Annotated in this window: 107 protein-coding genes (2 of these 107 cut by a window edge); 43 read left to right on the forward strand and 64 right to left on the reverse strand. The window is 72.2% G+C overall.

Annotated features, from left to right (window positions below; all coding sequences use genetic code 11):
* From F4559_RS22955 to F4559_RS22990, 8 genes are all read left to right on the forward strand, one after another.
* A protein-coding gene (locus tag F4559_RS22955; RefSeq protein ID WP_184671887.1) for an SDR family oxidoreductase crosses the window boundary here: on the forward strand, positions 1 to 1427 show its 3' portion. Its footprint begins 1591 nt before the window's first position; only the last 1427 of its 3018 coding nucleotides appear in the window; its start codon lies beyond the left edge, outside the window; its stop codon occupies positions 1425 to 1427.
* The gene (locus tag F4559_RS22960) at positions 1424 to 3955 is read left to right on the forward strand and encodes a KR domain-containing protein (protein ID WP_184671889.1); all 2532 of its coding nucleotides are present in this window, start codon (positions 1424 to 1426) and stop codon (positions 3953 to 3955) included. Before F4559_RS22955 ends, F4559_RS22960 begins: the two co-directional genes overlap by 4 nt.
* Complete coding sequence (locus F4559_RS22965; RefSeq protein ID WP_184671891.1) at positions 3952 to 5280, forward strand: cytochrome P450; 1329 nt, start codon at positions 3952 to 3954, stop codon at positions 5278 to 5280. Before F4559_RS22960 ends, F4559_RS22965 begins: the two co-directional genes overlap by 4 nt.
* Before the next feature lie 136 nt (positions 5281 to 5416).
* Positions 5417 to 7675 (forward strand): SDR family NAD(P)-dependent oxidoreductase, encoded by a 2259-nt coding sequence (locus F4559_RS22970; protein ID WP_184671893.1) that lies wholly within the window; start codon positions 5417 to 5419, stop codon positions 7673 to 7675.
* A gap of 179 nt (positions 7676 to 7854) precedes the next feature.
* The gene (locus tag F4559_RS22975; RefSeq protein ID WP_184671896.1) at positions 7855 to 9369 is read left to right on the forward strand and encodes a spherulation-specific family 4 protein; all 1515 of its coding nucleotides are present in this window, start codon (positions 7855 to 7857) and stop codon (positions 9367 to 9369) included.
* A 308-nt stretch (positions 9370 to 9677) separates the two neighbouring features.
* A complete protein-coding gene (locus tag F4559_RS22980; protein ID WP_184671898.1) occupies positions 9678 to 12860 on the forward strand; it encodes an AfsR/SARP family transcriptional regulator in 3183 nt (1060 codons plus the stop codon).
* Between the two features lie 67 nt (positions 12861 to 12927).
* A complete protein-coding gene (locus F4559_RS22985; protein WP_184671900.1) occupies positions 12928 to 14163 on the forward strand; it encodes a cytochrome P450 family protein in 1236 nt (411 codons plus the stop codon).
* Positions 14160 to 14777, forward strand: a complete 618-nt coding sequence (locus F4559_RS22990) for an LUD domain-containing protein (RefSeq protein ID WP_184671902.1) — start codon at positions 14160 to 14162, stop codon at positions 14775 to 14777. Before F4559_RS22985 ends, F4559_RS22990 begins: the two co-directional genes overlap by 4 nt.
* Positions 14778 to 14813: 36 nt before the next feature.
* Here the strand turns inward: F4559_RS22990 and F4559_RS22995 are convergent, their stop codons facing one another.
* The 8 genes from F4559_RS22995 to F4559_RS23030 form a co-directional block, all read right to left on the reverse strand.
* Complete coding sequence (locus F4559_RS22995) at positions 14814 to 15749, reverse strand: glutathione S-transferase family protein (RefSeq protein WP_184671904.1); 936 nt, start codon at positions 15747 to 15749, stop codon at positions 14814 to 14816.
* Positions 15746 to 17296 (reverse strand): dipeptide ABC transporter ATP-binding protein, encoded by a 1551-nt coding sequence (locus F4559_RS23000; RefSeq protein WP_184671906.1) that lies wholly within the window; start codon positions 17294 to 17296, stop codon positions 15746 to 15748. The genes F4559_RS22995 and F4559_RS23000 overlap by 4 nt, the downstream gene beginning before the upstream one ends.
* Positions 17293 to 18078 (reverse strand): ABC transporter permease, encoded by a 786-nt coding sequence (locus tag F4559_RS23005; protein WP_184671908.1) that lies wholly within the window; start codon positions 18076 to 18078, stop codon positions 17293 to 17295. The genes F4559_RS23000 and F4559_RS23005 overlap by 4 nt, the downstream gene beginning before the upstream one ends.
* Before the next feature lie 4 nt (positions 18079 to 18082).
* On the reverse strand, positions 18083 to 19009 hold the full coding sequence (locus F4559_RS23010; RefSeq protein WP_312865782.1) for an ABC transporter permease: 927 nt from the start codon (positions 19007 to 19009) through the stop codon (positions 18083 to 18085).
* Between the two features lie 32 nt (positions 19010 to 19041).
* Positions 19042 to 20643, reverse strand: coding sequence for an ABC transporter substrate-binding protein (locus F4559_RS23015; protein WP_184671910.1), 1602 nt, complete (start codon positions 20641 to 20643; stop codon positions 19042 to 19044).
* Between the two features lie 229 nt (positions 20644 to 20872).
* Positions 20873 to 21532: a YdcF family protein gene (locus F4559_RS23020; RefSeq protein WP_184671912.1), complete on the reverse strand. Its 660-nt coding sequence runs from the start codon at positions 21530 to 21532 to the stop codon at positions 20873 to 20875.
* A 10-nt stretch (positions 21533 to 21542) separates the two neighbouring features.
* Complete coding sequence (locus F4559_RS23025) at positions 21543 to 21752, reverse strand: UTRA domain-containing protein (protein ID WP_281386349.1); 210 nt, start codon at positions 21750 to 21752, stop codon at positions 21543 to 21545.
* Positions 21753 to 21990: 238 nt separating this feature from the next.
* Positions 21991 to 22449 carry a hypothetical protein gene (locus F4559_RS23030; RefSeq protein WP_184671916.1) on the reverse strand — a complete coding sequence of 153 codons (459 nt, stop codon included), beginning with the start codon at positions 22447 to 22449 and terminating at the stop codon, positions 21991 to 21993.
* Between F4559_RS23030 and F4559_RS23035 the strand changes: the two genes are divergently transcribed.
* From F4559_RS23035 to F4559_RS23045, 3 genes are read left to right on the forward strand one after another with little or no spacing between them, the layout of a single operon-like run.
* Entirely contained in the window at positions 22432 to 23118 is a 687-nt protein-coding gene (locus F4559_RS23035) for a Fic family protein (RefSeq protein ID WP_184671918.1), read from the forward strand. The genes F4559_RS23030 and F4559_RS23035 overlap by 18 nt on opposite strands.
* A complete protein-coding gene (locus F4559_RS23040) occupies positions 23115 to 23417 on the forward strand; it encodes a transcriptional regulator (protein WP_246445317.1) in 303 nt (100 codons plus the stop codon). Before F4559_RS23035 ends, F4559_RS23040 begins: the two co-directional genes overlap by 4 nt.
* A complete protein-coding gene (locus F4559_RS23045) occupies positions 23414 to 24031 on the forward strand; it encodes a hypothetical protein (RefSeq protein ID WP_221447352.1) in 618 nt (205 codons plus the stop codon). Before F4559_RS23040 ends, F4559_RS23045 begins: the two co-directional genes overlap by 4 nt.
* A gap of 262 nt (positions 24032 to 24293) precedes the next feature.
* Here F4559_RS23045 and F4559_RS23050 read toward each other — a convergent pair whose 3' ends face one another.
* From F4559_RS23050 to F4559_RS23125, 16 genes are all read right to left on the reverse strand, one after another.
* Entirely contained in the window at positions 24294 to 25658 is a 1365-nt protein-coding gene (locus F4559_RS23050) for an NAD(P)/FAD-dependent oxidoreductase (RefSeq protein ID WP_184671920.1), read from the reverse strand.
* Between the two features lie 2 nt (positions 25659 to 25660).
* Positions 25661 to 26332: a transmembrane-type terpene cyclase gene (locus tag F4559_RS23055; RefSeq protein ID WP_184671922.1), complete on the reverse strand. Its 672-nt coding sequence runs from the start codon at positions 26330 to 26332 to the stop codon at positions 25661 to 25663.
* 79 nt (positions 26333 to 26411) lie between these two features.
* The gene (locus F4559_RS23060; RefSeq protein WP_184671924.1) at positions 26412 to 27434 is read right to left on the reverse strand and encodes a prenyltransferase; all 1023 of its coding nucleotides are present in this window, start codon (positions 27432 to 27434) and stop codon (positions 26412 to 26414) included.
* Position 27435: 1 nt separating this feature from the next.
* Positions 27436 to 27984 (reverse strand): VOC family protein, encoded by a 549-nt coding sequence (locus F4559_RS23065; protein ID WP_312865783.1) that lies wholly within the window; start codon positions 27982 to 27984, stop codon positions 27436 to 27438.
* 326 nt (positions 27985 to 28310) lie between these two features.
* Complete coding sequence (locus F4559_RS23070; protein WP_184671926.1) at positions 28311 to 29093, reverse strand: SDR family oxidoreductase; 783 nt, start codon at positions 29091 to 29093, stop codon at positions 28311 to 28313.
* On the reverse strand, positions 29090 to 29749 hold the full coding sequence (locus tag F4559_RS36530) for a cupin domain-containing protein (protein ID WP_184671928.1): 660 nt from the start codon (positions 29747 to 29749) through the stop codon (positions 29090 to 29092). Before F4559_RS36530 ends, F4559_RS23070 begins: the two co-directional genes overlap by 4 nt.
* Positions 29746 to 30771, reverse strand: coding sequence for a zinc-dependent alcohol dehydrogenase (locus F4559_RS23080; RefSeq protein ID WP_221447353.1), 1026 nt, complete (start codon positions 30769 to 30771; stop codon positions 29746 to 29748). The genes F4559_RS36530 and F4559_RS23080 overlap by 4 nt, the downstream gene beginning before the upstream one ends.
* Positions 30768 to 31115, reverse strand: coding sequence for a cupin domain-containing protein (locus tag F4559_RS23085; protein WP_184671931.1), 348 nt, complete (start codon positions 31113 to 31115; stop codon positions 30768 to 30770). The genes F4559_RS23080 and F4559_RS23085 overlap by 4 nt, the downstream gene beginning before the upstream one ends.
* Positions 31112 to 31861: a hypothetical protein gene (locus F4559_RS23090; RefSeq protein ID WP_184671933.1), complete on the reverse strand. Its 750-nt coding sequence runs from the start codon at positions 31859 to 31861 to the stop codon at positions 31112 to 31114. Before F4559_RS23090 ends, F4559_RS23085 begins: the two co-directional genes overlap by 4 nt.
* The gene (locus F4559_RS23095) at positions 31858 to 32247 is read right to left on the reverse strand and encodes a cupin domain-containing protein (RefSeq protein WP_184671935.1); all 390 of its coding nucleotides are present in this window, start codon (positions 32245 to 32247) and stop codon (positions 31858 to 31860) included. The genes F4559_RS23090 and F4559_RS23095 overlap by 4 nt, the downstream gene beginning before the upstream one ends.
* Positions 32244 to 33374: a sedoheptulose 7-phosphate cyclase gene (locus tag F4559_RS23100; RefSeq protein WP_184671937.1), complete on the reverse strand. Its 1131-nt coding sequence runs from the start codon at positions 33372 to 33374 to the stop codon at positions 32244 to 32246. The genes F4559_RS23095 and F4559_RS23100 overlap by 4 nt, the downstream gene beginning before the upstream one ends.
* Before the next feature lie 1099 nt (positions 33375 to 34473).
* Positions 34474 to 35133: a response regulator gene (locus tag F4559_RS23105; RefSeq protein WP_184671939.1), complete on the reverse strand. Its 660-nt coding sequence runs from the start codon at positions 35131 to 35133 to the stop codon at positions 34474 to 34476.
* Between the two features lie 142 nt (positions 35134 to 35275).
* On the reverse strand, positions 35276 to 36244 hold the full coding sequence (locus tag F4559_RS23110) for a sensor histidine kinase (protein ID WP_184671941.1): 969 nt from the start codon (positions 36242 to 36244) through the stop codon (positions 35276 to 35278).
* A 223-nt stretch (positions 36245 to 36467) separates the two neighbouring features.
* Positions 36468 to 38366 (reverse strand): peroxidase family protein, encoded by a 1899-nt coding sequence (locus F4559_RS23115; protein ID WP_184671943.1) that lies wholly within the window; start codon positions 38364 to 38366, stop codon positions 36468 to 36470.
* An 89-nt stretch (positions 38367 to 38455) separates the two neighbouring features.
* Positions 38456 to 38884: a hypothetical protein gene (locus tag F4559_RS23120; protein ID WP_184671944.1), complete on the reverse strand. Its 429-nt coding sequence runs from the start codon at positions 38882 to 38884 to the stop codon at positions 38456 to 38458.
* Positions 38885 to 39003: 119 nt separating this feature from the next.
* Positions 39004 to 39405, reverse strand: a complete 402-nt coding sequence (locus F4559_RS23125; RefSeq protein WP_184671946.1) for a MarR family winged helix-turn-helix transcriptional regulator — start codon at positions 39403 to 39405, stop codon at positions 39004 to 39006.
* 81 nt (positions 39406 to 39486) lie between these two features.
* On the opposite strand from F4559_RS23125, the gene F4559_RS23130 reads away from it, so the two are divergent.
* The 7 genes from F4559_RS23130 to F4559_RS23160 all read left to right on the forward strand — a co-directional run bounded on the left by F4559_RS23130 (position 39487) and on the right by F4559_RS23160 (position 47104).
* Positions 39487 to 40551, forward strand: coding sequence for a substrate-binding domain-containing protein (locus F4559_RS23130; RefSeq protein ID WP_246445318.1), 1065 nt, complete (start codon positions 39487 to 39489; stop codon positions 40549 to 40551).
* A gap of 89 nt (positions 40552 to 40640) precedes the next feature.
* Complete coding sequence (locus tag F4559_RS23135) at positions 40641 to 41663, forward strand: aliphatic amidase (protein WP_184671947.1); 1023 nt, start codon at positions 40641 to 40643, stop codon at positions 41661 to 41663.
* A 205-nt stretch (positions 41664 to 41868) separates the two neighbouring features.
* Positions 41869 to 42852 (forward strand): 3-oxoacyl-ACP synthase III family protein, encoded by a 984-nt coding sequence (locus F4559_RS23140; protein ID WP_312865784.1) that lies wholly within the window; start codon positions 41869 to 41871, stop codon positions 42850 to 42852.
* Entirely contained in the window at positions 42849 to 43601 is a 753-nt protein-coding gene (locus F4559_RS23145) for a glycosyltransferase (protein ID WP_184671949.1), read from the forward strand. The genes F4559_RS23140 and F4559_RS23145 overlap by 4 nt, the downstream gene beginning before the upstream one ends.
* A complete protein-coding gene (locus tag F4559_RS23150) occupies positions 43598 to 44731 on the forward strand; it encodes a cytochrome P450 (protein ID WP_184671950.1) in 1134 nt (377 codons plus the stop codon). Before F4559_RS23145 ends, F4559_RS23150 begins: the two co-directional genes overlap by 4 nt.
* Positions 44724 to 46223, forward strand: coding sequence for a class I adenylate-forming enzyme family protein (locus F4559_RS23155; RefSeq protein WP_184671952.1), 1500 nt, complete (start codon positions 44724 to 44726; stop codon positions 46221 to 46223). The genes F4559_RS23150 and F4559_RS23155 overlap by 8 nt, the downstream gene beginning before the upstream one ends.
* Positions 46220 to 47104, forward strand: a complete 885-nt coding sequence (locus F4559_RS23160; protein WP_184671954.1) for an NAD-dependent epimerase/dehydratase family protein — start codon at positions 46220 to 46222, stop codon at positions 47102 to 47104. The genes F4559_RS23155 and F4559_RS23160 overlap by 4 nt, the downstream gene beginning before the upstream one ends.
* Positions 47105 to 47147: 43 nt before the next feature.
* On the opposite strand, the gene F4559_RS23165 is transcribed toward F4559_RS23160, so the two are convergent.
* Positions 47148 to 47948 (reverse strand): alpha/beta fold hydrolase, encoded by an 801-nt coding sequence (locus tag F4559_RS23165; RefSeq protein ID WP_184671955.1) that lies wholly within the window; start codon positions 47946 to 47948, stop codon positions 47148 to 47150.
* A gap of 44 nt (positions 47949 to 47992) precedes the next feature.
* Positions 47993 to 48394: a VOC family protein gene (locus tag F4559_RS23170; RefSeq protein WP_184671957.1), complete on the reverse strand. Its 402-nt coding sequence runs from the start codon at positions 48392 to 48394 to the stop codon at positions 47993 to 47995.
* Between the two features lie 91 nt (positions 48395 to 48485).
* Between F4559_RS23170 and F4559_RS23175 the strand changes: the two genes are divergently transcribed.
* From F4559_RS23175 to F4559_RS23200, 6 genes are all read left to right on the forward strand, one after another.
* The gene (locus tag F4559_RS23175; protein WP_184671959.1) at positions 48486 to 49451 is read left to right on the forward strand and encodes a helix-turn-helix transcriptional regulator; all 966 of its coding nucleotides are present in this window, start codon (positions 48486 to 48488) and stop codon (positions 49449 to 49451) included.
* Between the two features lie 122 nt (positions 49452 to 49573).
* Positions 49574 to 51154, forward strand: a complete 1581-nt coding sequence (locus F4559_RS23180) for an aldehyde dehydrogenase family protein (protein WP_221447356.1) — start codon at positions 49574 to 49576, stop codon at positions 51152 to 51154.
* On the forward strand, positions 51151 to 51618 hold the full coding sequence (locus tag F4559_RS23185; RefSeq protein WP_184671960.1) for a type II toxin-antitoxin system RatA family toxin: 468 nt from the start codon (positions 51151 to 51153) through the stop codon (positions 51616 to 51618). Before F4559_RS23180 ends, F4559_RS23185 begins: the two co-directional genes overlap by 4 nt.
* 19 nt (positions 51619 to 51637) lie before the next feature.
* Positions 51638 to 53476 (forward strand): NAD(P)-binding domain-containing protein, encoded by a 1839-nt coding sequence (locus F4559_RS23190; RefSeq protein WP_184671962.1) that lies wholly within the window; start codon positions 51638 to 51640, stop codon positions 53474 to 53476.
* Positions 53477 to 53572: 96 nt separating this feature from the next.
* The gene (locus F4559_RS23195; RefSeq protein ID WP_184671964.1) at positions 53573 to 54148 is read left to right on the forward strand and encodes a YdeI/OmpD-associated family protein; all 576 of its coding nucleotides are present in this window, start codon (positions 53573 to 53575) and stop codon (positions 54146 to 54148) included.
* A gap of 172 nt (positions 54149 to 54320) precedes the next feature.
* The gene (locus F4559_RS23200) at positions 54321 to 55490 is read left to right on the forward strand and encodes a Cmx/CmrA family chloramphenicol efflux MFS transporter (protein ID WP_281386978.1); all 1170 of its coding nucleotides are present in this window, start codon (positions 54321 to 54323) and stop codon (positions 55488 to 55490) included.
* Here F4559_RS23200 and F4559_RS23205 read toward each other — a convergent pair.
* Genes F4559_RS23205 through F4559_RS23215 form a run of 3 tightly spaced genes read right to left on the reverse strand, consistent with a single transcriptional unit; the run spans position 55429 to position 56725 of the window.
* On the reverse strand, positions 55429 to 55620 hold the full coding sequence (locus tag F4559_RS23205; protein ID WP_184671968.1) for a DUF397 domain-containing protein: 192 nt from the start codon (positions 55618 to 55620) through the stop codon (positions 55429 to 55431). The genes F4559_RS23200 and F4559_RS23205 overlap by 62 nt on opposite strands.
* Positions 55621 to 55632: 12 nt before the next feature.
* Positions 55633 to 56496: a helix-turn-helix domain-containing protein gene (locus F4559_RS23210; protein WP_184671970.1), complete on the reverse strand. Its 864-nt coding sequence runs from the start codon at positions 56494 to 56496 to the stop codon at positions 55633 to 55635.
* Between the two features lie 16 nt (positions 56497 to 56512).
* Positions 56513 to 56725, reverse strand: a complete 213-nt coding sequence (locus tag F4559_RS23215) for a DUF6879 family protein (protein ID WP_184671973.1) — start codon at positions 56723 to 56725, stop codon at positions 56513 to 56515.
* A 360-nt stretch (positions 56726 to 57085) separates the two neighbouring features.
* Between F4559_RS23215 and F4559_RS23220 the strand changes: the two genes are divergently transcribed.
* Positions 57086 to 57394 (forward strand): HC3 family zinc finger protein, encoded by a 309-nt coding sequence (locus F4559_RS23220; RefSeq protein ID WP_184671975.1) that lies wholly within the window; start codon positions 57086 to 57088, stop codon positions 57392 to 57394.
* Here the strand turns inward: F4559_RS23220 and F4559_RS23225 are convergent.
* Positions 57391 to 58119, reverse strand: coding sequence for an AfsR/SARP family transcriptional regulator (locus F4559_RS23225; RefSeq protein ID WP_184671977.1), 729 nt, complete (start codon positions 58117 to 58119; stop codon positions 57391 to 57393). The genes F4559_RS23220 and F4559_RS23225 overlap by 4 nt on opposite strands.
* Before the next feature lie 191 nt (positions 58120 to 58310).
* Between F4559_RS23225 and F4559_RS23230 the strand changes: the two genes are divergently transcribed.
* The 4 genes from F4559_RS23230 (at position 58311) to F4559_RS23245 (ending at position 63751) form a co-directional block, all read left to right on the forward strand.
* The gene (locus F4559_RS23230; protein WP_184671979.1) at positions 58311 to 58460 is read left to right on the forward strand and encodes a hypothetical protein; all 150 of its coding nucleotides are present in this window, start codon (positions 58311 to 58313) and stop codon (positions 58458 to 58460) included.
* A gap of 13 nt (positions 58461 to 58473) precedes the next feature.
* A complete protein-coding gene (locus F4559_RS23235; RefSeq protein WP_184671981.1) occupies positions 58474 to 60681 on the forward strand; it encodes a TOMM precursor leader peptide-binding protein in 2208 nt (735 codons plus the stop codon).
* Between the two features lie 42 nt (positions 60682 to 60723).
* Positions 60724 to 61392 carry a MarR family transcriptional regulator gene (locus F4559_RS23240; RefSeq protein ID WP_184671983.1) on the forward strand — a complete coding sequence of 223 codons (669 nt, stop codon included), beginning with the start codon at positions 60724 to 60726 and terminating at the stop codon, positions 61390 to 61392.
* A gap of 133 nt (positions 61393 to 61525) precedes the next feature.
* The gene (locus F4559_RS23245) at positions 61526 to 63751 is read left to right on the forward strand and encodes a sensor histidine kinase (protein ID WP_184671986.1); all 2226 of its coding nucleotides are present in this window, start codon (positions 61526 to 61528) and stop codon (positions 63749 to 63751) included.
* 100 nt (positions 63752 to 63851) lie between these two features.
* On the opposite strand, the gene F4559_RS23250 is transcribed toward F4559_RS23245, so the two are convergent.
* Positions 63852 to 64457 (reverse strand): response regulator transcription factor, encoded by a 606-nt coding sequence (locus F4559_RS23250; protein WP_184671988.1) that lies wholly within the window; start codon positions 64455 to 64457, stop codon positions 63852 to 63854.
* An 80-nt stretch (positions 64458 to 64537) separates the two neighbouring features.
* Positions 64538 to 65338, reverse strand: coding sequence for an AfsR/SARP family transcriptional regulator (locus F4559_RS23255; protein ID WP_184671990.1), 801 nt, complete (start codon positions 65336 to 65338; stop codon positions 64538 to 64540).
* A gap of 243 nt (positions 65339 to 65581) precedes the next feature.
* On the opposite strand from F4559_RS23255, the gene F4559_RS23260 reads away from it, so the two are divergent.
* On the forward strand, positions 65582 to 66673 hold the full coding sequence (locus tag F4559_RS23260) for a sensor histidine kinase (RefSeq protein ID WP_184671992.1): 1092 nt from the start codon (positions 65582 to 65584) through the stop codon (positions 66671 to 66673).
* On the opposite strand, the gene F4559_RS23265 is transcribed toward F4559_RS23260, so the two are convergent.
* The 16 genes from F4559_RS23265 to F4559_RS23340 form a co-directional block, all read right to left on the reverse strand.
* On the reverse strand, positions 66670 to 67149 hold the full coding sequence (locus tag F4559_RS23265) for a hypothetical protein (protein ID WP_184671994.1): 480 nt from the start codon (positions 67147 to 67149) through the stop codon (positions 66670 to 66672). The two genes, F4559_RS23260 and F4559_RS23265, sit on opposite strands and share 4 nt — an antisense overlap.
* Positions 67150 to 67322: 173 nt before the next feature.
* Entirely contained in the window at positions 67323 to 67928 is a 606-nt protein-coding gene (locus F4559_RS23270) for a response regulator transcription factor (RefSeq protein ID WP_184671996.1), read from the reverse strand.
* A 183-nt stretch (positions 67929 to 68111) separates the two neighbouring features.
* Entirely contained in the window at positions 68112 to 69998 is a 1887-nt protein-coding gene (locus F4559_RS23275; protein WP_184671998.1) for an anthranilate synthase family protein, read from the reverse strand.
* On the reverse strand, positions 69995 to 70642 hold the full coding sequence (locus tag F4559_RS23280; RefSeq protein WP_184672000.1) for an isochorismatase family protein: 648 nt from the start codon (positions 70640 to 70642) through the stop codon (positions 69995 to 69997). The genes F4559_RS23275 and F4559_RS23280 overlap by 4 nt, the downstream gene beginning before the upstream one ends.
* A gap of 22 nt (positions 70643 to 70664) precedes the next feature.
* Positions 70665 to 71441 (reverse strand): 2,3-dihydro-2,3-dihydroxybenzoate dehydrogenase, encoded by a 777-nt coding sequence (locus tag F4559_RS23285; protein ID WP_184672002.1) that lies wholly within the window; start codon positions 71439 to 71441, stop codon positions 70665 to 70667.
* Positions 71442 to 71444: 3 nt separating this feature from the next.
* Positions 71445 to 72911, reverse strand: a complete 1467-nt coding sequence (locus F4559_RS23290) for an amidohydrolase family protein (protein WP_184672004.1) — start codon at positions 72909 to 72911, stop codon at positions 71445 to 71447.
* A complete protein-coding gene (locus F4559_RS23295; RefSeq protein WP_184672006.1) occupies positions 72911 to 73165 on the reverse strand; it encodes a phosphopantetheine-binding protein in 255 nt (84 codons plus the stop codon). The genes F4559_RS23290 and F4559_RS23295 overlap by 1 nt, the downstream gene beginning before the upstream one ends.
* A gap of 4 nt (positions 73166 to 73169) precedes the next feature.
* Positions 73170 to 74807, reverse strand: a complete 1638-nt coding sequence (locus F4559_RS23300) for a (2,3-dihydroxybenzoyl)adenylate synthase (protein WP_184672008.1) — start codon at positions 74805 to 74807, stop codon at positions 73170 to 73172.
* A gap of 5 nt (positions 74808 to 74812) precedes the next feature.
* Positions 74813 to 75850: a ketoacyl-ACP synthase III family protein gene (locus F4559_RS23305; RefSeq protein ID WP_184672010.1), complete on the reverse strand. Its 1038-nt coding sequence runs from the start codon at positions 75848 to 75850 to the stop codon at positions 74813 to 74815.
* The gene (locus tag F4559_RS23310; RefSeq protein ID WP_184672012.1) at positions 75847 to 77181 is read right to left on the reverse strand and encodes a salicylate synthase; all 1335 of its coding nucleotides are present in this window, start codon (positions 77179 to 77181) and stop codon (positions 75847 to 75849) included. Before F4559_RS23310 ends, F4559_RS23305 begins: the two co-directional genes overlap by 4 nt.
* Positions 77182 to 77622: 441 nt before the next feature.
* Positions 77623 to 79944: an amino acid adenylation domain-containing protein gene (locus F4559_RS23315; protein ID WP_184672014.1), complete on the reverse strand. Its 2322-nt coding sequence runs from the start codon at positions 79942 to 79944 to the stop codon at positions 77623 to 77625.
* A 19-nt stretch (positions 79945 to 79963) separates the two neighbouring features.
* Positions 79964 to 81058 carry a 3-deoxy-7-phosphoheptulonate synthase gene (locus tag F4559_RS23320; RefSeq protein ID WP_184672017.1) on the reverse strand — a complete coding sequence of 365 codons (1095 nt, stop codon included), beginning with the start codon at positions 81056 to 81058 and terminating at the stop codon, positions 79964 to 79966.
* Between the two features lie 19 nt (positions 81059 to 81077).
* Positions 81078 to 82091 (reverse strand): ketoacyl-ACP synthase III family protein, encoded by a 1014-nt coding sequence (locus F4559_RS23325; protein ID WP_184672019.1) that lies wholly within the window; start codon positions 82089 to 82091, stop codon positions 81078 to 81080.
* Positions 82092 to 82276: 185 nt separating this feature from the next.
* A complete protein-coding gene (locus F4559_RS23330) occupies positions 82277 to 83440 on the reverse strand; it encodes a 3-hydroxybenzoate 6-monooxygenase (protein WP_184672021.1) in 1164 nt (387 codons plus the stop codon).
* 17 nt (positions 83441 to 83457) lie between these two features.
* Entirely contained in the window at positions 83458 to 83673 is a 216-nt protein-coding gene (locus tag F4559_RS23335) for a hypothetical protein (RefSeq protein ID WP_184672023.1), read from the reverse strand.
* Positions 83674 to 84024: 351 nt separating this feature from the next.
* Positions 84025 to 85473 (reverse strand): MFS transporter, encoded by a 1449-nt coding sequence (locus tag F4559_RS23340; RefSeq protein WP_184672026.1) that lies wholly within the window; start codon positions 85471 to 85473, stop codon positions 84025 to 84027.
* A 254-nt stretch (positions 85474 to 85727) separates the two neighbouring features.
* Between F4559_RS23340 and F4559_RS23345 the strand changes: the two genes are divergently transcribed.
* Positions 85728 to 86288 (forward strand): CGNR zinc finger domain-containing protein, encoded by a 561-nt coding sequence (locus F4559_RS23345; RefSeq protein ID WP_184672028.1) that lies wholly within the window; start codon positions 85728 to 85730, stop codon positions 86286 to 86288.
* Positions 86289 to 86558: 270 nt separating this feature from the next.
* Here F4559_RS23345 and F4559_RS23350 read toward each other — a convergent pair whose 3' ends face one another.
* The 6 genes from F4559_RS23350 to lysW are packed head-to-tail and all read right to left on the reverse strand — an operon-like array spanning position 86559 to position 92101.
* Positions 86559 to 88166, reverse strand: coding sequence for an AMP-binding protein (locus F4559_RS23350; RefSeq protein WP_184672031.1), 1608 nt, complete (start codon positions 88164 to 88166; stop codon positions 86559 to 86561).
* Complete coding sequence (locus tag F4559_RS36535; RefSeq protein WP_184672033.1) at positions 88163 to 89113, reverse strand: transketolase family protein; 951 nt, start codon at positions 89111 to 89113, stop codon at positions 88163 to 88165. The genes F4559_RS23350 and F4559_RS36535 overlap by 4 nt, the downstream gene beginning before the upstream one ends.
* Entirely contained in the window at positions 89110 to 89985 is an 876-nt protein-coding gene (locus F4559_RS23360; RefSeq protein ID WP_184672035.1) for a transketolase, read from the reverse strand. The genes F4559_RS36535 and F4559_RS23360 overlap by 4 nt, the downstream gene beginning before the upstream one ends.
* Positions 89986 to 90006: 21 nt before the next feature.
* Positions 90007 to 91032: an N-acetyl-gamma-glutamyl-phosphate reductase gene (argC, locus tag F4559_RS23365; protein WP_184672037.1), complete on the reverse strand. Its 1026-nt coding sequence runs from the start codon at positions 91030 to 91032 to the stop codon at positions 90007 to 90009.
* Entirely contained in the window at positions 91029 to 91889 is an 861-nt protein-coding gene (gene lysX, locus F4559_RS23370; protein WP_184672039.1) for a lysine biosynthesis protein LysX, read from the reverse strand. The genes argC and lysX overlap by 4 nt, the downstream gene beginning before the upstream one ends.
* A gap of 29 nt (positions 91890 to 91918) precedes the next feature.
* A complete protein-coding gene (gene lysW, locus F4559_RS35455) occupies positions 91919 to 92101 on the reverse strand; it encodes a lysine biosynthesis protein LysW (RefSeq protein WP_184672041.1) in 183 nt (60 codons plus the stop codon).
* A gap of 241 nt (positions 92102 to 92342) precedes the next feature.
* Between lysW and F4559_RS23380 the strand changes: the two genes are divergently transcribed.
* The 4 genes from F4559_RS23380 to F4559_RS23395 all read left to right on the forward strand — a co-directional run bounded on the left by F4559_RS23380 (position 92343) and on the right by F4559_RS23395 (position 96795).
* Positions 92343 to 93200 carry a family 3 encapsulin nanocompartment shell protein gene (locus F4559_RS23380; protein ID WP_184672043.1) on the forward strand — a complete coding sequence of 286 codons (858 nt, stop codon included), beginning with the start codon at positions 92343 to 92345 and terminating at the stop codon, positions 93198 to 93200.
* Complete coding sequence (locus F4559_RS23385) at positions 93190 to 94113, forward strand: sulfotransferase (RefSeq protein WP_184672045.1); 924 nt, start codon at positions 93190 to 93192, stop codon at positions 94111 to 94113. Before F4559_RS23380 ends, F4559_RS23385 begins: the two co-directional genes overlap by 11 nt.
* 12 nt (positions 94114 to 94125) lie before the next feature.
* Positions 94126 to 94896, forward strand: a complete 771-nt coding sequence (locus F4559_RS23390; protein ID WP_184672047.1) for an SDR family NAD(P)-dependent oxidoreductase — start codon at positions 94126 to 94128, stop codon at positions 94894 to 94896.
* A gap of 66 nt (positions 94897 to 94962) precedes the next feature.
* Positions 94963 to 96795, forward strand: a complete 1833-nt coding sequence (locus F4559_RS23395; RefSeq protein ID WP_221447357.1) for a M20/M25/M40 family metallo-hydrolase — start codon at positions 94963 to 94965, stop codon at positions 96793 to 96795.
* 197 nt (positions 96796 to 96992) lie between these two features.
* Here the strand turns inward: F4559_RS23395 and F4559_RS23400 are convergent, their stop codons facing one another.
* The 6 genes from F4559_RS23400 to F4559_RS23425 form a co-directional block, all read right to left on the reverse strand.
* Positions 96993 to 98294, reverse strand: a complete 1302-nt coding sequence (locus tag F4559_RS23400) for an FAD/NAD(P)-binding protein (RefSeq protein ID WP_184672052.1) — start codon at positions 98292 to 98294, stop codon at positions 96993 to 96995.
* A 15-nt stretch (positions 98295 to 98309) separates the two neighbouring features.
* Positions 98310 to 99182, reverse strand: a complete 873-nt coding sequence (locus F4559_RS23405; protein WP_184672054.1) for a LysR substrate-binding domain-containing protein — start codon at positions 99180 to 99182, stop codon at positions 98310 to 98312.
* 70 nt (positions 99183 to 99252) lie between these two features.
* Positions 99253 to 99987 (reverse strand): 3'(2'),5'-bisphosphate nucleotidase CysQ, encoded by a 735-nt coding sequence (locus F4559_RS23410; protein WP_184672056.1) that lies wholly within the window; start codon positions 99985 to 99987, stop codon positions 99253 to 99255.
* Positions 99984 to 101807, reverse strand: coding sequence for an adenylyl-sulfate kinase (gene cysC, locus F4559_RS23415; RefSeq protein WP_184672058.1), 1824 nt, complete (start codon positions 101805 to 101807; stop codon positions 99984 to 99986). Before cysC ends, F4559_RS23410 begins: the two co-directional genes overlap by 4 nt.
* Complete coding sequence (gene cysD / locus F4559_RS23420; RefSeq protein WP_184672060.1) at positions 101807 to 102718, reverse strand: sulfate adenylyltransferase subunit CysD; 912 nt, start codon at positions 102716 to 102718, stop codon at positions 101807 to 101809. The genes cysC and cysD overlap by 1 nt, the downstream gene beginning before the upstream one ends.
* A gap of 32 nt (positions 102719 to 102750) precedes the next feature.
* Positions 102751 to 103260, reverse strand: coding sequence for a hypothetical protein (locus F4559_RS23425; RefSeq protein ID WP_184672062.1), 510 nt, complete (start codon positions 103258 to 103260; stop codon positions 102751 to 102753).
* Positions 103261 to 103893: 633 nt separating this feature from the next.
* Between F4559_RS23425 and F4559_RS23430 the strand changes: the two genes are divergently transcribed.
* Genes F4559_RS23430 through F4559_RS23445 form a run of 4 tightly spaced genes read left to right on the forward strand, consistent with a single transcriptional unit; the run spans position 103894 to position 107949 of the window.
* A complete protein-coding gene (locus tag F4559_RS23430) occupies positions 103894 to 104925 on the forward strand; it encodes a TetR/AcrR family transcriptional regulator (RefSeq protein WP_184672064.1) in 1032 nt (343 codons plus the stop codon).
* Entirely contained in the window at positions 104922 to 105470 is a 549-nt protein-coding gene (locus tag F4559_RS23435) for a transcriptional regulator (RefSeq protein ID WP_184672066.1), read from the forward strand. Before F4559_RS23430 ends, F4559_RS23435 begins: the two co-directional genes overlap by 4 nt.
* Positions 105467 to 106759, forward strand: a complete 1293-nt coding sequence (locus F4559_RS23440; RefSeq protein WP_312865787.1) for a PEP/pyruvate-binding domain-containing protein — start codon at positions 105467 to 105469, stop codon at positions 106757 to 106759. The genes F4559_RS23435 and F4559_RS23440 overlap by 4 nt, the downstream gene beginning before the upstream one ends.
* 44 nt (positions 106760 to 106803) lie before the next feature.
* Positions 106804 to 107949 carry a Vgb family protein gene (locus F4559_RS23445; RefSeq protein WP_184672068.1) on the forward strand — a complete coding sequence of 382 codons (1146 nt, stop codon included), beginning with the start codon at positions 106804 to 106806 and terminating at the stop codon, positions 107947 to 107949.
* A gap of 44 nt (positions 107950 to 107993) precedes the next feature.
* Here the strand turns inward: F4559_RS23445 and F4559_RS23450 are convergent, their stop codons facing one another.
* The 3 genes from F4559_RS23450 to F4559_RS23460 are packed head-to-tail and all read right to left on the reverse strand — an operon-like array spanning position 107994 to position 112857.
* Positions 107994 to 109268 carry a maltokinase N-terminal cap-like domain-containing protein gene (locus F4559_RS23450; RefSeq protein ID WP_184672070.1) on the reverse strand — a complete coding sequence of 425 codons (1275 nt, stop codon included), beginning with the start codon at positions 109266 to 109268 and terminating at the stop codon, positions 107994 to 107996.
* Positions 109265 to 110914 (reverse strand): maltose alpha-D-glucosyltransferase, encoded by a 1650-nt coding sequence (gene treS / locus F4559_RS23455; protein WP_184672072.1) that lies wholly within the window; start codon positions 110912 to 110914, stop codon positions 109265 to 109267. Before treS ends, F4559_RS23450 begins: the two co-directional genes overlap by 4 nt.
* Positions 110911 to 112857, reverse strand: coding sequence for a maltotransferase domain-containing protein (locus F4559_RS23460; protein ID WP_184672074.1), 1947 nt, complete (start codon positions 112855 to 112857; stop codon positions 110911 to 110913). The genes treS and F4559_RS23460 overlap by 4 nt, the downstream gene beginning before the upstream one ends.
* Positions 112858 to 113118: 261 nt before the next feature.
* Between F4559_RS23460 and F4559_RS23465 the strand changes: the two genes are divergently transcribed.
* Positions 113119 to 113427, forward strand: a complete 309-nt coding sequence (locus F4559_RS23465) for a transcriptional regulator (protein ID WP_184672076.1) — start codon at positions 113119 to 113121, stop codon at positions 113425 to 113427.
* Here F4559_RS23465 and F4559_RS23470 read toward each other — a convergent pair.
* Positions 113392 to 113976, reverse strand: a complete 585-nt coding sequence (locus F4559_RS23470; RefSeq protein WP_184672078.1) for a hypothetical protein — start codon at positions 113974 to 113976, stop codon at positions 113392 to 113394. The two genes, F4559_RS23465 and F4559_RS23470, sit on opposite strands and share 36 nt — an antisense overlap.
* Before the next feature lie 73 nt (positions 113977 to 114049).
* Here F4559_RS23470 and F4559_RS23475 point away from each other — a divergent pair, with 73 nt between their 5' ends.
* The 3 genes in view from F4559_RS23475 to F4559_RS23485 are tightly spaced (each overlapping or abutting the next) and all read left to right on the forward strand, a layout consistent with a single transcriptional unit that may run on beyond the window.
* Positions 114050 to 114508, forward strand: coding sequence for a YbaB/EbfC family nucleoid-associated protein (locus F4559_RS23475; RefSeq protein ID WP_184672080.1), 459 nt, complete (start codon positions 114050 to 114052; stop codon positions 114506 to 114508).
* A complete protein-coding gene (locus F4559_RS23480; protein ID WP_184672082.1) occupies positions 114505 to 114813 on the forward strand; it encodes a type VII secretion target in 309 nt (102 codons plus the stop codon). The genes F4559_RS23475 and F4559_RS23480 overlap by 4 nt, the downstream gene beginning before the upstream one ends.
* Positions 114810 to 115343, forward strand: the 5' end (the start) of a protein-coding gene (locus F4559_RS23485) for a WXG100-like domain-containing protein (RefSeq protein ID WP_184672084.1). The gene runs 843 nt beyond the window's last position; the window shows 534 of its 1377 coding nt (coding positions 1-534); it begins with the start codon at positions 114810 to 114812; its stop codon lies off the right edge, out of view. Before F4559_RS23480 ends, F4559_RS23485 begins: the two co-directional genes overlap by 4 nt.

The following is a 115343-nucleotide window of genomic DNA, read 5'->3' on the forward strand; positions in this document are numbered from 1 at the left end:
TGGCCGTCTGCGGCGGCGCTTTCGCTTTGGCCCCACCGGGTTCGGTCCTGTTCGCCAAGGTGCGCGGGCTGAGTCGGACCGGTGCGGTGCGGGCGCTCGACCGGGACGCCGACGGCGTGCTGTTCTCCGACGGCGCGGGTGTCGTGGTGGCCAAGCGGTTGTCGCGGGCGTTGGCCGACGGCGACGCGATCCTGGGCGTGCTCGCCGGGTCCGGGCTGTCCGCCGACGGTCGGGGCAAGGCGATCTACGCCCCGTCGAGCGGCGGGCAGTCGCTGGCGATCTCGCGGGCGTTGGCGCGCACCGGGATCGGGCCCGCCGACGTCGACTGGGTGATCGCGCACGCCACAGGCACGCCCGCCGGCGACGAAGCCGAGTTCACCGCGCTGCGGGACGCGTATTCGTCCGGCACCGTCCAGGTGACGTCGAACAAGTCGCTGATCGGCCACACCGGCTGGGCGGCGGGCGTGGTGTCGGTGATCCAGGCGCTGCTGGCGTTGCGGCACGGCCGGATTCCGGCGCAGCACCGGTTCACCGCCGTGCCCGAGCGGTTCGGCATCGAGGGCACGGGGTTGACCGTGCCGACCGAGTCGGTGCCGTGGCCCGCCCGTGCCGACCGACCGCGGACGGTCGCCGTGTCGGGCTTCGGGTTCGGCGGCACGAACGCGCACCTGCTCGTCCAGGAATACCGACCCGGTAGGGCGAATCGTTCCGGCTACGGCACGCGCGCCGCGCGACCGGCGGTCGTCGTCGGCTGGTCCACGCACCTGGCCGACGGCGGCACGTTCGGCGACGCCTACCCGCACCCGCCGTTCCACCTGTTGCGGATGCCCGCGGCGGCGGTCCGCGCGACCGACCGGACCCAGCTGGCGATCCTGGAGTGCGTCGACCGCCTGCCCGCCGAGGTCAGGGCGGTGTGCGAGGCGCACCACGCGCGGGTGGGCGTCGTGGTCGGGCACACCGGGCCGACGCGTTCGGCGTCGCTGTACGGATTGCGCGCCTACCTGGACGCGCTGGACGAGGCCGCCGACACGGAGTCGGTGAAGGTGCTGCTGAAGCGGGCACGCCACCACGCCACCGGGCTGATCGGCGCGCCGACCGAGGACTCGTTCCCCGGCGGCATGCCGAACGTCATCGCCGCCCGCCCGTGCAACCGCTTCGACCTGCGGGGCCTGAACGTGGCCGTGGACGGTGGCGACGAGTCCCTGTCCCAGGCGTTCGCGACGGCCCGGCGCTACCTGGAGTTCGGCGACGTGGACCTGGTGCTGGTCGCCGGGGTGCACGGCAACACGCTCCCGTCCTGGCGGGCACTGACCGACTCGGCCACGCCACCCACCGAGGGCGCCGCGTTGTTCGCCGTGGCGACCGGGGACCTGGCCGAGGCCACCGGCCTGCCGGTCCTGGCCGAACTGACGGAGGAGTCCCCGTGACCGCCCGCGACCTCGTGGCCTGGCTCGCCGATCCCCGGGCACCACGACACTTCGACCGACCGGGCCTGCACCTGCGCCGCCCGCACGACGACCACGCGGCCACGCCCGGAAACCCACCGCACACCAGCCGACCCGCGCCCGACGCACACCCGGCCGACCACCTGTCGGAGTCCCCGCCCGCCGAGCCGTTCCTGCTCGACCGGCACGTCCTGACCTGGGTCGAGCACCCCAGGGTCGTGGTGCGGCCGACCCCACCCGCGTTGCCGCCGGGTGTCCTGGTGTTGACCAACTCCCGCGCGGCCGTCGCCGGGCTCGACCTGCCGCACGACGCGACCGTGCTCGTCGCGGACGGCGTCTCGCCGGTGGTCGCGCCACCTCCTTCGAGGCACGTGCGCGTGCTGGTCGACCACGGTCGGGTCGGGGTCGGTTGGTCGCCTGCCGTCCGCGCGTTGCTCGACCTGCACGAGCTGCTGTTCCTGGCCGCCCGCGCCAAGCCGGACACGCTCCTGGTCACCCTGCTCGACGCCGTCCACGACGGTGTGCCGGGCGCGTTCACCGGGCTGTTCACCGGGTTCGTGAAGAGCCTGGCGCTGGAGTTCCCGGACGTGCCCACCGTCGCCACGCTGCACGAACCCGGCCCGGTCGACCAGGCGCTCGCCCGATCCGTGCGAGAACTCGGCGCCCGACAACACCTCCCCGTCGTGTCCTATGTGGACAACCGCAGGCGCACGCCCAAGGCCGTCGGCAAACCCGCCGGCCCCGGCGACTTCACGCTCGACACCACCTCGCTGGTCGTCGCCGCCGGCGGCGCCCGGGGCATCGGCGCACCGATCCTGCTCGCACTCGCCCGCCGCTTCCGCCCACGCCTGCTCGTCCTGGGCAGCACCGAGCCGGACCGGTCGACCACCGCCGACAAGGCCCGCTACATCCGGGAGCAGGCCGCCCTGGGCGTGCCGGTCGGGGCGGCGTCGGCGAGGTTCGAGAAGCTGCGCGAGGCCCGCGAGGTCGACGCCACGCTCACCGCCCTGTCGGAACTCTGCGGACCGGGACGCGTCGAGTACGTGCGCTGCGACCTGCGCGACCCGGCGGCGGTCCGGGCCGCCGTCGCCGGTCGGGGACGGGCGGACCTGCTGCTCAACATCGCGGGCACCAACCGCGCGGCCGACGTGCGGTCCAAGTCGCCCGACGACTTCCGGGCCGTGCGCGACCTCAAGCTGCACACGTACCTCAACCTCAAGGACGCGCTGCGCGACCGGCCGCCGCGCCGGTGGCTCAACTTCGGCTCGTTCGTCGGGTTCACCGGCCAGCTCGGCGAGACGGACTACGCCTCGGCCAACGACTTCCTCAACACGGCGGCCGGCGCGGCGGGCGGCGGCGAGTCGACCACGGGCTGGACGCTGTGGCGCGACACCGGCCTGGGCGCGACGCCGATCATGCGGGCGTTCCTGGCCAAGAGCGACCAGTTCACCGCCACCCCGACCGCCGAGGGCGTCGCGCACTTCCTGGCCGAACTCGGCACGCCCGAGACCACCGTGTTCTACGGGGACAAGGAACGCGCGGCGATCGCGGCGGCACTGCCGGGCTACGCGCACCTGCGCCCGTTGCCGTTCCTGGACACCGTCGAGCACCCGTCCCCGACGACCCTGGTCGCCACCCGCACGTTCGACCTGGCCCGCGACGGCTGGCTGGCCGACCACCGGGTGCACGGCTACCCGACGTTGCCCGGCACGTTCGTGCCCGAACTCGCGGCCGAGGCCGCGCTCGCCCTCGTGCCGCACCGGATCCCGGTCGTGTTCGAGGACGTCAGGCTGCACTCGTTCCTGCGCGTGTACGACGAACGCCCGCGCACCAAGAAGATCACCGCCGAGCTGGTGTCGGCCGACGAGGTCGAGTCGGTCGTACAGGTGCACGTGTCGGGCGACGTGCACGCGCCCGACGGCCGGGTTCTCGCCGCCGACCGGCCGCACTTCTCGGCCGTGGTGCGGCTGCGCGACGAACCCGTGCCCTCGCCGACCTGGCCGCACTGGGACGACCACGGCACGACCCCGGTGCGCGACCCGTACCACGTGCCGGGCGCGGCCGTGGAGCTGACCGGCGTCTTCGTGTCCACATCGGACACGCGACTGCACCCGCACGGCAAGAAGGCGCTGTCCGCTTTGGACCCCCAAGCGATCCGACGCGATCTCCCCGACCTGGTCGTCCCGTCGGTGCTGCTCGACGGCCTGGTCCGGGTGGCCGTGCTGGACCTGGTGGACCGGCACCACACGCCGGTCGCCGTACCCAGGGCGATCCGCCGGGTCGACCTCTACGGCACCCGTTCCGATTCCGACCTGGCCGGCACGCCGGTCCGGCTGTACGTCACCCCCGCCGATCTCGACCTCGAAGCCGAACCGGCGGACAACCGGTGTGTCGCGGTCGCGCCGGACGGTTCCGTGCTGATGCAGGTGAAGGACGTCATCGGCACGGTCGTCGGGCACGTCGACCAGCGCGACGGCCGGTTCGACGACACCCCGAGGAGACGACCATGACCACCACCCCCGCCTGCCCGGTGGCGCGCGGCCCGCGCGGACTGCCCGTGCTGGGCGTGGCCGCCGAGTACTTCCGCGACCCGGCCGGCTACACGTTGCGCCTCCAGGAGGACCACGGCGGCATGGTCGACGTGACGCTGCCCAAGCCGTTCGTGCAGGTTACCGAGCCCGAGGCGGTCGACCGCGTGCTGCGTGGCAACCCGGACAACTGCACGCGCGGCGAGCTGTACAAGGGTTTCATCGGCTACATGGGCCGCGGGCTGCTCACGCTGGACGACCCGCAGTGGCGTCCGCACCGCAAGGTCGTGCAGCCGGCGTTCAGCCGGACGCGGATCACCGCCGACGCCGAGGAGGCCGTGGCCGCGACCAGGGTCGTGCTCGAACGGTGGGCCACCCGCGCCGGCCAGGTGTTCGACATGGCGGCGGACGTCATGGCGATCTCGACCCGCACCATGGGCCAGGCCCTGATCGGCCGCGACCTGTCCGTGCCGGGCCTGGGGTACGACCGGGCGGCGGCGATCGCGTCCAAGGTCATGTACACGCGGACGGTGTTCGGCGTCAACGAACTGCTGCCGGGCTTCCTGAACACCCGCTACCAGCGGGAACGGCGCTGGTCCCACCGCGTGATCGACGGTGTCGTGCACGCCGCGATCACGTCCCGCCGCCGCTCGGGGGTCGAGCGCGGGGACGCGCTGGACCACCTGCTGGCCTCCGACCTCGACGAGCAGGCCATCCGGGACGACCTGCGCACGCTCCTGCTCGCCGGCACCGACACGACCGGCCAGGCGCTGGCGTGGACGCTGTACGAACTGGCCCGCCACCCGGCCGTGCGCCGCGAGGTGGAGGACGAGGTCGACCGCGTGCTGGGCGATGCCGCGCCGACCCCGGCCACCAGGGACGAGCTGGTGGTGACCCGGTCCGCGGTCGACGAGGCGTTGCGCCTGCACCCGCCCGTCTGGCAGTTCCCGCGCGATCTGATCGAGGACGACGTCCTGGCCGGCCGCTCCGTGCCGGGCGGGTCGACGGTCCTGCTGAGCACCTACGGCACCCACCGGTCGGCCGAGCACTGGACCGACCCGGAGGCCTTCGACCCGTCCCGCTTCCGCGACGGGTCGACCCGCCACCGCCAGGCGTACTTCCCGTTCGGCGGCGGGCGGCGGATGTGCATCGGCCGCGACCTGGCCCTGGCCACCCTGGTCACGGCGGTCGCGATGACGACCCGCAGGTTCCGCCTGACGCTGTCGTCGCGCCCGGTGCGGGTGGGCACGTACATCACCATGTTCCCGTCCGACGGCATCCACGTCACCGCCCGGGAACGCCGATGACCGGGCGGCCGACCGGACCGGTGGCGGCCGACCGCTCCGGACCGACCGCCACCTGCCTCCTCGCGACGGTGGCGACCAACCCCTCGGGACCAGTGGTGGAAGCGGTGGCTTGGCACGGCTTCCGGGGGTGGCGGCGATGACCGCGTCCGGAGTGCCGGTCCGGCCGCACCTGGTCTCGTTCGACCCGGACTCCTCCGCCCGCCCGGTGCACCGGATGACCTGGCACCCCGTGCCCGTCGAGGCCGCGCCACCGGTCGACCTGACCGGACGGCGGGTGCTGGTGCTGGGCGTCGACCACGACCTCGTGGCCCACGTGGGCGCGGCGTTGGCGGCGGCCGGGGCGATCGTGGCCGCCCCCGACCGGGACACCACCGATGCCATCGACGGCATCGTGGACCTCAACGTCACCGGCGTCGGCATCGACGCGGACGGGACCGGGGACTGGCGCCGGGCGTTGACCGCGACCACCGAGGCGCTGCGCGCGCGGTACCCGGCCTGGGGCCGTGAACACCGCGTCGACCACCACTGGTACCTGGCCGTCACCGCGATGGGCGGGCTCATGGGGTACCGGCACGCCGCCGACGGGCAGCCCCTGGGCGGGGTGTGGGCCGGGTTCGCCAAGTGCCTGCCCCGCGAGCTGCCCGCCCTCGGGGTCAAGGTGGTCGACGTCCAGCACGCCGCGCCGGACGTCGTGGCCGCCGCCGTGCTCGCCGAGATCGGGTCGTGGGACCTGTTCGAGATCGGCTACCGGGACGGTGTGCGGTACGCGTTGACCGCACGCGCCGAGGCGGTCGAACCCCCCGCCGTGACGCTCGGACCGGACGACGTCGTCGTGGTCTCCGGCGGCGCGCGGGGCGTCGGGTTCGCGTTGGCGCGGGGACTCGCGGAGCGGTTCGGGTGCCACGTCGTGGTCACCGGGCGGGGTCCGCTGCCGGTGGACGCCCCGTGGTTCGGCCTCGACCACGCGGCACACGACGAGGCGCAGCGGGCGGAGATCGCCGCGGCACGCGGAACCGCCGACCTGAAGCGGGCACGGGCGGCGCACCGCCGCGAACGCGAGCTGCGCGACGTCCGCGACCACCTGGCACAGGCCGCCCACGACGGCCTGCGGATCACCTATGAACCGTGCGACTGCACCGACGAGGACCAGGTGCGGGCGTTGTTCGACCGGGTACCGACGCCGACCGTGGTCGTGCACAACGCGGGCATCGACGAACCCAAGCGCCTGGACCTCAAGACCGCCGACGAGGTGGTGCGCACGGTCGACGTGAAGGTGACCGGGTTCGGGAACCTGCTGCGGGCCGTGCTCCCGTTGCGGCTCAAGGCGTTCTGCAACGTCGGCTCGGTCGCGGGCCGGATGGGCGGCATGATCGGCCAGGTCGACTACGCGGCGGGCAACGAGGCGCTGGCACGCCTGGGTTTCCACGCCCGCGACGCGTACGGGGTGCCGGTGCGCACGCTGTGCTGGCCCACGTGGGACCGGCTCGGCGTGATCGCCAACCACGACGCGGCCGTGCGGTACGTGTCCACGTTGGCTCCCGCCGAGGGCGTCGAGCGGTGGATCGCCGAACTGCTCACCGGAGGTACCGGCGAGGTGATGTTCCTCGGCCGGGTCGGCAGCGCGCTGGTGCCCGGCCAGCTCCGCGGTTTCCGGTTGTTCACCGGGCACCCGGACCTCGCGCGGCTGCACGGACTGGCCGACCACCTGGGCGTCGTCGAGGAGTTCGAACCGTTCCGCCGGTTGCGGTGCCGACGCGCGTACGTGCCCGGTTCCCACCCGTGCCTGGCCGAGGTGACGGTGGCCGGTGCCCCGGCGGTGCCCGTGTCGGTGATGGTGGAACAGGCCTGCGCCCTGGGCGACTGGATCGTGCCGCCGGGCTGGCCGCGTCAGCACCTGGTCTCCCTCGACTGGTCCCTGGACCACCGCGGTCTCGTGGTGGACGGTCCCTTCGGGTTGACGGCCGAGGGCTCCGGCGACGAGGACCTGTGGCAGGTCACGGTCACCGTGGACGGTGCCGGCACCGTCGTGCTGACCTACCGCCCGACACCGCCACCACGGCCTCTCGCCCCCACGACCCCGACCGCACCGCCGCGCTTCGCCGACGCGTGGGCCGGTCTGGCGCTGGGCCGGCCGCGGTGGACGGCGGACGCCGTGCACCTGCCCGTGACCACTCCGGCCGACCTGTGGACGACGACTTTCGCGCCACCGCACGGCATCGCGCCGACCGCCGTCGAAACCCTGGACCGGCTCGGCGCCCGCCGACCGGAGGTGTGGCCCGACGCCCGCGACACCGACCGGTTGGTCGTGGACGGTGGCGTGGTGTTCGGCCTGCACGGCGACACCGTCACTTTGCGAGCCCCTCTCACCCGCGAGTCCTCCACTCGGACACCCTGAAATACGCACTCGGACCCACTCGATCGGGTGGACCGACCGGTCGACGGCCCGCCGCCCAACGGCGGCGATTGGAAACGCCACGGCCGGTCAGGACGCCGAGCGGTGGACCGAAGGGCGGACCTCTCGCCCGGCGTCCGTCGGATTGTCCGATCTTCGGCCCTACCTGGACACTGGACGCCATGACGCGTCTGAGCACGGTGTCGGCGCGGATAGGCGTCGCCGTCGCCACCGTGGCGTTGGTCGCCCCCGCACCGCTAGCGCACGCGGAACCGGTCCAGCACGCCGCGATCCCCGCGTACTGGAGCCCCGACACCCCCGACGGACGGGCCCTGTTCCACCGGCTCGCGGGCAACCACCCGACCACCGGCATCGTCGTGGTCAACGGCAGCCTGAGCAGACCCGAGGCGCCGCACGACGCCGCGTGGGCGGACGCCATCTCCACCGTCCACGCCTCGGGCGCGCGGGCACTGGTCTACGTGGACACCGGCTACCTCGGCGTCGACCTCGGGCAGGGCTCCCACCACACCCGCGAGGGCGAGATCTCACCGGAGGCGTGGCTGGCGCAGGCCAAGGTCGACGTCGACGGCTGGTACTCGCTCTACGGGGACATCGACGGTGTCTTCCTCGACCAGACGCTGTCCGCGTGCGGCCCGGACAACCTGCACGTCCGCCATTACGCCGACCTGGTCGCGTACGTCAAGGCCCATCACCCGGGCGCGTACGTGGTCCTCAACCCCGGCCGCGCGGTCGAGGAGTGCTACGCCGACGTGGCCGACACGATCCTCACGTTCGAGGGTTCGCGGGCCGCCTACCTCGCCCACACCCCGCCCGCCTGGGAGCTGGCCAGACCCGACCGCAAGAAGTTCTGGCACCTGGTCTACGACGTGCCGGCCGACGCCATGCCGGCCGTGGTCGCGCGCAGCAAGGCCAACGGCGCGGGCTACGTGTACGTGACCGACCGCGCGCACGACCCCTACCCCTGGGACACGATCGCGACCTACTGGGACGAGGAACTCGGCCACGTCGCCGGGGTCGAGGACGTCACGTCGCCGGAGACCCCGAAGGAGATCAGGGCCGCCGTCTCCCCCACCGAGGTGGTGCTCAGGTGGACGCCGTCCCGCGACGACGTCGCCGTGGTCGACTACGAGATCCTGCTCGGCCGCACGGTCGTCGGCACGACCTTCGACACCGCCTACACCGCGACCGGCCTGGTGCCCGGCGGCACCTACACGTTCCGCGTCCGGGCCCGCGACTCGGCGGGCAACACCTCGGCCACCGGCAACCCGGTCACGGTCACCACCCCGGTCCCGCAGGTCCACCACCCGACGGCGTGCGTCACGGCCACCAGCGCCCGCTACGCGGCGAGCTTCGTCCGCGAGTTCCCGCACCAACGCGTGTTCGTGGACAGCGACGACGACGCCACCACCGGCTACCCGCTCCCGCCCGGCCTGCCGCAGGGCGTCGACCACATGATCGAGGGCGGGGTCCTGTACCGGCACTCCGGCGCGGGCTGGACGTGGACGGCGGTCACGGACGTCGCGGTCACCAGTGCGGACGGCACCACGACCTGGGAGTTGCCGACGTCGGCGTACGGGCAGGTCGCGACCAGGCAGGTCGTGGTCTTCAACGGCTACGACGGCGTCGACGAGTACAGCGAACCGATCACCGTCACGATCGGCGACACCTGCACCTGAAAGTCCACAGTGGACTCGAAGGTGCCGGCGGTCGGGGTGGCACCCGGCTCCCCCCGGTGCCGGCCCTGCCGTGCCGCCCCGACCGCCGACGCCGATCCGGGGACTCCCCCTCGGCGTCCCGCCTGCCACACCCCCCGGGTGGCACGCGGCCTACCCCCGATTGTCGGCAGCCTTCCTTACAAACCGCTGACGGTTATTCCGGGGAACGCCGACAGTGATCTCCCGACTCCGTGTAGTTTCGGACCCGACCGTCCGCCGGTATGCGTTCGGGTGGCGCGGCCGGTGGACCCGAAATGCCAGGAGCCAGGGTGGAGTTCCGGATTCTCGGTCCGTTCGAGGTGCACGGCGCGACGGGGAGGGCGCGGCTGGGTGGGGCGAAGCAGACCGCACTGCTCGCGACTCTCGCGGTGCGGGCCAACCGCCTGACCACGGTCGACCACGTCGTCGAGTCCACCTGGGCCGACTCGCCACCGGTCGGGGTGACCGCGGCCGTGCACACCTACGTGTCCCGGCTGCGCCGGGCGTTCGACGCGGTGGAGGACGACGGCGGCGCACGGATCGTCACGCGTCCCACCGGCTACCTGCTGCGCCTCGCGCCCGACGAGCTGGACCTCGACGTGTTCCGCCGGCACGTCGCCCGGGGCCGCGAGGCCGCCGCGGCGGGCCGGTCCGGCGAGGCGTCGGCCGAACTGACCGCCGGCCTGCGGCTGTGGCGCGGTCCGGCGCTGGTCGACGTGTTGTCGGAGCTGATCCAGCGCACCGAGGTGCCGCGCCTGACCGAGGAGATGCTCGGCGCGCTCGGCCGCCGGATCGACGCCGACCTGGCGCTGGGCCGCCACGTCGACCTGATCGGCGAGCTGCGCGCGCTGACCGTCGAGCACCCGTTGCGCGAGCAGTTCTCGGGCCAGCTGATGCTCGCCCTGTACCGGGACGGCCGCCAGGCCGAGGCGTTGGACGTGTACCGCGAGGTGCGCGACCGGCGGGTGGACCAGCTCGGCATCGACCCCGGCCCCGAACTGCGCCGCCTGCACCAGGCGATCCTGTCCGAGGACCCGGAGCTGGCCGGACCGCGGCGACCGGCGGCGGTCGCCCGGCCGAGCATGCCGCCGCCCATGCAGCTCCCCGCCGACCTGGTCGGCCTGGTCGGGCGGGCCGGGATCGCCGACGCCGTGGCCGGCGAGCTGTCGTCCGGCGCGGACCGCAACGCCATCCCCATCGCGGTCCTGTCCGGCCTGCCGGGCGTGGGCAAGACCGCGCTGGCCACACACGTCGCGCACCGGCTGCGCAAGGACTTCCCGGACGGTCAGCTGCACGTGAACCTGCGCGGCTACGCGCAGGCCGAGCCCGTGACGCCGACCCGCGTACTGGCCCGGTTCCTGCGGTCGCTGGGCCTGTCGCCGGACCTGGTGCCGCTGGACGTGGACGAGCAGGCCGCCGCGTACCGGTCCCTGTTGGCGGACAAGCAGGTCCTGGTCGTGCTGGACAACGCGAACGCGGCCGAGCAGGTCCGCCCGCTGCTGCCCGCCGCGCCCGGCTGCGCGGTGCTGATCACCAGCCGGGACCCGCTGGCCGGGTTGGCGGTGCGCGAGGGCGCGGTCCGGTTCGACCTGGACGTGCTGCCCGCGCGGGACGCGGTCGCGCTGATCGCGTCCGTGGTCGGCGTGACCGTGGTCGACAGCGACCCGGAGGCCGTGGCCGAACTGGTCGACCTGTGCGGCCACCTGCCGCTGGCGTTGCGCATCGCCGCCGCGAACCTGTCCGCGCGCACGCCCGCGACCGTGCGCGACTACGTCGACCTGCTGCGCGACGGCAACCGGATGGCCGCGCTCGCCGTGGCCAACGACGAGCAGACCGGCGTGCGGGCCGCGTTCGACCTGTCCTACGAGTCGCTGTCGCCGTCGGCCGCCCGCCTGTTCCGGATGACCGCCCTGGTGCCCGGCCTGGACTTCACCGCGTACACCGCCGCCGCCCTGGCCGACACCACGCCCGACGAGGCGGGCCGGTTGCTGGACACGCTGGTCACCGCCGGTCTGGTGCAGGAGGCCGGTCCGGCGCACTTCCAGTTGCACGACCTGGTCCGCTACTACGCGGCGCAGCGCGGTCGGGTCGAGGACGCGGCCACGACCCGGGACGCCGCGGTGGACCGCCTGTACGCGCACTACTTCCGGGCGGCGTGCGCGGCGTCGGCGCTGATCGAGCCGATCCGCCGACCGCCGGAGCCGCCGGCGCGGCTGCCCGACGTGCCGTTCCCGGAGCCCGCCGACCGGGCCGCCGCGACCGCGTGGTTCGAGCAGGAGTACCCGAACCTGCACGCGGCCGTCGACCACGCCGCCGAGCACGGTCCGCGCCACCACACGTGGCACCTGGCGGACGCCATGTCCTCGCCGTTGGCGCTCGCGCCGAGGTTCGGCGAGTGGGTCACGGTCACGCGCACCGGCCTGCGCGCGGCCCGGTACGAGGGCGACCTGTCCGGCGAGGCGATCATGCTCGTCAGCCTGGGCCACGCGTACAGCTCGACCGGGCGCATGGGCGACGCGATCGACGCGCTGGAGCAGGCGTTGGCGCTCTACCAGCGGTTGGACCGGCCCGTGTACCAGCAGCCGTGCCACCACACGCTGGGCATGTCGTTCCTGTGGACCGGACGCCTGCTCAAGGCGTGCGAGCACTTCGACCGCACGATCGAGCTGACCGCGAACGGCGACGACGGCGGCTACTACCGCGCCGGCGCCCAGCACGGCCTGGGCATCGCCTACCGCTACCTGGGCCGGCTGCCCGAGGCCCTGGACCTGCTGACCGCCGCCGTGCCCGTCGAGCCGCCGCCGGACGAGTCGTACGTGCAGACCGCGTGGCGGTTCACGCTCGGCCTGACCTACCGCGACCTCGACCGGTACGCCGAGGCGACGACGCAGCTCACCGCCGCGCTGGCCGCGTACGAGCGGATCGGCAACGCGTTCGGCACGAGCCGCTGCCTGGTGGCGCTGTCCGGGGTGCGCCTGGCGTGCGGCGACGCGGCCGAGGCCGCGGACGCGGCCCGGCGCGGCCTGGAGCTGAGCCGCCAGGTCAAGCACCGCCGCACCGAGGTGGACGCGTTGAACGCGCTGGGCCTGCTGTCCACCGCGCGGGGCGCGCTCGACGAGGCGACCGCGCACCACCGCCAGGCGCGGACGATCGCGGGCGCGATGGGCCCCTACCTGTACGGTGTGATCGAGGCCGAGATCGGTCTGGCGGACGCGGCGACCGACCCGGCGACCGCACGCGGGCACGTGCACACCGCGTTGAAGTCCATCCAGGACAGCGGTTTCCTGCTGCACGAGCCGGGTGCACGGCTCACCGCCGCCCGCGTCGAACTGGCCGCCGGCGACCGGCTCACCGCCGTGGAGCACGCGGAGCGCGCGTTGACCGTGGCCCTGGACACCGGGCGCCCGCTGCGCGCCGACCGGGCGCGGGCGCTGCTGGCCGACACCGCCGGCGACCGGACGGCGGGCACATGACGGGTTTCCCGCCGGCATCCGGCCGGCGGACCGGGGAGCACTCCCCTCCACTGGGAGATCGGGGAACATGAGCGCGGCAGACGCGTCGCCGATCGCGTTGGACGAGGACTTCGTCCAACGGCGGCATACTTTCCACCAGCGGTTACGCGAGGACGGCGGCGGCGCGGTGCGCCGGGCCGTGTTGCCAGGCGGCCTGCCCGTGTGGCTGGTCGTCGGGTACGACGAAGCGAAAGAGGCCCTCGCGCACCCGGCGTTGAGCAAGGACTCCCGCCGGGCCGCGCCACTGCACGACAAGCAGGAGGAGCAGGGCGTCCAGGTGACGCGCCTGGCCCGCATCCTCCAGTCGCACATGCTCAACCAGGACCCGCCCGACCACACCCGGCTGCGCCGGCTGGTCACCGCGGAGTTCACCCAGCGGCGCGTCGAGCTGCTGCGGCCGTGGGTCGAACAGGTGGTGGACGGACTGCTCGACGGGTTCGCCGACCGGGACCGGGTCGACCTGCTCGGCGACTTCGCGTTCCCGCTGACCGTCACGGTGATCGGCGAGCTGTTCGGCGTGCCCGAGGACGAGCGGGCCGAGTTCCGCGTGATCTCCGACGGGATCGCGTTCGGCGCCACGCCCGCGGAGATGGGCGCCGCGTCCGCGCGGATGGCCGACTACCTGGCCGATCTCGTGGCGCGCAAGCGGGCGGGCACCGATGAGGACCTGCTCGCCGCGCTGGTGCGGGCCCGCGACGACGAGGACCGCCTCGACGAGGACGAGCTGGTCGCGATGGCCTTCCTGATGCTGACGGCGGGCTACGAGTCGACGGCGCACCTGATCGGCAACGGCGTGCTCACGTTGCTCACGCATGCCGACCAGCTCGACCGGCTGCGCCGGGACCCGGCGCTGCTGCCCGACGCGGTCGAGGAGGTGCTGCGCTTCGAGGGTCCGGGCACGACGACCACGCTGCGGTTCGCGGCCGAGCCCGTGCGGCTGGGCGACGTGGACATCGCCGCGGGCGAGTTCGTGCTCGTGCTGGTGGGCCCGGTGAACCGGGACGCCGAGCGGTTCGCCGACTCGGACCGGTTCGACGTCGGCCGGGCGGACAACCGGCACCTCGCGTTCGGCCACGGCGTCCACCGCTGCCTCGGTGCGCCGCTGGCCAGGCTCGAAGGTCAGGTGGCGTTGGGCCGCCTGGTCGACCGCTTCCCCCACCTGGCCCTGGCCGTGGCACCGGAGGAACTGCGCTGGAAGGACAGCGTGCTGTTCCACGGCCTGACGGAGCTGCCGGTGGTACCCAAGTCGTTGGAGGACCAGTGAGCACACCCGATTTCGCCGCACCCGCGTCGGCCGACCGTGTCGACCACGTCGCCGAAGCCGCCCGGGGCAACGGTCTGACGGTCGACGTGGTCGACACGGTCGCCGACGCGCGCCGGCTGCTGAACGACACCCTGCCCACCGACAAGACGATCTTCACGGCGGCGAGCGAGACCTTACGCCTGTCCGGGATCGCCGAGGACGTCGACGAGTCCGGCCGGTTCCGGTCGGTGCGCGCCGCGTTGCGCGAACGCAACGCCGACCGCGACCCCGAGCAGGTCCGGCTGGAGGCCGTGACGCCCGACGTGGTCCTGGGCAGCGTCCACGCGGTCACCGAACAGGGCCACCTCGTGATCGCCTCGGCCACCGGCAGCCAGCTCGCGCCCTACGCGTACGGGGCGGCGTCGGTCGTGTGGGTGGTCGGCGCGCAGAAGGTGGTGCCGGACCTGGAGACCGCGCTGCACCGCGTGCGCACGTACACGCTCGCCAAGGAGAACGAGCGCTGCCTGGCCGTCTACGGACAGCCGAGCGTGCTGTCGAAGATCCTGATCGTGGAACGCGAACTGTTCCCCGGCCGCGCCCGGCTCGTGCTGGTGCGCGAAGCCATCGGGTTCTGAGGCTGCCGGGTTCCGAGGCGCCGGACGGGCCGGTGCTCACCGCACCGGCTCGTCCCAGTCCACCTCGGGGCCGACCGGGACCAGGCCGGACGGGTTGATCCACGGGTGCGTCAGGAAGTAGTGCCGTTTGGTCTGCCCGAAATCCGTGGTGGACCGGAATTCCGGTCGGCGGTACAGGTCGCGGGCGTAGCGCCACAGGTTCGGGTGGTCGACCAGGCGCCGCAGGTTCGCCTTGAAGTGCGTGACGTAGACGGAGTCGAACCTGGCCAGCGTCACCCAGAGGCGGATGTCCGACAGGGTGATCCGGTCGCCGAAGAGGTAGCGGTGGGCGCCGAGCCGTTCCTCCACCACGGCCAACGCCTCGAACAGCGCGCGCACCTCCTTCTCGTGCGCTTCCTGCGTCGGCGCGAAACCACACCGGTAAGGTCCATTGTGGACTCGTTCGTACAGGAAGTCGTTCAGCTCGTCGATGTCCGCGCGCAGGTTCTCCGGGTACAGGTCGATCTCGTTCTTCGCCACGCCGTCGAACGCGGTGGCCAGGTCGACGTCGAGCGTGCGGAAGTCGTTGGTCGCGATGCGACCCTCGTGCCGGTCCCACAGCACGGGCGCGGACCAGTGCCCGTCGAACTCCGGGTCCGTGGCCTTGTAGGCGTCGCTGAGCAACGCGAACCCGTTGACCTCGTCGAGGCCGTGTCCCGGTCCTTCGCGGAACGCCCAACCGCGACCGTCCCGCATGGGGTCGAGCATGGTGACCGTGACGGCGTCCTCCAGGCCCTTGAGCGCGCGCACGATCAGCGAGCGCTGGCAGAACGGGCACGGCGTGGCGGCGTACAGGTGGTAGCGACCGGGTTCGACCCGGTCGGCGGCGATCCGGTGGGGGAACGCCGGTCCGGGCCGGGCGGTCGCGCCCGGCTTGGGCTTGGGTGCGTACGGCCCGTGGGTCTCGAAGTCGACCGGGCTCGCGGCGGTCATGGTCCTGCCTCCAACAGTGTTCGGGTGTAGGGATGTGCGGGTTCGACCAGGACGCGGTCGGCCGGGCCGAGTTCGACCACGCGTCCGGAACGCAGCACCGCGACCCGGTCGGCGACCTGCCGCACGGCGGCCAGGTCGTGGGAGATGAAGACGACGGCCAACCCCGAAGCCTGCTGGAGGTCGGCCAGCAGGCGCAACACCTGCGCCTGCACGGAGACGTCGAGCGCGGACGCGGGCTCGTCGCACACCACCAGGTCCGGGTCGGGCGCGAGGGCGCGGGCGATCGCCACGCGTTGGCACTGGCCGCCGGACAACTCGGCCGGTCGCCGCCGCAGCAGCGCGGGCGGCAACGCGACGCGGTCGGCCAGCTCCGCCACGCTCCGGTCGCGGATGCCGAAGGCGCGCAACGGTTCCGCGATCAGCTCCGCGGCCGTGTAGCGGGGATCGAGGCTGCTGAACGGGTCCTGGAAGACGAGCTGGATCCGGCGTCGGAACTCACGACTACGCAGTCCCGCCAGGTCCCGACCCGCGAACCGGATGCGTCCCGACGTGGGATCGTCGAGCCGGAGCAGCAGCCGGGCGAGCGTGGACTTGCCCGCGCCGGACTCGCCCACCAACGCCACCGTCTCGCCTTTGCGCACGGTGAAGGACACGTCCTCCACAGCGGTCGTCGGCCGGCCGGACCGCGCGGCGGCGTAGACCTTGGTGAGGGACTCGACCTCCAGCAGGACCTCGTCGGTCGCGGTCGACGGGCGCAGCCGCGCCGGGTTCAGCGCGGGCGCGTCGGCGGCCAGGGCTTTCGTGACCGGGTGCGCGGGCACGTCGAGCAGCGTCGGCGGCCCCTGCTCGACCACCGTGCCGCCGGACAGCACCACCAGGTGCCCGGCCCGGCGGGCGGCGACGGCCAGGTCGTGCGTGATCAGCACGAGCGCGGTGCCCGACCGCTCGGTCAGCGCGGCGAGGTGGTCGAGCACGAGCGCGCGCACGGTCGGGTCCAGCGAACTGGTCGGCTCGTCGGCCACGATCAACTCCGGGCCGCACGCCAACGCCATCGCGATCAGCACGCGTTGCCGCATCCCGCCGGACAGCTCGTGGGGGTACTGCCGGGCACGGGCCTCGGCGTCGGGCAGGCCGGCCGCGGTGAGCAGCGCGGTCGCCAGCACTCGCGCCTCGCGTCGCCCGGCCAGGTCGTGCACCAGCAACGCCTCGGCCACCTGCGCACCGACCGGCACGACCGGGTTGAGCGCGGCCGTGGGGTCCTGCGGCACCAGCGACACGACGCGTCCACGCAACGCCCGCAACCGCTTCTCGGACAGCCCGACCAGCGACCGGCCACCGAGTTCCACCGTGCCCGACACCCTGGCCGACGGCGGCAACAGGCCGGTGATCGCCCGCGCGATCGTCGTCTTGCCCGACCCGGACTCGCCGACGAGGGCGACGGCGGTGCCGCGTTCGACGACGAACCCCGCACCGGTCACCGCGTCGACCACGCCCGTCCTGCCGACGTAGGACACGCACAGGTCGCGCACTTCGAGCACCGGGGTCATCGCCGCGTCACCGCCCGGTGCACCGCGGTCACGGCCGACACCACGGCCACCACGACCGCGCCGGGGAACGCCGTCAGCCACCACGCCGTGCCCACGTAGTCCCGTCCGGACGCGGCCAACGACCCCCAGTCCGCGTCCGGCGGGTGCGGGCCGAAACCCAGGAAGCTCAACGACGACGCGGCCAGCAACGCCACGCCCAGGCTCATCAACGCCAGCACCAGCACCGGACCGGCCGCGTTCGGCACGATGTGCCGCAGGAGCACCGCGACCGGGCGCACACCGCTCACCGTGGCGGCGGCCACGAACGGCCGGGTGCGCACGTGCAGCACCTGCGCCCGCACCACCCGGCAGTAGGGCGCCACGCCCGCGACGGCGACCGCGACGGCCACGTTCACCGGCGACGAGCCGAGCACGCCGATCACGGTGAGCGAGAGCAGCAGGGCGGGGAACGCCAGCAGCACGTCGACGGCCCGCATCAGCAGCGCGTCCAGCCACCCCCCGAGCATGCCCGACACCACGCCCACCAGCGACCCGATCAGCAGCGAGGCCACGCACGCCGACCCGGCGACCAGGACCGTGCGCCGGGTGCCGTGCACGACGCGGGCGAACAGGTCACGGCCCAGTTGGTCGGTGCCGAAGAGGTGGTCGGCGCCGGGTGGGCGCAGGGCGCCGAACGGGTCGACGGCGTCCGGCCGGGCCGCGGCCACCAGGTCGGGGACGGCGGCGCACACCACCGTCGCCGCCAGGACGAGCAGCGCGAGCACGACACCGGGACGGCGCACGTCCTCACCCCCTGATCCGGTCCGCGGTCACCCGCGGGTCCACCAGCACGTAACAGACGTCGACCAGCAGGTTCACCACCACGTAGAGCAGGCCGAGCAGGGCCACGACGCCTTGCAGCACGGGCAGGTCGTGGGTGGTCACGGCGGTGAGCGTCACGCGTCCGAGCCCGGGGCGGGCGAACACCGTCTCGGCGACCACGGCCGCCGCGAGCAGGTTCCCGACCGTCGTACCGACCAGGGTGATCGTCGGGATGGACGCGTTGCGCAGGGCGTGCCGCAGCAGCACCCGCCACCGTCCCGCGCCCTTGGCCCGTGCGGTCAGCACGAACGCCTCGGCGTCGACCGCGGCCAGCCCCGCGCCCAGGACCTGGGCGAACACGCCGATCGCGGGCAGCGCGACGGTGATCGCCGGCAACACCAGCGCGGCGAACCCGTGATCGCCCGACGCCGGGAACAGCGGCAGCCGGAACGAGAACACCTCGATCAGGACCAATGCGACCCAGTAGCCGGGCGTCGACATCGCCACGACCGGCACGCCCTCGCACACCGCGCGCAGCCACCGCAGGCGCGTCGCCCGGCCGAGCAGGGCGATGCCCACGCCGAAGACCAGTGCGAGGACCAATGCCGCGACCGCCAGCTCGACGCTCGCGGGCGCGACGGCGGCGATCACGTCCCCGACCGGTTCGCCGGTCCGCACGGACCGGCCGAAGTCGCCGTGCGCCGCGTCGGCCAGGAAGTCCAGGTACTGCTCCACCACGGGCCGGTCCAGGCCGAGCTGGTGCCGCAACGCCTGTTCCTGCTCGGGCGTGGGCGGCGGACCGGCCGCCAGCATCGTCTCGACCGGGTCGCCGGGCACCAGCCGCATCGCCAGGAACGCGAGCGTGAGCACGGCGAGGAGCACCGGGATCGCCGCGGCGAGCCGGCGGATCACGAACCCGCCGGCCCGCCGCGCGGTCGGTCCGCTCAGCGCGACACCCAGGCCTGGTGGAACGCGGGCAGGCCCTGCGGGTCGAACCCGAGGTCGTGCACGGCCTTGCCGGTGCCCAACAGGTACGTCGGGTCGTACACCGGCACGGACGTGGCCAGCTCGACGATCGACCGCTGCACCTTGCCGTAGTTGGTGCTGCGCACGCCCTGGTCGACGGTCGACGCGGCGGCCGACAGCAGGCCGGGCACCTCGGGCGCCACGACGGCCGGCGCACCGACGCGGGGCGCGGTCAGCACCGTGCGCAGCACGTCGCCGTCCGCGCGGACGAAGCTGATGTCGCCGACCTGCCACTCGCCGCGCGCGCCCTTGGCGACCACTTCGCCGGCGGGCAGCGGCGTGAGCTTCACGTCCACGCCCACGGCCTTGAGCTGCTGCTGGACCGCCTGGGCGAGCAGGTCGCGCTGTTCGCGGGCGGGCGAGACGTACGCCCACTCGACGGCCAGCGGATTGCCGTCCTTGGCCCGGACGCCGTCGGCCTGCCGGGTCCACCCCGCCTCGTCCAGCAGCCGGTTCGCACCGGCCTGGTCGAACTGCGCAGTGCCCAGCACCTCGGCATAGCCGGGCGTGGCGTTGGTCAGCACGCTCTTCGCACGCGGGTACTTGCCCTGGTAGAGCGCGTTGACCAGTTGGTCGGTATCGACGGCCTTGGCGATCGCCTGCCGCACCTTGACATCGGTGAACGGTGCGCGGTTGCCGTTGAGGTTGATCGAGTACGCGATGCCCGGCTGGGCCTTGGCCGCGACCTCGACCCCGGCGGCCTTCAGCGCGTCGACGTCCTTGGGCGGGACGTTGGCGACGGCGTCGACCTGGCCGGTGCGCACGCTGCCGGTGCGCACGCCGTTCTCCGGGACGACCTTGATCGTCACCTGGTCGAGGTAGGCGGCGCCGCGGTTCTTCGCGGTTTCCGGACCCCACCCGTAGTTCTCGCGCTTGGTGAGCGTGATGTCCTGCTGCGCGGCGCGCTCGCCGACCGTGAACGGCCCACTGCCGACCGGCTTGCGGCACAGGGCCTCGGGTCCGGCGGCGAACGCGGCGGGCGACTGGATGCCCAGGAACGCGGTGCTCGCGGCCTGCGGGAACGACGCGTTGGGCGCCGAGAACTTGACGGTGACCGTGCGCGGGTCGTCGACGGTCGTGCCCGCGTACCCGGCCAGCAGACCGGCGGCGAGCAGCGATTTCGTGGCCGGGTCGACGATCCGGTCGAAGTTGGCCTTGACGGCGGCGGCGTCGAGCGGGGTGCCGTCGCTGAACGTGACCCCGGACAGCAGGGTGAACGTGAAGGCGGTGGCGTCGGGGTTCGCGGTCCACTTCTCCGCGAGCCACGGTCTGATCTCCAGGCTGGTCGGGTCCTGGGCGGTCAGCGAGTCGACCACGCCGCGGGTGACGAGCTGGGAGGCGGCCAGCGGCGACTGGTGCGGGTCCAGGCAGCCGGGGTCGGCGTCGGTGGCGAAGGTGAGCGTGCCGCCGGTTTTCGGCGGCTGGTCCTTCGACTCGGTCTCGGGCGCGGGCGTCGCCGCGCACCCGGCCGCGAGCAGGGCGGTCGTCGTGACGAGAACGGCGGCTCGTAATCGGGTCATCCACTCCCCCGTTCGGGTTTGCCGTGCGCAGAGTGCGGCAAGCCCGGCTCCTGAGGAGGGCTCACCGGCGGGCCCACCTTAGCGGCGTGGGGCAAGCGTGCCGCTCCAGGTCGGTCGGCGGCGGGTCATCGGGGCGGGCCCACCCCGGCACCACGGGCGCAGCAGGCCGCACGCACGCATTCATCGCCCATCACCGCGATGACTCTCCGAACACACGAGCCGTGTCGGGTCAGCGGACGAGCCTGCTGGTGTACCCGGCGGTGACCAGGCGCTCGAAGGCTTCGTGGACCTCGGCGGGGACCTCCTGGGAGATGGCGTATCCGGCGTCGGCGAACACGGTGACGCGTTGGGTGTCCCCCACGAGCATGCTGATCACGAAGTCCACGTCGCCGATCCCGGCCGCGTACTCGTCGATCGGCGGCCGGTGGGAGGTACAGGTGATCTCGAGTTCAGGCCAGAGCTTGCGGCACGTGGCGTAGGACCGGCGTTCCTGGTACGGCCGCGACACGATGACGGCTGATCGGACTTCGATAGCGTTGTCCCGCAGAACTTCCCGGCTGAGCGTGAAGTTCTCGGCGGTGTTGGTGGCCTTGGTCTCGATCAGGATCGCGTCGTCGGGGACTCCGTTGTCCAACGCGCGTTCGCGATAGTGCACGGCTTCGCCACGGGGAAACCGCTTGATCGTGGTCGGGGCGTTGGCTCCGGTGAAGAGCAGACGGGGCGCGGTCCCGTGGTGGTACAGCTCGACGGCCCGCACGGCTACGCCGATGTCGTGGCTGCCCAGGGCGATGACGATGTCGGCGGGGTGCACCTGGTGTTTCATGTCGTGGTAGTCCCACAGGGTCAGCACGTCGGCGCGGTGCTCGGCGGGGATCGCGCTGGAAGGCATCGGCCCTGTCCTACTGGTCGGGAAGCTGGAAGCTGTACGTCCACTCGAAGCGGCTCGCCGCGTGGAAACCCCGGGCGAACTCGATGGGCACGTCGTTCTTCGTGAAGGTGTGCCTTGTGAGGATCATGACCGGTTCGCCTGACGGCAGGTCCAGGATGTCGACCTCTTCCGGCGTCGGCATGCGGGAGCTGATCGTCTCGGTCATGTGGTCGGGCTCCAACCCTTGCAGGTCGTCTGTTCGACCAGCAAGGCAAGCAAGATGCGAGCGGAAACCGGTTCCAATACTGGAAGTTCACTCGGTAGGTGCACCACGACGCCACCCCTGTCCGCATCGGTCGGACGTGGCCGTCGTGCTCGTTGCCAGTAGGTGCCCCGATCCTGGTCTACCTGCCTACCGTGCAGGTCAGCGCCTACGCCGGTGTGCCCGACAGGCCCTACCGAGCGACGACCGGTAGACCTCACGATCGGCTCCGGATGGTGAAAAACTCCCGTCGGTAGCCGTTGCGGTTACGTCCGTTGATCTTGACCTGGACCGGCCGCACGCCAAGCGGAGCGAGCACGCCCGCCAACGCCTCACCCGTCCAACCCGCATAGCGGCCGTCATGCTCCGCAAGGCGTGACAACAGGTCTTCGGTCCACAGTCGATCATCGGAGCCGAACACCGCCAACACATCACGGACAGCGCCTTCGTCGACCGCGTTCCCCGCACGGTTCACGGTCGCGGCCAGGGTGTCCGCGTCGATCCTCGGCAGACCGTGCGCGGCACGCCGTTCGCCGTTGAGCCGTGCGCGTGCACCCGACACCGGACGGATCTTGTTGACTTCACCACACGGTGGCCGCGCACCGTGATGATCCGCGAGGCCCGCGATTCCGCACGACTGGACGGCCTGCCCGTCGCCTTGGTCGAACTCCTGCACCAGGCCCTCTACCGGGCGCACCCGACGCACGTCGATCCCGACCTCAGCCCGTATCTCTACGGCGTTGAAGGCCCCGCGTCGCCGACCCCGGCACCGGAGCCGGGCATGCCCACGACCCTGGTCCTCACCCACGTCCGGCGCCTGCTGAATCCGCAGGCCACACCGGCGGCCCGCCACGCCCAACGGCTGGGCCTGGTCGAGGACGCCGTCCACGACGGCCTGCTCACCCGCCCCGTCCTCCCGATCATCGGCTGGCCGGCCGACCACGCCGAGAACGTCCGACAAGTGACGGACGCCGCCACGACGAAAGCCGGCACGGACGGGTTCGTGCGGTTCCTGGCGGAAGGGATCATCGCCGCCTGCCACCACGAGATCGCCCTGGTCGACGCCCTTCCCGGCCTGTACGGCCGCCTCGCCGGGAGGCTTCCCCACAACCCCGGCAGGTTCCAACGCCGCGTGCTGGCCGACCTGGTGGCACACCCCGTCACCAGCGGCCCGGACCTGGTGCACCGCCACAACACGACCTCACGCACCGCCGTCAACACGATCACGGCGTTCCGCGACGCCGGAATCCTCCTTCCCCACGGCACCACCCAATACGGCCGAACCGTCTACTGCCCGGCCGCACTCGAACTCGTCCACCACCACGACACGACGGGACGACCATGAGATACACCGTCCGCCTGCGATCGGGCGACTTCACCAAAGCGGCCACCCTCGCGGGTCTGCGCTCCGACTGCGCCCGATCCAAGGCCATGGGCGTCCACCGGTCGACCGTCACCCGCGTCCTCGCCGGCGAACTCCGACCCGGAGCGGCCTTCATCGCCGGAGCCCTGACCGCACTCCACCCCCTGGACTTCACCGACCTGTTCGAGGTTGTCGAAAAGGTCCGGCCCATGACGCGGCCCAAACCCGGTAGTGGGTCACACGGCCACGTCGTCAACCTCCCAGAAAATTCGACAAAGTGACCACCACAGTGACCGACACCCACTCACGTACGCTCCACGTCCCCTACATCACCGCATGGTCCGCCGAACAGACCGAACCCCACGACCTGGTCGCCCTGCCCGGAAACACCGGCATCGGATACCGCGACGAACGTCCCCGCGACCGCGACCGCGACGGTGTCCTCTGGCGACGTGTTCCGCTCGCCCGGGGCCAGGGAAAGCCCCTGTTCGGCGTCGTCCACTCACCCCGCCAACGCCGCGCGATGCGCAAACTCCTCTGCCAGGTCTGCGCCCACCCCGCCGACACCGACCCGGACGGCACCCTCTTCGCACTACCCGACAATCGGACCGACTGGGCCGACTGGCCCGAAGGCATGGCCTGCACCGAACCGCCCGTCTGCGCCGACTGCCTCACACTCTCCACCCGCCTGTGCCCCGCACTGCGACGCGGCCACGCCGTGGTCCGCGTACGAAACGCACCCATCGTCGGAGTCCACGGCGCACTCCACGTCGCCTCACCCAACGGCATGCGGGCATGGAAACCCACCATCGCCACGTTCGACGACCCCGCACTTTCCTGGGTCCTCGCTTCCCACCTGGTTCGCGAACTCCGAGACGTCACGCTGCAACGCTGAGCCTCCCGGCAATCCGACCGCATGGGAACCGTGACAGGAGCAGAGCCGCACCGAGTCAGCCCACCGTGGACAGGACAAGGCATGTGGATAGTGCACAAGTCCGCCTACCGACACGCCCACCCTGACGGCGGCCGGAGCGACTGCCACTCCCGATCCGTCGGCAACAGCTCGTCAGCGGTCGGGCGACAAGAGTCGCCGACACCACCTGCCCCGACGCGGCGAGCGGCGTGCCCGGCACGCAGGCGAAGAACCACCGACACACTCACCTCAGCGGCGAAGAGAACGACTCCCGCTCCTGATCCGTCAGCGGCGGCTCGTCGGCGGGTCGACCGGTGAGCACGGCGGACATCACGTGCCCCAGCACCGCCGGGCGCAGCAGGCCACCGAGCGGCGCGTTCAGCGTGTACGCGTCGAGCATCGCCAGCGCCAGATCCGGGTCGACGACGGCCGCCGCGCCCAGCCGGTCCGCGTACCAGGCACCGACCCGGTCGCCGAGGGTGCGCGGCGGCGCGAACGTGCCCGGGTAGCGCAGGTCCTGGCCGGTGGCCAGCGCCCACGCGGGCGCGGTGACCCGGGCGATCGCCCGGCGTGCGGTCCGCGTGTCCGGGCCGTGGTCGCGCAGGTTGTCGCGCAACGCCACCGCGTCGAGCGCGGCGACCGTCATGCCGTGCCCGTAGACCGGGTTGAACGTCGCGACCGCGTCGCCGACCACCACGAACCCCTCGGGCCAGCGCGCCACGCGGTCGTAGTGACGCAGCCGGGCCGGCGGCGCACCGTACCCGCGCAGCGTGCCGAGCGGGCGCGAAGCGGCGATCAGGTCCGCGATGATCGGGTGCCGCATCCCGGCCGCGAACGCCGTGAACCCGTCGAGGTCGGTCGGCGGCACCCGGCCGCGCAACCCGGCGAGGCTGACCAGCCACCGGTCGTCGTCCACCGGCAGCACGACGCCACCGCACGCCGGACCGTTCGGGTCCGACTGCACGACCACGGCCGGGAAGTCGTCGCCGAACGGCGCGCGGAACTCGCCGGTGGCGTACCGGATGCCCGCGTCGACCTCGACCTCGCGCACCGGGGGCAGCCCGAGGTCGACCAGCCACCGGTCGGCCCGCGACGACACGCCGGTCGCGTCCACCACGACGTCGGCGGGCAGCGGCCGGGTCTCGCCGGTGTCCCGGTCGCGGACCAGCGCGGCGGTCACCCGGTCCGCGTCGCCGACGAGACCGACGGCGTCCGCGCCGGTCATCAGCTTCACCTCGCCGACCAGCAGGACCTGGTGGCGCAAAACGGTTTCGAGGGTCGGCCGCCGACACGCGACCAGGTACCGGTCGTGCTCCACGCGCGGCAGCCACCCCGACGGCGTGCGGGTCAGCACGTCGTACGGCATGCGCAGGCGACGCGCACCGGCCGTCTTCAGCGCGGCGTCCACACCGGGCAGCAGGTCGACGACGGCCCGGAAACCCCGGTCCAGCAACAGGTGCGCGTGCCGGCCCTGCGGCACGCCGGGGCGTGGACCGGAGTCGACGCGGTCGCGTTCCACGACCGTCACGGTGTCGACGTGGTGGGCGAGCGCGGCGGCGGCCAGCAGCCCGGCCACCCCGCCTCCCAGGACTACGGCTCTCGTGGTCATCCTCAGACCTTCCGCCAGGGGTTCGCGCCCTCGGCGCGGAATCTCCGGTGCAGGAGCACGGCGTAGGCGACGTCGAGCACGATCTCGGCCGCGACCATCAGGTGCAGCAGCCGACGGTCGGGGTAGAGCAGCACCAACCCGACCGCGCCGGACGCGTCGATCACCGTTTTGAGCAGTGCGATGTACATCGTCTGGCCGACCGTGGACCCGCGCACGCGCAACGTCGTCAGGAAGAGCGCTTCCATGAGCACGACGACGAACACCGTGGTGTAGGAGCCGTCCCGGTCGCCGAACTCGCGGGTGGCCAGCACCATGAAGGCGAACGCGAAGACGGACCAGCCCGCGGTCATGGCGGCGAACGCCGGACGGGACAGGCCCGGGAAGTCCTGCCGTCCGAAGCGGAGCGCCTGCCACAGCAGCACGAGGTTCAACGGCAGCCAGAAGTAGAGGACGACCCGCAGCTCGGAGTCCACCGGGTACACGAACGCGTACGTGATCTCCCAGGAGACGTTGGCGCAGGCCGCGAAGACCGGCAGCGTGGACCGCCGGTCGAGGAAGCCGCGGCGGATCGCGAGCAGGTAGACCAGCAGCGTGCAGACCCCGACGATCCCGAACGCGATGCCGGGCAGGAGGGGGTCGACGTCGGCGCGGGTGTCCAGGACGGGCGGGGTCACGCGGACCACCTCCGACGTCGGGCGCCGGGTGGACGGCCGGTGCGGGGAGTCCCGCCGCGGGGTCCTGCCTCCGAGGGGTTCACGCGGACCTCCTCCGGCGCAGTGCGTCGAGCACCTGCACGCCTGACGCGGGCACCACGTACAACGCGAACAACACCACGCACGCCCACACCGACGGCGTGAACCCGTGCTCGACCGCGGCGGCCACCACGAAGCCGAGCACCGCGACGATCCCGGTCGCGGCGGCGTGCGTGGTGGCCAGGTGGGCGGTCGCCGTGGCGCGGTCGGGGGCATCGGGCGACGGCGGGTCGCGGCGCAGGCGCACCGCGAGCACGTAGCCGCCGGGCGCGGTGATCAGCAGGCCGACGCCGACCGCGAGCGGCAGCACGCCGACCAGCGTCGTCACCAGCACCGACGTGTAGGCGGCGGCCTGGAGTCCGGCGAACAGCAGGGCCGCGCGGCGGGCGCCCAGCGTGTTCGGCAGCGTGCGCTTGCCGGCCACCAGGTCGGATTCCCGGTCGCAGAAGTTCATCACGGTCATCCGCGCGGTCATCACCAGCATGAGCGGGATCGCCACCGCGACCAGCGACGCGGGCACGCCACCGGTCAGCGACACCCCGGTCAGCACCGGGCAGAACACCGCGAGCGAGGCCGCCGTGGCGATCTCGCCGAGCCCCCGGTGGTTCAGCTTGACCGGCGGCGCCGTGTAGAACCAGGCCACCGCGATGGCGGCCAGCGCGATGAGCCGTTGCGCGGGCGTGGGCATCGCGACCGTCAGCCCCAGCACCACGAACAGCAGCACGAACGCCGCCGACAGGCTCACCTCGGGCCGCAGCGCGCCGGACACCAGCACCTGGCTGCCGCCGGTCCACCGGTTGGGCGCGGTGTGCGCACGGTCGGCGGCGAGGTCGAAGTACTCGTTGCAGTAGTGGGTCATCAGGTGGGTCAGGGCGACCGTCGCCTGGACCAGCAGCCACGTCCCGAACGCGAAGCCGTGCCCGGCGGACACGGCCGCGCCGACGCCGACCGTGACGGTCAACTGGCTCTCCACCAGGAACCGCGGCCTGCTCAGCCGCACGAACGCGGCGATCCGCCCGGCCACGCTACCGGTTCCGCCAGGGCGCGTCCGGCGCGTACAGCCGGGCCGGGGTGTCCCGCTCGAACGGCAGCCCGGCGGGCAGGTTGATCAACTCCAACTGCATGCCCCACGGCGTCGTGAAGTACACCCAGCGGTCGCCCGCGATCGGACCGTCGGTGAGCGTCTCCGGGTCGCCGAACACGGTCACGCCGGGCTGTTCGCGCAGGTACGCGGCGGCCACGTCGACGTCGGCCACGTGGATGGCGAGGTGGTGCCCGCCCCAGTCGCTGTTGCGCGGCAAGGCTTTGCGCTGGTCGCGTGCGGAGTACTCGAACAGTTCGAGGTTGGTGACCGGCCCGAGCCGCAGCATCGCGATGTGCGCCACGGCCGCGGCGTCGACACCGAGCTTGCGCGCCATCCAGTCCCCGCCCGGGTCGTGCACCGGGCCGAGCCGGTAGGCCAACTCGGCACCGACCACGTCGACGAAGAAGTCCACCGCCTGGTCGAGATCGGGCACCGTGCAGGCGAAGTGGTGCACCGCCTGCGCCCCCGGAATACCGCCCACCCCGGTCACTCCCCTTCCGCCCGGATCACACCGACCCGGCCGCCCGTTGTGCCGTCCGGTCCTGTCACGCCCGTCCACCGCCGGTCCGGCGACTCCTGCCACACCCGGCCCGCCGAGTCGACCACCCGTCTTGCCGTCCACCCCTCGCAGCCCACGTCCCAGGTCGGTGCCCCTCGTCGTGCCGGCCCTCCGGTCCGACCGCCCCACCCGAGCCGACCGACCTCGACGTCGCACTCGGCACGCCCCGGCAAGTCGACTGGCGCCGGCCTCGATCCGCCGCGCGAGCGAGTCGCCACACCACCCCGCGACGTTCTCTCCCGCCCGGCCGCACCCGGTCACGTCCGTCCCGCGTACGCCTGGTTGGGAATCGCGCCCATCAGCGCGAGCCCGCCGTCGATGTGCAGCGTCGACCCGGTGATGTAGGCCGCCGCCTCGCTCGCCAGGTGCCCGACCAGCGCCGCGACCTCGGCGGCCCGACCCGGTCGGCCGACCGGGATCATCGGGCGGTCGATCTCGCCCGCGTCAAGGTGCTCCGGCACGCCGTTCATGGGCGTCGCGGTTTCGCCGGGCGCGACCGCGTTGACCGTGATGCCGTACGGCGCGAGTTCCAGTGCCATCACGCGGGTCAGCATCAGCAGGCCGCCCTTGGCCGCGCAGTACGCCGACCCGCCGTCGATCGGGATCCGCTCGTGCACCGAGGTGACGTTGACGATCCGCCCGCCGGTGCCCTGCGCGACCAGTCGCCGGGCCATCGCCTGCGCGCACGCGAACGGCCCGGTCAGGTCGACGGCCAGCAGGCGGGTCCAGCCGTCGAGCGTCTCGTCGAGGAACGCCGCACGCCGGTTGACGCCCGCGTTGTTCACGAAGACGTCCACGCCGCCGAGTTCGTCCGCCGCCCGGTCGACCGCCGACGCGGCGCCGCCGGGGTCGGTGTGGTCGAGCGTGAACGTCACGGCACGACCACCCGCGTCCCCGACCTCGGCCGCGGTCCGCCCGGCCGCGTCCGCGTCGACCCGGTACCCGATCGCGACGTCGAACCCCTCGCGGGCCAGTACCACCGCCGTGGCCCGTCCGATGCCGGAACTGGCGCCGGTCACCACGGCCCGCCGTCGGGTCATCGCCCGTCACCGCCTTCGTCGACCGCGTACCCGGCCTGGTCGAGACTCCCGACGCCCAGGTAGCCGTAGAGGGTCGTGGTCACCGTGCCCGGGTCGGTGCGGAACCCGTGCGGCTCGTCGGCCGGCACGAACACCAGGTCGCCGGGTCCGACCCGGATCGGCCCGTCCGGGGCGAGGTGCAGTCCGCCGCCGGACAGCACGAGGAAGAACTCGGCCGCGTTCGGGTGCCGGTGCGTCCTGTGGTGGCCGCCCGGCCGGAACACCGAGGTGGCGACGACGATCCCGCGTGCGCCGACGGTGTCGTCGGTGACCAGCCACCGCACGGCCATGTCGACGAACCCGCCGCCCTCGGCCAGGACCAGGTCGCCGGCGGAACCGGACCCACGCGTCCACACCGCCGGTGTTCCCGGCGGTCCGGGCGAGCCGACGACCAGCACCCTCGTGCCGGGTGCCGCCGGGGACACGCGTCCCGGGCAGTAGACCCCTTCGCCGACCTCGAGTTCAAGTCCACTGTGGACGATGGACCCGGAGAGCACCGCGACCGCGGACTCGCCGTCCGGCACCAGGTCCACGTCGAGGTCGAGCACCGTGACCAGGCCGGCCGCCGACCCGATCGGCCGACCGGTCGGGTCGGCGGCACGCCGGACTCCGGTCACCACTGGGCTCCCAGGATCACCTTGGGCGGCCCGGTGCGGCCGTGCTCCAGCAGGTCGAACGCGCGGCCGGGGTCGTACGCGGGCAGGACGGCGGCGACCAGCGGACCGCCGTCGAACACGCCGCCCGCGAACAGCGCCACGGTCTCCGTGTAGTGGTCGAGCCCGTGCTGGATGCCGTACACCGTGATGCCGCGCAACACCAGGTCGCCCGCGACCACCGGTTCGGCCGCGCCGGACACGCCGACCACCGCGATCCGGCCGCCGTCCTCGGTCAGCCGCACCGCCGTGCCGAACGCGTCGATCCCGCCGGATGCCTCGACCACCAGGTCGAAGGACCGGCCGGGCGCCTCGGCGACGCCCACGGCCTCGGCGGCACCGCACCGCCGGGCCAACGCCAGCCCGGCCGGGTCGACGCCGACGGCCACCACCTGCGCCTCGCGCCACGCCGCCAACTGCACGGCCAGCAGGCCGATCGTGCCGGTGCCCACGACCGCGACCCGTTCGCCCGCCCGGCAGCCGGCCCGCGTCAACGCCTCGACCACGGTCACGGCCGGTTCCACCAGCACGGCACTGGGCACGGTCAACGCGCCCGGCAGCCGGGTCAGGGCGTGCGCGGGCACGCGGACGTACTCGGCCGCCGCACCGGCCCGCCCGTACAGGCCGACCTCGGCCATGCGCAGGCACTGCTGCCGACGGCCGACGGCACACCGCGCGCAGGTGCCGCACGTGACCATGGTGTGGCCGACGACGGCGTCACCGGGCACGAACCCGGTGTCGGCCGCGACCACCTCGCCCCACCACTCGTGGCCGGGCACGTGCGGGAACGTCGTGCGGCCGTCGCGCACGTAGGTCGCCTTGCCGTGCAACAGTTCCAGGTCCGTGCCGCACAACCCGACGTACCGGGTGCGGACGAGCACCTCGCCCGGCACGGGGTCGGGGATGGGCACCTCGCCGCGCTCGACCCGGCCGGGTGCCGTGAGCAGCACCGCCGGCATGGTGCCGCGCGGCCAGGGGTCGGTCATGGCGCCACCGGCGATCGTCGCGGCAGAAGGGCGGACACGGCGGCGGGCAGCACCGCGACCCACAACACGTCGAGCCCGGCGGAGCCGGCGGCCAACCGGGTAGGGGTCGCGGCGAGCACGACGTCGCCCGTGCGGACCGGAAGGCCGTCCGCCGAACCGCTGCCGCGCACCACGAACCAGGCCGACTCGACACCGTCGCGCCCGGGAGGTGCGAACGTCGAGCCGGGCGGCAGACTCACCAGGTCGACGGCCTCGCACTCGCTGTGCACCATGCCGCGCCGCGCCAGGCACCGCCACGCCACCTCACCGGTGCGGGACGGGTCGACGAAAGCGGTGACGATCACGGCCCGCCCCCACCCGGCCCGGCACCCCGGTCGGCTGCCCATCCGACCACGCGCCCCGACACCGACCCGACGCCGTCACCCCGGACCGGCCCGGCACCCTCACCGCGCACCTGCCCGGAGTCCGGATCGGCCGACAGCCCGGGTGCCCCGCCAGACCCCCGCACAGCCGGCCGACCCGACACGGGCTCGACCACACCGCCTGCTGCCCGCGCAGCGTGCGTGCCCGCTACCCGCCCAGCCGAACCCGACGGATGCCCGAACGCCGTATCGGCCTCCGGGTCCGACACCGACCCGGCCTCCCGGCCCCGCACCCGGCCGGAGTCCGGACCGGTCGGCGACCCGGCTGCCTCGTCGACCGCCCGACCCGACACCGGCCCGGACTTCCGGTCCGCTTCGACAGTCGCCCCCTCGTCCGCGACCGGCCCGGCGCCGGGGACAGGTGCCGGATCGGGAACGGCGAGTTCGACCAGGAAGTAGTCCAGCCCCGCGCCCGCGGTGATCCGCGGCCGGGTGTGCAGGGGCGCGGTCACCGAAACCCCTTCGCGCAGTGGCACTTGCGCGTCGCCGGTCGTCACCGTGCCGTCGCCCGAAAGCACGAACAGGCTGAACTCCGCGTCGGGCGCGTCCAACACCGCCGATTCCCCGGCCGCCAACCGCACCCGGCGCAGCGCCCGCAGCGGCCCGGTCAGCACCTGCCGCGGATCGAGTTCGCCGGGCTCGCCGAGATGGAACACACCCGAGTTCACGACGCACCCCCGCGCAGGACCGCGGCGGTCGTCGGGCCGAGGATCTCGATCACCAACCACGTCACGCCCTCGTCGGCGGACGCGCGCAACCCGTGCCGGGTGCCCAACCCGGTCAGCACCACGTCACCCGGTCCCACCTCGGTGGCCACCCCGTCCAGCAGGATCTGGCCCCGGCCGGACAGGATCAGGTAGACCTCCTCGGTCCGGGTGTGGACGTGCTCGCCGCTCATGCCGCCGGGCGGAATCCGTGCCCACTCCACGGCTTCCCAGTCGCCGTGCAACCAGGTGCGGCGCGCGAAGCACTTCCACGCCGACCGGCCGGACGCGCCGTGCACGTCGTACACGTCGGCGGCGGACGCGGTGTCGGCGACGATCAGCCCGCTCACCGGTAGTCCCCGAGTTCCTTCGCGGCCACGGCCAACTCCCCCTCGGTGACGTCGTCGCAGAACCGGGCCGAGCCGATGCCGGTCGGCAGCGGCATCCGCTGCCGACCGCCGCGGTGCCGGGTCGTCGCGGCGAGACCGGCGCGCAGCAGGTCCGAGTCCAGCGCCTCGTGCGTCAACGGCAGGCCGACCGCGCGCAGCACGTCGAGCACGCGGTCGCGATCGCGCGGTTCGAGCAGGCCACGCCGGGCCGCGACGACCGTGGACAACGCCATGTCGACGGCCACCGCCTCGCCGTGCAGCAACGCGGGCAACGCCTTCATCTCCAACGCCGGGCTGATCGAGTGCCCGTAGTCGACCAGCCGCGCGAGCCGCTTCTCCCACAGGTTGTCGCGCAGCTCGTCGAGCATCCCGCCGACGGCGCGCGTCAACACCTCCAGGTCGTCGTCGCCCTGCAACCTCTCGTCGACCAAGGCACCGCCGCGCGCGGCGATCAACTCGAACAGATCGCGATCGCGGATCAGCGCGATCTTGAGGATCTCGGCGAGCCCGTTGACGACGTGCCGCCGGTCGAGCGTGGCCAGCAGTCGCCGATCCAGCAGGGCGGCCACGGGCGGGTGGTAGGCGCCGAACAGGTTCTTGTGCCCGCCGTGGTTCACGCCGGTCTTCGCGCCGACCCCGGCGTCGACCAGACCGACGACGGTCGTCGGCACGCGCAGGTAGGGCGTGCCGCGCCGGTACAGGCTCGCGGTCAGGCCGACGACGTCGAGCAGCACGCCGCCGCCGATCGCGAGCACGGGCTGCCGGCGGTCGACGCCGTGCGCGTCGAGGGCGTCGGCCACCCGCACCACGGTGTCGAGGGTCTTCGTCTCCTCCGAGGTCTCGAGGACGAACGGGTCGTCGCTGATCCCGTGGTGGTCGAGGTAGGCGCGCAGGCGCGCGCCGTGCAGCCGGTCCACGTTCGCGTCGACGACGACGAACCGACGCGTCGTCGCGGGGTAGGCGGCCACCGACAGCGCGGCCAACGACCCGTTCACGGTGTCGAAGACGTCGTCCGCGAACACGATGTCGTACCGCACGGCCGCGCCGGCGGAAATCGACCAGCCCGGGAGGACGGGGTCATGAGTCACTTCGCAACCCTTCCCCCATGGTCGCTTAATCGTGTGCTTCGCGGCGACGAGTCTAGCTATCACCGATAGCGCGCAATACGTCCGAAAGAGTGGCGATCTTGAGTCCAATCACACCCCGGACGATATGCCGGCCATTTTTCCGACATTTTCCACCACACCAGCAGGGAATTTCCGGACATTCACTTGAATGATTTTCACCAAGCCGGTCAGGGCCTTCGCGACGTGCGCGGCCCCGACCTCCGGGGCCACCGCCGACGCGGACCGCACCGACCGCGACCGGATCGCCTGCGGTACCGTCGGCGCACGCCAGCCGCCCCGCCGACCGAACCGGCAGAGTTGTTCAGCGACTTGTAAGGACCCTCTGCCAACCTGATCGTGTCGGTGGTTCCGCCGGACCTCCGACACCAAGCAGCAGGGGCTTCGCCAGGGCCGGGTCACCACCCGGGAAGAACCGACGAGGGGGGCTCATCGGGTCGGGTCTTTCAGATCCGAATTCCTGGCGATGGCGGTCGCGGTGCCGCCGTCCTCGACCAACTCTCCGGTCGAATGGACGACGACACTGCGACCGCCGGACCATCCGGCCACGACACGACGTCACCGGTCGTACGGTCGGTACCCCACATTCGGCCCAGGGGTTCCCGATCTCCGGACACCCGCTGTCACCACCGTTCGGGAGTCGTCATCCGAGCACGATCGTTCGAGCACGATCGTTCGAGCACGGTCATCTGAGCACGGTCATCCGAGCACGTCCGGTCCGCCGTCGTTCGAGTTGGATGTCGTCGCCCGGGGTCCGCACCTCGCGGCCCGCCATCGCCCGCGTTCTCGCGGACGTCTCCGACACCCGGTCCCCGATCCGTCGTCTCGACACCATCGACCCAGCCGGCGTGGTTCTGTCCAGCCATGCGGTCCGCTCCAGCCGTGCGACCCGCTCCGGCCATGCGGCTCGTTCCGGCTGCAACCGGCGGGGTTCGTTCCGACCGGAGGGGTCACGCACCCGGTCCGTTGCTCGTGCGGCTCCGCAACAAATTCGCGGCCCGGTCCACCCGACCCCGCACCTGGCGCGGTGCGGCGGCGATGCGGTGTGTCGGTTGTCCTCGCCTCAGACCAGGTGGCGGTCGGCGGCCCAGCGGGTGAGTTCCCGACGGTCGGAGAGTTGGAGTTTGCGTAAGACGGCCGCCGCGTGGGTCTCGACCGTGCGGGCCGAGATCGACAGGCGGGTGCCGATCTCCTTGTAGGTGTAGCCCGCCGCGACGAGGCGCAGCACGTCCCGTTCGCGACGGGTCAAGCGGTCGAAATCGGGGTCGGGGCTGGTGGACGGGCCGCCGCGGAAGGCGTCCAGCACGAAGCCGGCGAGTCTCGGGGAGAAGCATGCGTCGCCGGCGGCCACCCGGATGATCGCGTCCACCAGCTCGGGGCCGGACACGGCCTTGGTGAGGTAACCGCGTGCGCCCGCCCGGATGACCGCTATGACGTCTTCCGCCACGTCGGACACCGACAGGGCAAGGAACCGCACCTGTGGATAGGCGGTGGCCACGTCGTCCAGTACGGCCCGTCCGCCGCCGCCTGGCAGGTGGACGTCGAGCAGCACGACATCGGGTTCGAGTGCCCGGATGCCCTGCACTGCCGAGGCGACGTCATCCGCCTCGCCGACGATGTCGACCCGATCCCCCACCTCAGCTCTGACACCGGACCGCACCACCGCGTGGTCGTCCACCACGAATACCCTGACCCGCACTTCGTCCTCCCCTGACGAGGTCATCACAGGATGGTGGCGGTTGCCACCGAATCCCGTGGTGAGTTCGGCTCGATGGACCGTTCATCGTGCCGAGGTCCTCGTGGATGCCCCTGTGGATGTTGTTGTGGATGTCCCCGTGCATGCTGCTGTGGAGGGCCGACCGGGGTCAGTGCGCCACGATCATCCGTAGTTCCACCTCGGTGCCCTCGCCGGGGGTGGAGCGGATCGCGGCCACTCCCCCGTACTGGCGCACGCGGTGCTCGATGGAGTCGGCGATGCCCCGGTGGTGTGCCGAAGTGGTGTCCTTCCTCGTGAAGCCGCGTCCACGATCGCGGATCAGTACCAACATCTCGATGTCGACCACCTCCGCGTAGACGGACACCTTGTCGGCGCCCGAGTGTCGGGCCGCGTTGGTCAAGGCTTCGCGGATGGCTCCGACCACGGCTGAGGTTCGTTCGTCCACGCGGCAGGTGCCGACCGTGACCACCTCGACGGTGATCGCGAACGTGTCCTCGATCGTGGCCGCCGTGGCGGTGACGGCCATGGCGAAGTCGTCCGGGTCGTCGGTTTTCGTGCCGTAAAGCCACGAACGCAGATCGCGTTCGGTGCTGCGGGCCAGTCGGCGGACCTCCTGTTGTGCCGAGCGTTTCTGGATCAAGGTCAGTGACTGGAGCACCGAGTCGTGCAGGTGCGCCGCCATCTCGCTGCGTTCCTCGGCCCTGATGCGTGCCGCGCGCTCGCGGGTCAGGGTGCGTGCCATGAGGAACAGCCATGGCAGTGCCACTCCACCCACCAGCAGCACCGCGCCGGCGGCGAGTACGGACACGATCGCCGTGGCCGTCTGGAGATGGGACTCCCGGCGGATCACCACGAGCGAGATCCAGATTCCCGCCGTCACCGTGCAGGCTGCCACGAAGGCGCCTCGGAGGTGCAGGGCTCGGGCCTCCTCGTCGGCCAGCCGTGCCGAGACCAGCACGGCCCAGGGGACCACTGCGAGTCCTATCGCCATGAGCATGACCAGCACCATCACCGGGAGGCTCGGGGGTGGGGTGTGGCGCATTGCCCACATCAGCCAGGCCAGGCATACCAAACCCAGGCAGCCCAACAGGATCATCAGATACGAACGACTACGCACAGCTGGGATCGTAGATCTGTCGGGTGGGGTGGGTCGTCGTTGTTGTCGGAGGCGGTCTTGCTCTTCCGGGTGATCGTGAGGTCTTCGGGGGGCGGGTGATTTGGCGGTCGTGTGATCGGGCCATTGGCGTGTTGGGTTGTGTGTGTGTGTGTGTGTGGGTGGAGGGCCTGCGGGCTGGGGTCTGGTGTCGGTGGTGCCTGGTGTCGGCGGTGTCCAGGGTGGGTCAGTGGGTGAAGAAGGGGTTCTGGGGTAGGTGGTTGCGGGGGATGTCGGTGTTCTTGGCTATCAGGGTGGTCAGTGATTGGCGGTAGTCGATGCCGTAGCGCTGGTTCAGCAGGGAGAGCACGGGGTCGTTCTGGTAGTGGAAGCGGTTGCCGTCGCGTAAGGCTTCGAACTGGCGTTTCCAGATTGCCAGTTGCAGTTCGCCGAACTCGGTTCCGGGGACCGGAGGTTCGGACATCATGCCCGCGAATGCGTCCACTGTGGACATATCGCCGTTGTAGAGTGCCTTCAGGCGTGCGGCTGTGGTGGTGCGGCGGACTCCCCTTACCGCCGAGGTCTTGGCGGCTTCGGTGCCTGGTTCCAGTGTTGCGCCCCTGGCGTCGTACAGCTTGACGAAGTCCAGGGAGTTCGGGTCGTCGATCTCCGCACCCGGGGTCAGTTCGGGGTCCGTGGGGAATGACTCGGTGGCTTCGCCGGTGATGGCGCGGAACGTCGGCTTGGGTGTCAGGCCGTAGGCGCGGCGCAGGTCGTTGTACGACGGCATGCCGTGGTCGCGGGAGCGTTCGATGTCGAACGCGGCGATGTCGAGCACGGCCTTGAGGCAGGTGGGCGGGCAGTCGGGCGAGCGGAGTTCCACGCTGCGGACCACGTCGCCGATCAGCTCGTCGTTGCGGGCCTGCGGGCGGGCGCCCAAGCCCTGGAGCACGGGGCCCAGCTGGAGGCGGTCCAGGAGATCCGGGTTGAAGATGATGATCGACGGGGGCACGGTCAGTTCCAGGCGGCCGTCGGCCAGGTCGGTGATGCGGACGCCCTGTGCGCGCAGGGTTTCCCGGACCTCGGCCGGGTAGCGGGTGGCCTCCGTCGTCACCGTGATCTCGTCGGCCACCATGCTGTGTGCGCGGTAGCCGACGGTGGCGAACTCGTTGCCGATGCCGGCGTCCACGGTCGGCCGGTAGCCCTGGTACGGCTTCAGCCTCACGCCCAGGCTGGGCAGGAACTCCTGGTAGGTGATCCACTGCTGGGTCGCGATCACCACGCGGCGGGCCAACTGGAAGCGGGTCTCCTCGCCGAGCGCCTCTGGCAGTCGGGCGACGATGCGGTTGTGCTCGCGGGCGAACAGGGTCTGCACGGCCAGCAGGGCGATGTTCTCGTTGGCGCGGATGTCCCCCGCCACGGCCAGGCGTGCGGTGGCACCCAACGCCGTGTCCATTCCCGGCGCGGTCGTGGTGTCGCCGCGCGCGTCGCGGCGGGGCAGCATGTCGGCGGGCAGGAGCAGGCGCGCGCCGTTGTTGGTCGGGTCGCCGTCCACCGGACCCTCGCGCATCCACTCCAGGCGGGCCGGGTCGGCGCCGTACACGGCGTACGCGTCGAGATAGGAGCCGAGGGTGTTCGGTTGTTGCCTCGGCGTCGTGACGCCCGTACCCGGCACCACCGTGCTGCGGGAGAACGGCATGGTCGGCAGGTCGCTGGTGAAGCGTTCGAGCGGGTCGGCCGGGTCGAAGCGGACTGTGCCCCGCTCCGCCGAGTTGGCCCGCAGGCCGAAGGTGTGGTCCACGAACTGGCCCCACGCCGTGCTCCACTGGCTCACCCCGCGCGGTGAGAACAGGTTCTGCCCGCGACTGTCGAACACGCGGTTGCTGACGCGGCGCGGTGCCGGACCCGCGACCTGCGCGCCTATCCCGTCTGCGTAGTGCGCTGGCGCCACGCGCGGGTACGCCTCGCCGGCTCTGCCCCACTCGGGATGGGCCCGGTTGTTGCCCGAGCCGTCATAGCTCTGCACCTCGAAGTCGCGCGGACCGTGTGCGGCGGCAGCGGTGGCAGCGGTCGTGGCCAGGAGTTGGGCCGCGACCACCGCCACCAGCACCATCGGCGGGGTCCTCTTGCGGAGAGCTGTGGTCATGGGATGAGGATCTCGATTTTCGGGATGACTCACATCCGTACAGAGCCCTCGAGAATCCCTTAGGTGCTACGGATTCCGATCCGTAGGGGCTACCAGCGGGCGGCCATCCAGGAGTACGTGGTGTGCTGATAGTTGTTGATCACCAGGAACAGGCGGTAGTTGCCCGGTTCCAGGTAGCCGCAGGTCCACGACTGCGCCGGTGCCACCAGGTCGAACTCCGTGCGGCAGAGCTGGTCGTTCCACTTGTTGAAGATCAGCCAGGTGCCCTTGCCCTGCCCGTTGGCATCGACGTCGATGCTCATCGTGCCGCCCGGGAACGGCGGGATGGCCCGCTCGCACACCAGGCCGGGGCAGTCCCAGTGGTAGGTCACCAGCGCGGACATCCCGCCACCGGGAACCGCGACCGGCGCCTGGGCGGACGTCGGCTCGGCGAAACCGGTACCGGTCGACACCGTCACCATCGCGAGCACGGCGGCGACCACGACGCCCAACGTCGTGAGAACACGTTTGATGGACACAGCACTTCCCCCAAAGGATGAGTCCGATCACCGGAGAACTCCGGCAGGCCGACGGTAGCCGACCAGGGCCCCGCCGCGCCCGGGCGTTCAACCGTTCCTCAACAGTCCACAGAGGACAGTCAGGGGGCGTCGTCCGCCAAGCGGTTCAGGACGTCGAGGGCCCGGGGGCCGGACCGGCCCAGCAGGTCGCGTTCCACCTCGTCCACCTTGACCGAGACCCGCCGGTACAGGGCCCGACCGCGTTGACCCAGGTACACGCGCACGCGTCGGCGGTCCTCCGGATCGACCTCCCGGTACACCAACGCCCGGCCGACGAGCTTGTCCACCACCCGGGTCAACGTCGGCCCGCTCGCCGGCGTACAGGCGGTCAGCTCGCTCATCGTCAGCCCGCGCCGGTCGGCCAGCGCCGCGACCACGAGCCACTGGTCGAGCGTCAGCCCCTCCGGGCGCAGCACTTCCTCCACCCGGCCGGTCACCGCGCGGACCGCCCTGGTGAGCGCACTGGTCAGCGGCTCGCGCACCGGCCCTCCCTCTTGCGGACGTCCGCCGCCGATTGTAAGACTCGCCCCACGAAACGACAGCCGAGGGACGTGGTCGTCCGGATGGCAGGAACCGGCCGGGAGCAGCCGTGGCGGATCGCCATGGTGATCCCGTCGCGCGGACCCGCCGGGCTGTACGGCCCGTCGTGCGAGGCGGTCGCCGAACTCGCCGCCCGCGAACTCGACGCGGAAGGCGGCGTCCTGGGCCGGCCGGTGGCGATCGAGGTGGTCGACGGCGGACGCGCGCCGCACCACGTGGCGGCCGAGGTCGGCGCGCTGCTGGACGCGGGCCGGATCGACGCGGTCAGCGGCTGGCACATCTCGTCGGTGCGCAACGCGCTGGTGCCGGTGGTCGCCGGGCGCGTCCCCTACGTCTACACCTCGCTCTACGAAGGCGGCGAACGCCGACCGGGCGTGGTGTGCTGCGGCGAGACCCCGCGTGACCAGATCGCGCCCGCGTTGAGGTGGTTGCGCGACCACATCGGCGTGCGGAACTGGTTCGTCGTCGGCGACGACTACGTGTGGCCCCGCGCGTCCACGGCCGCCGTCCGCCGCTACGCGCGGGAACTCGGGCTGCGGATCGCGGGCGAGGCGTTCGTCCGGCTGGGTTCGGGCGCCACCGACGGGCTGGTGCGCCGGGTCGCCCGGACGCCGTGCGACGGCGTGCTGATGTTCCTGGTCGGCCAGGACGCGGTCGAGTTCAACCGGCGGTTCGCGGCGTGCGGCCTGGACGAGCGGGTGGTCCGGTTCAGTCCGCTGGTCGAGGAGAACACGCTGCTGGCGGCCGGTGCCGAGGCCAACCGGAACCTGTTCGCGGCGGCGGCCTACTTCCGTTCGGCCGTGTCGCCCGACGCGCTCGACCTCGTCGGGCGCTACGTCGCCCTGCACGGCCCGACCGCACCGCCGCTGAACAACGCGGCCGAGTCCTGCTACGAGGGCCTGCGCACACTCGCGCTCCTGGTCCGCCGCGCGGGCACCGACCGCCTGCCGGAGGTCACCGCGGCACTGGACGGTCTCGCCTACCACGGTCCACGCGGGACCGTCGAGTTCCGCGACCGCGACGCGCGCCAGCACGTGCAGCTGGCGGCGGCGGACGGCTACGACTTCGACGTCGTGACCCGCCTGTAGCCCTTGACTCGGACGCGGACCCAAATTAGTTTCAGCTGAAGATATTGCCAGTGAAGGCGAACGCGGACACTCCCGACCAAGGAGGACCGATGCGACACGGCGACATCTCGTCCGGACCCGACACCGTCGGCGTGGCGGTGGTGAACTACAAGATGCCCCGGCTGCACACGCGGGCCGAGGTGGTCGACAACGCGCGGCGGATCGCGGACATGGTGGTCGGCATGAAGACCGGCCTGCCGGGCATGGACCTGGTCGTCTTTCCGGAATATTCCACGCACGGGATCATGTACGACCCGGAGGAGATGTACGAGACGGCCTCGTCGATCCCCGGCGAGGAGACCGACATCTTCGCCCGGGCCTGCCGGGACGCGGGCACGTGGGGCGTCTTCTCGATCACCGGCGAACGCCACGAGGACCACCCGCGCAAGCCGCCGTACAACACGCTCGTGCTGATCGACGACGCCGGGCACATCGTCCAGAAGTACCGCAAGATCCTGCCCTGGTGCCCGATCGAGGGCTGGTACCCCGGCGACACCACCTACGTCACGGACGGACCCAAGGGCCTCAAGGTCTCCCTGATCGTCTGCGACGACGGCAACTACCCGGAGATCTGGCGCGACTGCGCGATGAAGGGCGCCGAGCTGATCGTGCGCTGCCAGGGCTACATGTACCCGGCCAAGGACCAGCAGGTGCTGATGGCCAAGGCCATGGCGTGGGCCAACAACTGCTACGTGGCGGTGGCCAACGCCGCCGGGTTCGACGGCGTCTACTCCTACTTCGGCCACTCGGCGGTCATCGGCTTCGACGGCCGCACGCTGGGCGAGACCGGCGAGGAGGAGTACGGCATCCAGTACGCGCAGCTGTCGCTGTCGGCGATCCGCGACGCGCGCCGGTACGACCAGTCCCAGAACCACCTGTTCAAACTCCTGCACCGGGGCTACTCGGGCGTGCACGCGGCGGGCGACGGCGAGCACGGCCTCGCAGACTGCCCCTTCGACTTCTACCGCACGTGGGTGGCCGACCCGACCAAGGCGCGCGAGAACGTGGAAGCGATCACCCGCGACACCGTGGGCGTCCGCGAGTGCCGCGTCGGCGAGTTGCCGGTCGACTGACCTTCTCTCCCCTGCCCACCGCCTCGGCGCCGCTCCGGCGCCGAGGCGGTGCCCTGCTTCCCGGAGTCGAGGGCGCGAACCTCAGTGGACGGTGAGCGCGCGGGCACTTCCGGTCACGGTCGACGTGTCGCGTTGCACAATCGAGTAGTAATACCCAGGTACCCCAGGCAACCCGTGTATAGCGTGCACGGCTGGAGGTGGTGTAGTGGGTTCACGACTCGCCGGTGTCGCGGTGCACCTGCCCGAACACAGGATGAGCACGGCCGAGGTGGAACGCCGGCTCGGCCCGTTCACACCGCCCGCCGGTCTCGTCACGCGGTTGACCGGGGTGGAGTCGCGGCACGTCATGCGCGACGACGAGCAGGCGTCGGATCTCGCGGTGGCGGCGGCGCGCAAGCTGCTCGCCGACACCGGCACGGCGCCCGCGGACGTCGACCTGCTGCTGTTCGCCTCGGCCAGCCAGGACATGGTCGAGCCCGCGACCGCGCACATCGTGGCCGCCAAGCTGGAGCTGTCGTGCCCGGTGATGGACGTCAAGAACGCCTGCAACAGCGTGCTCAACGCGATCGAGGTCGCCGACGCGCTCATCACCACCGGCCGCTACCGCCGGGTGCTGATCGCGAGCGGTGAGTCACCCTCGCGTGCCGTGCGGTGGAACGTCGACAGCCTCCAGGCGTTCCTGCGCGCCTTCCCCGGGTACACGCTGTCCGACGCGGGCGCGGCCCTGCTGCTCACGCCGGGTGACGGCGTGCTGGGCAGCGGGTTCACCGCCGACTCCACGCAGTGGGAGGTCGGCACGCTGCCCGGCGGTGGATCACGTCACCCGCGCGACCCCGAGCACACCTACTTCGACCTCGACGGCGCCCGGCTCAAGTCCGCGTTCCTGTCGCTGGGCGGCGGCGTGCTGGACGCCACGCTCGACCGGCTCGGCCTGACCTGGGCCGACTTCGCGGTGATCTGCGTGCACCAGGTCTCGCTGCCGTACCTGGGCGTGTTCGCCGAACGCCTGGGCGTGCCGACCGACCGGCTCGTGATCACGTTGCCCGAGCACGGGAACGTGGCGTCCGCGAGCCTGCCGCTGCAACTGGCCACCGCGCAGCGGCTGGGCCGGTGCGGTCCGGGTGACCTGGTCGCGCTCGTCGGTCTGGCCGGCGGGGTCAGCCTGGGCATGGTGGTGATCCGGCTGTGACCGCGCTGTGGGTCGTCGTGCCCGCGTACAACGAGGAACGCGGCATCACCGCGACCCTGGAAGCGTTGGCCGCGCAGGACGACAGGGACTTCACCCTCGTCGTGGTGGACAACGCGTCGACGGATTCCACTGTGGATGTGATCCGGTCTTTCGCCGCACGCCACCCGGTGCTGAGGCTGGAGATCGTCCACGAGCCGGAGAAAGGCACGGGTGCCGCCGCCGACACCGGGATGCGGCACGCCATCGCGCACGGTGCCACGTGGCTGGCCCGCACGGACGCCGACTGCCTGCCCGCACCCGACTGGACCGCGCGCGTGAAGGCCGCGTTCGGGTCGGGTCTGCGCCTGGTCTCCGGGCGGCTGCTGCCCCGCACCGACGAGGGGCTCTCGGCGGTCGAACGCGGCGTCCTCGTCGCCGCCGTCGAGGTCGCCGGGTTGTTCGGCAGGATCCGGCCCGGCAACCGCGATCCCCGCTACCTCGGCCCGTACGTGATGACGGCGGGCTGCAACATGGCCGTCACCGCCGAGCTGTACACGCTCAGCGGCGGTTTCCCGCGGACCAGGATCGAGGACGTGCACGAGGACCGCGCGCTGGTCAACGCGGTCCGCCGGCACACCACCGCCTACGGGCCGCGCCGGGACGTCGTCGTCCGGGGTTCCTCGCGTCGCGCGCTCGCCTGGGGCCTGCGTCGTACGCTCGCCTGGTACGCCGACCACCGCTACCGGCCCGAGCACGTGGACATCCGATGACCCCCGAGACCAGGCTCCAGCTCGCCGCGCACCCGGTGGCGTACCCGTTGCTGCGGGGCATCGCCCTGCTCGGACCGGCGGTGCGCGTGCCCCGCGTCGGCGTGGTGGTCTCGGATGCCGCACTGGCCAAGGAGGTCCTCACCGACACCGCCAAGTTCACCAAGACCGGGCCCGGATCGCCGGCCGACCTGTGGACACCGGTCGTCGGCCCGTCGGTGCTGCTGAACATGGACGGCGCCGCGCACGTGGCGTTGCGCCGCAAGCTGTCCGGCCTGTTCACGCCACGCGCGGTGGCCGGTTTGTGCGCACGGGCCGGCGAAGGGCCGCTGTCCCGGCTGCGGGACGACCTGGCCTCGGGCCACGAGGTCGACCTCGTGGCCGTGGTGCGCGACCTGGTCGGCGCGGTCATCTGCGGGCTGGTCGGCCTCGATGCCGCGCAGGCCCGGCAGGCGGCCGACGCCGGGTCCGCGATCACGGGCATGGTGCGGCTGGGCCGGCCGCGACTGGGACCGGCCCAGGTCGCACGGGCCCGGGCCGCGCTGGGCACGCTCACCACCCCGGCCGCGAAGGCGTACGCCGAGGGCGACCCGTCGACCGTGCCGGGACGGATGCGGGAACTCGGGCTCGGCGAGGACGAGGCGCTCGGCGCCGTGGCCGCGTTCGTGCTCACCGGCACGGAGACGCTGGTGTCCTACATCCCCCGGTTGGTCGCGTTGCTGCACGACTCCGGTTGGCTGACCCGGCTGCTCGCCGAACCGGAGCGGACCGGCGACGTGGTCGCGGAGGCGTTGCGGGTCACCGTGCCGTCGCCGGTGATGTTGCGCAGCGTCGCGGTCGACACGTGGGTCGGGCCGGTCGCGGTCCGCCGGGGCGACCGGGTGGTGATCGCGACGATCTCGGCGTGCGCCCTGGGTCCGTTCGACCCGGACCGGCCGCACCCGCACGCGGTGCGGCAACTCTGGTTCGGCGCGGGGCCGCACTTCTGCCTGGGCATGCCCTTGGCCGACGCGGAGATCCGCGCGTTCCTGGACGCCGTACTGAGCGCCGCACCGGTGTCCATTGTGGAGCGTAAGGCGGCACGCCGGGTGCTCGTCCCGCACTACGAACGCCTGGTGGTGCGCCGTGCCTGACCTGCTCGTCGACGTCCTCGACGCGGCCCGCGAGCACGGCGACGCGCCGGCCGTGACCGCGAAGGGCCGCACGCTCACCTACCGGCAGCTCGCCGAACGGGTGCTCGCGACCGCACACCGGTTGGCGGAGAACGGTTTCACGCCCGGCACCCGCATGCTGTTCTCGGTCCGCCCCGGCCCGGACGCGATCGTGCTCGCCCTGGGCACGGTGGCCGCGGGCGGCACGGTCGTGTTCGTCGACCCCGGCGGCGGTCCCGAGTTGTTCGCCCGGCGCTGCGCCCTGGCCGGTCCGGGGTGGGCGGCGGCGGAATCCCTGCTGTACGCGGTGAGCGCGCCCGGACCGCTGCGGGCCGTCGCCCGCCGGAGGGGCGTGCTGCTGCCGGACTACGGCGCGTTGCCCGTGCGGCACGCCAGGTCCGGTCCCTGGCTGCCGGGCGTGCCCCGGGGTGCCGTGTCGACGAAGCGGCTCGCCGCACCCGTCGCCGGTCACCTCCGGCCGCCGCCGGCGGACCCCGACCAGGAGGCGGTCGTCGTGTTCACGTCCGGCACGACGGCCGAGCCGAAAGCCGTGGTGCACACGCGGGGATCGCTCGGCGCGGCGCTGCGCGTGCTGGCCACGCGATGCGCGCTCGGCCCGGACTCACGTGTGCACACCGACCAGATGATGCTCGGACTGCCCGCGCTCGTGGCGGGCGCGCACTGGACCATGCCGCCGTACGGGTTCGCGCCCGCCGCCGACCCGGCCGCGCTCGCCGCCGGTCTGCACGGCGCCACGCACACGTTCCTCGTGCCCGCCGACCTGGCCGTGATCCTGGACAGCGGTGTCGCGCTGCCGGGGTCGTTGCGCCAAGTGCTCCTCGGCTCGGCGCCCGTGCTGCCGCCGCTGCTCGAACGGGCCCGTGCCGCGCTGCCGGACGTGGAATTCCTGGCCGTGTACGGGATGACCGAGATCCTGCCGGTCGCCATCGCCACCGGCGACGAGAAGATCGCGCACGGCGGCGACCTGCTCGGCGTGCCGCTGCCCGGCGTCCGCGCCCGACTGGCCGACGACGGCGAACTCCTGGTCTCCGGGCCGAACCTGTGCCGGGGCTACCTGGGCCGGCCGCCGCTGACCGAGCACGCGACCGGCGACCTGGCCCGGTTCGACGGCGACCGGCTCGTGCTGATTGGGCGCAAGAAGGACATGATCCTGCGCGGCAGGACCAACGTGTACCCGGGTCTGTACGAGCCCGCGATCGCGGGCCTGCCCGGCGTCGCGGAGGCCGTCCTGGTCGGCGTGCCGGACGAGATCGGCGACGAGCGGATCGTGCTGGTGCTCCTCGCACGGCCGGGCGAGCGGCCGGGCCTGGCCGACCGGGTGCGGGCCGCGCTGCCGGGGGTGATCGACGTGTCGGCGTTGCCGGACGAGGTCGTCGAGGTGCCGGAACTCCCGCGCACCGCCCGCAACCGCAAGGTCGACCGGGTGGCGTTGCGCGCGGCGGTGGGCCGGTGAGGATCGCGGTCACCGGCGCGACCGGGTTCGTGGGCGGCGCCGTCCGCCGGGCCGCCGAGGCGCGCGGCTGGGAGGTGCACGCGTACGGCTCGCGCGCGTGGGACATCACGACCGGCCCGTTGGCGGACCCGCCCGAGGTCGACGTCGTCGTGCACGCCGCCGCGGCCGTCACCGACTGGGGCGGCGCGGGGCAGGTGCGTCGGGTCAACGTCGACGGGACCCGGCACGTGACGCGTACGTGGCCCCGGGCGCGTTTGGTGCACATCTCGTCCGCGAGCGTCTACGACCCGTTCACGCCGACAGTCGACGCCACGGAAGACCAAGCACCCGTCGCCCGTTACCTGACCCCTTATGGCGCGACGAAGGCCGCAGCCGAACGCGTAGTCGCGGAAAGGCCCGACACGGTCGTCCTTCGCCCACACGCCGTCTACGGTCCGGGCGACCCGACCCTGCTCCCCCGCGTGCTCGCCGCGATCCGGGGCCGGTCGCTGATCCTGGTCGGCGACGGCCGCACCAGGCAGTCCCTGACGTCGATCGACAACCTGGTCGACGCGACGGTCCTGGCGTGCACGGGTCCGCCCGGCGTCTACAACGTCGCCGACGCCGAACCCGTCGTGCTCGTGGACGCTCTCCGCGACCTCCTGCGGGAGCGCGGTCTGGGCCACGTGCGGACCCGCCACCTGCCCACGAACCTGGCGTGGCCGCTCGCGACCGTCGCCGAACGGGTCTGGCGTGCCGCGCGGAAGTCCACGCCACCACGCCTGACCCGGTACGCGATCAGCCACTTGGCGCACGAACGCACCCTGGACCTGACGAAGGCCCGTGAACGCCTCGGCTACGACCCGGGGCCCACGTCGTTCGCCGGCGCCGCGCACTGGTGAAGCGCCCCGGGCGGAGCGGGGCGCTTCGGTGTCGAACCCGGGATCAGGTCAGGACCTCGGCCAACCGGGCGGCGAACTCGACCGGCCGCTGGAGGTAGCCCACGTGGCCACCCGGGAACGCGGTGACCTCCGTGCCGATCTCCTTGGCCAGCACGCGCATCGCCTGGACCGGTGGCGTGTCGACCGACTCCTCGCCGACCGCCGGCACCAGCAGGTCGCGGTGGCGGCCCAACGCCGGCAGGTCCGGGCGGTAGGCCACGAACTGGAGCATCTCGTGCCGGAAGAAGAACGGCGCGTTGCCCTCGATGCGCCGCAACGCCTCCAGCGCCTCGGGTCCGGCGTCGGCGAACTCGTCGGGCACGCCCGTGCCGTTGCCGAACACCGCCATGCCCGCCGCCGCACCGGCCCGCTCGAACTCGGCCGCCGCGCGGTGCAGGATCGCCAGGTGCGCGTCCTCGTCCGGCGTGAGCGTGAACGCGGGTGCCTCGTGCGGCACGACCCGGCGCACCAGGTCCGGGCGGCGGGCCGCCACGTCCAGCGCGATCAGCGCGCCGGAGCTGCTGCCGAACACGTCGGCCGGTCCGGTGCCGAGGTGTTCGATCAGGCGGATCGCGTCGTCGGCGTGCTCCTCGATCCGCTGCGGACCGGCCGGGCCGTCCAGCGTGCTGCGGGAGTTGCCCCGCCGGTCGTAGCTCACGACGGTGTAGCGGTCCGCGAAGTGCGGGCCGACGCCGTCGTAGTTGGACGTGTCGGACGTGCCGCCGCCGATGAACAGCAGCACCGGGCCCGTTCCGGACACCTCGTGGTAGAGGCGGGCGCCCGGCACCTTCAACGTGTCTCCCATCGGGCGCACGTTAGGCGCGGTGCCTGGAACGCGGCTTGACCGCGTCACGCCTTGGCGCTCGCGATGCTCAGGTAGTGCTCGTTGTACATCAGGCCGAGCACGTTGCCGAACGGGTCGACGACCGACGCGGTGACGAACCCCGGCCCGTACGCCGTCGGCGGGCGGTGCGGCGTGGCACCGAGGGCGACCAGGCGCTCCAGGCTCGCGTCGAGGTCGTCGACGGCCCAGTAGGTGATCGGGCCGCCGGCGGTGTCGTGCGGCGCGAACTTCCGGTCGACGATGCCCAGCTCGTGCTCGAAGTCCCCGACCCGGAACTCGACGTAGGACGGCGTGCCCTCCTCGGGCCGCGCGAAGTAGGCCGGCACACCCAGCACCTTCGCGTACCAGTCCCGCGCCTCGACGACGTCGTCGGCGTAGTAGCTGATGGTGGTGAGACCGCGCAACATGGGTGATTCCTTCCTCGACTGACCGTACGACTCCATCGTCCGGTCTAAAGTGCTCATCAACCGAGCACTTTGGCAGAGAATCCGGACCCAGATGCGCGCCGACCGGCTGGTAGCGGCACTTCTCCTCCTGCAATCACGCCATCGGGTGACGGCGGCGGACCTGGCGACCGAGTTGGAGGTGTCCGTCGCGACCGCCCGCCGGGACCTGGAGGCGCTCTCGGCGGCGGGCATCCCGGTGTACCCGCAGCCGGGGCGTGGCGGCGGCTGGTCGCTGGTCGGCGGTGCGCGCACGGACCTGAGCGGGTTGTCCGCGCCCGAGGCCCAGGCGTTGTTCCTGCTGGTCGGACCGGCGGCGGCGGTGTCGAACGAGGCCAAGGCGGCGTTGCGCAAGCTGCTGCGCGCCCTGCCCCAGGGATTCCGGGCGGACGCCGCGGCAGCCGCCGACGCGCTGCTGATCGACCCCGCGCGCTGGGGCGACCGCGAGCCGACCAGGCCCGAGGTCGTCACGCTCCTGCAGCGCGCGGTGATCCGGCGGCGGCGGGTCGTACTGAGCTATTCGGGCCGGTCGGGCACGCCGTCGCGCCGCCCGGTCGACCCGTGGGGTCTGGTCGACAAGGACGAGACCTGGTACCTGCTCGCGGGCACCGACGACGGGCCGCGCACGTTCCGCGTCGACCGGATCTCGGCCGCCGAGGAGACCGACGAGCCCGCGCCCCGGCCGGACGACTTCGTGCTCGCCCGCGAGTGGGAGCGGATCGTGGGCGAGATCGAGTCCCGTCGGTCGCGCACCGGTGCCACGGTGCTCGTGGACGCGCGGTACGTGTCCGTGCTGCGGTCGCACTTCGGCCGGCACTGCGCGGTCGAGGCCGAACTGCCCGACGGCCGGGCGCGGGTCCGGGTGGCCGCGCCGACCCCGCTGGACATCGCCCGCAACCTGGCCGGGTGGGGCGCCGGTGTCGAGGTCGTCGAACCCGATTCCGTACGCGCCGAACTGGCCCGTATCGGCACCGAACTCCTCGACCGCTATCAGCTCGAAAAACGACCGGAATACTCATAGGATAGAACCGGGGAAATCGCCTCGATAAGAAGCGGTTATCGCTTTTCCATTGCTCCTTTCGCCGACGCGCGAATAGGCTGGCCGCAAGCGTCAGACCAGCGACTTCGAGCGAAGGGGGCGACGTGAGGTTCGGCCTATACCCGGCTTACATCGGCGGCCGGGACGTCTTCGGCGACAACGTCCGGTACGTCCACACGATCTCCGCCCGAGCGCTGCTGACGGATACTTTTCCGGCGCTGCGCGCGAAACAGGATCTCGATCGCGGGCTCGTCACGCCCGACGAGGTCGGCGACATCGCCGTCGGCGCGTGCGTCGTCGCCGACGACCTCCTGGCCGACGCCGCCCTCGAAGCCGCCGCCGGTGCACAGCCGGCCTGGGCGCGCGTGCCGGTCGGGGAGCGCGTCGAGATCGGCCTCCGGATCGCCCGGCGGATCCTGGAGCACCTGGACCCGCTCGTGGAGATCCTGGTCGAGGAGGGCGTGCCGCGGTCGGCGGCGCTGGGCATGGTCGGCGGCATCCCGCACACGAGCTGGAGCGCCGAGACCATCCGGTGGTGCGCCGAGCAGCTCGAGGTCCGCCGCTCCGACGGCAACCGGGACATGATCCTGCGCCGGCTCGCCGACGGCGTCGTCTGCATCAACCCGCCGCAGAACGCGGCCACGCCCAACGCGCTCAACGGCCTCATCGCGCTGCTGTCCGGCAACACGGTCGTCGTCCGCGCGCCGCGCGGCGTGGCGTTGAGCTGTATGTACGCGATGCGCGAAGTGGTCGCGCCAGTGCTGGAGGAGTTCGGGGCACCGCCCGGCACGCTCAACGCGTTCTGCGGTGCGCCCTCCCTCGACAAGTGGCTGGCCAGCGAGCACGTGGACGACGTCCTGTACTTCGGCGGCAGCCGCAAGGGCCTGGAGTTCGAGCGCGATGCCATCGCGGCCGGCAAGAAGCCGATCCTGGAGCTGGCCGGCAACGACTGCTGCGTGGTGTGGCACGACGCCGACCTGGACGCGGCCGTCGAGACGATCACCCAGTTCTTCCTCAACTCCGGCCAGATCTGCAACGTGCCCAACCAGGTCGTGGCGCACCCGGCGATCGCCGACGAGCTGATCCGGCGACTGGTCGAGGCGACGCGGGTGATCACGCCCGGCTTCCCCGAGGACCCGGACGTGGTGCTCACGCCCGTACTGGGCGCGGACTGGTTCACCGGCTGCCTGGCCGAGGCCCTGACCAAGGGCGCGCGGCTCGTGCACGGCGGACGGCGGCTGGAGGTCGACGGCACACCGTCGGACACCGGGTACTTCGTCGAGCCCACGATCGTGCGGATCGACGGCCTGCGGGACGCGCGGTCGCTGTCGGTCGTGCGCGACGAGACGTTCTTCCCGCTGCTGCCGGTCATCGTGCCGGAAGCCGCGTCGGACGAGGACCTCCTGGAGGAGGTGCTGGAGTTCGTCGACGGCAACGCCTACGGCCTGCGCAACTCGTTCTGGTCGACCGGGCAGGCGGCGATCGACCGGTTCCTGGCGGCCACGCGCAACGGCGGCAACCTGCGCGTCAACGACTCGCACTCCGGCTTCCTGCCGTTCCTGCCCAACCAGGGCGGTCCGGGGCTGACCGGCGGCGTGTTCGGCGAGGCCAGCCATCCCATGCTGCGGACCACCCACTACCAGGCCGTCAGCGTGCTGCGGCCGTCCTCCGAGGAGGGGCGATGACCACCCGGACGCTGCGGGCCGAGGTGCCCGCCACGGCCGCCGAGGTCGTCGCGTTCCTCGAACGCGACACCGACTTCCCCACCTACGCGCCCGACCTGGTGTCGGTGAGCGGGCGGGGCGAGTGGGTGCTGGCCTTCCGGGGCGGCACGGCGACGTGGACGCAGGCCGTCCGCCGGTCGGCCGATCACCCGGACCGGTTGGAGTTCCTCCAGATCGAGGGGGACTTCCAACGACTGATGGGCTCCTGGACCGCGACCGACCTGCCCGAGGGCGGCAGCGAGGTCGAGTACCGGGTGGACTACGGCACGAGCGTCCCGCACCTGGCGGGCGCGATCGACTCGGCGGTCGGCCGGGTCCTGGTCCGCACCGCGCACGCGATCGTCACGGCGATCGGCGGCCGGGCGCGGGTGACCGAGGGCGGCGAGTACGTCACCGACCCGCTGGAACGGCTCCTGCGGCGCTGAACACGAGGAGAGACCGAAGATGGACCGCGTCTGCGTCATCGGAGCAGGTTGGTCGGGGCTTGCCGCCTGCCAGGTGCTCGACGAGCGAGGGATCGCGTTCGACTGCTACGAGGCCGGGTCCCAGGTGGGCGGGAACTGGCGCTACCTCAACGACAACGGCCTGTCGTCGTCGTACCGGTCGCTGCACATCAACACGTCGAAGAAGCTGTCGGAGTACCGCAGTTTCCCCATGCCGGCGGACTACCCGGCCTACCCCGACCACGAGCTGATCGCGCGCTACCTGGACGACTTCGTCGACCACTTCGGTTTCGGCGACGCGATCTCGCTGCGCACGTTGGTCACGCACGTCGAGCCGGTCGACGGCGGCTGGGCGGTGACGGCCCGCGACCGCGACACCGGCGTCGAGACCGTGCGCCGGTACCGGGCCGTGCTGGTGGCCAACGGGCACCACTCCGACCCGAAGCTGCCCGACTTCCCGGGCGCGGACACGTTCACCGGCACGCAGATCCACTCGCACCACTACAAGGTGCCCGACGAGTACGCCGGCAAGCGCGTGCTCGTCGTGGGGTTCGGCAACTCCGCGTCGGACATCGCGGTGGAGACGTCGGGTGTGGCCGCGCGCACGCTGCTGTCCACGCGGCGCGGCGGGTACGTGTTCCCCAAGTTCATGTTCGGCAAGGCCAGCGACGACCTGATCAACCCGTTCCTCACCACGGTGCTGCCGCGCGAGGTCCAGCGCTGGATCATGGCCGGGCTGCTGCGGTTGACGATCGGCAAGGTGACCGACTTCGGCCTGCCCGTGCCGGGGCACCGGCTGTTCAACTCGCACCCGACGGTGTCGGAGACGTTGCTGCCCAAGCTCGGGCACGGCGACATCGCGGTGAAGCCGAACGTCGAGCGGCTGGCGGGCGACACCGTGCACTTCACGGACGGCAGCAGCGAGGTCGTCGACTCGGTGATCTACTGCACCGGGTACCGCGTGGGGTTCCCGTTCCTGGACCCGTCGGTGATCGCGCCGACGGACAACGACGTGTCGCTGTACCACCGGGTCGTGGACCCACGCCACCCCGGCCTGTACTTCATCGGCCTGTTCCAGCCGTTGGGCGCGACGACCGTGCTCGCCGAGGCGCAGTCGCACTGGGTCGCGGACCTGTTGCAGGGCAGCGCCGCGCTGCCGCCGCCGGCCGAGATGGACCGGGAGATCAAGCGGTACAAGGAGAACCTGGCCAAGCGGTACGTGACGTCCCAGCGGCACACCATGCAGGTGGACCACTACCCGTACCTGGCCGAGCTGCGCGGTGCGCGCAAGCACGGCGCACGACTGGCGCGCAAGGGCGCACTGCCCGCCGGGTACCGGCCGGAGGAGGTGTCGATCACGATCGACGCACCGCCGGAGCTGGTGTGGGACCTGGTCAGCGACGTGACGCGGATGGGCGAGTGGAGCCCGGAGTGCCGCAAGTGCACGTGGCGCGGCCCGGAGCGGGGCGTGGGCGCGCGGTTCACCGGCGTCAACCGGCGCGGTTGGGTCAAGTGGGTGACGTCGAACCTGGTCGAGGAGTCCGAGCGCGGCCGGTCGTTCGCGTTCCACACCACGACCAACGGCGTGCGGTGGAGCTACCGGTTCGAGCCGGACGGCAACGGCGGCACGGTCCTGACCGAGCGGTGGGACGTGTCCGGGCAGAGCCGGGGGCAGCGCAAGCGCACGGCGTCGTTCGCGAACATGGTGCTGGGCGGGCACGACGTGCACACGCGCGAACTCCGTGACGGGATCCACCAGACGTTGACCCGGGTCAAGGCGGCGGCCGAGGAGTCGGCCGCCGAGCGGCCGACCGCGGTGTTGGCGGACTCGGCGGCGTGAAGGGCGTGCGGCGTCGACGCGGGTCGTCGGCGCCGCACTGCCGACGGGTGTGCCGATGGGACACTCGGGGAAAGGTTCTGCGGAAAGGGTTGGGACATGGCGGACACCGCGCTGCGCTGCGAGACGATCGAGGAGTTCACCGACTGGATGGAGGCGAACCACGAATCGTCGACCGAGGTGTGGGTGGCACTGCCGAAGAAGGGCACGCCCGTGCCGTCGATCACCCGGTCGGAGGCATTGGACGTCGCGCTGTGCTACGGCTGGATCGACGGCAAGGCGTACTCCGGGGACGTGCCGGACGGGTGGTGGGCCCAGCGGTTCTCGCCGCGGCGCAAGCGCAGCCCGTGGTCGAAGATCAACTGTGGTCGGGTCGAGGAGCTGATCGCGGAGGGCCGCATGCGCCCGCCCGGTCTGGCACAGGTGGACCAGGCCAAGGAGGACGGCCGCTGGGGTGCCGCGTACGCGCCGCAGAGCACCGCCGAGGTGCCCGCCGACCTGCGGGCGGCGTTGGACGCCTCGCCGGTGGCCGCCGAGAGGTTCGACGCCCTGAGTCGCAGCAACCGGTACCAGATCCTGCTGAACGTGGAGAAGGCCGTGAAGCCGGAGACGCGGGCGCGGCGCATCGCCAACTACGTCCTGAAGTTGGCTTCGGACGGTCCTTTCCGGGCGTGACCGGCGTCGGGTAGCGTGCGGATCATGGTGAGTCCCGAGTCGGACGAGTCGGGGGCTTTCGGTCACGCCGTCAGCCCCTAGGACCGCTCGAACGCGCCCCGGGGGCGGGCGGTGGTGACGAGACGACCTCTTCGGCCTCTCCTCACCTCGGAGTCCTCCCTTTCCCGCATCGCTGTACCTGCTCGCCCTGGCCGTCTTCGCCATGGGCACCTCGGAGTTCATGCTCGCCGGGTTCCTGCCGGACCTCGCCGGGGACCTGCACGTCACCGTCGGCACGGCCGGCACGCTCACCACCGCGTTCGCGGTCGGCATGGTCGTCGGCGCACCGCTCGTGGCCGTACTCGCCCGCCGGTGGTCGGGTCGGGTGCTGCCCGGATTCGTGCTGGTGTTCCTGGCGACCCACGTCGTGGGCGCGACCACCTCGTCGTTCGCGGTGCTGTTCGCGACCAGGGTGGTCGCGGCGCTCGCGTACGCGGGATTCCTCGCCGTGGCGCTGACGACCGCGACCGGACTGGTCCCACCCGACCGGACGGGCCGTGCCCTCGCGGTGTTGCTGTCGGGCACCACCCTGGCGACGGTCGTCGGCGTGCCCGGAGGGGCGGTGCTCGGCGCGCTGTCCGGGTGGCGGTCCGCGTTCTGGGTCGTCACGCTGCTGTGCGTCCCGGCGGCGGTGGGCGTTCTCACCGGACGCCCCGCGCGAACCGCACCCGCGGCACGACCGGCCCTGCGCTCGGAGTTCGCCCTGCTCGGACGTCCGCGACTTGCCCTGGCCATGCTGCTCGGCGCCTTGGTGAACGCGGCGACGTTCGGCGGCTTCACCTTCCTGGCACCGGTCGTGACCGACACCGCCGGACTGGACGGACTGTGGGTACCTGTCGTCCTGATGCTCTTCGGCGTCGGGTCCTTCTTCGGCGTCACGGCCGCGGGCCGGCTGTCCGAGCGGCACCGCGACCGGGTCCTCGCGGTCGGCGGCCCCCTGCTGTCGCTCGGGTGGGCCGCCCTGGCACTACTGGCGGACGAGTCGGTCGCCCTCATGATCCTGGTGCCCGTCCAGGGCGCCCTGTCGTTCGCCGTGGGCGGCGTGCTGATCACGCGGGTGGTGCACGAGGCTTCCGGGGCGCCGACCCTGGCCGGCGCCTACGCGACCGCCGCGCTCAACGTCGGCGCCGCCGTCGGGCCGCTGGTGGCGGCGGGCACGTCGGGAACCCGGGGACCGCTCTGGGCGAGCGTGGCTTTGGTCGCCTTGGCGTCGCTCATCGCGTTCGCCGCGCGGAACGTCCTTACCGCACGGGAAGCCCACGACGCAGGGTCCGGAGAAAGGCGTCGAACCCGCCGTCGGTGAAGGACAGCTCACGCTTGTCCGGGTCCTTCGAGTCCCGGATCGCGCGGACGCCCAGCGTGGCGGCGACCTCGACGCACTGTTCGGGGTTGCCCACGCTGTGGCTGGACTTGCGCCATCGTCCGTCGTTCATCCTCGTGCCCTTTCAGCGCTTGTGGTTCAGGTCGTACTTCTCGGCGATGGCCGCGGCACAACGCATCAGCACCCGCCGCGCGTCGTCGCCCTCGGCCGCGACCGTCCACAGGGAGTCGGCGAGTTTGTGGTAGGTGGCGAGGTCGACGGGCGAGTCGGTGTCGATCTCGCTGTCGACGGTCTCGACGAGGACGCGGTGGCCCACGATCCAGAAGCCGTTGGTCGGCACGCTCGGGAGCACGGTGTCGAGCGGAATGATGCCGAAGCGGACGGCGGCCAGGCCGATCAGCGCGAGGAGCCGGTCGATCTGGGCGAGCATGACGTCGGGCGGGCACACGAAGTAGCGCAACGCCGATTCGCACATCAGGAGTTCGATGCTCTTGGTGCTGTCGTACAGGACACGCTGGCGTTCGAGGCGGATGCGGACGGCTTCATCGGTGTCCGGCGGGGTTTCCTGCAACTCCGCTGCGGTGACGAAGACGTGGCGGGCATATTCGGCGATCTGCACGAGCCCGGGGACGACCATGAGTTCGAAGGCGCGAATCCTGGTCGCGGCACCCTCGACCTCGACGCTGTACCGCTGGCGGTCGCCGTGCCCCTTGCGCAGCCGGTTCTTCCAGGAGTTGGTCTCGATGCGCATGCCGCGCAACTCGTCCCGCATCCGGGTGGCGACCGGTGCCGGCGCCTCGACCGCGTCGAGCCACGCCGCGACATCGGCATCCGTCGGGTCCTGCCGGTTGTTCTCGATCTTCGAGACCTTCGACGGGTGCCAGCCGAGCCTGTCGGCGAACTCCTTGCCGTTGAGGCCGGCTCCAATGCGGAGGAACCGCAGTTCGTCGGCGAACTCGACTCGACGCTTGTCCGGCGTGCTGCTCACGGTCTCCTCTTGATGGCTATCGCGATACGTACCGCTCGAACGCGACCGAATGCCGCCACGCCCGGTCGCGGTGGTGCCTGTACCGCGCCACCGTAGCCGGATCGGTCACGATCTCCGCACCGTCGAGCCCCGTCGGGGTGAAGCGCAGGATCGCCAGTCGTTCGTCGTCGAACAGCCAGAAGTCGTGTTCGGGCAGGTCGAGCCCCTGGGCCAGGGCTTGCGGAAGCACTCGGATGATCTCCCCGGCGTGGCGGCGGGGGCCTCGGGGTCGGTGACGACGGAACCTTGGACCACGTAGGTGTCCCGGTCGGTCAGGTAGAGGTTCGGGCAGGACCCGGTATTGCCCGTCGAGCCCAGGAAGGTCAACTTCGACACGAGGTCGTCGGCGACGACATCCACATCGCCGTCGGGCGCCAGGAGATCGACCTCGTGCTCACCCCACGAGCCACGCGGGAACCGCTGAGCCGCCGCACGGACGCCTTGAATGCCCCGGCCGCGCCCGACTCCCCTGACGCCGTGGACGACTGCGCCGACCACTCGACAATCCGACCCTGATCGGGAAACACCCGTCCGGACCGAGGACGTCGGCATGTCATCACGACAGTTCAGATGGCTTCCCCACGAGGGACACCGGCACGCCGTTCAGACCGACCTGGTGGCGGGGAGGGGAGGCACGACCCTGTGCGGACTCGCGGTCACGGCCCCGACCCACCCGCCACCGAGGTACCCCGACGGGTGTCGGCCCACCTGCGCGTTGTGCGATGCCGCGTGGCGACGTGCCGAAGGAATCCCGATACGCGCGGAAGGTCGACCTTCCGCGAAGTCCGTAGCGGACGCGCGAGGAAAGCCGCCCCGAGAGTCGGAATCGAAGCGACCCCATCCGCGACAATCCCCCTAGAGCAACGAAAGGTGCAAGGAACGCAGCCGAGACGACGGTTCGACGCCCAGCTCGCGGACCAAAGTGGTGCGCAACGTCCGATAAGCCTCAAGTGCCTGGAACTGGCGGCCCGAACGCGCCAACGCGGTCATGTGGTGGGCGCACAGGTTCTCGTTCAGCGGGTGGCGGGCGGTCAGCACGGCCAGTTCGCTCAACAGCACGTGGTGCCGCCCGCACCGCAGCTCGGCGTCGATCCGACACTCCACTGTGGACAGTCGGCTGTCCTCCAGCCTGGTCACCTCGATGGACAGCGAGTCCCCCGTGGGCACGTCCACCAGGGCCGGTCCGCGCCACAGGTCCAACGCCGCCCGGAAGTGGTGGGCCGCGGTCTCGTGGTCGGCGCGCTCGACGGCCTCCCGCCCCGCCTCCACCAGGCGTTCGTAGTCGGCCACGTCGACCGCCGTCGACGGCACGTCCAGCACGTAGCCGCCGAAACGCGTACCCAACGCGTCGCACCCGGCGTCGCGCATCAACCGGCGCAGCTGCTTCACATAAGTCTGAAGCGTGGCGTGCGCGCTGCGCGGCGGCCGGTCCCCCCACAGTTCCGCGAACAGCGTCGGCACCGGCACGACCCGGCCCGCACGCACCGCCAGCAGCGCGAACACCTGACGCGGCTTCGCCGCGGACGGCAGCACGGAACGGTGGTGCTCGGTCGCCTCCAACATGCCCAGAACCCTGATCTCCATCGCCGTTCCTCCCCTCGGCACCCGTTCGAGCCAAGTGGACCCCACGAACGGGCCGGCGCCCCAGTGGGCGGCACACCAGTCGGGGGTGAAAATCTCATGTCCGCTCCCGTTACGGCCGCACTACCGGCGACTTCGCCCGGCTCAGCAGAATTCCGACCATCAGATCACGGGCCGCCACCCGAGGAGCCGAGATGAACACCGACGCCATCACCGCCACCACCACCGACTGCGACCTCGTCATCCACGAGTTCGACCGCCCGAGCACGCTCGCCCTGGACTTCCTCGCGTTCAGCGTGCACACCTCCGGCCCGACGGCCGCCGCACCCGCCCTCGCGGTGTGAGCCGGAGCCGGCCGTGCGCACCCGGGAACGGATCGCGTTCAAGCGTCACCTCAAGACCGAGATCGTGCCCGGCGAGGCCGTCTACCTCGTCTCCGACGACCACGTGACGACCCTCCAGGGCCGGCACGTCGAAGCGCTCGCACCACTGCTCGACGGCACCCGCACGCCCGACCGCGTGCTCGCCGACCTGCCCGCCGACATCCCCGCGGACCAGGCCCGGCGCCTGCTCGACCGGCTGGACGCGGCGGGGTTGACCACCCTGCTGCCCGACGACGACCCCGAAGACGACCCCGAGGCGGCGTACTGGGACGCCGCCCGCCTGGCCGCACCGCGCGGCCGGGTCCGGGTCGTCCGGGTCGGCGACGTCCCCTTCGACACCACGGTCGACGCCCTGCGTCGCGCCGGACTGCACGTCACCGACGACGACGCCGACTTCACGATCGTCGTCTGCCGCGACTACCTCGACCCCGGCCTGCGCGTCGTCGACCGCGGCACGACGCCGTGGCTCCCGGTCAAACCGACCGGTGCGCGGGCCTGGGTCGGCCCGGTCTTCACCCCCGGCGACGGCCCGTGCCGCCGCTGTCTGGTCACCCGACTCGCCGCCAACCGCCCGGCCGAGGCGCACCTGTGCGCCTCGCTCGGGCGGCCCGGGCCGCTGGCCCGGCCGCTCGTCGGCCTGGCACCGGTCGCCGCGATCGCCTGCCATACCGCCGCACTGGAGGCGGCGAAGTGGCTGGCCGGGCACCGCCCGACGGGCCGCCGTGCCATCTGGGAGTTCGACAGCCTCGACCTGCGCGGCAACCGCCACGAGGTGTCCCGGCTGCCGCAGTGCCCCGAGTGCGGCGACCCCGGCGTGTGCCAGGAGCGCAACACCGCACCGGTGCTCCTGCGCTCCCGCACCAAGCGCTCCGTGGACGGCGGCGGGCACCGGTCCGCCTCGCCCGGCGAGGTGCTCGACCGCTACCGCCACCTGGTCGGCCCGGTCACCGGCGTGGTCCGGGACATCCGCCGGGACGACCGCGGCCACGCGTTCTTCAACTCCTACCGCTCCGGGACGAACACCGCGGTCGGTCCCACCGGCCTGGCCGCGTTGCGCTCCACTTTGCGCTGCGAGAACGGCGGCAAGGGCGTCACGCCGCTGCACGCCGAGGTCGGCGCGCTGTGCGAGGCGCTCGAACGGCACAGCGCCGTGCACCGGGGGGACGAGACCGTGGTGCGCGGCAGCTTCGACTGCCTCGACGACGCGGTGCACCCCGACTCCGTCCAGCTCTACGACCCGCGCCAGTACGTCGACCGGCATGCCTACAACGCCGCGCACTCCGCGTTCCAGCACGTGCCCGAGCCGTTCGACGACCGCGAGGTCCTCGACTGGACGCCGGTGTGGTCGCTGACCGCGCGACGCCACCGACTGCTGCCCACCGGCATGCTCTACTACGGTGCGCCCTCCCCCGCGTCCGTCACCGCGAACTCCAACGGGTGCGCCGCCGGGAGCAGCCTGGAGGACGCCGTCCTCCAGGGGATGTTGGAGATCGTGGAGCGCGACGCGATCGCGCTCTGGTGGTACAACCGCACCCGCATGCCCGCGGTCGACCTCGACGCGGCGGGCGACCCGTTCGTCGACGAACTGCGGGACGTGTACGCCGGACTCGACCGCGAGGTGTGGGTACTGGACCTGACCGCGGACCTGGGCATCCCGGTGCTGGCCGCGGTCTCGCGCCGGATCGGCGGGCCGCACGACGACGTCATGTTCGGGTTCGGGGCGCACCTGGACCCGAAGGTGGCGCTGCGCCGGGCGTTGACCGAGTTGAACCAGGTCATGCCGGCGGTGTGCGCGTTGCGCGAGGAGGACCGGCCGGGGTTGGACGTTGACCTGCGGAACTGGCTGCGGGACTGCACGGCCGACAACCAGCCGTACCTGCGGCCCGACCCGGTGCTGCCGGTCCGGCGGCCGGGCGACTTCGGGTACACGCCCGACGACGACCTGCTGACCGACGTCGAGGCCGTCCGGTCCACGTTGGAGCGGCGCGGCATGGAGGTGCTGGTGCTCGACCAGACGCGGCCCGACATCGGGTTGCCCGTCGTGAAGGTGGTCGTGCCCGGCATGCGGCACCACTGGTCGAGGCTCGGTCCGGGCCGGCTCTACGACGTGCCGGTGGAGCTGGGCCGGGTCGCCCGACCCGTCGCGTACGAGGAGACCAACCCGGTGCCGATGTTCCTGTGACCGGTGCCGGGCACGTGGGCCGGCAGAACTGGAGAAGCACCCGTGACATCCGAGTTCCCTTCCGGGAAGCCGCTGTTCTCGCTCCTGGAAGGCACGAGAGTCAGTGCCGGACGGCACCGGTTGACGGTGCACGGGCGGTGGGCCGACATCGACGTCGAGGACGACAGTCCGCTGGTACGCGAGGCGTTGTACCGGATGAGCCTGGGACCGGTGTCGCTGGAGCACATCCCGGTGCTGTTCGCCGAGTACAACCGGTGGTTGGCCGACGGGTTCTGCGGCCCGGAGTGGCCGCGGCTGAAACTGGCCCTCGACGGGCTTGGCGGGTGCGTGGTGCCGTCGCTGGGGTTGCACGACGGCGCGGGACCGACCCTGTCCCTCGTCGCCGTCGTCGGCCACGCGGAGTTCCACTGGCCGAGCATCGACGACAAGGAGTGCGTCGAACTGCTGCCGGGCACCCGGATCGGCGAGTACGACGGCGAACGGGCGCTGCTGCGTCGTGGCGCACCCTACGCCGTCGTGCTGCACCGCGCGCCCGCGGACCGGATCGCGGAGCTGCTGGCGAACGGCCCGACCACGGTCGTGGAGCTGGCCGACCGGCTGGGTGTGGACCGGCCGTTGGTCGCCGACGTGGTCGCCTACCTCGCGAGCGCGGGCGTTTTGTACGCCACTGACCAATTCCCACCCGGTGGGGATCCGCCGTACCGACGGTAAAATCACGGCTCGCAGTCGGCGACTGCGAGTTCCCTCTCCGGCTTGGGAGCACCTTGTGGCAGGAAGCCTCGATCCAGCACGACCGACCGGGCACGGCGCCGCCGGCCTCGCACCGCGCCTCACGTTGCTGGTCGTGACGGTCGTCTTCGGCGGCTTCGTCGTGAACGCGGCCCAGTACGTGGTCGCGGAGAGCACGGCGCTCGCGCACGTCGCGCCGGCCGCGTTCTGCCTGACCGTGATGATGGTGCTCCAGCTCGGCTTCTTCGCCACGCCCACGGCCGACGTGCGCAACGCCGTCGGCTACGCGGCGTTGGTGGTGCAGGCCGCCGTGGTGCTCGGCCCGATCGCCCTGTACGGCGAGGGCTGGACCGGAATGCCGGGGTTCCTGGCCGGCGACGTGCTGCTGGTGCTGCGCCCACCCGCCGGGTGGGTGCTGTTCGCGCTGATCGCGGCGGCCAACGGGTACGCCCAGTACCGGCTCACCGACGTGCCGCTGGAAGCCGTCTACATCACGACCCTGACCGCGGTGATCGGCCTGGTCGTCTACGGCCTGTCGCGCCTGCGGGGTCTGGTGCGGGAACTGGCCGACGCCCGGTCGGAACTGGCCGGTCTCGCCGTGGCGCGGGAACGCCTGCGGTTCGCCCGTGACCTGCACGACCTGCTCGGGTTCTCGCTGTCGGCGGTCACGCTCAAGGCGGAGCTGGCCTACCGGCTGGTGCCGGGCCGCAAGGACCACGCCCGGCGGGAGCTGGCCGAGATCCTCGACATCTCGCGGCAGGCGCTGGCCGACGTGCGCGCGGTCGCGTCGTCGTACCGGGAGCTGTCGCTGGACGACGAGCTGGCGTCCGCGCGGTCGGTGTTGACCGCGGCCGAGGTCGTCGTCTCCGTGCGGTGCACGGCGGGCGAGTTACCGACCCGGACCCGGACCGTGCTCGCGACCGTGGTGCGCGAGGGCGTCACGAACCTGTTGCGGCACAGCAAAGCCGAGACGTGCGACATCGTCGCGACGGCCACGGCCGACGGCGTGTCGATCGAGATCGTCAACGACGGCGTGCGGCCGGTGCCCGAGGAACGCCCGGACGGCAACGGGATCCGCAACCTCACCGCACGCGTGGAGGCGTTGGGCGGCACGCTCACCGCGGGCCCCGGACCGGACGACACCTACCGGTTGCACGCCGTGGTGCCGCACCTGTCCGAGGACGGGGACCAGGCCGACGCGACGCCCGACCCGCGCCGTGGCCAGGCCATGGCACCCCGGATCGGCACGTTGATCGCCACCGCCGTGTTCACCGGCTACGCGGTGATCGGCTCGGTGTTCGTCGTGGTCTCGAAGGCGGAGCCGGCCGGGCAGGTCTTCGCCGAGGCGTGCGTGCTGGCCTCGTTGGCGCTGGTGCTCGGGTTCTTCAGCCGCCCCGAGGCCCGGGTCCGCTCGCCCCTGGGCTACGCCCTGCTGGGCGTGCTGGCCCTGGTCACGTACCTGCCGGGCCTGCTGCTGGCCGATCCCTACCTGGGACTGCACGGCCTGCTCGCGGGCAGCCTGCTGGTGGCGCTGCGCGCCCGGGTCGGGCTGCCGCTGTTCTTCGCCGTGGTCGTGAGCGCGGGCGTCATCCACCTGCTGGAGGGCGGCGGCGCGATCAACGTGACGTACGGCTTCCTGGTCACGGTCAACCACGGCCTGGTCGTGTTCGCGTTGTCCCGGCTGCGGTCCATGGTCAGCGACCTGCACGAGGCACGGTCCGAACTGGCCGATCTCGCGGTGACCGGCGAACGGCTCCGGTTCGCCCGCGACCTGCACGACCTGCTCGGGTACTCGCTGTCGGCGATCACGCTCAAGACCGAGCTGACGCAGCGGCTGGTGGACCGCGATCCCGGCCGTGCGCAACAGGAGCTGTCCGGCATCCTCGACGTGTCCCGCCAGGCGTTGGCCGACGTCCGCGCCGTGGCCACCTCCTACCGGGAACTGTCGCTGGACGAGGAGATCTCGTCCGCGCGCGACCTGCTGACCGCCTCCGACATCGCGGTGACCGTGCGGGTCGAACCGGTCGAGCTGCCGCCGGACGTGCGGACCGTGCTGGCCACGGTGTTGCGCGAGGGCATCGCGAACCTGTTGCGGCACAGCCATGCCACGCGCTGCGGCATCACGCTGGCGCACGAGGACGGTGTCCTGGTGCTGGACGTGGTGAACGACGGCGTGCGCCGGGCCGGCGGCACGACCCGTGCGCGGGTGACCGCGGCCGTCGGCGGAAGCGGTTCGGGCATCCGCAACCTGACGGTCCGGGTGACCGGGGTGGGCGGCACGCTGTGCGCCGGTGTCGAGGAGGACGACGTCTACCGGCTGCGGGCCGAGATCCCGCGGTAGGTCGTTCCGGGAGTCACGAATCCCTTGTCGTCGCGGGCGAATGCCCGGCCAGGGCACGAGAACGCCGGTCCACCGCGGTGGACCGGCTTCGTCGCGGGGGTCAGATCCAGCCCGCGTCGGCCGCGATGCGGACCGCGTCGACCCGGTTGCGGGCGTTGAGCTTGCCGACGATCGCGGTCAGGTAGTTGCGGACCGTCCCGGCGGACAGGGACAGCGCGCGGGCGATGTCCGGCGCGTCCGTGCCGATCGCGGTCAGCCGCAGGACTTCCAGTTCCCGGTCGGTCAACGGGCACTCGCCGCGGTCCCAGGCCGCCAGGGCGAGCTGCGAGTCGACGACCCGCCGACCGGCGGCGACGTCGCGGATCGCGTCGGCCAGCCGCGCGGGCGGCGCGTCCTTGAGGATGAATCCGTCCACACCGGCCGCCAGTGCCCGGCGCAGCGTTCCCGGCCTGGCCAGGGACGTCAGCATCAGCGTGCGCACGCCGGGTAAGGCGGTGCGGATGTCGAGCGCAGCCGTGAGGCCGTCGAGCACGGGCAGGTCGATGTCGATGACGGCGACATCGGGCTCGTGGCGGCGGACCATCGGGACGATCTGGTCGCCCGACTCCACCTCCACCACCACTTCGATGTCGGGTTCCAGGTCCAGCAACGCGACCAGTGCACCCCGGACCATGTGCATGTCCTCGGCCAACAAGACCCTGATCATCCGAGCCGTTTCCCCTCCACGAGGTCCGCCACATGGTAGCGCCGGGCCGTCCGGCGCCGCCGCGCGACGCGCGTCCGCTGTCAGGACGCGAACGTGTGCAGAACGTTCACGTCCGGTACATCCAAAGTGGAATCGGCGTGCAGCACGGCTTCGTGCAGCCGCCGCAACCGTTCCGACGGCACCAGGCCCAGCCGGTCGACCATCCGCTCGTGCAGGGCGCGGTACGACTCCAGCGCACGCCACGGCCGACCGGCGCGGTAGAGCGCGATCATGTGCTGGGCGTGGAAGTTCTCGTTCATCGGGTGCTGCGCGGTGAGCAGCGACAGGTCGGCCAGGACGCCGCGGTGGCGGCCCAGCGACAGGTCGAGGTCGATCCGCGTCTCCTGTACGCCCAGCCGCGCCTCCTCCAGCCGTGCGACCTCCTCGGCCAGGCGGGGACCGATCCGCACGTCCGCGAGCACCGGGCCACGCCACACCGCGAGGGCCTGCCCGAGCAGCGCGGACGCCTCCTCGGGCAACCCCGCGTCGACCGCGTCGCGACCAGCCGTCGCCAGGCGCTCGAACGTGGTCACGTCGACCGCGGCCGGGTCCAGGTCGAGCAGGTAGCCGCCGTAGCGCGTGACGAGCAGGTCCTTGGCCGACGTCGCGCCGGCCGCCGCGTCGATCCGTCGGCGCACGCGCAGCACGTAGGTCTGGAGCGTGGTCACGGCGCTGCGCGGCGGCTCGGCACCCCACAGCTCCTCGATCAGGTCGGCCATCGTCACGACCCGGCCCGCGTGCAGGCCGAGCAGGGCCAGCAGTTGACGCGGTTTGCTCGCCGTCGGGGTCACCGGCACGCCGGCCAGCCTCGCCTCCAACGGTCCCAGCACCTTGATCTGCATGAGGTCTCTCCCCCGGATGAAGTGCGGTCCACGGACTACAAGTCCACCCGAACGGCGACCCTTCGCACCACATACGGCCACACGTAATCGGTGTGATCGCACAACGCGGAGACCATGAAATCGTCATCGGAAATGGCGATCCGGGGATGATCGGACCACCCCGACTGCTCCGCTCGCCGGTCACCGTCGATGCGTGCGCCGGTAGAATTCCCGGCACGGATACTCCCGGGGGGAGGAATGGCCGTGGCACACCTTCCTCCCGCGTTCGGGTCGCTACGCCGGAGCGCCGCACGGGCCGCCGTCGTCGTCGCGTGCGCACTGGCCGTCGCCGAGGTGATCCGGCTGCTGCTCACCGATCTTTCCCCGCACCGGGTCGCGATGGCCGCGGCGGTGGTGCCGGCGACCGCCCTGCAGTTGCACCGGTTCACGCCATCGTCGGCGAAACCCCGGTTCGCGGCGTTCGGTGTGCTGGTGGTCCTGGTGTTCGCGCCGGTGCTGTCGGCGCGGGAGCCGTGGATCGCGTTGCCCGGGTTCGTCGCGGCGGCGGCACTGGGCGTGTTCGCGGTGGTCCCCGGCCTGGTGATCGCGACGGCGACGGTCGTCGCCTCGGGCGCGACGCACCTGGGCGGCGGGCCGAACGCCGTAGTGTCCGGTGTCGTCGCGACCACGCTGGCCGCGCTCGTGCTGTACGGCCCGACCTGGCTCGCGACCGCCGCGGACCCCGACTCCGCGCGGTCGGCGGTGGCCGCCGAACGCCGTCGGGTGGCCCGCGATCTGCACGACCTGCTCGGTTCCGGGTTGTCGGCGATCACCGTGCAGGGCGAGTTGGCGAACCGGCTGCTGCCGGAGGACCCGCTGCGCGCCAAGGAGTGCGTGACCGAGGTCGTGGACATCGCGCGGCACGCGTTGGGCGACGTCCGTTCCCTGGCGTTGGAGTTCCGGACGCCGTCCGTGCCCGAGGTGTTCGCGTCGGCGCGGGCGTTGCTGACGGCGGCCCAGGTCGCCGTGCGCCTGGACGTCGACGACCGCGAGGTTCCCGAGCCCGCCGCGACCGTGGTGGCCAAGCTGGTGCGCGAGGGCGTGACGAACGTGGTCCGGCACAGCCGGGCGACCCGGTGCGAGATCGCGTTGCGGCGTGACGGCCGAGGTCTGGAGCTGGACATCGTGAACGACGGCGCCCCCGCGTGCGCGGGCATGCCCGGCAGCGGCGTGCGGAACATGACCGAACGCGTGCGCGAGATCGGCGGCGTGCTCACGGTCGAACGCCTCGACGGCGACCTGTTCCGCCTGCGCGCCCGGGTTCCCCTGGGCGCGTCCGGCGGGCTGACCGGCTAGTAGCGCAGGAGCAGGTACTCCTTGGGGTTCGCGCCCGTGCCCGGCGCGTAGCACTCGCCGTTGGTCCGCACGGCCTGGTAGGTGTAGCCGGACGGCAGGCCGCACGCCCACGTGCCGGTCAGGTTCCGCTTGGCCGGGTCGGCGAGCACGAATTCGAGGTTGTAGAAGCCCTTCAACGGGCAGGCCACGTTGGTCCGGGACGCCGTGTAGGTGAGACCGGCCGGCACCTCGCAGGCGGCGGTGCCGGTGAGGTCGTAGCGGACGTAGTCGAGCAGCAGGTACTCCACCGAGGTCGGCACGCCGCCGCACGCCATGTTGTCCCGCAGGCGGGCATAGGTGTAACCGGGCGGCACGGAACACGCGTACGTGCCGTGCAGACTGGCTGTGCGGACTTCCTCGGCCTGTGCGGTGGCACTGCCCACGAGCACGCTGCCCGCGAGCGCCACGACGGCGGCCAGTACCGCGGATCTGATCACTGTTCCCCCTGGGGAAGGCGACGGAAAGACCGCCCCATGCAACCGCTCGGGTCGGCGCCCGGCCGGCCGCCGAACGCCCGCACCTCGCGGTCCGGTCTGCCCGGTGCTGCGAAAACCCTTCGCCCGCGGGGAGAACGTCACCCGGACCGCCGCCTGCCGTTCGGGTCGTCGGCCTAGAGCCAGCCCGCGGTGCGGGCGATCCGGATGGCGTCGACGCGGTTGCGCGCCTCGAGTTTCATGGTCACGGTGGTCAGGTAGTTGCGGATCGTCCCGACCGACAGGAACAGGGCGCGGGCGATCTCCATGGCGTCCGCGCCGTCGGCCGCGAGCCGTAAGACCTCCAGTTCGCGGGGCGTCAGCGGGCATTCGTCGCCCTCCCACGCGGCGAGCGCGAGTTGGGACTCGATCACCCGGCGGCCCACCGCCACGCCCCGGATCGCGTCGGCGAGCCGGTCGATCGGGGCGTCTTTCAGGATGAAACCGTTGACCCGCGCGGTGAGTGCCCGGCGCAGGGTCCCCGGTCTGCCCAGGCTGGTGAGGATCAGCGTGCGGGTCTGCGGCACGGTCTGGTGGATCAGCGCCGCCGCGGACAGGCCGTCGAGGCCGGGCAGGTCGATGTCGAGCACGGCCACGTCGGGTTTCTCGCGGGTGACGACCGGGACGATCTCGTCGCCGGTGGCGACCGAGGCGACCACCTCGATGTCGGGTTCGAGGTCGAGCAGGGCGACGAGTGCGCCGCGCACCATTTGCACGTCCTCGGCGAGCACAACCTTGATCATGGTCCCCCCATGGCGGCGCGGCGGTACCAGAGTCTTACACAGCGACTTGGGGCGTCCCATGGAATTGCGCCGAATGTCCGTACCGTTCTTCAGGTTCGGCGGCTGATTTTCCCGAGGTCCATTAATGCGGTGAATCGTCGACACGGTCGGGTGTCCGGACATCGGGACACCCGACCGTTTCGCTCACCGCGCGTCCGCCGTCAGATCGCCCAGGATTTCCCCGAGGATCTCCGCACCATTGCGGGTCAACACGGACGCCAGGTGGCACTGGACCGACGCGAACCCCGGGCCGCGCAAGGCGTGCACCTCGTCCTCCTCCCGGAACACCTCCACCACGCCGCCGCGCGCCGCGCACGGCACGCGGTCGGCCGTCGTCCGGGCCGAGAAGGTGTTGTAGAAGCCCACCAACTCGGTCCGCCCGAAAAAGTCGATCTTGCGCTGGACGCCCTGGTTGGGCACCTCGCGGCGGCGCACCGACAACCCGAGCAGCGTGCTGAGCACCTGGTGTCCCAGGCAGACGGCGAAGAACGGGATGCCGCGCGCCAGCAGGGTCGTCACCAGCCCCCGCAGCGCCGCGATCTTCGGGTGGGTCACGTCGTTGGGATCGCCCGGCCCCGGTCCCACGATCACCAGGTCGTACCCGTCGACCGCGTACGCCTCGTCGAACCGGGCCACGGACACGTCGAACCCGACCGCCCGCAGCAACGTCCGCGCCATGGCCGTGAACGTGTCCTCGGCGTCGACGACCAGGATCCGCCGCCCGACCGCCGCCGGCACGCGCCGGGACCGGGTCGCCGGGTCCTCGAACCAGAAGTCGGCCAACGGCACGTTGCGTTCCGCCAACGCGGCGCGCACGGCCGGGTCCGCGCCCAGCTCGGGCACGCGGGCGAACGCGGCCGGCGGGTCCTCCCCGCGCAGCGCGGCCAGCAGACCCGCCGCCTTGGCCCGCGTCTCGGCCGCCTCGGACTCCGGCGACGAGTCGCGCACCAGCGTGGCGCCGACGCCGATGGTCATCCGCCCGGACGCCGACACCTCGGCGGTGCGGATCAGGATCGCCGAGTCCAGCGACCGCTCCCCCGCCGCGTCCCGACCGAACAACGCGACCACACCGGCGTAGTAGCCGCGTCCGCCCGGCTCGTACCGGGAGATCACCCGACAGGCGCTCTCCAGTGGACCACCGGTGACCGTCGGCGCGAACAGCGTCTGCCGCAGCACGTCGCGCACGTCGGCCGTCGTGCGGCCCTCGATGAGGTATTCGGTGTGCGCCAACCGGTTCATCGGCTTGAGGTACGGGCCGCGCGCGCGGGCGCCGAGGTCGCACACCCGGCCCATCATCTTCAGTTCCTCGTCCAGCACCATGTACAGCTCGTTGGCCTCCTTGGCGTCGGCCAGGAACCGCAGCACCTCGGCCGGGTCGGGCCCGGCCTCCGGGTACCGGTAGGTGCCGCTGATCGGGTTCATCACGGCCAGGCCGGCGTCCAGGCTGACGTGCCGCTCCGGCGAGGACCCGACGAACGTCCGGCCGCCGGCGCACACCAGGAACGTCCAGTAGGCACCGGGATCGCGGCCGAGCAACCGGCGGAAGAACGCCAGCGCGGTGCGCCGGGACCAGTTGGTGATCTCGGCGGTGAACGAGCGCTTGAGGACGAAGTTCGCGCCCGTGCCGCGCCCGATCTCCTCGGTGACCACCCGCCGCACCAGGTCGGCGTACCGCTCGTCGTCCAGGTCGAACCCGCCCGCGCCCAGGTCGATCGGCGCGTCGGGCAGCGTGTCGAGGACCTCGGCGTAGGGCAGCACACGCTGGTCGGCGACGGTGAGCGTGATCAGCGGCTCGCCGTCGTCGGCGTGGTCGAAGCCCCGTTCCCGGATCTGCCGGTACGGCAGCACCGCGAGCACGTCGTGCCGGTCGCGGACGTCGTCCGCCGGCAGCGCGATGTCGGCGATCAGGTCGACCTCGCGCACGTCGCCGAACAGCAGGTCGACGCGGTCCGCGCCGACCGAGCCGGGCCGGTGCAGCAGCGCGAACGCCGGGGCGTCCGGTGCGAGCACGCGGTCGAGCCAGGCGGTCATCGCCCGTCACCCCCGATCATGCCCAGGGCGATGCGCGTGGACACGGCGACCGAGCAGCGCGCCGCCGCGTAGTCCAGCGCCATCCGGTGGTACTCCGAGGAGAAGTCGGCGATCGCGTCGGCCACGAGGAACGTCTGGATGTCGTGGGAGAAGCCCTCGTGCGCGGTCATGAGGATGCCGACGTGCGCGTAGACGCCGCAGATCACCAACTGGTCGCGACCGCCGGCGCGCATGCGCTCCAACAGGTCCGTGCGGCAGAACGCGCTGGGCCGCCACTTGGTGAGCACGATGTCGTCCGGCCCGGGTTCGAGACCGGCCAGGATCGCCTTGTGCTCGGGGTCGGTGGTCATGCCCGGACCCCAGAAGTCCTTGAGCAGACCGCGTTGGCCGTCGGTCATGCCACCCGGCTGCGCGGTGTACGCGACCGGCGCACCCAGCGCGGTGAACCGCTCGCGCAACGCGCGCACGTGGGTGACCAGGTCGGACATCGGCGCCTGGCCGGTCTGGAAGGGACGGAGGAAGAAGTTCTGCATGTCGTGCACCAGCAGCACGGCACGCGCGGGGTCGATCGTCCAGCGGGCGATGTTCTCGGGCAGCTCGTGCTCGGCCGGCATGGGGTACGGCTCGATCACCGGGATGGCCATGATGGGTGGTCTCCTTGGGGCGTCAGTTGCCGAGCGCGGCGCCGCCGTCGACGGTCAGCTCGTGCAGGGTGATGTGCGAGGCGCGGTCGGACAGCAGGAACAGCACGGCGTCGGCCACCTGCTCGGGCCGGGCCAGCCGGCCCAGCGGGATGCCCACCCGGTACTGGCCGGGGATGCCGTCGATGGACGCCCGCAGGGCGGCGTCGGCGGCCTCGGACCACAGCGAGGTCAGCATGGGCGTGTCGGTCGAACCGGGTGCCACGACGTTGCAGCGGATGCCGTACCCGGCCAGTTCCAGGCCGAGGCACTTGGTGAAGCTGCTCGACGCGGCCTTGGACGCGGCGTAGGCGGCCATGTTCCAGCGCGGTGTGCTCGCCGCGTTGGACGCGACCGTGACGATCGCGCCGTGCGCGCGGGTGACCATCCGCCGGGCCACGGCCCGGCTGACGTTGAACACGCCCGTGGTGTTGACCGCGAACGTGATGTCCCAGTCCTCGTCGCGCAGGTCGAGGGCCTCGGCGATGCGCAGCACACCGGCCGCGTTCACCAGTCCGTCGATCGGGCCGAGTTCGTCCTCCACCCGCGTGACCACGTCGGTCACGGCGGCGGCCGACGAGACGTCCACGGGGTAGCCGCGGACCGTGCCGCCGTCGGCGACGAGCGTCTTCACCAGCAGCGCCAAGGCCTCGGCGTCCGCGTCGAGGGCGGCGACGGCCTGCCCCTCCGCCGTGAGCGCGCGCACCACGGCCGTTCCGATGCCACCGGCCGCGCCGGTGACCAGGGCGATCTTCCCGGACATCGCTCACACCCCTTTCGTCGCGCGCCGACCGGTCGCCGCGCGGACAACCTCGGGAGGGACCCCGAGCACCCGCACCGAGAACGACCCGACCGCGTCGAGGTAGTCCGCTTCCAGTTCCGTTTCGTCCACCAGGACCGCGCGCCCGCCGCGCACCAGGACCTTCCCGTCGACGATCACGGTGTCGACGTCGGTCGAGCCGCCGAGGGCGAGGAAGCCCTCCAGGGGGCGCGGGTTGAGCAGGTAGCGCCAGTCGTCGGCGGGCACGAGCACGAGGTCGCCGCGCTTGCCGACCTCCAGGCTGCCGATCTCGCCGGCCCAGTCGAGGCCACGCGCGGCGACGCTCGTGGCCATGGCCAGGGCGTCGGTGGGCCGCAGGTCGGTCGGGTCGGCGGCCAGTTCGTTGAACGCCTGGTACGCCGCCTTCATCGCCTCGGCCATGCCGCCGACCGGCACGGCGCCGCCGTCGGTGGACAGCGACACGTCCAGCCCGGCCCGGCGCAGCACCGGTACGAGACCGGTCTCCGTGAGCGTGGACTCGCCCGCGTGGCCGTACTTGGCGGGCGAGATGCTGATGTGGACCTCGTTGTCCACCAAGAGCTTCCGCTCGTCCTCGTCGACGAACGCGGTGTGCACGGCCATGGTGCGCGGGCCGAGCAGACCGAGGTCGGCGAGCCGGCGCACGGGACTCGCGCCGAAGTAGGTCCGGGACACCTCCGGTTCGTTGCGCAGGGCGCCGACGTGCGTGGCGAACGGCACGTCGTGGCGGGCCGCCAGGTCGGCGAGCCCCCGGCCCAGCTCGTCGGTCATGTTCACGCCGTAGACGGCGGTGGGTCGGGCGCGCAGCAGGCCGGTGGTGTCGGCCTCGGCACGCTGGAGCAGGGCCTCGATCTCCGCGAGCACGCCGTCCGCGTCGCGGGTGCGGCGGAACCGGGTGGCACCCGCCTCGCAGACCGCGTCGCTCGCCCACGTGCTGACCGAGGCGCGCACGCCGAGGAACAGCGCGGCGTCGGCGAGCGCATCGGGCCGGTTGAACGAACCGACGTCGCCGAGCGTCGTGACGCCGGACCGCAACTGGGTCCACAGCGAGTAGCGGGCGATCGCGGCGGCCTCGTCCGGGTCCAGGAGCGCGATCCGGCCGGCGAACGCGTCGAACGTCGTGGTCACCTGGTGCAGGTCGCCGCCCAGGGCCAGGAACGCGGGCTTGTCGTCGCGGTCGTGCGGCGGGCGCAGCGCACCCCGCAGCGGGAAGCGCAACGCGAACAGGTCGTGCCAGTGGGCGTTGACGAAACCGGGCAGGATCATCGTCCCGGTCGCGTCGACGACCTGCGCGTCGGCGGGCGCGGCGACCTCGGCGGCGGGACCGACGGCCGTGATCCGGCCGTCCTCCACCAGCACCGCGCCGTCCGGGATCACCGACGCGGCGGCGTCGGCCGGGTAGAGGGTCCCGCCGGTGACCAGCAGGGCGGCCATCAGTCGGCCCCCCGCGTGCGGTCGAGGTAGGCGGCCCAGGCGTCGATCGTGGGCTCGGCGGCCAGTTCGGAGAACTCGATCGCGAGGCCCTCGCGCCGCCACCGGGTGACCAGGCGCATCAGCTCCAGGGAGCCCAGGCCCAGGAAGACCAGGTTGGCGTCGCCCGCGATGTCGGCGGCGGTCGTGCCGACGATGCCCGCGACGATCTCGCGCAACGAGTCCGCTGTGGACGGTCCGAGCGTGTTCGGGGGCATGGTGTCAGCCTTCCTTCGGTTCGACGGGTGCCCAGTCGCGGGCGAGTCCGGGGTCGGCCGCCGCGGCGGCCAGGACCTTCTTGTCCACCTTCCCCAGCGGGGTCAGCGGGAACGCTTCGACGTACTCGACGCGGTCTGGGAGCTTGAACTCCGCGAGGCCGCGCTCGTGCAGGGCGCGCTTCAGCTCGGGCAGCGCGGGCTTGTCGTCGCGGTGCACGAGGAACGCGTAGATCCGCTCGCCGAGGAACTCGTCGGGCACCGGCACGACCGCCGCCCGCGCCACCTCGGGGTGGGCGAGCAGGTGGCCCTCCACCTCGCCCGCGGAGACCTTGTCGCCGCCCCGGATCACGACGTCCTTGAGCCGGCCCTCGATGACCAGCCGCCCTTCGGCCGTGAGGCTGGCCAGGTCGCCGCTGCGGTAGAAGCCGTCGGCGGTGAACGCGCGCTTGTTGTGCTCGTCGGCGCGGTAGTAGCCGCGCAGGGTGTAGGGACCACGGGTGAGCAGCTCGCCCGCGACGCCGGCGGGTACCTCCCGGTCGTTCTCGTCGACGATGCGGATCTCGTCGGCGGGCGAGATCGGGTGTCCCTGCGTGTGCACGACCGCGTCGAGGTCGTCGTCCGCGCGGGTCATGGACAGCAGGCCCTCGGCCATGCCGAACACCTGCTGGAGCCGGGCACCCAGCTCGGGTTCGATGCGGGCGGCGAGTCCGGGTTGCAGGCGTGCGCCGCCGATCTGCACGAACCGCAGCGACGACAGGTCCGCGGTGGACCACTCGCGTTCCTCCAGCCACAGGTGCGCGACCGTGGGGACGAGCGAGGTGAACGTGACGCGTTCGCGTTCCACCAGCCGGAACGAGTCCTCGGCACCGGGGTCGGCGGCCAGCACGACCGTGCCGCCCACGCCGAACGTGCCGATCACGCCGGGGCAGCCCCAGGTGAAGTTGAACTCGACCGGCAGCGCGGCCAGGTAGACGTCGTCGGCCGTGACGCCGCAGACCTCGGCGACCGCGCGGGTCTGGTACGCGTAGTCGTCGTGCGTCCTGGGGATCAGCTTCGGCAACGCGGTCGTGCCGCCGGAGAGCAGGAAGAAGGCGACATCGGACGGGTCGTTGGACCGCGGCGCCTGGGGCTCGGCGTCCACTTCGGACAGTGTGGTGAACCCGGCGTCGCCCGTGGTGAAGACCTGGCGCAGCGTCGGGACCTCGGCGAGCATCAGCGCGGCGAGCGCGTCGTGGTCGAAGCCCCGGTGCACCCCCGGCACCACGTAGGCGACCGCGCCGGACAGGGACAGCAGGTGGCGGATCTCGTTGGCCCGGTGCGAGGCCAACGAGAACACCGGCTTGGCGCCGACCCGGAACAGCGCGAACACCACGATCACGAAGTCCGGCGTGTTCGGGAGCTGCACCACGACCCGGTCGCCCGGCGCGATGCCCCGGTCGGCGAACCCGGCGGCCGTCCGGTCGATCCGGTCCGCCAGCTCCCGGTACGACAGCCGGGTCTCCCCGTGTACCAACGCGGTCTTGCCGCCCGAGCGTTCGGCCCACCGGCGCGGGAGCCCGCCCAGGTCCTGGCCGCGCCACAACCCGTCGCGGACGTACCGGGCGGCGAGGTCCGCCGGCCACGTCGTGCATCCGTCCAACATCGGTCTCACTCCTCGGTCTCGGGCGGTTCGACGATCTCCAGCACGGCGCAGCCGGCCTCCATGCCGGGCGCGTTCGCGATCAGCAGCACGTGGTCGCCGGGCCCCACCTCGCCGGTGCGCCACAGGTGTTCCAGGCCGATGAACGGGTCGGCCGCGCCCACGTGCCCGGTCCGGGAGGTGACCTCCCAGGTGCCCCGCTCGGGCTCGATGCCCAGGGCGTCCAGGTAGATGGCGTGCAGCGGACCGCGCGCGAAGCCGACGTGGCAGACCCGCGCGATCTTGGCCAGGTCGATCCCGGCGTCGGCCAACGCCCGGTCCGCGGCACCCGCGACGCACTCGCCCAGGTGCCCCATGGGCGGCGTGACGCCCTTGGCCCACTGCGCACGCCAGTAGTCGCTGCGCTCCTCGAAGTTGAGCGAGATCCCCCGCGTGATGCCGGGCGGGAAGAGTCGCTCGCCACCGCGGTGCAACGCCTCCATGCCGGGGTTGCTGTACGCGGCGACCGACAGCACGCGGGCGAACCCGCCGCGGCGCGACACGACCGCCGCCGCACCGCCGTCGCCGAGCACGAACAGCTTGGCCGCCCGCCACCGGTCCACGATCGGCACGGAGAAGTTGTCCGCCGTGGTGAGCAGGACGGCGTCGTGCTCGCGATCGGCGGTCAGCCGGTGCACGGCCAGTTCCAGCGCGGAGATCATGCCCACGCAGCCCTGGCGCAGTTCGACCGCGGAGATCGGGCGGTCGAGCGTCTCCCGCAGCACGTAGTGCGGCGCGGACCAGCCGTCCGGCCCCTGGTGGTAGGTGGTGCTGTGGATCAGCGCGCCGAACGCGTCGGCGGGCAGGCCCGCGTGGCGCAGTGCCGCGCGGGCCGCGTCCACGGCCATGTCGGGTGCGGGCAGGTCGCCCGCGACGAGCACGCTCCGGTAGCCGGCGGCGTTCCGGTCGGCCTCGGGGTAGTCGCCCCGCGCGACCGCGTGCGCGGTCGGCACGGCGGGCGGCAGGTGGACGCCGACCCCGGCGAGGTAGACGTCGTCGGCCCTCATCCCGCCCGCCCTCCCGACGCCGGGACCAGGTAGCGGGCGACGCTGTCCAGCTTCTCGCAGGTCTCCTCGTACTCGCGCTCGGGCGTGGACTGGCCGACGATGCCCGCGCCCGCGCGCAGCCACGTGCGGCCGTCCTGGCGGTACGCGGACCGCAGCACCAGGGCCGCGTCCATCTCGCCGGTGTGGTCGACGGTGAGCACCGCGCCGCTGTACAGGCCGCGGCTCTCGGCCTCGAAGTTGCGGATCGCCTCGTACGCGGCGACCTTCGGCACGCCCGAGGCCGTGACGGCGGGGAACACCGCGCCGAACGCGTCCCAGGTGGCGAACCCGTCGGCCAGCAAGCCCGCGACCTGCGAGGCCAGGTGCTGGCACGTGCCGCGCTCCTTGATGGCCATGAACTCCGGCACCTCGATCGAGCCGGGCCGGCAGACGTCGGTCAGCTCGTCCGTGCCGACCTTCACCGAGATGGCGTGCTCGTAGACCTCCTTGGCCGAGCCGAACAGGTCGTTGCGCAGCTTCTCGTTGACCACCAGGTCGGGCGTGAGCGCGCGGGTGCCGGCCAGCGGCTGGCTGACCACGCGGCCGTCCGCGGAGACCTTGACGACGATCTCGGGGCTGAAGCCGGTGGCCTCGATGCCGCCGAGGTCGAGCAGGAAGGAGCGCGCGGGGTTGTTGCCCTCGCGGCCGACCTGGTAGGTGGCGACGAGGTCGACGTCGTAGTCCACGTCGACGACCCGGGACAGGATGACCTTGTGCAGGTCGCCGGCGTTGATGGAGTCGACGGCGAGCTGGACGGAACGCTGGTACTGGTCGACGCCCAGGCCGCGGACGTCCAGCGGTCGCGGGGTGTTCTCCTCGGACACGGTGTCGGCGGTGACGGTGTCGATCAGGTCGGTCATGGTCCGCTGGTCGGCGGCGCGCAGGTGGGCGGCGCCCGCGATGATGCGGACCTCGGCCTTCGGGACGATCAGGTGCAGCAGGCGGTTGGCGCTGACGTGGTCGAGGTCGCCGTCCTTGGCGTAGGACAGCTCGAACGTGGCCCAGCCGTAGGCCCGCCAGCCGGGGATCGTCACGGCGTCGAGCAGGCGGGAGACCTGGTGCAGCGGCTTGTCGCTCCAGGGCAGGACGGTGTCGGGGGCGTTCTCCTGCTTCAGGACGGCACCGGTGCGGTCCAGCGTCAGCTCGGCGCGCACGCCGCCCGCGTAGGCCCACGTGCCGCCGGTCTCGTACACGACGTAGGAGTCGTGGAGTCCGGACGCGGCGAGGCGGGTGGCGACCGTGACGGGGTCGGCGGTCAGGGGGACCTGCGTCTCGAAGTAGTGGGTGCTCATGGTCTGCGGGTGTCCTCTCGGAGGGCGACGGGATTCCGCCACGACACGAGTTACTGACCAAAACGCTACGGCGGTATCTGTTGTGCGCCAACACTTGCGCGATAAGCCTTGGTACTCGTCCGGCTAACAGAGTTCGCCGGTAACGCGTGCCACACCTGCCCGCGCGAGTTATACGTTCAGACACCGCGAGTTGTGCACTCAGACACCGCGAGTTGTGCGGTGGGGATCGTGGGGTGTTTTCGGAAGCGTGAAGGGCACGCTCGCCGCTGGGCAGGCCGCCGGAAAGCGGCTGTCGTGCCTCACCGGCCTGCCGTCGTTGTTGCGATCTCTGCCGTTGTCGTCGTGTGGCGGGATTGCGGTGCCGAATTCGCTTGCCTGTCCACTGTCGGCATGGTCAAGGCCGGTCCCGGGGGTCCGGGACCGGCCTTGGTGGACGTTCTCCTACACGGTCATCGACGCCAGGGCTCGTGCCATGCCTTCGATGCTGGGCTGGTCGAACAGTTCGAAGAACAGTTCGTCCTGACCCTTCTCCACCTTGAAGCGTTCTCCGATGCGTGCCGTCAGCGTTGCCGCGCGCATCGAGTCGCCGCCCAGGTCGAAGAAGTTGTCCAGCACGCCCACGGCCTCCAGGTCCAGGGCCTGCTCCCAGATCTCCTGCAGCGCCCGCTCGAACTCGTCGCGGGGTTCCTGGTAGTCGGTGTCCACGTCGGGTCGGGTGCGGGGTGGTTCGGGCAGGGCGTTGCGGTCGATCTTTCCGTTCGTACTCAACTCGAACACGCCGACCACGTACGCCGACGGGACCATGAACGTGGGCAGCTTCTGCTTCAACGCGGCCCTGATCCCGCGGACCGCGGGTTCCTCGCCCGGGCTCGCCTCCAGGTACGCGACGAGGCGGGTGTCGCCCTTGTCGTCGGTCTTGGCCAGGACCGCCGCCTGGCCCACGCCGGGAAGCCCGGCCAGTACCGCCTCGATCTCGCCCAGGTGCACGCGGTTGCCGCGCACCTTCACCTGGTTGTCGGTCCGCCCCACGATCTCGATGTCGCCGTCCGGCCAGTACCGCGCCAGGTCGCCGGTCAGGTACAGGATCGGGTGGCGGTCCGGGTCGATCGGGTTGGCGATCCACTTCTCCGCGGTCGCCTCCGGCTGGTCCAGGTAGCCCGCCGAGAGGCTGTCGCCGGTCACCGCGAGCTGCCCCACGACGCCCGGCGGGACCGGCTTCAGGTCGTCGCCCAGGACGAACGTCCGCACGTTGGGCGTGGGCTTGCCGATCGGCGGCGTGCGCCGGGCCCGGCCGTCCTCACCGAGAACGCGGCCCAGCTCGGTGATGTCGCAGATGGCCACGACGGTGGCCTCCGCCGACCCGTACAGGTTGAGGACCTGGAACGGCAGGGACGCGTCCGGCCACGACTGCACACGCTCGCCGCAGATCCGGATGTTGTGCAAGGCCGTCTCCGCCGGCCAGTCCAGGGTGAGGATCCGCTCGCACACCGCCTTCATCAGCAGCGTGTGGGTGATCCGTTCGGTCACGAACCAGTCCCGGAGCCACTCCGGCGAGGTCACCACCGAAGGCTCGGGGATGCGCACGGGCGCGCCCGCCGCCAGCACCGAGAAACATTCGACCTCCACCATGCCGTAGCCCGGTGCGGCCAACCACGTGCCCCGCGATTCGCTGGTGATGCCGCACAGGGTGCGCATGGAGTGGATCAGGTTCCGGGCCGCCCCGTGCCGCACCAGCACGGCCTTGGGCACGCCCGTGGAACCCGAGGTGTAGCAGATGTGGATGAAGTCGTCGGCCTCCACTTCGACGTCTACGGGGGTGGTCGGCTCGGTCCGCCAGTCGGCGGCGTCCAGGGCCAGCACGCGCGTGTCACCGGACACGACGTGCTTGTGCTCGCGCATCGTCAGCACCAGCACGGCACTCGCGTTGCGGATCATGAAGCGGACCCGGTCGGCGGGGAAGTCGGGGTCGAGCAGGATGGCGGCGGCGCCGAGCTTGAAGCACGCGATCTGCGCGATCAGGCTTTCCGGACCACGCGGGAAACACGTGCCCACGTTGTCGCCGCGCTTCACGCCCAACGACCGCAGCCGGTGGGCGAGCTGGGTCGACCGGTCGTCCAGCTCGCCGAACGAGAGCCGCCCGCCCGGCCACACGACGGCGTCCGCGTCGGGGGTCCGCCGGGCGATCGCGGCGATCTCCTCGTGGAAGAAGCCGCCGGGGACCTCCTCGTCGGTGTCGTTCCACTCGACCAGCATGCGGTGCAGGTCGGCGTCGTCGAGCAGGACGACGTCGCGCACCTTCACGTCCGGCGCGGCGGCCAGCACGCGGCCCAGGTGCAGTGCGTACTGGTCGGCCGCGTCGGCACCGAACTCGGCGCGGGCGGCCAGGAGCGTCAGGCCCGTTTGTCCACTGAGGACGGTCAACGCCGCGGTGGCGTGCTCGGCCCGGTCGGTGACGGCGGCCTGGAAGTCGCCGTCCTCCGCCGGCTCGACGACCGTGGTGTCCACGGCGTAGCGCAACTGGGACAGGGTCTGGTCGCCGGTCACCGCCAGCCGGACCGCGCCGGCGACGCCGCGGCGGATCACGACGGAGGTCTGGCCGGTGTAGCGGTGGATCAGCGCGGCGAGGGCGGCCACCGCGGCGGTGTCCTGGCTCGTCCACGGTCGGTCGTCGGGCAGGATCACCGGTCGGCGGTGCGCGGCTCCGGTGCGGTCGGCGCCCGTCGCCCGCGCCAGCGGCAGCGAAGTGCTCTGGGACGTGCTCATCTTCATGTCCTCTCGTGGGTCAGCCGACCAGCGCGGCCTGCGGGTGGAACGCGGCACGACGGGTGGCGACGGCCTCGGCCAGCCGCTCGACCAGGCGGACCGTGCCCGACCAGTCGACGCAGGCGTCCGTGACGCTCTGCCCGTACGCGAGCTGCTCGGACCGGCCGAGCACGAGCTTCTGGTTGCCCTCCACCAGGAAGCTCTCCAGCATGACCCCGGCGACGCCCTCCTCGCCGCGGCCGATCCGCCCGGCGAGGTCGCCGACGACGAGCGGCTGGCGACGGTGGTCCTTGTTGCTGTTGCCGTGGCTGGCGTCGATCACCAGGCGCTGCTCCAGACCGGCCTGCCCGAGCAGGCGCAGGCTCTTGGCGACGTCGATCGGCCCGTAGTTGGGACCGGCGCTGCCGCCGCGCAGGACGACGTGGCCGTCCGGATTGCCGGTGGTCGTGACGAGCCCGACGCGACCGTCGTCGGTCACCGACGGGAACGTGTGCGGGCGGGACGCGGCCACGATCGCGTCGACCGCGTCGAGGACGTCGCCGCTGGTGGCGTTCTTGAAGCCGATCGGCATGGGCAGGCCGCTGGCGAACTGGCGGTGCGTCTGGCTCTGCACCGTGCGCGCGCCGACACAACCCCACGAGACGACGTCGGCCAGGTAGCCCGGCACGCTCGGGTCGAGGAACTCGCAGGCGACGGGCAGGCCGCTGCCGGCGATCTGGGTCATGAGGCCGCGGGTGAGCCGCAGGCCGCTGTTGACGTCGTCGGAGCCGTCCAGGTGCGGGTCGGTGAGCAGGCCCTTCCACCCCAGGCGGGTGCGGGGCTTCTCCACGTAGACGCGCATGACCACCACCGCGTGGTCGGCCACGTCGGCGGCGAGCGCGGCCAGGCGCTCGGCGTAGTCGAGGGCGGAGGCCGGGTCGTGCGCGGAGCACGGACCGGTGATCACCACGAGCCGGTCGTCCTCGCCGGAGAGCACTTGGCGGATGTCCTCGCGGGCCTGTCGGGCGGTGGTGATCGCGGCGGCCGACGCGGGGATCTCCGCGCGCAGGTCGGCGGGCGTGATCAACGGCTCGACTCCGGCGATGCGGGCGTCTTGGGGCCTGATGGAACGCATGGTCGGGGTTTCCTTTTCCCTAGGCGGCGGTCAGGACGGCCGCGGAGAACGTGAAGCCCATCGCGGTGCCGAGCAGCAGCACCGTCGAGCCGGGCCGGAGGAGGTCCTCGGTGACGAGGTGGGCCAGGGCGTAGAGCTGGTCGGCGGGACCGAGGTGGCCGATCGTGAGACCGGTCTCCAGCAACGTGTTGCGGGGCGTGAAGCCCAGGGGCCGCAGGAAGCTGTCCTGGAACAGCGCGCGGCCGACGAACGGGGTGACGAACCAGTCGACGTCGTCGAGCGTGCGACCGGCCTCGGTCAGAGCGCGGGTGACCACGCTGACCGTGCGGTCGCCGGAACGGCGGCGGACCTCGCTGAGCGAGATGCCGCTGCGGGCCAGGAAGGCGCGGGTGCGCTTGCGCATGTCGGGGCGGGGCACGGATTCGGTGCCGAACGGCTCGTCGCCCCGGCTCAGGCCCTCCAGTGCGGCGTCGGTCTCGGACACGATGCTGTCCAGCCTCAGGAGGCCCGCGCGCCGCGAGACCACGGCCGCGGCGCCACCGTCGCCGAACACCATGCCCGGCGAGAGGTACCAGCGGTCGACCGGTTCGGCGAACCGGTCCCCCAGCGTGATCAACGCGGTCTCGGCGCGGCCCGCCTGGAGGGCGGTGGCGGCGAGGTCGAGGCTCGTGAGCGAGCCGTTGGAGGCGGCCTGCACGACGGTCGGCTGGCCTTCGAGGTCGGTGCCGATCAGCTCCTTGGCGACCCAACTGGCCACCGGCCACATGTCCAGGCCCTGGTAGTTGCTGTGGCTGTGCAGGTGCAGCGTGGCGCGGTCGACGACGACGCCGTGGTCGGCGGCGGCCTTGATCGCCTGGCGTCCGGCCGTGACGGCCAGTTCCGGTGGTGCCTGGGTGGCCTGGGCGACGGAGATCATGCCGGTGCCGCGGGCGACGTCGGCGGAGTAGGAGCCGTCCGCGATCGCGTGCTCGACGGGCACCCGGTCACCGAGGGTGCCACCGGTGCCGGCGATCCAGATGTCCTCGAAACGCATCTCGCCAGTCCTTCCTCGTTCGTCTGTTACTAGCTAAAACGCTACGGAGGTAACCTCTGTCCCACAACGGATCTCCGATCACCCCTGCTTCTCGATTGACCACCGAACCTTGTTCGCTGGTAAACCTCGCGAGTTATACGTTCAGACACCGCGAGTTGTGCGTTCAGGCACCGCGAAATGTGCGTTCAGGCACCGTGCAGCCAGGCGACCTGGTCGTACAGGTCCGCCACGCTCAACGCGGCGAGCATCTCGTTGCGGCGCAACGCTTCCGCACCCTCCGGGTGGTAGAGCGCCGACCCGAGCGCCCGCGCGACGAGCTGGATGCGCGCGGTCCGGTCACGCCGCGAGGCCGCGTACTTCGCCAACCGCTGCGGCACCTCGGACCCGCCGCCGTCGAGCACCTCGCCGAGCACGACCGCGTCCTCCAACGCCTGGCACGCGCCCTGAGCCGCGTACTGGAGCATCGGGTGGGCGGCGTCGCCGAGCAGCGCCACGCGGCCGTCGGTCCACCGCCGCACGGGATCGCGGTCGCACAGCACCCAGGTGCGCCAGTCCTCGCCGAGGTCGAGCAGTCGGCGCGCGGTGTCACCCAGGCCCGGAAAGCGCAGCGGCACAAGCTCTTTGGCCACGGGTTCGCCGGAGATCTCCTCCAGCGCGCCGTCGTCCCGCGTGGCCGCGAGGTTGAGGAACTCGCCGCCGCCGATCGGGTAGTGCACGAAGTGCCACTTCGGCCCGGCCCACAGCGTCACGGTGTTCCAGCGCAGCTCCTCGGGCACGCGGTCCATCGGGATCACGCTGCGGTAGATGGTGTGCCCGGACACGCGCGGACGCCCGTCGCCGACGAGTTGGCCCCGGATCACGCTGCGGATGCCGTCCGCGCCGAGCAGTGCCGAGCCGCGGAACGTCGACCCGGACGCGGTGCGCGCGGTGACCGAGCCGGCGTCCTGGGTGTAGCCGACGACCGGCTGGTCGGCGTGCAGCTCGATGTCGGACGTGGCGCGGCACGCGTCGAGCAGCACCTGGTACAGGTCGCCGCGGTGCACGACGGCGTAAGGGTTTCCGAATCTGCGGCGGTACTCGCCGGTCAACGGCATCGCGGCGACCTTCTCGCCGGTCGTGCCGTCCATGAAGCGCAGTTCGTCGATGAACACGGCCCGGTCCCGGGCCCGGTCACCGACGCCGAGCCGGTCGAGCGCGTGGAACGCGTTGGGACCCAACTGGATTCCCGCGCCCAGCTCGGCGAAGCGCGGTGCGCGTTCCAGGACGACGACGTGGTGGCCGTGCCCGGCGACGGCCAGAGCCGTCGCCAGGCCGCCGATGCCGCCGCCCACGATCAGGATGTCCGTCATGGTCAGCTCGCCTCCGGTTACGCGGCTCGGTTCTCCGTCAGGCGCAGGGCACGCCGACGGGCCAGTTCCGCCTGGGACCGGGCGTCGTCGGCCTCGGCGCCGCCGTCGGCGGCGATCAGCTCGAACAACGCGGCTTTGCGCCGGTACCAGGCGGCCACCGCGGTCGGGGGCGAGTGCAGACCGGGACGGGACTGTGCCAGCTCCCCGAGCCGGCACAGGATCTGGTTGTTCACGCGACCCTCCTCCACTCCGACTGTGGTTACCACTTAAGACGTTATGGCGGTAACGCGGAGTGGGGCAACGGGCACGCGATCAGAAGAGTTTCTCGAAAGGCGTGCGGACGTTCACGGAACGCCGGTATCCGGGGTGGGGAGGGAGGCGTGACCGGGGTGCGTGAGTGTGTGTTTCGGGGTGTCCGAGCGGAGGACTCGCGCGGGGAGACGGTCGGTCGGGGGTGTCCCGAGTGCACATTTCGTGGTGTCTGAACGTACGACTCGCGGTGTCCGAACGTATAACTCGCGTGGTGTGGGCATGGGAAAGGCCGGTCCGACGGAGTCGGACCGGCCTTGGGGAGGTGGTGGTGGCTAGTTGCCGGCGACCGGGCTGAGCTTCGTGTCCCGCTCCTGCCGGGGGGCGGGAGCCTGGGGCGGTACCGGGAGGTTCTTCTTGGCGGGCACGACGATCGCCGAGATCACCGCGACCAGCACCGCCAGTGCCGCCGACAGCCAGAACGCCGCCTGGATGCCCTCGACCGAGATGCCGGCACCGGCGCCCGACGTCAGCGTGGCCACGGTGACCGCCACGCTCAGGCACAGGCCGACACCCAGCTGCCGGTTCGAGTTGTACAGACCGGACGCCAGGCCCATGTGCTGCACGGGCACGCCGGACGTGGCCGCGACGGCCGTGCTGATCATCATGACCGTGATGCCCAGGCCCAGCAGGACACCACCCGGCAGCACGTTCACCAGGAACCCGCCGTCGGTGGGCGCCAGCGCCAGGTAGGCCGAGCCGGCGATGAGGAACAGCGCGCCGAACGTCAGCAGCGGCCGGGCGCCGTGCTTCGCGGTCGCCTTGGCCACCGGGAGCGAGGCCAGCACGACCACCAGCGCCTGCGGGAAGAACGCCAGGCCGGTGATGATCGCCGAGAAGCCGAGCACGTGCTGCAGGTACAGCGTCACGAAGAACGTCGAGATCGACATGACGCCGCCGGACAGGAACGCGACCAGGTTGCCGCCGGTCACGCCCCGGTTGCGGAAGACCGACAGCGGCACCAGCGGCGCCGACACCTTGGTCTGCACGAACAGGAACACCAGCAGCAGGACGCCGCCGCCGATCAGCGGGGTCAGCACGCTGGAGTCGCCCCACCCGAGGTCGGACGCGAGCGTCAACGCGTACGCCAGCGAGCACATGCTCGCGGTGACCAGGATCGCGCCCGGGATGTCGATCTTCACCTTGCGCGTCCGCGAGCGGTCGTCGTCGAGCCGGATCGCGGCCCGGACGACCATGTAGATGCCGACCGGGATGTTGACCAGCATGACCGCGCGCCAGCCGAAGACCTCGGTCAGCACGCCGCCGGCCAGCACGCCGCCGGCGAAGCCCACCGAGGACACGGCGCCGAACACGCCCATGGCCTTGGCGCGCTCGGGACCCTCGGGGTACCCGGCGCCGATCATGGCGAGCACGGCCGGTGCGACCGCCGCGGCCGACAGGCCCTGCAACGCCCGCGAGATGATCAGCACGATCGGCGTGGTGGCCACGCCGCCGAGCACGGACGCGGCCGTGAAGATCGCGAGACCCCACACGAACATGCGCTTGCGCCCGATGATGTCGCCGACGCGCCCGCCCAGCAGCAGGAAGCCGCCGTAGAACAACGCGTAGGCGCCGACCACCCACGGCAGCGCGCCCGAGGTGAACGAGAGGTCGGTCTTGATCCACGGGAGGGCCACGTTGACGATGGCGAAGTCGAGCGTGAGCATGAACTGCGCCAGGCAGAGCAGGAGCAGCGGAGGCCGCTTCCTCTCCTGAGTGCTCATGATTCCTTGTCTCCTCTGTCTCTTCGTGCGAGACGGGGTTCGCACTGAGGACGATTCCTGACCTGTGTCGTCGGGGGCGGGCTGGTCGATGACGGCCGGCCCCGGCGTGCGGATGTCGTTGCTCGCTAACGACCCCCCGACGTCGGGCAGGGAGGCTCACGACCGCGGCGTCCGGCCGGACACGTGACGGATTCACCCGGAACGCCTGACATCGTCGCTACCGGCGACTGAACTACACCGGTAACATCACCGACGTGACCAGGCAACCAGGGGACAGGGCGGCGGCACCGGGCGGACTCACGCTGGTGCAGTCGTTCGTCAACAGCATCAACGTCGAGTTCGGGCCGGACGAGTTCGCCACCACCGAGGGCCTCGCGCACTGGTTGGGGCGCAACGGTTTCCCGGACGCCCGACCCGACGACCTCGACCGCCGCGACGCGGTGGCGCTGCGCGAGGCGTTGCGCGCACTGCTGCGGGAGAACAACGGCGTCGAACCGGACCCCGAGGCCCGCCGGACGTTCGAGCACATCGCCCGCGCCTGCCCCCTCGTCCTGCGCTGCGACCCGACGGGCGCGATCGGCCTGGCGCCCGCGCAGAACGACGTGCGCGGCGCGTTCGGGACCGTGCTGGCGCGGGTCGCCGAGGCGACGGTGGACGGCTCCTGGCAACGTCTCAAGGCCTGCCAGGAGCACCGCTGCGAGTGGGCCTTCTACGACCGGTCCCGGAACCGGGCGAGTCGGTGGTGTTCCATGGCCGTGTGCGGCACGAGAGCGAAGATGCGCGTCTACCGCCAGGCCAAGCGCGGTCAGGACTGACATTTCCCCTCCCTCCACCGACAAACCGATTCCGTCGGAAACCAGTATGGATTCCCCGAAATCCTCGCGACCAGTTCACCGGTCACCAAAAGCGCGTGCTTCGGTCAGGCCCGCACACATGACGAAATCAGGTCGAATTCCCCTGGAATGCGAATCAAGGGGCACGCCAAGCCTTGAACAGCGGTTATACCCCAGCCGATCACACCGCAGGGCCGCCACGCCGCGAACGCCGCCACGCATACGACCACGTGGCGGCGAAAGCGGGGTCCGTCACGCACCCGCCCGCAGGCGTTCGCGAAGGACGAATTTCTGGATTTTCCCGGACGGCGTCCGGGGCAGTTCCGGCAGGAATTCGAGCCGTTCCGGCCAGTAGTGCTTGACCATGCCGAGGCCGTCGAGGTGGTGGCGCACGTCGGCGAGCGTGAGCGGCACGCCGCCGGTCACCAGCACGGCGCACGCGCGCTCGCCGAGCCGGTCGTCGGGGTAGCCCACCACGGCCACGTCCCGGACCGCCTCGTGCCGCAGCAACGCGGCCTCGACCTCGATCGCCGGGATGTTCTCCGCGCCGCGCATGATCAGGTCCTTCACCCGGCCGGTGATCCGGATGCCGCCGTGGCCGTCGTCGCGGGCCAGGTCGCCGGTGTCGAACCAGCCGTCGGGGGTGACGCACGCGGCGTACACCTGGGGCCTGCGGTAGTAGCCCAGGCACTGCGCGGACCCGCGGACCTGGAGCAGGCCGGGTCTCCCGCCGGTCGCGGGCGTGCCCGTGTCGCGGTCGACGACGCGGACCTCCATGCCGGGCACGGCCGTGCCGTCGCTCTCGGCCGCGCGCATGGCCGGGTCCTCGGGGCGGGTGATCGTGACGCAGCCGTTCTCGGTCATGCCCCACAACGCGTACAGCCGGCAGCCCAGGACGTCGCGACAGCGCTCGACGAGCAGCGGCGGGATCGGTGCGCTGCCCGTGGCGAACGTGTGCAACGCGGACAGGTCGCGTGGCGCGTCGGCCTGGCGCGCGATGAGGTCGGACAGGAACGTGGGAGCGCCCATGAAGAACGTGACCCGCCGCTTCTCCAGGATCTCCTGCATCAGCGCCGCGTCCCAGTGGTCGACGTGCACCGACGTGGCGCCCAGCAGCAGCGGCATCACCAGGTTCCACGTGTAGCCGGCCTGGTGCGTGGTCGGGGAGCCCATCGCGGTGACCTCGTCGCCGGACAGGTGCAGCACGTCGGCCTGCGCGCGGTTCATCGAGTACAGGGTGTTGTGGCTGTGCACGACCCCCTTCGGCTCGCCGGTCGTGCCGGACGTGAACATGACCTGGGCGACGTCGTCCGGACCGGCCTCGACTGATCCGTCCAAAGAGGACTCCGGAGCCAGCAGTTCCGCCTCGAAGTCGAGCGAGCCGTCGGCACCGCCGCCGAGCAGCACACGGTGCCGCAACGTCGGCACGGTCTCGGCGACCCGCGCGCTCATCGCCGCGTAGTCGAAGCCCCGGAACGTCGCGGCGCCGACGTAGACCGGGCTCGCGGTCAACCGGGTGGCGAACTCGACCTCGCGCCGGCGCATGATCGGCACGACCGGTCCGGCGACCGCGCCGATCCGGGCGCACGCCAGGATCGTGGCGACGAGCTGCCACGTGTTGGGGAGCTGGAGCGTCACCACGTCGCCGTGCCGCACGCCGAGCCGGTGCAGGTTGCCCGCGATCCGCTCGACCTTCGCGGTCAGCTCGCGGTAGGTCAGCGCCACCGGGCCGTGACCACCGTCAGCGTCTTCCTGGTAGCACACCACTGCGGTCTTGTCGGGGGTCGCGGCGGTCGCCCGCCGCAGGTCGTCCAGGATGGTGCCGTCCCGCCACCACCCGCGTAACCGGTAGTCGTTCACCGGATCTTTCCTCTCATGCTCCGCTTGGCCCGCTCGGCGATCGCGGCGGCGGTCACGCCCGCGCGGTCGAGCAGGAAGCGCTGGGAACCCGACACGCCGACGAACTCGTCGGGCAGCGCCAACCGGTGCACGCGCACCGGCATCAGCTCGGTGAGCGCCTCGGCCACCGCCGAGCCGAAGCCACCGGCGGCCCAGTGCTCCTCGACGGTGACGACGGCGCCGGTGAAGCCCGCCGCGGCGGCCAGCGTCGCGGTGTCCAGCGGCTTGACCGTGTGCACGTGCAGCACGGTCGCCTCGACGCCCTCGGCCGCGAGCAGGTCGGCGGCCTCGATCGCGGACAGCACGGGGTACGCACCGCACGCGGCGAGCACGACGTCCGTGCCCTGGCGCAGCACCTGGGCCTCGCCGAGCCGCACGGGCGGGCCGGCCGGCAGGTCCGGCGTGGCGTTGCGGCCCAGCCGCAGGTACACCGGTCCGGGCAGCGACAAAGCCTGGCGCAGCAGGCTTTCCGTGGTCGCCGCGTCGGCGGCGACCACCACGGTCATGTTCGGCAGCACGCGCATCGCCGCCAGGTCCTCCAACGCGTGGTGCGTGGGACCGAGGTGGCCCGCGGACACCCCGGAGTGGGTGGCGGCGATGCGCACGGGCAGGTTGTTGTAGGCGATGTCGATCTTGACGGCCTCGATCGCCCGCGAGGCCGCGAACGCGGCCATCGTGTTGACGAACGGGACGCGCCCCTCCTTGGCCAACCCGGCGGCGGCGCCCATCACCGTGTGCTCGGCGATGCCGATGTTGACGTAACGCCGCGCCGCCGCGCCGAAGTCGACGCCGGCGAACAGGCCGGTGTCGGTGTCCAGGCAGATCGCGCGCTCGTCGTCGGCGAGCACCTCCACCAGGACGTCGCGGTAGACCTCCCGCGACGAGCGGACCTTGACGGGTGCGGTCACGACGACCGTCCCTCGCGCAACGCCGCGCGGGCCAGCCGGTGCGCCCGGCCGCCGAGCTTGGCGTAGTGGCTGCGGATCTGGTTCTCCACCATGGGCAGGCCCTTGCCCTTGACCGTGCGGGCGAGCACGACCGTCGGACGACCGTTCTCGGGCTCGGTGGTCAGCGCGTCGGTGAGCGCGTCGACGTCGTGACCGTCCACTTCGAACACCCGCCAGCCGAACGCCCGCCACCGGTCGGCCAGCGGCTCCAGGTCGTTGACCTCGTGCGTGCCGCCGGTGATCTGCAGGCCGTTGCGGTCGACCACGGCGACCAGGTTGTCCAGCCGCTGCGCCGCCGCGACCGACGCCGACTCCCACACCGAGCCCTCCTGGAGCTCGCCGTCGCCCATGATCACGAACGTGCGGCGGTCGGACTCGTCGAGCCGGGCGGCCAGCGCGTACCCGATGCCCAGGGCCAGGCCGTGGCCCAGCGACCCGGTCGGCATCTCGACACCGGGCACGGCCGTGTTCGGGTGCGCCATCAGCGGGCTGCCGGGCGTGCCGTACCCGGCGAGGCGCTCGGCCGGGAAGAACCCGGCCTCGGCCAGCGTCGCGTACAGCGCGATCCCGCCGTGCCCCTTGCTGAGCAGCAGCACGTCGCGGTCCGGCGAGGCCGGGAACCGCGGGTCGACCAGCATCACCCGGAAGTACAGGGTGGCCAGGATCTCGACGAGCGACATCGACCCGCCGACGTGCCCGCCCTCGGGACCCGCGCACATGTCGACGACGTGTTCGCGGATACGTGCGGCGATCTCGGCCAGGTCGACCCCGGCCGCGGTGTCCACCGACACCGCCGCCACCGTGCTCGGCGGCGCCAACGTGCTGCTGCTCATGCCTCTTCCCTTCCCCAGCGGTCAGTTCGGGTGCAGACCGGTGAACTCGAGCCCGGCCCGCTCCGACAGGCCGTAGCGCACGTTCAGACACTGCACGGCGTTGCCGGCGCCGCCCTTGACGAGGTTGTCCAGCGCCGAGATCACGGTGACCTGCGGCGAGCCGGCCTCGAGCGCGAAGCCGACGTCGCAGAAGTTGGACCCGGACAGGATCTTGGCGTCCGGGAACCGGTGCAGGCCCCGCCGGTGCGCCACCACGCGGACGAACGGCTCGTCGCCGTACGCCGCCCGGTAGGCGGACCGGATGTCGCGCTCGTCCACGTCCGGCGCGAGGTGCGCCCGGCTGACGAGCTGCACGCCGCGCACCGCCTCGACGCCCGTGGCCGTCATGCGCACCGGCAGACCCGTGGCCTGGGAGATCTCGGCCTCGTGCCGGTGCCTGGTCGGCGCGAACACCCGCAGGGCGCCGCTGCGCTCGGCGTGCAGGTTCTCCGAGCCGGCCTTGGCGCCCGAGCCGCTGGAGCCGGTGCGCGCGTCCACGGTGATCTCGCCGCGGATCAGCCCGGCGTGCGCGAGCGGGGTCAGCGCGAGGATGCCCGCGCTGGCCATGCAGCCCGGCACGCTGATCCGGTCGGCCGTGCGCAGCGCCTCGCGGTGCAACTCGGGCAGGCCGGTGACGAACGACTCGATCAGGTCGGGCGCCGTGTGCGGTGTGCCGTAGTAGTCCTCGTAGGCGGCGGTCGACGCGAGCCGGAAGTCGCCGGACAGGTCGATCACGGTCCGGGCCAGGCCCAGGAACTCCGTCATCCGCGCCATGGTCTCGCGGTGCGGCGTCGCCAGGAAGATCGCGTCGTAGTGGTCGAGTTCGTCCTCGGCGCTGAACCTCAGCGTGGTGCGGCTGCGCAGGTTCGGGTGCACGCCGTCGATCTGGCGGCCCTGGAGGCTGCGCGAGGTGGCCGCGGCCAGCTCGACGTCCGGGTGGGACACGAGCAGGCGGAGCAGTTCGCCGCCGATGTAGCCGGCGGCACCGACGACCGCGACCCGGATCATGCGGCGGCCCTGCTCAGCAGCAGGTCCACGATGCGGTCCGCGACGTCCAGACCGGGGTGGGCGCTCTGGAAGCCCTTGAACTCCACCCGGTCGTTGACTTCGAGCACGGTCAGGCGTCCTTCCTCTGCCTCGATGAGGTCGACCCCGGCGATGTCCGCGCCCACGGCGGCGGCGGCGCGGACCGCGAGATCGGTGATCTCGTCCGTGAGCGGGCACGGCTCGCTGGCCGCGCCGCGCGCCACGTTGGTGCGCCACTCGTCGCCCCGCCGGTGCGTCGCGCCGACGACCTCGCCGCCGACGACGATCACGCGGATGTCGCGGTCGGCCCGACCCACCAGTTCCTGGAGGTAGACCACGTGCGACTGGGGCGAGGGCAGCGCCTCGACGTGTTCGAGCACGGCCGCGGCCGAGTCGCGGTCGGCGACCTTGGTGACCAGCCGGCCCCAGGACCCGACCAGCGGCTTGATCACCGCCGGGTAGCCGATCTCCTCCAACGCCTTGAGCGCGGCCTCGGAGGTGAGCGCCAGCGTGGTCGCCGGTGTCGGCAGCCCGGCCGCGAGCAGGGCCGCCGACGTGTGCCACTTGTCGCCGCTGACGTGGGTCGCGGCGGCCGAGTTCAGCACGGTCGCCCCGGCCGCTTCGAGGGCACTGGCCGCGTAGAGCGCGCGGTAGTGCCCGACCTCGCGGTTGACGACGAACTCCGGACCCGCCCAGGCGGCGCCGCCGGTGACGGACAACGTCCTGGGGTCCAGGTGCTCGAATGCGACGCCGCGCCGGTCGAGCGCGGCCATGATGGCTTTCTCCTCGACGCGCACCCGGGATGCCAGAACGCCCAGGCGCGGACCAACCGGATTCATCCTCATACGTCCCTAGATGAGGGGGCGGACTACTCGCCCCAGTCCTCTTCGACCTCCGGCGCGCGCACCAGGGTCGGCGGATCGACGGATTCGATCTCCAATTCGCTGCGGCACTCGACGCATTCGACGATCTCGCTCACGCGGGCGTCGGCGTCGAGGCCGACGTCGGCCGCGCACTCGGGGCACTCGGCGGCGAGCACGGTCTTCGACATGTCATTCCCTACTTCCTGGCGGTGCGTGATCGGGGTAGGACCAAGTTATGTCCGGAACGTGAAAATATCCAATAACCGCCCGTTGTCGTCTCACACCGGACGACTTATGAGCAGGCACGATAATCACGCGGCTACACATGTATAAGCAGGGCTGCGGCTGCGGAGCGTAAAAATCCCGGCATCCGATCCTATGCTCGTCCGGAGGCTTTCCGACTCTTTCCGCCGCCCACGAGGAGTGCAGATGACTTCGACCCTGACCGTCGCGGACCCCGCCCGTACGCCCGGCGCGGAGTTCGCCGCGATCGCCGGTGCCGCGTCGGACGCCGGGGACCTGGTGGTCCCGTTCTCCACCCACCTGCCCGCGGCGTTCCCGCTGTTCGCGTCCCGCCCGCGCTACCCCGTCCGGCACCTGCTCAAGACCGCGCGGGTGGCCGACGGGCCGGCGACGTTCGTGCACGAGCCGCCGCGCGGCGCGCTCGCCACCGCGGGCACCTCGTACGCGAGCACGCCCGAGGCCGCGTTCGCGCCCCGGCTCGCCGAGACGCCGCTGACCGACCTGGTCGCCCGCGTCCCCGCGCCCGAGGGCGTGCTCGACCACCCGGAGCTGCTCGCCCAGTACGTCGACTTCCGCGTGCTGGTCCGGCTGTCCGTGGTGGAGAACCAGTCCCTGCTCACCGGCACGGCCGACGGCGCGATCACCGGTCTGCTGAACCTGCCGGGCACCCGGCACACCGCGTCGCCGCACGGCCTGGAGCAGGCCGTCACCCGGGCCGCCGCCGAGGTCGAGGAGACCGGCGGGTCGTGCGACGGGATCGTGGCGCACCCGTTCACCTACTGGGAGATGGTGCGCACCGGTCTGCTGGGCCGCCTCCAGGTCGCGGGCATCACCGTGTCGCGCACCCGGATGATCCCGCGCGACTCGTTGCTGCTGGGCGACTTCCGGGCCGCGTTCACGCTGCTGCTGCCCGACGTCGCGCACATCGCGCTGCGCCGGGAGTCCGACGGCGACGTGTTCGAGGCGTCCACCCGGATCGGCCTGGCCGTACACCTGCCGCAACACCTCATGACGCTGTCGTGGCAGGCCGACGATGGCGCCTGAGACCCGCGTCCTCTACATCACGGGCTGGATGCGCAGCGGCAGCACGCTGCTGGGCAACGTGCTCAACGAACTGCCCGGCGTGCTGCACGTCGGCGAGCTGCACTACCTGTGGCGCAACGGCGTCCTCAAAGAGGGCACCAACACGCTGTGCGGCTGCGGCCAGGACCTGACGCAGTGCGAGCTGTGGTCGGCTGTCCTGTACGCCGACGGCTCCGCCGACCCGTCGGCCGCGCGCCGGATGGTCGCGCAGCAGCGGCACTACCTGCGCACCCGGCACACCGCCGCCCGCCTGGCCGACTGGCGACGCGGCGGGAGGCCGCCGCGCGGGGTCGTCGAGGCGACCGGGCGCACGGCCGGGATCTACCGTGGTCTGGCGGGCAACGGCGCCGGCCGACTGGTCGTCGACGGGTCGAAGTACCCCGGCGAGGCCGCCGCCCTGCTCGGCCGCGAGGACCTGGACGTGCGCGTGCTGCACATGGTCCGCGACCCGCGGCCGACCGCGCTGTCCTACAAGCGCGCCAAGGACTACATCGACCCGATGAGCCCGGCGGGCAGCAGTGCCTACTGGACCGCGTTCAACGTCGCGTCCGAACTGCTCGGCCGCGCCGCGCCCGACCGCTACCTGCGGGTGCGGCACGAGGACCTGTGCGCCGACCCGCGCGGCGTGCTGACCGAGGTCATGGAGTTCGCGGGACTCGACGGGGAGCCGCCCGTCGACGCCGACGGTCGGGTGACCCTCGGCGTGAACCACACCGTCACCGGCAACCCGGACCGGCTCGCCCGGGGTGCCACCACGATCCGCGCCGACGACCGGTGGCGCTCCGCACTGAGCACACGGGAGATCGTCGCCGCGTCCGTGCCCGCGCTGCCGCTGCTCGCGCGCTACGGATACCGGCATCTGCCGATCGGATGAAGAGGATGGGACATGGACCTCGGGATCAAGGGGCGGGTGGCCCTGGTCGCGGCGTCGAGCAGCGGACTCGGCCTCGCCGTCGCCAAGGCGTTCGCCGCGGAGGGCGCGCACGTGTCGATCTGCGGGCGCGACCCGGCACGGCTGGCCAAGGCGCACGCCGAGGTGAACGCGGCCGGACCCGGTGACGTGCTCAGCGTCCCCGTGGACATCCGCGACGAGCACGCGGCGGCGGCCTGGGTGCGGCACACCGCCGACGTGTTCGGCGGACTCGACATCGTGGTCACCAACACCGGCGGCGTGCCGTTCGGCCCGGTCGACAGCTTCGAGCCCGCCGACTACCGCGAGGCGGTCGACGGGAACCTGCTGCCGCACGTGTCGATCACCCTGGCCGCGCTGCCGATCCTCAAGGCGGCCGGCTGGGGCCGCATCGTGATGATCGCGTCCGAGGCGGTCAAGCAGCCCAGCCCGGCCAGCGGCCTGTCGTCGGTGGCCCGGCTGGGGCTGCTCGGGCACATGAAGGGCCTCGTGCACGCGTTGGGCGCCAACGGGGTCACGGTCAACGTGATCGCGCCCGGCTACCACCGCACCCCGATCCTCGACGAGCAGTTCGGCGACCACGTCGAGGACGAACTCGCCCGCGTGGCGCGCGGCATCCCGCTCGGGCGCATCGGCGACGCCGGGCACTTCGGCGCGCTGGTCGCCATGCTCTCCGGTGACCAGGCGTCCTACGTCACCGGCACGGTTCTCGTCGCCGACGGCGGCAACACCCGCGGCATCGGCTGAACAGGAGACGCAAGGATGTCCGTACTCGGGCACGTCGCCGGCACACGGAAGTCGGCGCTGTACGTTGTGAAGATCGGAAGCGCGTCGCTGCGCCACGACACCGTCTTCGACGAACTGGCGGGCATCCCGCTGCGCGGCGCGCGCGTGCTGCTGGTGGCGGGCGGCGCGGCCGGGATCGTCGAGCACTACGAGAGCATCGGCCGGGACATCAGGTTCCTGCGGCTGCGCAACGGCGACGACGTGCGCTACTGCCCGCCGGAGGAGATGGCGCACATCGTCGAGGCGTACCGGCGGGTCACGCTGCCGCGCGTGCGGCAGGCGCTGGCCACGCGCGGGATCATCGCCTACACGGCACCGGCGGCGGACGACGCCCTGGTGTGCGGCACGGCCAACCCGCCGATCCGCGCGGTCAGCGACGGCCGGGTGACCGTGGTGCGCGACCACCGCGCGGGCGTGGTGTCCGGTGTGGACGTCGAGCGCATCCTGTCCCTGCTGGAGGCTTTCGACGTGGTGTGCCTGTCGCCGCCGGTGTCCGACAGCGCGGGCGGGTCGGCGTTGAACGTGGACGCGGACGTGCTGGCCGCGGAGCTGGCCAACGCCCTGGACGCCGACCACCTGCGGCTGGTGACCGGGACGCCGGGACTGCTGGCCGACCCGACCGACCCGACCTCGCGGCAGGAGCACGTGCTGCCGGGCGAGGGCGGGCAGTACGCGTCCGGGCGGATGAAGCAGAAGGTCCGCGCGGCCGAGATCGCGCTGACCGGCGCGGCGGACGTGGCGATCACCGGGCCGCACGTGCTGGCACCCGCGTCCGGGACGCGGTTCTGGCGGGCCACGCCGCCGGCCGACGACCTGAACCTGCTGACGCGGACGGTGGAGCTGTCGTCGGTGTCGGCCGACGAGCGCGAACTCGCCGACTACCTGGTCGACTGGTGTACCGAGCACGGCGTGGACTCCGGCATCGACCAGGCCGGGAACTTCGTGGCCGTGCGCGGGTCCGGCGCGCGCCGACTGCTGCTGCTGGGCCACCTGGACACCGTGGCCCACCGGTGGCCGGCGCGGTGGTCGAACGACGAGGTGCTGCACGGACGCGGGACCGTGGACGCGAAGGGCAGCCTGGCCGCGTTCCTGGAGACCCTCGTCGAGGCGGACGTCCCGGCGGGCACGCAGTTGCGCGTGGTCGGTGCGGTCGAGGAGGAGATGACCTCGGCCGGTGCGTTCTTCGTCCGCGACAACTACCCGGCCGACGCGGTGATCGTCGGCGAGCCGTCCGGCGCCGGTGCGTTGACGATCAGCTACCGGGGTCTGCTCAAGATCCGGCTGACCGTGCGCACGCCGGTCGGCCACACGGCCGGGCACGGTGTCGTGACGGCCGCGGACCAGTTGGTGGACGTGGTGGCCCGGTTGCGCGCGGCGATCGCGGAGTACTCGCCCGAGGCGATGATGGCCGTGCTGGGCCTGGACGCGCGCAACGGCGGCGACGTGCAGTTGGGCGAGGCGGTGTTCGACGTGCGGGTGCCGCACACGACCGACGTGCACGCGTTGGCGGCGTTGGTGGAACGGGTGGCCGAGCCGGTGCGGACGACCGTGCTGCGGGCGACGCCGGGCCACGCCACGCCGCGGACCAGTCCGCTGGTGCGGGCGTTCTCGCCCGCTTTCCGGGCGGCCGGGGTCACGCCCCGGTACCTGGCCAAGAAGGGCAGCAGCGACATGAACACGTTGGCCACGACGTGGCGCGACGTGCCCATGGTGGCCTACGGCCCGGGTGACGCTTCCCTGGACCACACCCCCCAGGAGCACATCACCGCCGCGGAGTTCCGCCTGTCCCGCAAGGTCCTGTCCGCCGCCGTGACCCACTGGCTGACCCGCACCGACCACCCCACCACCACCCCCGCCTAATCCCTCCCCGGGTGGGCCGGCCCTCCGGCCCACCCCCACCCTCGCGAGTTATGCACTCGGACACCACGAAATGTGCACTCGGACACCATGAGTTATGCGTTCGGGCACCATGGGCCTCGCCAGGGTCGGTGCACGAATGCATGTTTCACGGTGTCCGAGTGCACATTTCGCGGTGTCTGAACGTATAACTCGCGGGGTCAGGCCGCGTGGTAGGCGGTGGTGGACAGGTGGGTGGCGACGGACTCGGCGACGGTGGTGGCCTGGGCGCGGATCTCGGGGTACGCGGTGGTCTCCCACAGGTCGCCTCGGCGCGGGGCGCCGATGGTCCACAGTGGAGCGTCGAGCGGCAGCACACGGCCGTCGGGGGCGGTGCGGATGCCCAGGCCCAGAGGGTCACGGCGGATCAGACCGGTCCGGAGCAGGGACCGGATCAGGGGGTCGGTGGCGAGCGCGGGGTCGTTGTGCTGACCCGTGCAGTCGACGACGGCACCCACGCGCAGCACCGAACCCGTCGACAAGCGCACGTGCACGGCGCGGCGGAACAGGTCGGCCGCCACGACGGACCCCCGGTGCACGCGCAGACGACCGACGGCCCGCGTCCTGCCCACCCACGAGGCAGCCGCCGGCGGCATCCGGTGCCGACGGACGTCCCACAGCCGCACGTCCTCGGCCAGGAACCGCGCCCGATCCACCTCGGACAGCCGTTGCCACAACCCCGCCGTCACGGGCCGCAGCCCGTCGACGGCCGTGCGCCAGTCCCCCAGCGCACGCACCCGCCCGACGAGCAAGGCGCGCACCGAGTCCAAGTCCGAACACCCCTCCACCCGCGGCACGTCGACCGGCCGGGACGGCGCATGTGCACGGGGCAGCAACCCGTGCCGGGACACCGCGTGCACCACCCGTCCGGGCCGGTCCAGCAGCATGGTCACGTCCACCGCCGTCAACCCGGTCCCCACCAGCAGCACGTCCAGGTCGTCCGGCACCGACACGAAAGCGTTTGCGGACCAGGGGTTCGGCACGAAGCGCGAGTCGGCGACCAGCGCCGGCGGAGCCCACGACCCCGACGACGGGAACGCGCCCACCGCCAGCACGGCCGCGTCGAACGGCAACGCCCGCCCGTCCGCCAACTCGACCGCACCCGCACGCACCCCCACCGCCCGCGCCCGCACGTGGCGCACGGGACACCCCGCGAGCACCGACCCCAGGTACGTGCCGAAGTGGTGGCGGGCCAGGAACTCCCCCGGCCCCACCGCGCGCCCGGTCAGCCGGGACGCCCACCGCACGAAGTGGTCCGGCTCGTCCGGGAACGCGCTCATCCGCCCCGCCGGGGTGTTGAGCAGGTGCCCGGCGTGGCCGGTCGAGTACGCCACGCCCCGGCCGGGCCGCGGGTCCGGGTCGACCAGCGACACGTCGGCGGGCAGACCGGCGAGCCGGGCCGCGACCGTGACGCCGGCGGCACCGGCACCCACGATCACGACCCGGCTCCTGGTGTGGTCCATGGTCATCCTCCCCGGTCATTCGGCGAACGGGTAGCCGTGCAAAGCGTTCTGGAGCGCGCGCTTGGCCACGCGCGTGAAGCCCGGCGACGCCGCACCCGGCGAGATCGCCATCGTCACCGGCACCGGGCCGGGCGGCTCGGGCAGCTCGCGCTCGGTGCGCGGCAGGCCCCACAGCTCGTCGCCGTTGGCGACCAGGCACGCCACGCCGAGACCGGCCTTGGCCGCCGCCCGCAGGCCGATCAGCTCCGCACCCTCGTAGCCGACACGCCAGGGCATGTCGGAGGCGTTGAACGCGTCGACGATCCGGCCGCGCAGGCTGCACGGCTCGGTGAACAGGGTCAACGGCAGCGCGGCGCCGTCGGAGTGCACGGGCCGGCCGAACCAGTCCATCCGCAGCCGCCCCAGTTCGTGGCTGGTGCCCGCGGTGAGCTGCGGCCGGGGTTGCAGCAGCAACGCCAGGTCGAGCCGACCGGCCGCCACCTGCGACTCCAAGGACTCGCTCAGGCCCGTGCGCACGCTCACCTGCGCGTGCGGCATGCCCTTGGCCAGCAACGCCAGGATCTCCGGCAACGCCTCGGCCAACTGGTCGCCGATCCCGATCGCCAGCCGCACCTTGCCCGACTGCGGCACGAAGCGGTCGACGGCCTCGTCGTTGAGCGCGACGATCCGCCGGGCGTAGCCGAGCAGCTCCTCGCCCTGCGCGCTGAGCTTCAGCTCGCGCCCGGTCGACAGGAAGATCGGCCCCTTGACCAGGCTGCCGAGCTGCCGGATCTGCTGGCTCACGGCCGGCTGCGTCACGTGCAACACCTCGGCCGCGCGGCGGAAACCGCCGACGTCGACGACGGTGACCAACGCCCGCAGGCGGTTGATCTGCAAATCGTGGTACATCTCGCGTGCACCTCCACGGTGGCGGACCGCGCGGCCGGGACCGCGCCGGGCGGTCCCGTCGCGACGCGGCTCAGGTCGCCCTGATCGCCGCCAGCACCCTCGGCGCCGCGTCCGCGCGGCAGATGAGCAGGTCGGGCAGGTACGGGTGGGGCCGGTTGTAGACCAGGGGCGAACCATCCACACGGGACGCGTGCAGTCCGGCGGCGAGCGCGACGCCGACCGGTGCGGCCGAGTCCCACTCCCACTGCCCACCCGCGTGGACGAACGCCTCGGCCTCGCCCCGCAGCACGGCCGTCGCCTTGGCGCCCGCCGAACCCATGGGCGTCAGCACCGCGCCGAGGTCGTCGGCGACGGCGGCGGCGAACGACGGCGGCCTGCTGTCGCTGACCAGGATTCGCGGTACCGCTGGAGCGGGCGCTGACTTCCGGACGACGTCGTCGCTGGCGTGCACCAGGTTCAAGCCCGGCACGGCGACGGCGGCGGCCATGATGCCACGTCCGCGTTGCCACAGCGCCACGTGCACGGCCCAGTCGACCCGTCCGGGCCGGCCGTACTCGCGCGTGCCGTCGAGCGGGTCGACTATCCACACGCGACTCGCGCCCAGCCGGGCCGGGTCGTCCGCGGCTTCCTCGGACAGCACGGCGTCGTCCGGTCGACACGCGGCCAGCTCCGCGAGCAGGAACGCGTTGGACTCGGCGTCGCCGCGCCGCATGAGGTCGTCGCCGCCGGACTCGCGGATCTTGAGCAGGAGGTCGCCCGCCTCGCGCGCCAACCGCGCCGCGAGCCGGGCGTCGGCGTCGCTCATCGGTCCAGCAGCGCGAGCACGGCGGCGGCACCGTCCGCCGGGTCGCCGTCGGCGGGGCGCAGCACCAGCTCCGGGTCGACGGGCGCCTCGTACGGGTCGTCGACCCCGGTGAAGCCGCGGATCTCCCCGGCCCGCGCCCGCGCGTACATGCCCTTGGGGTCACGTCGCTCGCAGATCTCCAACGGCGTGTCCACGAACACCTCGACGAACTCCAGCCCGGCCGCCTCGTGCGCGGCGCGCACCGCGTCGCGGTCGGCCTGGTACGGGCTGATCAGGGACACGATCGCGACCGTGCCCGCGTCGGCGAACAGCCGCGCGACGGCACCCGTGCGACGCACGTTCTCCGCGCGGTCGTCGGCGGCGAACCCGAGGTCGGCGTTGAGGTCGTGGCGCAGGTTGTCGCCGTCGAGCAGGTACGCGGGCCGGCCGGACGCGACCAGGCGGCGTTCGAGTTCGGCGGCCACGGTCGACTTGCCCGAGCCGGACAGGCCGGTGAGCCACACGGTCAGGCCGCGCGTCGGCCGCTGCTCGCGGGTGACGGTCGGCGCGTGCCACACGACGTTGGACGAGGACACGCGCGGGCCGGTGATCATGCCCGCCGCGACCGTGTCGTTGGTGGCCTCGTCGACCAGGACGAAGCTGCCCGTGCCCCGGTTGCGCCGGTAGGAGTCGAACAGCAGCGGCGTCTGGGTGTGCAGGCTGATGCGGCCGATCTCGTTGAGCGACAAGCCCGTCGCGGTCTCGTCGCGGTGCAGCGTGTTGACGTCGAGCCGGTAGTCCAGCGTGCGCACGGACGCCTTCACGAGCTGCGACGTGTGCTTCACCAGGTACTTCGCCCCCGGCTTCAACGTCGACCGCTCGGTCAGCCAGCAGACCATGGCGTCCACGTCCTGGCCCACGTGCGGCCGGTTGTTGGGCCGGCACAGCAGGTCGCCCCGGCTCACGTCCACGTGGTCGGCCAGCTCGACGGTCACGGCCTGGGGCGGGAACGCCTCGGCGACCGGCTCGCCGCCGGGTCCCCAGAGCCGCTCGACGACCGTGGTGAACCCGGACGGCAGCACCACGACCTCGTCGCCGGGCCGGAACACGCCGCCGGACACCGTGCCCGCGTAGCCCCGGAAGTCCTGGTGCGGCCGGATCACGTACTGGACGGGCAGCCGCGCGTCGATCAGGTTGTGGTCGGACGCGACGTGCACCTCCTCCAGGTGGTGCAGCAGCGACGTGCCCTCGTACCAGGGCGCCTCGGTGCCCCGGTTCACCACGTTGTCGCCGTTGAGCGCGGACATCGGCACGAACGACAGGTCGGGCACGTCCAGCCGCATGGCGAACCGGCGGAACTCCTCGCGGATCTCGTCGTAGCGCTCCTGGGACCAGCCGACCAGGTCCATCTTGTTCACGCACACCACGAAGTGCGGGATGCCGAGCAGGGCGGCGATGAACGCGTGCCGCCGGGACTGCTCCAACACGCCCTTGCGCGCGTCGACCAGGATCAGCGCCACGTCGGCGGTGGACGCGCCGGTGACCATGTTGCGCGTGTACTGGACGTGTCCGGGCGTGTCGGCGATGACGAACTTGCGCCGGGGCGTGGCGAAGTAGCGGTGCGCGACGTCGATGGTGATGCCCTGCTCGCGCTCGGCGCGCAGGCCGTCGGTGAGCAGCGCCAGGTTCGGCACGTCCTCGCCGCGTTCGCGGCTGGTGCGCTCGATGGCGGCGAGCTGGTCGACGAAGAACGCCTTGGAGTCGTAGAGCAGTCGGCCGATCAGGGTCGACTTGCCGTCGTCGACGCTGCCCGCGGTCGCGATCCGGAGTAGCGGTCCCATCAGAAGTACCCCTCCTTCTTCCGGTCTTCCATGCCCGCCTCGGAGATCCGGTCGTCGGCGCGGGTGGCGCCGCGTTCGGTGACGCGGGTGGCCGCGACCTCCGCGACCACCTCCTCCGGGGTGGTGGCGTCGGACTCGACGCAGCCGGTGCACGTGGCGTCGCCGACGGTGCGGAACCGCACCAGCTGCTCGACCGGCTCCTCGCCGTCGAGCAGCGTGACGAACCTGGTGTGCGCCAACAACATCCCGTCGCGGTGCACCACCGGCCGGCGGTGCGCGTAGTAGATGGACGGCAGCTCGATCGCCTCGTCCCGGATGTACTGCCAGATGTCCAGCTCGGTCCAGTTGGACAGCGGGAACACCCGGATGTGCTCGCCCTTGCGGTGCCGCCCGTTGTAGAGGTTCCACAGCTCGGGGCGCTGGTTGCGCGGGTCCCACTGGCCGTACTCGTCGCGGAAGCTGAAGACCCGCTCCTTGGCGCGGGCCTTCTCCTCGTCGCGACGGGCGCCGCCGAACACGGCCGTGAAGCCGTTCTCGGTGATGCCGCGCAGCAAAGCCGCGGTCTGCAACCGGTTGCGGCTCGCGCGCGGACCCGTCTCCTCGACGACCCGGCCCGCGTCGATGTCGTCCTGCACGCTGCTCACCACCAGCCGCAGCCCGAAGCGCTCGACGGTGGCGTCCCGGTAGGCGATGACCTCGTCGAAGTTGTGCCCGGTGTCGACGTGCATCACCGGGAACGGCAGCGGTGCGGGCCAGAACGCCTTGGCGGCCAGGTGCAGCATCACCACCGAGTCCTTGCCGCCGGAGAACAGCAGCACGGGTTTCTCGAACGTGGCGGCGACCTCGCGGAAGATGTGCACCGACTCGGCTTCCAGTGCCCGCAGGTGGGAAAGCTCGTACGTGGTGGTCACGGGATCTCCGTCCCTTCGCAGGTGTTCGCGGATCACGAGCGCCGCTTGGTCCGGCGCCGGCGTGCGCGGTGGCCGCCCGAGGGACGCCGGGGTGCGCGGGTGCGCAGGGCGAGCCACTCCTGGCCCGCCTCGCACCGGTCCGGTGCGCACGTGGCGTGCCCGCAGTCGGTCACGGGCCGGCCGGCGGCCTCGACCAGCTCGCGCACCTCGACGGCGAAGTCCGCGGCGGCGGCGTGCCCGGCCAGCCAGGCGAGGTTCACGTCGAGGAACACGGCGAGGTCCTCGACCTCGCCGGTGGCAGGCCCCACCACACCGCGCTCGCACACGACCAGCGAGCACCAGGAGGCGAGGATGTCGTCGACATCCGCACGCACCCGCGTGGTCCGCGCGTCGTCGTGCCACGCGCCGCACTCCCGGTGGAGCGCGGGCAGCGAGAGCAGTTCGCGGGCCAGCACCTGCCGGCACTGGCCGCACAGGTGGAATCCGGCCCCGGTCCGGTGCGCGCAGACCGGCGTTTCGCATGCCTTGTCGGCGTCTCCCATCATTCCTCCCAGCGGTCGGTCGCCCCGAATCCTGCGAACGGCCGCTGGACCCCCGGTAGCGGCGGCCTTGACTCCGGCCGGCACACCGTTCGGCGGAGCGGGTGGGATACGCCTGGCAGTGCTTGGACCGCGACGGTCTCGCCGCGGGGTCCGACGGCGGAGATGGCGGCAGAAGCCGTTGCGCGACAGTGAAGACGTGTCAGCACGAGTACGACTGCGCGGCGTGGATTCCCGAGGCGCGATTCGCGACATGAGTTCGACGGACCCGCTCACCCCGTCGACCCGCTCGCTCCGACGGGATGTCCCGCACCGACCCGGTTCGGCCGCCCTGCCCGATTCGGCGTGGTTCGGCCCGCCGCGGTTCGGTGGCGGGCGCGAAGAAGAGGCCCCAAAGAAGAAACCCGAGAGACGAGGCCCGCGTGGAGGCCCGGCGGGTGGGCGCGAAGGGGGTGTCGCGCCCAGCCGCCGGGCTGCTCTCCGACCTCTCGGCGCGAGAGGGGTGTCCGCCGGGTCGGAGAGGCTGGGTCCGAGAGTGCGCCCCCGCCCTGGAGTCCGGACGGACCAAAACGAGATGTTCCCATCATCTGGATTGTGTGCGTATCCTGATGACATGAGTACCGAGCCGGGTGCGCCGTGGTCCGCCTGACCCGCGCCCAACAGCAGGAACGCACCCGTGACGCGGTCCTGGCCGCCGCCCGCGACGAGTTCGCCGAGCATGGCTACCTGGAAGCCCGGATCGACCGGATCGCCGACCGGGCCGACCTGACCCGCGGCGCGGTGTACTCCAACTTCCCCGGCAAACGCGCCCTCTACCTGGCCGTCCTGGTCGACCTCGTGGACCACGCCGAGGGTGGCCCGGTGCCGTCCCCGGGCACGCCGGGTGCGTTCGCCCGCGCCTGGCTCGACCGCCTGCCGCTCGCGGGCGACGCACCGGCGGACGGCCACCTGCGACTGCGGTCGTTGGGCGGCGTGCTGGACGACGAGCCGCTGCGCGCGGCATTGGCCCAGGTCGTGCAGGTCGAAGCGCTGCTGCTGGGGCTGGCCCTGGAGACCGGTTCCCGCCGGGTGCGGTTGGCCGAACTGGTGCTGACGCTGCTCGGCGGCGTCGCCCGGCTCGCCGAGGCCGCGCCCGGCGCCGGCGACCCGTTCGACGTGGCCCGCGCGTGCGACCACCTGGCGTCGCTCGACCTCGAAGACTCCTGGGACCCGCCGTACCTGCCGCTGATCCCGCCGCCGACTCCCGGCGACGACCCGTGGCGACCGCCCGCGTGGTGGCCGGACCTGGTGGGCGGCGGGTCGGCCGACCTGACGCTCGACGGGGTCGTGGCGTTCCTGGGCACGCGGCGCCTCGGCGCGATCGAGGAGGCCGTGCGCGCGGCCGGCCCCGAGGACGCGGTCACGGCCGTGGTGCTCACGTCGAACCCCGCCGAGGCGGGACGGTTGGTGCGCCTGCGGATCGGGGACGTGGCGGGGTGCCTGCACCGGGCGTTCGAGGCACCGCCGGCGCTGCGGATCGTGCTCGACGACGACACCCTGGCCGCCTACGCCGGGGTGGCCAACGCCGACGACACCGAGGCCGCGATCCGGGTCCGGAACGGGAAGGTCGTGGCCCACGCCTCCGGTCGGGGAGCCTGCCACGCGGTCGCGAAAGGGCTTGACCGATGACATCCGTCGCCACGCTGTACGCATTGCGCTGCATGGGTTCCTGCGGCACGGCGCGAATCGCCGTCGCCCTCGGGACCGAAGAGTCCACAGTGGACTCCGACCTGATCGACCTCGCGGTGGCGGGCATGGTCGCACGCGCCCAGGGCGCGTGGTGCCTGACCGACAAGGGCCGGGCCGCCGACGCGTGGTACCGGGCCGAGGAGGTGAAGGCCGTCCACGACGCGGTCATGGCCGCGTACAAGGACTTCATGGTCCTCAACCCGGAACTGCTCGACCTGTGCACGGCGTGGCAGCTACGCCGCGCCGACACCGACCGGGTGCTGGAGCTGTTCGCCGACTTCGACCACCGGGCGGACGCGGTGCTCGAAGCGCTGGCCACCGCGCTCCCCCGGTTCGCGCGCTACCGCGAACGCCTGTCGGCCGCGCTGGCCCGCGCCCGCTCCGGGGAGTCGGCGTACCTGGCGGACCACCTGGAGTCCTACCACACGGTGTGGTTCCAGCTGCACGAAGACCTGTTGGCCACGTTGGGCATGCCCCGGTGGTGAGCCACGTCCACCCCCTTGTCCCCGCACCGGTACGACTTGTCGGTGCCAAGGCACAGGGCCTGGCCACCATGCTGGGCCTGGGCCTTCCCGTGCCGCCCGGCGTCGTCGTGGACACGGCCGCGTGCCGGGAGTTCCTGGGCTCGGGCCGGTTGCCGACGGGCCTGCTCGCCGAGCTGACCGCCGCCGTGCCCGACGGGCCGCTGTCGGTCCGCTCGGGCGCGGCCGTGTCGATGCCGGGGATGATGTCCACGATCCTGGACGTGGACCGCGCGCACCTGGAAAGCGCGGTCGAGGCCGTGTTCTCGTCCTGGAACACGCCGCGTGCGCGGACCTACCGCGCCCTGCACGACATCCCGCACGGCCTGGGCACGGCAGCGGTCGTCCAGGCCATGGTCTTCGGCGACCGGGACCCGCACAGCGGCACCGGGGTGGCGTTCAGCCGCGACCCGAACACCGGCGCTCCCACACCGTACGGCGAAGTCCTTTTCGGACACCGGGGCACGGACGTGGTGTCCGGCAGCCACCTCACGTCGCCGCTCGCGGCGCTGGACCGCGAACCCGGCGTGTGGCACGACCTGCGGTCCGCTTTGGCGACGCTGGAGGGGCACTACCGCGACGTGTGTTCCGTGGAGTTCACCTTCGAGTCCGGGAAGCTCTGGCTCCTCCAGGCCCGAGCGGGTGGACTGGTCGGCACGGCGGCCGTGCGCGCGGCGGTCGACCTCGCGCGGGAGGGTCGGATCGACCGGACGAGGGCGGTACTCCGCGTCGATCCCCGGGATCTGGCGGAGGTCCCCCGCATCGCCGACCCGACCCCGCTGCTGGGCCGCGGCACCGGCGCCGTACCCGGCGTCGCCGTGGGCCGCGTGGCCACGACCGCGGACCGGGCCGCGCGGACGACCGGGCCGGTGATCCTGGTCCGCCCGGAGACGTCCCCGCTGGACCTGCACGGCATGGCCGCGTCGGTCGGCATCGTCACCGCACGCGGCGGTCCGACCAGCCACGCCGCCGTGGTGGCCCGCGCCGCCGGGACCCCGGCCGTGGTCGGTGTCCGTGACCTGGTCGTCCACGAAGGCGAGGCCCGCTTCGGGTCGACCGTGGTCCGCGACGGGACCGTGATCGCGGTGGACGGCGGCGGCGGGCTGGTCGTCGAAGGACGGCCGGACATCACCACGTCGCCGTCCACGCACATGCGCACCTTGCTCGCGTGGGCGGACGAGATCTCGGGAACGACCTTCCCGTCGGCACCCGAACGCCTCGCCACCGCGCACTCCGCGCTCCGGACCACCTGATGGAGTGATCCCCGGAACCCTTCGACGCCACTACCCTCGCCTGGATGCGACGAGCGAAAAGCTTGCGACACAAGCACTTCCGACTGGCCGTGCTCCTGGCACTGGTCGCGGCCCTCGTCCCGGGCACGGCGTCGGCCGCGACCCCGATCGTCGAGTACGGCCCGGTGCCGTCGGCACTGCCGGTGGGCGGGGTCTGCGAGGTCGAGTTCGACGACACCGGCGCGCTGTGGATCGAGCAGTACCTGAGCGGCCAGGTCGCCCGCTTCGACCCGGTGTCCGGCACCTTCGCGAACTTCTCCACACCGATGCCGCTGTCCGTGCCGGGCGGCATGGACGTGGCCGGCGACGGCCTGTGGCTGCCGCAGGTCACCGGCAACAGCCTGCTCCGCGTCGACACGACCGACGGCTCGATGACCGAACACCTCCTGCCGTGGGCGAACGCGTTCAGCCTGACCGCCCTGGACATCCCCCTGCACACCGGGCTCGGCCTGGCCAACGACCTCGCCGTCGGCCCGGACGGTGCGCTGTGGTTCACGCTCGGCGGGCTCGACTCGATCGGCCGCTACGACCCGGCCACCGGGGAGTGGGGCAGGTACCGCGTGCCGGGTGAGATCCTCGGGCAGCTCGGCGCCCTGTTCGGCATCATCAAGCCGGGGCCGGGGCGGACCGTGCTGTTCAACCTGCCGCAGCTGAACAAGGTCGCGACGATCGACGTCGACACCAAGGCGTTCACGCAGTACACGATGCCCACCCCGGCGTCGTACCCGGTAGGCGTCCGCACGGCGGGCGACGGCACGATCTGGGTCGGCGAGTCGCTGGGCATGAAGATCGCGAACATCGACCCCGTCACCGGACGCATCGTCGAGTACCCGCTGTCCGGCCTCGGCGGCATCCTGAACAGCGTGTTGGCGGGTCTGGGCATCGGCAGCGTCGGCAACCCGCTGCCCATGGCCGGTCCGATCGCCGAGGCGGCGGACGGCCGGATCTACTTCTCGGTGAGCTTCCCGGCCGCGTTCGGCCTGGGCAACCAGATCGCCCGCTTCGACCCGACCACCCGCCAGGTCCGCATGTGGCCCACCCCGTCGTCGGCCTCGTACCCGTGCGACGTCAACGTCACCAGCCCGGACGCCGTGTGGTTCGGCCTGCTCACCCCGAACCGGATCGGAAAGCTCCCGCTGTCCACGCCGTGACCCGCCGGCGCGGGGGTTCTCCGGAGAACCCCCGCGCCCTGGCATCAGCCCACGGGTCCGATCAGGTCGCGGACCGCCCGCAGGGGCACGGTCCGCCACTCCGGCCGGTTGGCCGACTCGTAGCGCACCTCGTACAACGCCTTGTCCAGCTCGTAAGCCCGCAACAACGCCTTCGACGCTTTGAGGTCCACGGCCGAGTGGCCGGAGTAGCCGGTGAGGAACGCGCGCCGGGCGTCACGCACCCAGTCGCGCGACCGGCGTTCGTGGTCGGCCGACCACGTCGACGCGTCGAGCCGGTGGTGGCCCGCCACGTAGTCGAACGACCGCAGCATCCCGGCCACGTCGCGCAGCGGCGAGTCCGCCCGTGCCCGTTCGGTCGGCGACGCGCTGGGTTCGCCTTCGAAGTCCAGCAGCGTCCACTGGCCAGAGGAGAGCAGCACCTGGCCCAGGTGCAGGTCGCCGTGCACCCGGTGCGCCACGGCCGGTTCGGCGGACCGCACCCGTTCGTCGAGCAGCACCCGCAGCGCGGACGCGTGCGGCGCCAACTCCGGTGCCACGGCCAAGGTGTCGTCGAGCCGGCCGAGGAACCGGTCGGCGGTGGTGTCCGGCGACAGGCGGGAGAAGCCCAGCGCCCGGCCGAGCCGACCGTGCACCCCCGCCACCGCGACCCCGAGCCGACCGAGCCCGCCGACCAGGTCCAGGTCGCGCGACCGGCCCGCGAGCACGTGCCCGAGGTCGTCCAGGGCCGCCGACCAGCCCTCGACCGCGTCCGCGACGAACGACTCGACCAGGCCGAGCGTGTCCGTGCCGTCCAACGCGAACGTGCCCAGCAGGTCCGGCACGTAAGGACTTTCCCGCAACACGCGGTGCAACGTCACGTCCGGGTTCTCCCCCGGCCACACGCGCCGGAACACCTTGAGCACGCTGTGCCCGCCGATCACCACCGAGGTGTTCGACTGCTCCACGCCCATCGCCCGCACGGACACCGGCAGCGGCAGTTCGGCGCCGGGTTCCGGGCGGAACGCCACGGCACCGGGCCGTCCGGCGGCCACCGCCTCGTACAGCCCGACCACCAGCTCCGGGTCGGCCAAGGCGTCGAAGTGCACCAGGCCGTCCGCCGTGCCGATCACCGCCCCGGCGGGCACGTCGGCCGACGTGCGGATGCCCACGGGCACGTGGAACCGTCCCAGTGCGGTGTCCACAATGGCCAGTACGCCGCCGTCCGCGAACGGCTCGGCCCGCACCACGCGCACCTCGCCCGCGTCCTCGCCGGGGAACCAGCGCTGCCGGGGCAGCCAGTCCGCCAGTCCGGGGATCACGCCGCCGCCCCGATCGCGAACCAGAAGAACCCGTGGCCGGGCACGGTGATCCGGTACGGCGCGGCGCCGACGACCGGGAAGTCCACGCCGCCGGTCAGTTCGGTGACCGTCCGCCCGGCGAACCCGCCGAGGTCCAGGTCGACCGGCTGCGGTCGGGCGGACAGGTTGTTGACGCACAGCACCACGTCGTCGCCGTGCTCGCGCAGGTAGGCGAGCACGGCGACGTTGTCCGGGCGCAGTTCGCGGAAACCGCCGAGCCCGAACGCGGGGTGCCCGCGGCGGACCTCGATCATGCGCTTCGTCCAGTGCAGCAGCGAGCCGGGGCTGCCGAGCTGCGCCTCGACGTTCGTGGCCTGGTAGCCGTAGACGGCGTCCGACACGACCGGCAGGTAGAGCCGGCCCGGGTCGCCGGTGCCGAACCCGGCGTTGCGGTCGGGCGTCCACTGCATGGGCGTGCGCACGCCGTCGCGGTCGGGCAACCAGATGTTGTCGCCCATGCCGATCTCGTCGCCGTAGTACAGCACCGGCGAACCGGGCAGCGACAGCAGCATGGCCGTGAACAGCTCCTGCCGGTCGCGGTCGTTGTCCAGCAGGGGCGCGAGCCGTCGCCGGATGCCGATGTTGGCCTTCATGCGCGGGTCCTTCGCGTACTCCGCGTACATGAAGGCCCGTTCCTCGTCGCTGACCATCTCCAGCGTCAGCTCGTCGTGGTTGCGCAGGAAGATGCCCCACTGGGTGCCGGACGGGATCTCCGGCGTGGCCGCGAGGATCTCCGAGATCGGCTCGCGGGTCTCCTGCCGCACGGCCATGAACAGCCGGGGCATGAGCGGGAAGTGGAACGCCATGTGGCACTCGTCGCCACCCACGTCCGGGTCGCCGAAGTAGTCCACGACGTCGGTCGGCCATTGGTTGGCCTCGGCCAGCAGCACCCGGCCGGGGTACTCGTCGTCGACGACCTTGCGGCACAGCCGCAGGAAGTCGTGCGTCTCCGGCAGGTTCTCGCCGCTGGTGCCTTCACGCTCGAACAGGTAGGGCACGGCGTCGAGCCGGAAGCCGTCGATGCCCAGGTCGAGCCAGAACCGCATGACGTCGAGCATCGCGTCCCGCACGGCCGGGTTGTCGAAGTTCAGGTCGGGCTGGTGGGAGAAGAACCGGTGCCAGTAGAACTGCTTGCGCACCGGGTCGAACGTCCAGTTGGACGTCTCGGTGTCGACGAAGATGATCCGCGCGTCGGCGTACTTCGTGTCGTCGTCGCTCCACACGTAGAAGTCGCCGTACGGGCCGTCGGGGTCGCGGCGCGACTCCTGGAACCAGTGGTGCGCGTCCGAGGTGTGGTTGAGCACCAGGTCCGTGATCACGCGGATGCCCCGGCGGTGCGCCTCCTCCAGCAGGTGCACGAAGTCCTCGACCGTGCCGAACTCCGGCAGCACCGTGTGGAAGTCGCGGATGTCGTAGCCGCCGTCGCGCAACGGCGAGTCGTAGAACGGCGGCAGCCACAGGCAGTCCACGCCCAGCCATTGCAGGTAGTCCAGGCGGGACGCGAGGCCGCGCAGGTCGCCGAAGCCGTCGCCGTCCGAGTCGCTGAACGCGCGCACGAGCACCTCGTAGAACACCGCGCTCTTGAACCAGTCGTCCGCCTGGCTCATCGGGACACCACCGCGGCGACGTGGGCGACGGCCCGCGCCGGGTCGAGCCTGACGTACACCCGCTCGCCCCACTCCCACACCTGGCCGGTGACCTCGTCGCGGACGATGAAGTCGCGCTCGGCGCCCAACGCGGTGTGGTCGGGGGTCAAGGTGCCCTCCTGCGGGTGGTCGGGGTCGAGGGTCACCACGACCAGCACGGTGTCGCCGGTCGCGGGGTCACGCTTGGAATAGGCGATCAGCTTCGGGTTGTCGACGTCGTGGAAGGTCAAGCCGTGCAACGACCACAGGGCCGGGTGCGCGCGGCGGACGCGGTTGAGCAGCGCCAGCCACGGTTCGAGCGACCGGCCCTCGGCGCGCGCGGCGGCGAAGTCGCGGGGCCGCAGCTCGTACTTCTCCGAGTGCGCGTACTCCTCGCTGCCGGGTCGGACCGGTTCGCCCTCGAACAGCTCGAAACCCGAGTAGACACCCCACGTCGGGGACAGCGTCGCGGCGAGCGCGGCGCGGATGGCGAACGCCGCCGGTCCGGCGTCGTGCAGCGGCACGGGCAGGATGTCGGGGGTGTTCACGAACAGGTTGGGCCGCGACTCGTGGGCGTGGGCGAGCAGCTCGCGGCCGAAGTCGGTCAGCTCCGCCTTGTCGTCGCGCCATGTGAAGTAGGTGTAGGACTGGGTGAAACCGAGGCGGGCCAACCCGTACAGCCGCGCGGGCCGGGTGAACGCCTCGGCCAGGAACAGCACGTCCGGCCGGTCGTGGTGGACGCGGTCGATCAGCCACGCCCAGAAGTCCGGCGGCTTGGTGTGCGGGTTGTCGACCCGGAAGATCCGCACACCCCGGTCGATCCAGTACCGGACCACGCGCAGCACCGCCGCGTACAGGCCGCCCGGGTCCTCGTCGAAGTCCAGCGGGTAGATGTCCTGGTACTTCTTGGGCGGGTTCTCCGCGAACGCGATCGTGCCGTCGGGCAGTCGCGTGAACCACTCCGGGTGCTCGACGACCCACGGGTGGTCGGGCGCGCATTGCAGGGCCAGGTCGAGCGCCACCTCGATGCCCAGCCGGTCCGCCTCGGCGACGAACGCCTCGAAGTCGGCGACCGTGCCCAGCTCCGGGTGGATCGCGTCGTGGCCGCCGTGCGCCGACCCGATGGCCCAGGGCGAGCCGACGTCGTCGGGTCCGGGGTCGAGCGTGTTGTCCCGCCCCTTGCGGTTGACCTCGCCGATCGGGTGGATCGGCGGCAGGTAGACCACGTCGAAGCCCATGGCGGCCACCCGTTCCAGCCCGGTCGCGGCCGTGCGGAACGTGCCGTGCACCGGCCGCCCGGCCGCGTCGACGCCACCCGTGGAGCGCGGGAAGAACTCGTACCACGAACCGAAAGCGGCCCGGGGTCGGTCGACCCACAGCGTCAGCGGCGTGCCCTCCGTGACGAGTTCGCGCACCGGGAACTCGTCGAGGTGGGCGAGCACCGTCGGGTCGAACGCGGCGGCGAGCCTTTCGGCCAACGGCAGCGTCTCATCGCGCAACCGGGTCGAGACCCCTTCGCCGGCCGCCGCCGCGTCGAGCAGGCGGGCGCCGATCTCCAGGTCGTTGGCCAGTTCGGTCGCGTCCTGTCCGGCATCGACCTTGGCGCGCACCGCGTGCGTCCACGTCGACCAGGGATCGGACCAAGCGTCGATCCGGAACTCCCACTCACCGACGGCGTCGGGCACGATCACCGCGGCCCAGCGGTCCGATCCGGGGTCCGTCGACCGCATCCGGGTCTCCCGCCGGACGCCGTCCGGTCCGGACCACACCACGGTCGCCGCGACCGCGTCGTGCCCTTCGCGCCAGACCTCGGCGGCCACGGTCACGTGCTGTCCCACCACGGCCTTCGCCGGCCACCGTCCCGACGACACCACCGGCGAGACGTCGTCGACGACGAGCCTCCCCGGCGTCGTGTCACCGTCCATTCCAGACCACCCTCTTCCCGGATTCCCCTGGGAGGAGCAGACCTCCCGCTTTCGAGGGTGAACCCGGGGCACGAGCGGCAGCCACCAACCCGATACCACTCACAAGATTCGACGTAGTAGCCGCGATCGTCGCTTCCGGCGGCCGGGATGGCGCCCGGACAGCCGCACCGACATCCTGTTCGCCGCCAAGGACGTCCTGCTCCCCGGCACCGTCGCCGTGGTCGGGGCATTGGCCGCTTTGGTACTGAGTAGGGTGCGCCGGTGAGCGAACACCCGACCGGCGACCTCGACGACGTGGTGCGCCAGCGTGATCGACTGGGCATCCTCACGATCGCCAACGAGGCCGACCGCGTGGAGTTCGGCTACCTGCGGTCGACCCTGGACCGGACCGCCGGCAACCTGTCCCGGCACATCAGCGTGCTGGAGCAGGCGGACCTGGTCGAGGCGGCCAAGGGCTACGAGGGCAAGCGGCCCCGCACGTGGATCACCATCTCCCGGGCCGGACGCGCGGCGCCGGCCCGGGAGATGGCCGTCCTACGCGCTTTGCTCACCCGCCACGACGACGCCTGACCCGACGACGTCGCGCAGAGCCCGCACCAACCCGGCCTCGGGCAGGTCGACCCGCAGCCCGACCGGTCCGCACAGCCGCAGGACGAAGTCCTCGCCGGCCCGGTCGAACAGCACGGCCAACTCGACTCCCGTGCGCCGCTGCCAGTGCGGTGGCCAGTCGGCGGGCAGGACTTTCGCGGACGTGAACGCGTCCACCACGCGCACCGGCCCTTCGTCCCGGAAGACCAGGTGCGGGCGTTCGCGTCGCGAAGGGTCCAGTGGCAGCACCAGTTCCGCGCCGAGCAGGGCGACCACGACGTCGTCCTGCCCGACCTGCCCGGCTCCGGCGAGCAGCAGCGCGGCCTCCAGTTCGTTCTCCGGCCGGAGCAGGCGCGGGTTCTCCACGTAGGTGTCGGTGATCCGCCCGTCGGCGTCGACCAGGTAGCGCCCCACCACGGCCTCCCCCACCGGCCCGAGCACCTTCTCCAGCACCGGGTCGAACACCTGGAGCCAGGTGTTCGACGTCGCCCGTGCCCGCAGGTCGTCCGTGACGACCGGTCGTTCCCGCACGTCGTTCCCCCTCTGGTCCGAATGGATACGCATGGTGCCATTCCCGCCCACGCAATGTGACCGACGTGCCACGATGCGCCACGACCCACCAGCCGGGACCGATCCACACCGGTACTTAGCCGACTTCGAGCAGCAGTTGCAGCAGGCCCGACAGCGGATCGAGGCCGTGAACGCCGCGTTCCGCGCCGCCCGCACGACGTCCACCAGCCGCGACGGCGCCGTGACCGTGACGGTCGCCTCGGGTGGCCGCATCGAGTCGTTGCGCCTGACGCCCAAGGCGATCGAGCTGGGCTACGCGACACTGGCCGCGACCATCACCGACACCATCCGCACGGCGCAGGTCGGCGCCGCCCGGATGATCGAGGACGCCGTCCGCCCGGTCCTGGGCGACGGCGAGGGCATGGACTTCCTGCGCGAGCAGGTGGAGCGCGGCATCACCGCGATCGACTCGACCGCGGCGCCGACGGACCGCCCGGCCCGCAAGACCTCCCGGAACGACGACGACTACTACGACGGACCGGTCCTGCGATGACCGGCTTCGGTACCAGCGCCGACAACCTGGACGAGCACGCGGACTACATCGAGGACGTGCTGGCCCCGGACGTCAGGGAGGCCGTCGAGGCGGCGGGACGGGTAAAGCTCGGCGACGACTCGATGGGCCTGCTCTGCCAGGTGTACTCGTTCGTCTTCGACGAGGAACTCGACACGGCCCGGGACCTGCTCAGGAAGCTGCCCGACGCCCTGGACGCCACCGCCGGCGACCTGCACGCGACGGCCACCGGCTACCGCACGGTGGACTCGGGCGAGAGCACGAACCTGGACGGGATGAACCGATGACGGACAACGAACTCGTCGCCCCGGTCAAGGACGACGGAAAAGTTCTCGCCGGGGCCGGAATCTTCGACACGGCCGAAGACATCGGTCGCAATGTCTTCGCGACGAGAAGCGACGACGACAGTGGGCGAGCCAAGGAGATCGACGAGATCGCCGCGGCCATCGACGGCATCGCGATGAGCTTGGGTGTCGTCGGTGTCATCGCCGATCCGCTCGGTTCGCTGGCCTCCAGCGCGGTCGGCTGGATCATCGAGAACGTGAGCTGGATCCGGAAGCCGTTCGACGACCTGGCGGGTGATCCGCCTGCCGTCGAAGCGGTCGCCAACACGTGGAAGAACATTTCCGAACGCTTGGCGCAGGTCGCGGGCCAGTACCAGGAGAACCGCACAGAAGTGGTCGACTGGCGCGGCACGTCGGCCGCCTCCTACGGCGAGCACGCGTCGAAGCTCGGCGGGCAACTCACGAACGCGTCGGAGTCGGCCAAAGACGCGTCGTCCGCGATCAAGCTCGCCGGGGCGGCGGTCGCCGCCACC

The organism is Saccharothrix violaceirubra (assembly GCF_014203755.1).
GTDB lineage: Bacteria > Actinomycetota > Actinomycetes > Mycobacteriales > Pseudonocardiaceae > Actinosynnema > Actinosynnema violaceirubrum.

Coding starts and splice junctions, on each gene's coding strand:
- F4559_RS22965 (WP_184671891.1), top strand. CDS start 3,952: ATGACCACCACCCCCGCCTGCCCGGTGGCGCGCGGCCCGCGCGGACTG.
- F4559_RS22970 (WP_184671893.1), top strand. CDS start 5,417: ATGACCGCGTCCGGAGTGCCGGTCCGGCCGCACCTGGTCTCGTTCGAC.
- F4559_RS22975 (WP_184671896.1), top strand. CDS start 7,855: ATGACGCGTCTGAGCACGGTGTCGGCGCGGATAGGCGTCGCCGTCGCC.
- F4559_RS22985 (WP_184671900.1), top strand. CDS start 12,928: ATGAGCGCGGCAGACGCGTCGCCGATCGCGTTGGACGAGGACTTCGTC.
- F4559_RS22995 (WP_184671904.1), bottom strand. CDS start 15,749: ATGACCGCCGCGAGCCCGGTCGACTTCGAGACCCACGGGCCGTACGCA.
- F4559_RS23000 (WP_184671906.1), bottom strand. CDS start 17,296: ATGACCCCGGTGCTCGAAGTGCGCGACCTGTGCGTGTCCTACGTCGGC.
- F4559_RS23015 (WP_184671910.1), bottom strand. CDS start 20,643: ATGACCCGATTACGAGCCGCCGTTCTCGTCACGACGACCGCCCTGCTC.
- F4559_RS23020 (WP_184671912.1), bottom strand. CDS start 21,532: ATGCCTTCCAGCGCGATCCCCGCCGAGCACCGCGCCGACGTGCTGACC.
- F4559_RS23040 (WP_246445317.1), top strand. CDS start 23,115: ATGAGATACACCGTCCGCCTGCGATCGGGCGACTTCACCAAAGCGGCC.
- F4559_RS23050 (WP_184671920.1), bottom strand. CDS start 25,658: ATGACCACGAGAGCCGTAGTCCTGGGAGGCGGGGTGGCCGGGCTGCTG.
- F4559_RS23070 (WP_184671926.1), bottom strand. CDS start 29,093: ATGACCCGACGGCGGGCCGTGGTGACCGGCGCCAGTTCCGGCATCGGA.
- F4559_RS23080 (WP_221447353.1), bottom strand. CDS start 30,771: ATGACCGACCCCTGGCCGCGCGGCACCATGCCGGCGGTGCTGCTCACG.
- F4559_RS23105 (WP_184671939.1), bottom strand. CDS start 35,133: ATGACCTCGTCAGGGGAGGACGAAGTGCGGGTCAGGGTATTCGTGGTG.
- F4559_RS23115 (WP_184671943.1), bottom strand. CDS start 38,366: ATGACCACAGCTCTCCGCAAGAGGACCCCGCCGATGGTGCTGGTGGCG.
- F4559_RS23130 (WP_246445318.1), top strand. CDS start 39,487: ATGGCAGGAACCGGCCGGGAGCAGCCGTGGCGGATCGCCATGGTGATC.
- F4559_RS23135 (WP_184671947.1), top strand. CDS start 40,641: ATGCGACACGGCGACATCTCGTCCGGACCCGACACCGTCGGCGTGGCG.
- F4559_RS23150 (WP_184671950.1), top strand. CDS start 43,598: ATGACCCCCGAGACCAGGCTCCAGCTCGCCGCGCACCCGGTGGCGTAC.
- F4559_RS23165 (WP_184671955.1), bottom strand. CDS start 47,948: ATGGGAGACACGTTGAAGGTGCCGGGCGCCCGCCTCTACCACGAGGTG.
- F4559_RS23170 (WP_184671957.1), bottom strand. CDS start 48,394: ATGTTGCGCGGTCTCACCACCATCAGCTACTACGCCGACGACGTCGTC.
- F4559_RS23175 (WP_184671959.1), top strand. CDS start 48,486: ATGCGCGCCGACCGGCTGGTAGCGGCACTTCTCCTCCTGCAATCACGC.
- F4559_RS23185 (WP_184671960.1), top strand. CDS start 51,151: ATGACCACCCGGACGCTGCGGGCCGAGGTGCCCGCCACGGCCGCCGAG.
- F4559_RS23190 (WP_184671962.1), top strand. CDS start 51,638: ATGGACCGCGTCTGCGTCATCGGAGCAGGTTGGTCGGGGCTTGCCGCC.
- F4559_RS23195 (WP_184671964.1), top strand. CDS start 53,573: ATGGCGGACACCGCGCTGCGCTGCGAGACGATCGAGGAGTTCACCGAC.
- F4559_RS23205 (WP_184671968.1), bottom strand. CDS start 55,620: ATGAACGACGGACGATGGCGCAAGTCCAGCCACAGCGTGGGCAACCCC.
- F4559_RS23220 (WP_184671975.1), top strand. CDS start 57,086: ATGTCATCACGACAGTTCAGATGGCTTCCCCACGAGGGACACCGGCAC.
- F4559_RS23225 (WP_184671977.1), bottom strand. CDS start 58,119: ATGGAGATCAGGGTTCTGGGCATGTTGGAGGCGACCGAGCACCACCGT.
- F4559_RS23230 (WP_184671979.1), top strand. CDS start 58,311: ATGAACACCGACGCCATCACCGCCACCACCACCGACTGCGACCTCGTC.
- F4559_RS23250 (WP_184671988.1), bottom strand. CDS start 64,457: ATGATCAGGGTCTTGTTGGCCGAGGACATGCACATGGTCCGGGGTGCA.
- F4559_RS23255 (WP_184671990.1), bottom strand. CDS start 65,338: ATGCAGATCAAGGTGCTGGGACCGTTGGAGGCGAGGCTGGCCGGCGTG.
- F4559_RS23270 (WP_184671996.1), bottom strand. CDS start 67,928: ATGATCAAGGTTGTGCTCGCCGAGGACGTGCAAATGGTGCGCGGCGCA.
- F4559_RS23275 (WP_184671998.1), bottom strand. CDS start 69,998: ATGACCGCCTGGCTCGACCGCGTGCTCGCACCGGACGCCCCGGCGTTC.
- F4559_RS23280 (WP_184672000.1), bottom strand. CDS start 70,642: ATGGCCATCCCGGTGATCGAGCCGTACCCCATGCCGGCCGAGCACGAG.
- F4559_RS23285 (WP_184672002.1), bottom strand. CDS start 71,441: ATGTCCGGGAAGATCGCCCTGGTCACCGGCGCGGCCGGTGGCATCGGA.
- F4559_RS23290 (WP_184672004.1), bottom strand. CDS start 72,911: ATGGCCGCCCTGCTGGTCACCGGCGGGACCCTCTACCCGGCCGACGCC.
- F4559_RS23295 (WP_184672006.1), bottom strand. CDS start 73,165: ATGCCCCCGAACACGCTCGGACCGTCCACAGCGGACTCGTTGCGCGAG.
- F4559_RS23300 (WP_184672008.1), bottom strand. CDS start 74,807: ATGTTGGACGGATGCACGACGTGGCCGGCGGACCTCGCCGCCCGGTAC.
- F4559_RS23305 (WP_184672010.1), bottom strand. CDS start 75,850: ATGAGGGCCGACGACGTCTACCTCGCCGGGGTCGGCGTCCACCTGCCG.
- F4559_RS23310 (WP_184672012.1), bottom strand. CDS start 77,181: ATGAGCACCCACTACTTCGAGACGCAGGTCCCCCTGACCGCCGACCCC.
- F4559_RS23315 (WP_184672014.1), bottom strand. CDS start 79,944: ATGAGCACGTCCCAGAGCACTTCGCTGCCGCTGGCGCGGGCGACGGGC.
- F4559_RS23320 (WP_184672017.1), bottom strand. CDS start 81,058: ATGCGTTCCATCAGGCCCCAAGACGCCCGCATCGCCGGAGTCGAGCCG.
- F4559_RS23325 (WP_184672019.1), bottom strand. CDS start 82,091: ATGCGTTTCGAGGACATCTGGATCGCCGGCACCGGTGGCACCCTCGGT.
- F4559_RS23330 (WP_184672021.1), bottom strand. CDS start 83,440: ATGACGGACATCCTGATCGTGGGCGGCGGCATCGGCGGCCTGGCGACG.
- F4559_RS23340 (WP_184672026.1), bottom strand. CDS start 85,473: ATGAGCACTCAGGAGAGGAAGCGGCCTCCGCTGCTCCTGCTCTGCCTG.
- F4559_RS23360 (WP_184672035.1), bottom strand. CDS start 89,985: ATGAGCAGCAGCACGTTGGCGCCGCCGAGCACGGTGGCGGCGGTGTCG.
- argC (WP_184672037.1), bottom strand. CDS start 91,032: ATGATCCGGGTCGCGGTCGTCGGTGCCGCCGGCTACATCGGCGGCGAA.
- lysX (WP_184672039.1), bottom strand. CDS start 91,889: ATGAATCCGGTTGGTCCGCGCCTGGGCGTTCTGGCATCCCGGGTGCGC.
- lysW (WP_184672041.1), bottom strand. CDS start 92,101: ATGTCGAAGACCGTGCTCGCCGCCGAGTGCCCCGAGTGCGCGGCCGAC.
- F4559_RS23380 (WP_184672043.1), top strand. CDS start 92,343: ATGACTTCGACCCTGACCGTCGCGGACCCCGCCCGTACGCCCGGCGCG.
- F4559_RS23385 (WP_184672045.1), top strand. CDS start 93,190: ATGGCGCCTGAGACCCGCGTCCTCTACATCACGGGCTGGATGCGCAGC.
- F4559_RS23390 (WP_184672047.1), top strand. CDS start 94,126: ATGGACCTCGGGATCAAGGGGCGGGTGGCCCTGGTCGCGGCGTCGAGC.
- F4559_RS23400 (WP_184672052.1), bottom strand. CDS start 98,294: ATGGACCACACCAGGAGCCGGGTCGTGATCGTGGGTGCCGGTGCCGCC.
- F4559_RS23405 (WP_184672054.1), bottom strand. CDS start 99,182: ATGTACCACGATTTGCAGATCAACCGCCTGCGGGCGTTGGTCACCGTC.
- F4559_RS23410 (WP_184672056.1), bottom strand. CDS start 99,987: ATGAGCGACGCCGACGCCCGGCTCGCGGCGCGGTTGGCGCGCGAGGCG.
- cysC (WP_184672058.1), bottom strand. CDS start 101,807: ATGGGACCGCTACTCCGGATCGCGACCGCGGGCAGCGTCGACGACGGC.
- F4559_RS23425 (WP_184672062.1), bottom strand. CDS start 103,260: ATGGGAGACGCCGACAAGGCATGCGAAACGCCGGTCTGCGCGCACCGG.
- F4559_RS23435 (WP_184672066.1), top strand. CDS start 104,922: ATGACATCCGTCGCCACGCTGTACGCATTGCGCTGCATGGGTTCCTGC.
- F4559_RS23445 (WP_184672068.1), top strand. CDS start 106,804: ATGCGACGAGCGAAAAGCTTGCGACACAAGCACTTCCGACTGGCCGTG.
- treS (WP_184672072.1), bottom strand. CDS start 110,914: ATGAGCCAGGCGGACGACTGGTTCAAGAGCGCGGTGTTCTACGAGGTG.
- F4559_RS23460 (WP_184672074.1), bottom strand. CDS start 112,857: ATGGACGGTGACACGACGCCGGGGAGGCTCGTCGTCGACGACGTCTCG.
- F4559_RS23475 (WP_184672080.1), top strand. CDS start 114,050: ATGCGCCACGACCCACCAGCCGGGACCGATCCACACCGGTACTTAGCC.
- F4559_RS23480 (WP_184672082.1), top strand. CDS start 114,505: ATGACCGGCTTCGGTACCAGCGCCGACAACCTGGACGAGCACGCGGAC.